Annotated in this window: 102 protein-coding genes, 1 tRNA gene and 1 pseudogene (2 of these 104 only partly in view); 63 read left to right on the top strand and 41 right to left on the bottom strand. The window is 68.9% G+C overall.

Going from position 1 to position 114,430, the window contains the following annotated elements; all coding sequences use genetic code 11:
- The 5 genes from A37E_RS0114335 to A37E_RS0114315 form a co-directional block, all read left to right on the top strand.
- Positions 1-455, top strand: the 3' portion of a protein-coding gene (locus A37E_RS0114335) for a phosphate acetyltransferase (RefSeq protein WP_197022978.1). Its footprint begins 538 nt before the window's first position; the window shows 455 of its 993 coding nt (coding positions 539-993); its start codon lies beyond the left edge, outside the window; its stop codon occupies positions 453-455.
- 2 nt (positions 456-457) lie between these two features.
- Entirely contained in the window at positions 458-1,663 is a 1,206-nt protein-coding gene (locus A37E_RS0114330; RefSeq protein WP_029557227.1) for an acetate/propionate family kinase, read from the top strand.
- A gap of 10 nt (positions 1,664-1,673) precedes the next feature.
- Complete coding sequence (locus A37E_RS0114325) at positions 1,674-3,977, top strand: DUF3141 domain-containing protein (protein WP_051679035.1); 2,304 nt, start codon at positions 1,674-1,676, stop codon at positions 3,975-3,977.
- A gap of 280 nt (positions 3,978-4,257) precedes the next feature.
- Entirely contained in the window at positions 4,258-5,361 is a 1,104-nt protein-coding gene (locus tag A37E_RS0114320) for an efflux RND transporter periplasmic adaptor subunit (protein ID WP_029557225.1), read from the top strand.
- Positions 5,362-5,364: 3 nt separating this feature from the next.
- Complete coding sequence (locus A37E_RS0114315; protein ID WP_029557224.1) at positions 5,365-8,544, top strand: multidrug efflux RND transporter permease subunit; 3,180 nt, start codon at positions 5,365-5,367, stop codon at positions 8,542-8,544.
- A 37-nt stretch (positions 8,545-8,581) separates the two neighbouring features.
- On the opposite strand, the gene A37E_RS0114310 is transcribed toward A37E_RS0114315, so the two are convergent.
- The 5 genes from A37E_RS0114310 to A37E_RS0114290 form a co-directional block, all read right to left on the bottom strand.
- Positions 8,582-9,283, bottom strand: a complete 702-nt coding sequence (locus tag A37E_RS0114310; protein WP_029557223.1) for an ABC transporter ATP-binding protein — start codon at positions 9,281-9,283, stop codon at positions 8,582-8,584.
- Positions 9,270-10,055 (bottom strand): ABC transporter ATP-binding protein, encoded by a 786-nt coding sequence (locus A37E_RS0114305; RefSeq protein WP_029557222.1) that lies wholly within the window; start codon positions 10,053-10,055, stop codon positions 9,270-9,272. The genes A37E_RS0114310 and A37E_RS0114305 overlap by 14 nt, the downstream gene beginning before the upstream one ends.
- A complete protein-coding gene (locus A37E_RS0114300) occupies positions 10,052-11,008 on the bottom strand; it encodes a branched-chain amino acid ABC transporter permease (protein WP_029557221.1) in 957 nt (318 codons plus the stop codon). The genes A37E_RS0114305 and A37E_RS0114300 overlap by 4 nt, the downstream gene beginning before the upstream one ends.
- A gap of 2 nt (positions 11,009-11,010) precedes the next feature.
- On the bottom strand, positions 11,011-11,883 hold the full coding sequence (locus A37E_RS0114295) for a branched-chain amino acid ABC transporter permease (protein ID WP_029557220.1): 873 nt from the start codon (positions 11,881-11,883) through the stop codon (positions 11,011-11,013).
- Positions 11,884-12,096: 213 nt separating this feature from the next.
- Positions 12,097-13,257, bottom strand: coding sequence for an ABC transporter substrate-binding protein (locus A37E_RS0114290; protein WP_038193145.1), 1,161 nt, complete (start codon positions 13,255-13,257; stop codon positions 12,097-12,099).
- 385 nt (positions 13,258-13,642) lie between these two features.
- Between A37E_RS0114290 and A37E_RS0114285 the strand changes: the two genes are divergently transcribed.
- From A37E_RS0114285 to A37E_RS0114260, 6 genes are all read left to right on the top strand, one after another.
- Positions 13,643-14,920, top strand: coding sequence for an aromatic ring-hydroxylating dioxygenase subunit alpha (locus tag A37E_RS0114285; protein ID WP_051679034.1), 1,278 nt, complete (start codon positions 13,643-13,645; stop codon positions 14,918-14,920).
- Positions 14,920-15,453, top strand: a complete 534-nt coding sequence (locus A37E_RS0114280) for an aromatic-ring-hydroxylating dioxygenase subunit beta (protein ID WP_029557217.1) — start codon at positions 14,920-14,922, stop codon at positions 15,451-15,453. Before A37E_RS0114285 ends, A37E_RS0114280 begins: the two co-directional genes overlap by 1 nt.
- A gap of 290 nt (positions 15,454-15,743) precedes the next feature.
- Positions 15,744-16,565, top strand: a complete 822-nt coding sequence (locus A37E_RS0114275) for an enoyl-CoA hydratase-related protein (protein ID WP_029557216.1) — start codon at positions 15,744-15,746, stop codon at positions 16,563-16,565.
- Positions 16,562-17,299, top strand: a complete 738-nt coding sequence (locus A37E_RS0114270; RefSeq protein WP_029557215.1) for an SDR family NAD(P)-dependent oxidoreductase — start codon at positions 16,562-16,564, stop codon at positions 17,297-17,299. The genes A37E_RS0114275 and A37E_RS0114270 overlap by 4 nt, the downstream gene beginning before the upstream one ends.
- Before the next feature lie 36 nt (positions 17,300-17,335).
- Positions 17,336-17,656: a 2Fe-2S iron-sulfur cluster-binding protein gene (locus tag A37E_RS0114265; RefSeq protein ID WP_029557214.1), complete on the top strand. Its 321-nt coding sequence runs from the start codon at positions 17,336-17,338 to the stop codon at positions 17,654-17,656.
- A gap of 5 nt (positions 17,657-17,661) precedes the next feature.
- Positions 17,662-18,780 (top strand): CaiB/BaiF CoA-transferase family protein, encoded by a 1,119-nt coding sequence (locus tag A37E_RS0114260; protein ID WP_029557213.1) that lies wholly within the window; start codon positions 17,662-17,664, stop codon positions 18,778-18,780.
- 290 nt (positions 18,781-19,070) lie between these two features.
- Here A37E_RS0114260 and A37E_RS0114255 read toward each other — a convergent pair whose 3' ends face one another.
- Together A37E_RS0114255 and A37E_RS0114250 are read right to left on the bottom strand one after the other, a co-directional pair.
- Positions 19,071-19,973, bottom strand: a complete 903-nt coding sequence (locus A37E_RS0114255; protein WP_197022977.1) for an alpha/beta hydrolase — start codon at positions 19,971-19,973, stop codon at positions 19,071-19,073.
- Between the two features lie 7 nt (positions 19,974-19,980).
- The gene (locus tag A37E_RS0114250) at positions 19,981-21,306 is read right to left on the bottom strand and encodes an AMP-binding protein (RefSeq protein WP_029557211.1); all 1,326 of its coding nucleotides are present in this window, start codon (positions 21,304-21,306) and stop codon (positions 19,981-19,983) included.
- 490 nt (positions 21,307-21,796) lie between these two features.
- On the opposite strand from A37E_RS0114250, the gene A37E_RS0114245 reads away from it, so the two are divergent.
- Positions 21,797-22,471, top strand: coding sequence for a TetR/AcrR family transcriptional regulator (locus A37E_RS0114245; RefSeq protein WP_081837830.1), 675 nt, complete (start codon positions 21,797-21,799; stop codon positions 22,469-22,471).
- A gap of 248 nt (positions 22,472-22,719) precedes the next feature.
- On the opposite strand, the gene A37E_RS0114240 is transcribed toward A37E_RS0114245, so the two are convergent.
- The gene (locus tag A37E_RS0114240; RefSeq protein ID WP_029557209.1) at positions 22,720-23,955 is read right to left on the bottom strand and encodes an FAD-dependent oxidoreductase; all 1,236 of its coding nucleotides are present in this window, start codon (positions 23,953-23,955) and stop codon (positions 22,720-22,722) included.
- Between the two features lie 160 nt (positions 23,956-24,115).
- On the opposite strand from A37E_RS0114240, the gene A37E_RS0114235 reads away from it, so the two are divergent.
- Positions 24,116-25,561, top strand: coding sequence for a 3-oxoacyl-[acyl-carrier-protein] synthase III C-terminal domain-containing protein (locus tag A37E_RS0114235; RefSeq protein WP_029557208.1), 1,446 nt, complete (start codon positions 24,116-24,118; stop codon positions 25,559-25,561).
- Positions 25,562-25,576: 15 nt separating this feature from the next.
- A complete protein-coding gene (locus A37E_RS0114230) occupies positions 25,577-26,770 on the top strand; it encodes an acetyl-CoA acetyltransferase (RefSeq protein WP_029557207.1) in 1,194 nt (397 codons plus the stop codon).
- A gap of 78 nt (positions 26,771-26,848) precedes the next feature.
- Here the strand turns inward: A37E_RS0114230 and A37E_RS0114225 are convergent, their stop codons facing one another.
- The 3 genes from A37E_RS0114225 to A37E_RS0114215 all read right to left on the bottom strand — a co-directional run bounded on the left by A37E_RS0114225 (position 26,849) and on the right by A37E_RS0114215 (position 32,735).
- Positions 26,849-28,969 (bottom strand): 3-hydroxyacyl-CoA dehydrogenase NAD-binding domain-containing protein, encoded by a 2,121-nt coding sequence (locus tag A37E_RS0114225; RefSeq protein ID WP_081837595.1) that lies wholly within the window; start codon positions 28,967-28,969, stop codon positions 26,849-26,851.
- 127 nt (positions 28,970-29,096) lie between these two features.
- The gene (locus tag A37E_RS27620) at positions 29,097-31,643 is read right to left on the bottom strand and encodes an AsmA-like C-terminal region-containing protein (protein ID WP_029557205.1); all 2,547 of its coding nucleotides are present in this window, start codon (positions 31,641-31,643) and stop codon (positions 29,097-29,099) included.
- Between the two features lie 144 nt (positions 31,644-31,787).
- Positions 31,788-32,735 (bottom strand): LysR family transcriptional regulator, encoded by a 948-nt coding sequence (locus tag A37E_RS0114215; protein WP_024277589.1) that lies wholly within the window; start codon positions 32,733-32,735, stop codon positions 31,788-31,790.
- A gap of 132 nt (positions 32,736-32,867) precedes the next feature.
- Here A37E_RS0114215 and A37E_RS0114210 point away from each other — a divergent pair, with 132 nt between their 5' ends.
- The 5 genes from A37E_RS0114210 to uraD are packed head-to-tail and all read left to right on the top strand — an operon-like array spanning position 32,868 to position 37,587.
- The gene (locus A37E_RS0114210) at positions 32,868-33,974 is read left to right on the top strand and encodes an ABC transporter ATP-binding protein (RefSeq protein WP_156026322.1); all 1,107 of its coding nucleotides are present in this window, start codon (positions 32,868-32,870) and stop codon (positions 33,972-33,974) included.
- 2 nt (positions 33,975-33,976) lie between these two features.
- Positions 33,977-35,020, top strand: coding sequence for an ABC transporter substrate-binding protein (locus tag A37E_RS0114205; protein ID WP_051679031.1), 1,044 nt, complete (start codon positions 33,977-33,979; stop codon positions 35,018-35,020).
- Between the two features lie 2 nt (positions 35,021-35,022).
- Positions 35,023-35,880 carry an ABC transporter permease gene (locus A37E_RS0114200; protein WP_051679030.1) on the top strand — a complete coding sequence of 286 codons (858 nt, stop codon included), beginning with the start codon at positions 35,023-35,025 and terminating at the stop codon, positions 35,878-35,880.
- Between the two features lie 10 nt (positions 35,881-35,890).
- Positions 35,891-36,694: an ABC transporter permease gene (locus tag A37E_RS0114195; protein ID WP_029557200.1), complete on the top strand. Its 804-nt coding sequence runs from the start codon at positions 35,891-35,893 to the stop codon at positions 36,692-36,694.
- A 14-nt stretch (positions 36,695-36,708) separates the two neighbouring features.
- A complete protein-coding gene (gene uraD, locus A37E_RS0114190; RefSeq protein WP_051679029.1) occupies positions 36,709-37,587 on the top strand; it encodes a 2-oxo-4-hydroxy-4-carboxy-5-ureidoimidazoline decarboxylase in 879 nt (292 codons plus the stop codon).
- Positions 37,588-37,644: 57 nt separating this feature from the next.
- On the opposite strand, the gene A37E_RS0114185 is transcribed toward uraD, so the two are convergent.
- The gene (locus A37E_RS0114185; protein WP_029557198.1) at positions 37,645-38,394 is read right to left on the bottom strand and encodes a haloacid dehalogenase type II; all 750 of its coding nucleotides are present in this window, start codon (positions 38,392-38,394) and stop codon (positions 37,645-37,647) included.
- Between the two features lie 140 nt (positions 38,395-38,534).
- Positions 38,535-39,080, bottom strand: a complete 546-nt coding sequence (locus A37E_RS0114180; protein WP_038193137.1) for a MarR family winged helix-turn-helix transcriptional regulator — start codon at positions 39,078-39,080, stop codon at positions 38,535-38,537.
- Between the two features lie 65 nt (positions 39,081-39,145).
- Here A37E_RS0114180 and A37E_RS0114175 point away from each other — a divergent pair, with 65 nt between their 5' ends.
- From A37E_RS0114175 to A37E_RS0114145, 7 genes are all read left to right on the top strand, one after another.
- A complete protein-coding gene (locus A37E_RS0114175; RefSeq protein ID WP_029557196.1) occupies positions 39,146-39,619 on the top strand; it encodes a carboxymuconolactone decarboxylase family protein in 474 nt (157 codons plus the stop codon).
- Positions 39,619-40,056, top strand: coding sequence for a GNAT family N-acetyltransferase (locus tag A37E_RS0114170; RefSeq protein ID WP_029557195.1), 438 nt, complete (start codon positions 39,619-39,621; stop codon positions 40,054-40,056). The genes A37E_RS0114175 and A37E_RS0114170 overlap by 1 nt, the downstream gene beginning before the upstream one ends.
- 1 nt (position 40,057) lies before the next feature.
- On the top strand, positions 40,058-40,693 hold the full coding sequence (locus tag A37E_RS0114165) for an NAD(P)H-dependent oxidoreductase (RefSeq protein WP_081837593.1): 636 nt from the start codon (positions 40,058-40,060) through the stop codon (positions 40,691-40,693).
- A 115-nt stretch (positions 40,694-40,808) separates the two neighbouring features.
- Positions 40,809-41,243: a hypothetical protein gene (locus tag A37E_RS0114160; protein WP_245279334.1), complete on the top strand. Its 435-nt coding sequence runs from the start codon at positions 40,809-40,811 to the stop codon at positions 41,241-41,243.
- A 17-nt stretch (positions 41,244-41,260) separates the two neighbouring features.
- Positions 41,261-41,611, top strand: a complete 351-nt coding sequence (locus tag A37E_RS0114155; protein WP_051679028.1) for a hypothetical protein — start codon at positions 41,261-41,263, stop codon at positions 41,609-41,611.
- 205 nt (positions 41,612-41,816) lie between these two features.
- Entirely contained in the window at positions 41,817-43,106 is a 1,290-nt protein-coding gene (locus A37E_RS0114150) for an SDR family oxidoreductase (protein ID WP_029557191.1), read from the top strand.
- Positions 43,106-43,591, top strand: coding sequence for a DUF2269 domain-containing protein (locus A37E_RS0114145; RefSeq protein ID WP_024277575.1), 486 nt, complete (start codon positions 43,106-43,108; stop codon positions 43,589-43,591). The genes A37E_RS0114150 and A37E_RS0114145 overlap by 1 nt, the downstream gene beginning before the upstream one ends.
- Before the next feature lie 66 nt (positions 43,592-43,657).
- Here A37E_RS0114145 and A37E_RS0114140 read toward each other — a convergent pair whose 3' ends face one another.
- The gene (locus tag A37E_RS0114140) at positions 43,658-43,987 is read right to left on the bottom strand and encodes a 2Fe-2S iron-sulfur cluster-binding protein (RefSeq protein WP_029557190.1); all 330 of its coding nucleotides are present in this window, start codon (positions 43,985-43,987) and stop codon (positions 43,658-43,660) included.
- A gap of 35 nt (positions 43,988-44,022) precedes the next feature.
- Positions 44,023-44,700: an acireductone synthase gene (gene mtnC / locus A37E_RS0114135; protein WP_029557189.1), complete on the bottom strand. Its 678-nt coding sequence runs from the start codon at positions 44,698-44,700 to the stop codon at positions 44,023-44,025.
- Between the two features lie 219 nt (positions 44,701-44,919).
- Here mtnC and A37E_RS0114130 point away from each other — a divergent pair, with 219 nt between their 5' ends.
- Positions 44,920-46,128, top strand: coding sequence for a lytic murein transglycosylase (locus A37E_RS0114130; protein ID WP_245279457.1), 1,209 nt, complete (start codon positions 44,920-44,922; stop codon positions 46,126-46,128).
- 3 nt (positions 46,129-46,131) lie between these two features.
- On the opposite strand, the gene A37E_RS0114125 is transcribed toward A37E_RS0114130, so the two are convergent.
- Together A37E_RS0114125 and A37E_RS0114120 are read right to left on the bottom strand one after the other, a co-directional pair.
- Entirely contained in the window at positions 46,132-47,403 is a 1,272-nt protein-coding gene (locus A37E_RS0114125) for an MFS transporter (protein ID WP_029557187.1), read from the bottom strand.
- A gap of 213 nt (positions 47,404-47,616) precedes the next feature.
- A complete protein-coding gene (locus tag A37E_RS0114120; protein WP_029557186.1) occupies positions 47,617-48,309 on the bottom strand; it encodes a helix-turn-helix domain-containing protein in 693 nt (230 codons plus the stop codon).
- A 247-nt stretch (positions 48,310-48,556) separates the two neighbouring features.
- On the opposite strand from A37E_RS0114120, the gene A37E_RS0114115 reads away from it, so the two are divergent.
- The 15 genes from A37E_RS0114115 to A37E_RS0114045 all read left to right on the top strand — a co-directional run bounded on the left by A37E_RS0114115 (position 48,557) and on the right by A37E_RS0114045 (position 67,567).
- On the top strand, positions 48,557-51,310 hold the full coding sequence (locus tag A37E_RS0114115; RefSeq protein WP_029557185.1) for an MFS transporter: 2,754 nt from the start codon (positions 48,557-48,559) through the stop codon (positions 51,308-51,310).
- Between the two features lie 84 nt (positions 51,311-51,394).
- Positions 51,395-55,138 (top strand): nitrate reductase subunit alpha, encoded by a 3,744-nt coding sequence (locus A37E_RS0114110; RefSeq protein WP_029557184.1) that lies wholly within the window; start codon positions 51,395-51,397, stop codon positions 55,136-55,138.
- A complete protein-coding gene (gene narH / locus A37E_RS0114105) occupies positions 55,135-56,670 on the top strand; it encodes a nitrate reductase subunit beta (protein WP_029557183.1) in 1,536 nt (511 codons plus the stop codon). The genes A37E_RS0114110 and narH overlap by 4 nt, the downstream gene beginning before the upstream one ends.
- Entirely contained in the window at positions 56,670-57,389 is a 720-nt protein-coding gene (gene narJ, locus A37E_RS0114100; RefSeq protein ID WP_029557182.1) for a nitrate reductase molybdenum cofactor assembly chaperone, read from the top strand. The genes narH and narJ overlap by 1 nt, the downstream gene beginning before the upstream one ends.
- Before the next feature lie 11 nt (positions 57,390-57,400).
- Positions 57,401-58,174: a respiratory nitrate reductase subunit gamma gene (narI, locus tag A37E_RS0114095; RefSeq protein ID WP_029557181.1), complete on the top strand. Its 774-nt coding sequence runs from the start codon at positions 57,401-57,403 to the stop codon at positions 58,172-58,174.
- Positions 58,175-58,179: 5 nt separating this feature from the next.
- Positions 58,180-59,022 carry a peptidylprolyl isomerase gene (locus A37E_RS0114090; protein WP_029557180.1) on the top strand — a complete coding sequence of 281 codons (843 nt, stop codon included), beginning with the start codon at positions 58,180-58,182 and terminating at the stop codon, positions 59,020-59,022.
- Positions 59,023-59,032: 10 nt separating this feature from the next.
- A complete protein-coding gene (locus A37E_RS27195) occupies positions 59,033-59,434 on the top strand; it encodes a hypothetical protein (protein ID WP_051679026.1) in 402 nt (133 codons plus the stop codon).
- Complete coding sequence (locus A37E_RS0114080) at positions 59,421-60,257, top strand: carbonic anhydrase (protein ID WP_197023063.1); 837 nt, start codon at positions 59,421-59,423, stop codon at positions 60,255-60,257. Before A37E_RS27195 ends, A37E_RS0114080 begins: the two co-directional genes overlap by 14 nt.
- Positions 60,258-60,260: 3 nt before the next feature.
- Entirely contained in the window at positions 60,261-61,292 is a 1,032-nt protein-coding gene (moaA, locus tag A37E_RS0114075; protein ID WP_051679025.1) for a GTP 3',8-cyclase MoaA, read from the top strand.
- A gap of 33 nt (positions 61,293-61,325) precedes the next feature.
- The gene (locus tag A37E_RS0114070; protein ID WP_029557176.1) at positions 61,326-62,504 is read left to right on the top strand and encodes an NnrS family protein; all 1,179 of its coding nucleotides are present in this window, start codon (positions 61,326-61,328) and stop codon (positions 62,502-62,504) included.
- 130 nt (positions 62,505-62,634) lie between these two features.
- Positions 62,635-63,612: a TAXI family TRAP transporter solute-binding subunit gene (locus A37E_RS0114065; RefSeq protein WP_024277558.1), complete on the top strand. Its 978-nt coding sequence runs from the start codon at positions 62,635-62,637 to the stop codon at positions 63,610-63,612.
- 100 nt (positions 63,613-63,712) lie between these two features.
- Entirely contained in the window at positions 63,713-65,842 is a 2,130-nt protein-coding gene (locus A37E_RS0114060) for a TRAP transporter permease (RefSeq protein ID WP_024277557.1), read from the top strand.
- A gap of 18 nt (positions 65,843-65,860) precedes the next feature.
- Positions 65,861-66,211 (top strand): DUF1850 domain-containing protein, encoded by a 351-nt coding sequence (locus A37E_RS0114055; protein ID WP_051679024.1) that lies wholly within the window; start codon positions 65,861-65,863, stop codon positions 66,209-66,211.
- Between the two features lie 77 nt (positions 66,212-66,288).
- Complete coding sequence (locus tag A37E_RS0114050) at positions 66,289-66,888, top strand: DUF2239 family protein (RefSeq protein WP_029557173.1); 600 nt, start codon at positions 66,289-66,291, stop codon at positions 66,886-66,888.
- A gap of 178 nt (positions 66,889-67,066) precedes the next feature.
- Positions 67,067-67,567: a GNAT family N-acetyltransferase gene (locus A37E_RS0114045; protein ID WP_081837592.1), complete on the top strand. Its 501-nt coding sequence runs from the start codon at positions 67,067-67,069 to the stop codon at positions 67,565-67,567.
- 3 nt (positions 67,568-67,570) lie between these two features.
- Here A37E_RS0114045 and A37E_RS0114040 read toward each other — a convergent pair whose 3' ends face one another.
- Positions 67,571-69,307, bottom strand: a complete 1,737-nt coding sequence (locus tag A37E_RS0114040; RefSeq protein WP_245279455.1) for an ABC transporter transmembrane domain-containing protein — start codon at positions 69,305-69,307, stop codon at positions 67,571-67,573.
- A 175-nt stretch (positions 69,308-69,482) separates the two neighbouring features.
- Between A37E_RS0114040 and rpmE the strand changes: the two genes are divergently transcribed.
- The gene (gene rpmE, locus A37E_RS0114035) at positions 69,483-69,707 is read left to right on the top strand and encodes a 50S ribosomal protein L31 (RefSeq protein ID WP_024277552.1); all 225 of its coding nucleotides are present in this window, start codon (positions 69,483-69,485) and stop codon (positions 69,705-69,707) included.
- 98 nt (positions 69,708-69,805) lie between these two features.
- Here the strand turns inward: rpmE and A37E_RS0114030 are convergent, their stop codons facing one another.
- Together A37E_RS0114030 and A37E_RS0114025 are read right to left on the bottom strand one after the other, a co-directional pair.
- The gene (locus A37E_RS0114030) at positions 69,806-70,207 is read right to left on the bottom strand and encodes a hypothetical protein (protein ID WP_156026321.1); all 402 of its coding nucleotides are present in this window, start codon (positions 70,205-70,207) and stop codon (positions 69,806-69,808) included.
- A 290-nt stretch (positions 70,208-70,497) separates the two neighbouring features.
- Positions 70,498-70,680 carry a DUF1192 domain-containing protein gene (locus A37E_RS0114025; protein ID WP_029557169.1) on the bottom strand — a complete coding sequence of 61 codons (183 nt, stop codon included), beginning with the start codon at positions 70,678-70,680 and terminating at the stop codon, positions 70,498-70,500.
- 142 nt (positions 70,681-70,822) lie between these two features.
- Between A37E_RS0114025 and A37E_RS0114020 the strand changes: the two genes are divergently transcribed.
- Positions 70,823-71,836 carry an NAD(P)H-quinone oxidoreductase gene (locus tag A37E_RS0114020; RefSeq protein WP_029557168.1) on the top strand — a complete coding sequence of 338 codons (1,014 nt, stop codon included), beginning with the start codon at positions 70,823-70,825 and terminating at the stop codon, positions 71,834-71,836.
- Positions 71,837-71,871: 35 nt separating this feature from the next.
- Here A37E_RS0114020 and A37E_RS0114015 read toward each other — a convergent pair whose 3' ends face one another.
- On the bottom strand, positions 71,872-72,126 hold the full coding sequence (locus tag A37E_RS0114015; protein ID WP_029557167.1) for a hypothetical protein: 255 nt from the start codon (positions 72,124-72,126) through the stop codon (positions 71,872-71,874).
- A 172-nt stretch (positions 72,127-72,298) separates the two neighbouring features.
- Here A37E_RS0114015 and A37E_RS0114010 point away from each other — a divergent pair, with 172 nt between their 5' ends.
- Positions 72,299-73,738 (top strand): MFS transporter, encoded by a 1,440-nt coding sequence (locus tag A37E_RS0114010; protein WP_029557166.1) that lies wholly within the window; start codon positions 72,299-72,301, stop codon positions 73,736-73,738.
- Here the strand turns inward: A37E_RS0114010 and A37E_RS0114005 are convergent.
- The 3 genes from A37E_RS0114005 to A37E_RS0113995 form a co-directional block, all read right to left on the bottom strand.
- Positions 73,735-74,463: an RlmE family RNA methyltransferase gene (locus A37E_RS0114005; RefSeq protein WP_029557165.1), complete on the bottom strand. Its 729-nt coding sequence runs from the start codon at positions 74,461-74,463 to the stop codon at positions 73,735-73,737. The two genes, A37E_RS0114010 and A37E_RS0114005, sit on opposite strands and share 4 nt — an antisense overlap.
- Positions 74,460-75,497, bottom strand: coding sequence for a Ppx/GppA phosphatase family protein (locus tag A37E_RS0114000; RefSeq protein ID WP_348550880.1), 1,038 nt, complete (start codon positions 75,495-75,497; stop codon positions 74,460-74,462). The genes A37E_RS0114005 and A37E_RS0114000 overlap by 4 nt, the downstream gene beginning before the upstream one ends.
- Before the next feature lie 330 nt (positions 75,498-75,827).
- Positions 75,828-76,577 (bottom strand): transaldolase family protein, encoded by a 750-nt coding sequence (locus tag A37E_RS0113995; RefSeq protein ID WP_038193115.1) that lies wholly within the window; start codon positions 76,575-76,577, stop codon positions 75,828-75,830.
- Between the two features lie 291 nt (positions 76,578-76,868).
- Between A37E_RS0113995 and A37E_RS0113990 the strand changes: the two genes are divergently transcribed.
- Positions 76,869-77,228, top strand: coding sequence for a hypothetical protein (locus tag A37E_RS0113990; RefSeq protein ID WP_024277543.1), 360 nt, complete (start codon positions 76,869-76,871; stop codon positions 77,226-77,228).
- Between the two features lie 165 nt (positions 77,229-77,393).
- Here the strand turns inward: A37E_RS0113990 and A37E_RS0113985 are convergent, their stop codons facing one another.
- The 5 genes from A37E_RS0113985 to A37E_RS0113965 form a co-directional block, all read right to left on the bottom strand.
- On the bottom strand, positions 77,394-77,852 hold the full coding sequence (locus A37E_RS0113985) for a DUF2023 family protein (protein WP_197022976.1): 459 nt from the start codon (positions 77,850-77,852) through the stop codon (positions 77,394-77,396).
- Complete coding sequence (gene fldA, locus A37E_RS0113980) at positions 77,831-78,313, bottom strand: flavodoxin FldA (RefSeq protein ID WP_029557161.1); 483 nt, start codon at positions 78,311-78,313, stop codon at positions 77,831-77,833. Before fldA ends, A37E_RS0113985 begins: the two co-directional genes overlap by 22 nt.
- Before the next feature lie 398 nt (positions 78,314-78,711).
- The gene (locus A37E_RS0113975; RefSeq protein ID WP_029557160.1) at positions 78,712-79,002 is read right to left on the bottom strand and encodes a GIY-YIG nuclease family protein; all 291 of its coding nucleotides are present in this window, start codon (positions 79,000-79,002) and stop codon (positions 78,712-78,714) included.
- Between the two features lie 107 nt (positions 79,003-79,109).
- Positions 79,110-80,318 carry a sodium/glutamate symporter gene (gltS, locus tag A37E_RS0113970; protein WP_029557159.1) on the bottom strand — a complete coding sequence of 403 codons (1,209 nt, stop codon included), beginning with the start codon at positions 80,316-80,318 and terminating at the stop codon, positions 79,110-79,112.
- Between the two features lie 65 nt (positions 80,319-80,383).
- Complete coding sequence (locus A37E_RS0113965) at positions 80,384-81,844, bottom strand: sugar porter family MFS transporter (protein ID WP_081837591.1); 1,461 nt, start codon at positions 81,842-81,844, stop codon at positions 80,384-80,386.
- A 32-nt stretch (positions 81,845-81,876) separates the two neighbouring features.
- Between A37E_RS0113965 and A37E_RS0113960 the strand changes: the two genes are divergently transcribed.
- The 4 genes from A37E_RS0113960 to A37E_RS0113945 are packed head-to-tail and all read left to right on the top strand — an operon-like array spanning position 81,877 to position 86,642.
- Positions 81,877-83,199 (top strand): aminotransferase class V-fold PLP-dependent enzyme, encoded by a 1,323-nt coding sequence (locus A37E_RS0113960; protein WP_029557157.1) that lies wholly within the window; start codon positions 81,877-81,879, stop codon positions 83,197-83,199.
- 7 nt (positions 83,200-83,206) lie between these two features.
- Positions 83,207-84,646 carry a sugar porter family MFS transporter gene (locus A37E_RS0113955; RefSeq protein ID WP_348550896.1) on the top strand — a complete coding sequence of 480 codons (1,440 nt, stop codon included), beginning with the start codon at positions 83,207-83,209 and terminating at the stop codon, positions 84,644-84,646.
- 9 nt (positions 84,647-84,655) lie between these two features.
- Entirely contained in the window at positions 84,656-85,003 is a 348-nt protein-coding gene (locus A37E_RS0113950) for a hypothetical protein (protein WP_029557155.1), read from the top strand.
- On the top strand, positions 84,996-86,642 hold the full coding sequence (locus A37E_RS0113945) for a GMC family oxidoreductase (protein WP_029557154.1): 1,647 nt from the start codon (positions 84,996-84,998) through the stop codon (positions 86,640-86,642). Before A37E_RS0113950 ends, A37E_RS0113945 begins: the two co-directional genes overlap by 8 nt.
- 49 nt (positions 86,643-86,691) lie before the next feature.
- Here A37E_RS0113945 and A37E_RS0113940 read toward each other — a convergent pair whose 3' ends face one another.
- The gene (locus A37E_RS0113940) at positions 86,692-86,997 is read right to left on the bottom strand and encodes a hypothetical protein (RefSeq protein ID WP_029557153.1); all 306 of its coding nucleotides are present in this window, start codon (positions 86,995-86,997) and stop codon (positions 86,692-86,694) included.
- 193 nt (positions 86,998-87,190) lie between these two features.
- Between A37E_RS0113940 and A37E_RS0113935 the strand changes: the two genes are divergently transcribed.
- A complete protein-coding gene (locus tag A37E_RS0113935; protein ID WP_038194397.1) occupies positions 87,191-88,306 on the top strand; it encodes an NAD(P)-dependent alcohol dehydrogenase in 1,116 nt (371 codons plus the stop codon).
- 172 nt (positions 88,307-88,478) lie between these two features.
- Positions 88,479-90,077, top strand: a complete 1,599-nt coding sequence (locus A37E_RS0113930) for an AAA family ATPase (protein WP_029557151.1) — start codon at positions 88,479-88,481, stop codon at positions 90,075-90,077.
- A 6-nt stretch (positions 90,078-90,083) separates the two neighbouring features.
- On the opposite strand, the gene A37E_RS26930 is transcribed toward A37E_RS0113930, so the two are convergent.
- From A37E_RS26930 to A37E_RS25995, 4 genes are all read right to left on the bottom strand, one after another.
- The gene (locus tag A37E_RS26930) at positions 90,084-90,491 is read right to left on the bottom strand and encodes a hypothetical protein (RefSeq protein ID WP_038193113.1); all 408 of its coding nucleotides are present in this window, start codon (positions 90,489-90,491) and stop codon (positions 90,084-90,086) included.
- Between the two features lie 93 nt (positions 90,492-90,584).
- Positions 90,585-91,643, bottom strand: a complete 1,059-nt coding sequence (gene selD / locus A37E_RS0113920; protein WP_029557149.1) for a selenide, water dikinase SelD — start codon at positions 91,641-91,643, stop codon at positions 90,585-90,587.
- Between the two features lie 131 nt (positions 91,644-91,774).
- Positions 91,775-92,914 (bottom strand): transglutaminase-like domain-containing protein, encoded by a 1,140-nt coding sequence (locus A37E_RS0113915; protein ID WP_029557148.1) that lies wholly within the window; start codon positions 92,912-92,914, stop codon positions 91,775-91,777.
- Positions 92,911-93,495, bottom strand: coding sequence for a TlpA disulfide reductase family protein (locus tag A37E_RS25995; protein WP_051679021.1), 585 nt, complete (start codon positions 93,493-93,495; stop codon positions 92,911-92,913). Before A37E_RS25995 ends, A37E_RS0113915 begins: the two co-directional genes overlap by 4 nt.
- Before the next feature lie 464 nt (positions 93,496-93,959).
- Between A37E_RS25995 and fdnG the strand changes: the two genes are divergently transcribed.
- The 10 genes and pseudogenes from fdnG (at position 93,960) to A37E_RS0113855 (ending at position 105,601) form a co-directional block, all read left to right on the top strand.
- Complete coding sequence (gene fdnG, locus A37E_RS0113900) at positions 93,960-97,046, top strand: formate dehydrogenase-N subunit alpha (RefSeq protein WP_081837588.1); 3,087 nt, start codon at positions 93,960-93,962, stop codon at positions 97,044-97,046.
- 17 nt (positions 97,047-97,063) lie between these two features.
- The gene (gene fdxH, locus A37E_RS0113895; RefSeq protein WP_029557144.1) at positions 97,064-98,020 is read left to right on the top strand and encodes a formate dehydrogenase subunit beta; all 957 of its coding nucleotides are present in this window, start codon (positions 97,064-97,066) and stop codon (positions 98,018-98,020) included.
- A complete protein-coding gene (locus A37E_RS0113890) occupies positions 98,017-98,715 on the top strand; it encodes a formate dehydrogenase subunit gamma (protein WP_029557143.1) in 699 nt (232 codons plus the stop codon). The genes fdxH and A37E_RS0113890 overlap by 4 nt, the downstream gene beginning before the upstream one ends.
- A 90-nt stretch (positions 98,716-98,805) precedes the next feature.
- Positions 98,806-99,735 carry a formate dehydrogenase accessory protein FdhE gene (fdhE, locus tag A37E_RS0113885; RefSeq protein ID WP_029557142.1) on the top strand — a complete coding sequence of 310 codons (930 nt, stop codon included), beginning with the start codon at positions 98,806-98,808 and terminating at the stop codon, positions 99,733-99,735.
- 10 nt (positions 99,736-99,745) lie between these two features.
- Positions 99,746-101,182: an L-seryl-tRNA(Sec) selenium transferase gene (selA, locus tag A37E_RS0113880; RefSeq protein WP_038193110.1), complete on the top strand. Its 1,437-nt coding sequence runs from the start codon at positions 99,746-99,748 to the stop codon at positions 101,180-101,182.
- 655 nt (positions 101,183-101,837) lie between these two features.
- Positions 101,838-102,566, top strand: a complete 729-nt coding sequence (locus tag A37E_RS0113875) for a tetratricopeptide repeat protein (RefSeq protein WP_038194391.1) — start codon at positions 101,838-101,840, stop codon at positions 102,564-102,566.
- Positions 102,567-104,447: pseudogene (selB, locus tag A37E_RS26455) on the top strand (selenocysteine-specific translation elongation factor); the annotation flags it as partial.
- Positions 104,448-104,537: 90 nt separating this feature from the next.
- Positions 104,538-104,633, top strand: a tRNA-Sec gene (locus tag A37E_RS0113865).
- Positions 104,634-104,716: 83 nt separating this feature from the next.
- Positions 104,717-105,223: a hypothetical protein gene (locus A37E_RS25990; protein ID WP_051679020.1), complete on the top strand. Its 507-nt coding sequence runs from the start codon at positions 104,717-104,719 to the stop codon at positions 105,221-105,223.
- Between the two features lie 6 nt (positions 105,224-105,229).
- Positions 105,230-105,601 carry a hypothetical protein gene (locus tag A37E_RS0113855; protein ID WP_029557137.1) on the top strand — a complete coding sequence of 124 codons (372 nt, stop codon included), beginning with the start codon at positions 105,230-105,232 and terminating at the stop codon, positions 105,599-105,601.
- Between the two features lie 210 nt (positions 105,602-105,811).
- On the opposite strand, the gene A37E_RS0113850 is transcribed toward A37E_RS0113855, so the two are convergent.
- The 5 genes from A37E_RS0113850 to trxB form a co-directional block, all read right to left on the bottom strand.
- A complete protein-coding gene (locus A37E_RS0113850) occupies positions 105,812-106,525 on the bottom strand; it encodes a M15 family metallopeptidase (protein WP_197022975.1) in 714 nt (237 codons plus the stop codon).
- Positions 106,526-106,592: 67 nt separating this feature from the next.
- Positions 106,593-106,916, bottom strand: a complete 324-nt coding sequence (locus tag A37E_RS0113845; RefSeq protein ID WP_156026320.1) for a hypothetical protein — start codon at positions 106,914-106,916, stop codon at positions 106,593-106,595.
- Between the two features lie 53 nt (positions 106,917-106,969).
- Positions 106,970-107,488: a peptidoglycan-binding protein gene (locus A37E_RS0113840; protein ID WP_024277514.1), complete on the bottom strand. Its 519-nt coding sequence runs from the start codon at positions 107,486-107,488 to the stop codon at positions 106,970-106,972.
- A gap of 317 nt (positions 107,489-107,805) precedes the next feature.
- The gene (locus A37E_RS0113835) at positions 107,806-108,696 is read right to left on the bottom strand and encodes a LysR family transcriptional regulator (RefSeq protein ID WP_024277513.1); all 891 of its coding nucleotides are present in this window, start codon (positions 108,694-108,696) and stop codon (positions 107,806-107,808) included.
- Positions 108,697-108,847: 151 nt separating this feature from the next.
- Positions 108,848-109,810 (bottom strand): thioredoxin-disulfide reductase, encoded by a 963-nt coding sequence (gene trxB / locus A37E_RS0113830; protein WP_029557134.1) that lies wholly within the window; start codon positions 109,808-109,810, stop codon positions 108,848-108,850.
- Positions 109,811-110,103: 293 nt separating this feature from the next.
- On the opposite strand from trxB, the gene A37E_RS0113825 reads away from it, so the two are divergent.
- Complete coding sequence (locus tag A37E_RS0113825; RefSeq protein ID WP_029557133.1) at positions 110,104-110,586, top strand: Lrp/AsnC family transcriptional regulator; 483 nt, start codon at positions 110,104-110,106, stop codon at positions 110,584-110,586.
- A 205-nt stretch (positions 110,587-110,791) separates the two neighbouring features.
- Here A37E_RS0113825 and greA read toward each other — a convergent pair whose 3' ends face one another.
- Entirely contained in the window at positions 110,792-111,265 is a 474-nt protein-coding gene (gene greA / locus A37E_RS0113820; protein WP_029557132.1) for a transcription elongation factor GreA, read from the bottom strand.
- Positions 111,266-111,507: 242 nt separating this feature from the next.
- On the bottom strand, positions 111,508-114,430 hold the 3' portion of the coding sequence (carB, locus tag A37E_RS0113815; protein ID WP_029557131.1) for a carbamoyl-phosphate synthase large subunit. Its footprint extends 452 nt past the window's final position; only the last 2,923 of its 3,375 coding nucleotides appear in the window; its start codon lies off the right edge, out of view — the gene reads right to left on this strand; its stop codon occupies positions 111,508-111,510.

The following is a 114,430-nucleotide window of genomic DNA, read 5'->3' as shown; positions in this document are numbered from 1 at the left end:
CGCAGGCGCTCTCCTTCCCCGAGGTGCGGGTGGCCATTCTCTCGGCCATGGAGACGGTGAACCCCGCCGTGCCCTCCACCATCGAGGCGGCGGCCCTGTGCAAGATGGCCGATCGCGGCCAGATCACCGGCGCCATCGTGGACGGGCCGCTGGCGCTGGACAATGCCATCGACCTCGGTTCGGCGGCCATCAAGCACATCTCCTCGCCCGTGGCGGGGCGGGCCAACGTGCTTGTCGTGCCGGACCTTGAAGCCGGCAACATGCTGGCCAAAAGCCTCTCCTTCCTCGCCGGGGCCGATGCGGCCGGCATCGTGGTGGGCGCCCGGGTGCCCATCATCCTCACCAGCCGGGCGGATTCCGCGCCGACGCGCCTCGCCTCCTGCGCGGTGGCGGCGCTGCTCGCCGCCGCCCAGCAGGCCACGGCCCGCGCGGCGGCCAAGGCGCTGGAGGTCTGACCATGGCGCGCGTGCATCTTGTCCTCAATGCCGGCTCCTCCAGCCTCAAGTTCCAGGTGTTCCTGGACGACGGGGCGGACGTGCCCAATCGCATCTATCGCGGCCTGTTCGAGGGGCTGGGCACCGATCCGCACTTCAAGGTGAAGGACCACGGCGGCGCCACCGTCGGCGACCAGCGCTGGGACGGCCACGCGGCCTTCGGTTTCGAGGAGGCGCTGGCCTATCTCTCCGACTGGCTCGGCGCCCACCGGGGCGGGCACCAACTGGCGGCCGTGGGCCACCGCGTGGTGCATGGCGGCCCGCACTACACCCATGCGGTGGAGCTGACGCCCGCCATCATCAACGAGCTGGACACCCTCTCCCCGCTCGCGCCTCTGCACCAGCCGAAGAGCCTTGAGCCCATCCGCATCATCGCCCGCCGCGTGCCGGGCCTGCCGCAGGTGGCGGCGTTCGACACCGCCTTCCACCGCACCCAGCCGGAACTGGCGCAGATGTTCGCCATTCCCCAGTCCATGACCGACGCGGGGGTGAAGCGCTACGGCTTCCATGGCCTCTCCTACGCCTATCTCGCCACCCAGTTCCCGAAGGTGGAGCCGCGCCTCGCCAAGGGGCGGGTGGTGGCGGCGCATCTCGGCAACGGGGCGAGCCTGTGCGCCTATGACGCCGCGCGCTCCATCGCCACCACCATGGGCTTCTCCGCCCTCGACGGGCTGGTGATGGGCACGCGCAGCGGCACCATCGATCCCGGCGTGGTCTTCTATCTCCAGCGCGAGATGGGCATGAGCGCGGAGGAGGCGGAGCTTTTCCTCTACACCAAGTGCGGCCTCGTCGGCGTCTCCGGCCTCTCCAACGACATGCGCGTGCTGCGCGAGCGCTGCGAGACGGATGCGGGGGCGCGGCGGGCCATCGATCTGTTTGTCTACCGCATCAACCGCGAGTTCGGTTCGCTGGTGGCGGCGCTGCGGGGCATCGACGCCCTCGTCTTCACCGCCGGCATCGGCGAGAACGATGCCGAGACCCGCGCCGAGGTGCTCCGCGCCGTGGCCTGGGCCGGCTTCGAGCTGGACCCGGAAGCCAACCGCGCCGGCGCCACCCGCATCACCAAGGGCACCGGCCCGCAGGCCTATGTGATCCCCACCGACGAGGAATGGACCATCGTCCGCGAGATGCGGCAGGTCCTCTCCCACACCCAGGTTCCTTCGGCCTGAGGAGGCCTCCATGCATCCGCTCGACATGATGAACGTCTACGGCCGGGTGGCGGAGATCTACCGCCTGCGCATCGGCGAGGCGGTCTCGGCCTATGGCGCGGCCATGCGTGAAGCCGCCTCCGCCTTCGCCGGGGCGGGCCGCCCCCAGACGCCGGCGCAGGCGTGGCGCGACAGCGTCTCCTACGCCTTCGACGCCGCCCAGCGCTCGCTGATTTTCTGGGACACCATGCGCCAGCGCGGCAACAACTGGATCGCGCATGAGAAGGCCGGCAAGCCGCCGCTGCTCGCCTTCGATTACGAGATGGTAGCCGACGCCCGCACCTTCGCGCGGCCCTGCAACTACGCCCTCGTGCGCATCCTGCCGCCGGACGGCGTGACGCTCGATCCCGAGCAGCGCGCCTTCCTCATCATCGATCCGCGCGCCGGGCACGGGCCGGGCATCGGCGGCTTCAAGAAGGATTCCGAGGTCGGCTTCGCCCTGAAGGCGGGACACGCCGTCTACATGGTCATCTTCTTCCCCGAGCCGGTGCCGGGGCAGACGCTGGCGGACGTGTCGCTGGCGGAATCCGAATTCGTGCGCATCGTGCGCGATCGCCACCCCACCCGCGAGCGGCCGGTGGTGATGGGCAATTGCCAGGGCGGCTGGGCCGCCATGCTGGTGGCGGCTCTGGACCCGGACAATGTGGGCCCCATCGTGGTGAACGGCGCGCCCATGTCCTACTGGGCCGGCAACGATGCCGAGAACCCCATGCGCTATGCCGGCGGCGTGCTCGGCGGGGCCTGGACCGCATCGCTCGCCTCGGACCTCGGCGGCGGCGTCTTCGACGGCGCCTATCTCGTGGACAATTTCGAGTATCTGAACCCGGCCAACACCTATTTCACCAAATACTATTCGCTCTATTCCAAGATCGACACCGAGCCCGCGCGCTTCCTGGAATTCGAGCGCTGGTGGGGCGGCTACTTCCTGATGAACCGGGAAGAGATCAAGTGGATCGTGGAAAACCTGTTCGTCGGCAACAGGCTGGCCGCCGGCAAGGCGGAATGGGCGCCGGGCAAGACCTTCGACCTCAAGGCCGTGCGCTCGCCCATCATCGTCTTCGCCTCGCTGGGCGACAACATCACCCCGCCCCAGCAGGCCATCAACTGGGTGGCGGACCTCTACCCCACCACCCAGGCGCTGAAGGATGCCGGGCAGGTCATCGTCGGCCTCATGCACGAGAGCGTGGGCCATCTCGGCATCTTCGTCTCCGGCGCCATCGCCCGGCGCGAGCATGCGCAGATCGTGGACCTGCTCGATTATGTGGAGGCGCTGCCCCCCGGCCTCTACGGCATGACCATCGAGGAGGACCGCTCCGGTCCCGAGGTGAAGTATGACGTGACCCTCACCGAGCGCCGGGTGGAGGATCTCGCGGTTCTTCAGAAGTACGACCGCAACGACGAGATCCCGTTCGAGGTGGTGGCCAACGTCTCCCAGACCAATTCGCGGCTGTACGAAACCTTCGTCCATCCCGCGCTCGCCGCCGTGGTGACGCCGGAGATGGGGCGCGTCACGCGGGCGGTGCATCCGCTGCGCGCGGTGCGCTGGGGCCTGTCCGATCTCAATCCGTGGCTCAAGGCCATGGCGCCGCTGGCCGATTTCGCCCGCAGCCAGCGCACGCCGCGCGACGAAAAGGGCGTGCATGTGGCCGGCGAGCATTTCGCCGCCACCGCCATCACCGCCGGTCTGGACCTCTACCGCCGCCTGCGCGACGCGACGGTGGAGACCGAATTCTTCCGCCTCTACGGCACCTTCGCCATGCTGGACCCGGACCTCACCGCGCCGGCCACCGCCGCCGCTCTGGTGGAGCAGCCGCCGGCGGAAGTGGCGGCCGCGCTCGCCGCCATCCGCGAGGGCGGCTTCACCGATGCCGGCGTGCGCGTGGCGCTCATCGGCTTCAAGCGGGGCGGCAACGAGCGCCGGCTGTCCACCCTGAAGCAGATCCGCGAACTGGTGGGCTACGAGCTGGGGCTCCTGGCCATGCCCTCCGATGTGGCCCAGGCCATCATCCGCCGCCAGTCCATCATCGTGGACCGCAATGAGGCGGAGGCCATCGCCACCCTGCCCGCGCTGCTGAAGACGCCGCAGGAGCGCTCGCGCCTGCTGGCCCTGCTCGACCGGCTTCTGTCCAACATGGACATCGCCCCCGAAGCCGCCTCGGTGGTCGAAGAGGTGCGCCGGGTACTGGCGGCGGCCGATGCCGCGCCGGGCGTGGCCCCGGCCTTGCCGCAGGGTGCGGGCGCACAGGTGGTGCCCTTCCCGCTCAGCGTGGCCTGAAGCTTCGGCACAGCCGGCGGCCGGCTGGCGCCAAAAGGCAATTGGCCCGCCGCGCCGCCTGTGCCAAGCGCTGGAGCGAGACGGGTACGTTGCCGGCCCCGACCGCGGTGCTAGTGTGCGTGCAAGCGTGGCGCTGCCGGGTCGCGGAACGGCGGTGCGAAACAAGTTGCGGAGGTCGGGGCGGCACCGCCATGCGGCATTGCCCGGCCGATCAGGGGGAAGAGCCATGGGCATCGTCGCTCGTCGGAAGCCGGCGCGTTGGGAAACCGTTCGTCCGACCGTGTGGGCTGCCGCCCCGCTGCTCGGCGCCCTGCTCCTCGGCGCCTTGCCGATCGGCGCGCGCCCCGCCCTCGCCCAGCAAGGCCCGATCCCCGTGGGTGTGGTGGCCGCCGAGCTGAAGCCCATCGCCGATGCCATGGAATTCGTCGGCCGCGTGGAGGCCCCCGAGCGGGTGGACATCCGCGCCCGCGTCAAGGCCATGCTGGAGGCCGTGCTCTTCAAGGACGGCGAGAGCGTGAAGGAGGGCCAGCCCCTCTACCGCATCGAGAAGGCGCCCTTCGAGGCCGACGTGCAGCAGGCGCAGGGTGACGTGGAACGGGCGAAGGCCGCCCTCGCCCTCGCCAAGATCCAGCGCGAGCGCGCCGAGGAACTGCTCGCCAAGAATGCCGGCACGGTGGTGGCCCGCGACCAGGCGATCGCCAACGAGGATTCGTCCAAGGGCGCGCTGCTCACCGCCGAGGCGGCGCTGAATACCGCCAAGATCAATCTCGGCTATACCGACATCGTCTCCCCCATCACCGGCCGCATCGGCCGCACCGCCTTCACCCGCGGCCACATCATCGGTCCGGACAGCGGCCCGCTCGCCACCGTGGTGAGCCAGAACCCCATGTACGTCACCTTCCCCGTCAGCCAGCGCGACTATCAGGAAGCGCAGAAGGAAGAGGGCAAGGCCGACCTCTCCAATGTGGAAGTCCGCATCAAGTTTCCCGATGGCAGCTTCTATGGCGAGGTGGGGCGCATCAACTTCATCGACGTGTCGGTGAGCCGCACCACCGACACCATCGTCATGCGCGCAGACGTGCCCAACCCCAAGGGCCAGCTGACGGACGGCCAATTGGTGCGGGTGGAGCTGAAGTCCGGCAAGCCGGAGGAACGCATCGTCATCCCGCAGGCGGCGCTCATCGCCGATCAGGCCGGCGTCTACGTCTTCGTGGTGGAGGACGGCAAGGCGGTGGTGCGGCGGGTGAAGCCGGGCGGCAACGTGGGCGCCGGCATCGTGGTGGAGGGGATCAAGGCCGGCGAGCCTGTGGTGGTCGAAGGCTTCGAGGCGCTCAGGCCCGGCGCCGCCGTGCGCGCCACCCCCGTCGTCGGCGTGAAGGGCTGAGCCATGCTCTCCTCCGTCTTCGTCGACCGCCCGCGGCTCGCCATCGTCATCGCCATCGTCACGGTGATCGCGGGCCTGCTCTCCCTCTTCGCGATCCCCGTATCGCAATATCCCGACATCATCCCGCCGCAGGTGTCGGTGACCACCTTCTATCCCGGCGCTTCCGCCGAGGTGGTGGATTCCACCGTCGCCCAGCCCATCGAGGCGCAGGTGGTGGGCGTGGACAAGCTCATCTACATGAAGAGCGTCTCCGGCGACGACGGGTCCTACACCCTCACCGGCTCGTTCGAGCTGGGCACCGACCCTGATATCAACACCGTCAACATGAACAACCGGGTGCAGGTCGCGCTCTCCAAGCTGCCGGAGGACGTGAAGCGCCAGGGCGTGACGGTGAAGAAGAAGTCGTCCGCGCTGCTCGGCGTGCTGGCGATCTATTCGCCCAAGAAGACCTGGGACCCGCTCTACATCTCCAACTACGTCACCATCAACATCCTCGACGAATTGAAGAGCATCCCCGGCGTCGGCGACGCGGGCCTGTGGGGGCCGCAGGACTATGCCATGCGCGCCTGGGTGAAGACCGACCGCCTCACCGGCCTCGGCCTCACCGCCGAGGACGTGGTGAACGCCATCCGCTCGCAGAACATCCAGGCGGCGGTGGGTCGCCTCGGCGCCCGGCCGGTGGCGGACGACCAGCAATTGCAGCTGAACCTGCGCACCAAGGGCCGCCTCTCCAGCGTCGCGGAGTTCGAGAACATCGTCCTGCGCACCAATGCGGACGGCTCGGTGCTGCGCCTCGGCGACGTGGCGCGCCTCGAGATGGGGGCCTCCAACCTCGACCGCGAGACCCTGTTCAACGGCGGCCCCTCGGCGGTGCTGGCGCTCTACCAGTCGCCCGGCGCCAACGCCATCACCACCATCAACGCCATCCGCGCCCGCATGGACGAGCTGGCGAAGGCCTTCCCCGAGGATCTCGCCTGGAAGGTCACATACGACCCCACCGTCTTCGTCACCGACACCATCCACGAGGTGCAGAAGACGCTCATCGAGGCGTTCATCCTCGTGGTGCTGGTGGTCTACCTCTTCCTCGGCTCGTTCCGCGCCACCCTCATCCCGACGCTCGCGGTGCCGGTGAGCCTCATCGGCACCTTCATCGTGCTGAACGCCATCGGCTATTCCGCCAACACCGTGTCGCTGCTCGCCATCGTGCTGGCCATCGGCATCGTGGTGGATGACGCCATCGTGGTGGTGGAGAATGTCGAGCGGGTGATGGAGGAGCATCCCGAGCTTTCCCCCGCCGACGCCACCAAGAGGGCCATGGCGGAAATCACCGCCCCCATCATCGCCATCACCCTCGTGCTGCTCTCCGTGTTCGTGCCGGTGGCCTTCATCCCCGGCATCTCCGGCGAACTGTTCCGCCAGTTCGCCATCACGGTGGCGGTGGCCATGTTCCTCTCGGCCATCAACGCGCTCACCCTCTCCCCCGCTTTGTGCGGCATCCTCTTGAAGCCCTCCCATGGGCCGAAGAAGGGGCCCATCGGCTACGTCATGCGCGGCATCGACAAGGTGCGCGACGCCTATGGAGCGGTGGTGGCGCGCCTCGTGCGCTTCTCGCTCATCGGCCTCGTCTGCGTGTTCGTCGCCTCGGGCGGCATCTTCGCCTTGTCGAAGCTCACCCCCACGGGCTTCCTGCCCGAGGACGACCAGGGCGCCTTCTTCGTGGTCGTGCAGCTTCCCGGCGGCGCCTCGGTGGGGCGCACCACGGAGGTGATCCGCAAGGCCGAGGCGATCCTGAAGGAAGAGCACACGGTGGAGGACTACACCTCCGTCATCGGCCTCAACTTCATCGACAATTACTCCCAGCCCAACGCCGCCTTCATCGTCGTCACCATGAAGCCGTTCGAGGAGCGCAAGGGCAAGGACGAGAGCGCCAACGCGGTGCTCGCGCGCCTTGGGGCGAAGATGCGGATGATCCCCGGCGGAACGGTGGTGCCGCTCGGCCCGCCGCCCATCGTCGGCCTCGGCACCGGCGGCGGCTTCTCCTTCGTGCTGCAGGACCTGCGCGCGGGCGATCCCAAGGTGCTGGCGCAGGTGCTGCGCGGGCTGCTCATCGCGGCCAACCAGGACCCGCAGCTCACCCGCGTGTTCTCAACCTATTCCGCCACCAACCCCTCGCTCCAGCTCGATATCGACCGCGACAAGGCGCAGGTGCTGGGCGTGCCGCTCGACAGCGTGTTCACCGCGCTCCAGACCTCGCTGGGCGGGCTCTATGTGAACGACATGAACCTCTACGGCCGCACCTGGCAGGTGCAGGTCCAGGCGGAAGGCGAGGACCGGAAGGATGTGGAGGACATCTACCGCATCCATGTCCGCAACAACAAAGGCGAGATGATCCCGCTCAGGTCCATCGTGGAGGTGCGGGTGGAGGTCGGCCCGCCGGCGCTCATCCGCTACAACAACAAGCGCGCGGTGACGGTGCAGGGCTCGCCGGCTCCCGGCGTCTCCTCCGGTCAGGCGCTGGCCGCCATGGACGCGGTGGCCGCCAAGACCCTGCCGCAGGGCTTCTCCGGCGCGTGGACCGACACCTCGTTCCAGGAAAAGCGGGCGGAGGGCAAGACGGGCATCATCCTCGCCTTCGCCGTGCTGTTCGCCTTCCTGTTCCTGGTGGCGCTCTATGAAAGCTGGTCCATCCCGGTGCCGGTGCTGCTCTCCGTCACGGTGGGCATGCTCGGAGCGTTCGCGGCCATCGTCATCGGCCAGCTCACGCTGGATCTCTACGGGCAGATCGGCATGATCGTGCTCATCGGCCTTGCGGCGAAGAACGGCATCCTCATCGTCGAGTTCGCCAAGGAGCGGCGCGAGCATGGGGAAGACCTGCTCCAGGCCGCCACCGAGGGCTCGCGGCTGCGGTTCCGTCCGGTGATGATGACGTCGCTGGCCTTTATCCTCGGCCTCTACCCGCTGGTGGTCGCCACCGGCGCGGCGCAGATGGCGCGGCAGAATGTGGGCACGCCGGTGTTCGGCGGCATGATCGCCGCCTCCTTCCTCGGCATCTTCGTCATCCCGCCGCTCTACGTGCTGTTCCAGGGCATCCGCGAGAAGCTGCGCCCCGGCGCGCGGCCGAAGGTGGCGGCGCCGCCCAAGGTAACGACGCCACCCGCGCCGGAGGCGGGCGGCGGACACTGAGAAAGTTGGGCGGCCGCCCCTTTCGCGGGGCGGCCGCTCAGATGCCGAGATACGCCTCGCGCACGCGCGGGTCGGCGATCAGCTCCGCCGCAGGTCCCACCATCGTGACGCGGCCGGTTTCCATCACATAGCCCCGATCCGCCACCGACAGCGCCCCGAAGGCGTTCTGCTCCACCAGCAGCACGGTCACATCCAGCGCCTTCAGCCCCTTCACCACCTCGAAGATCTGCGCCACGAGGATGGGTGCGAGGCCCATGGAGGGCTCGTCCAGCAGCAGGCAGGCGGGCCGGCCCATGAGGGCGCGGGCGATGGCCAGCATCTGCTGCTGCCCGCCGGAGAGGCCGCCGGCGAGCTGGTTGCGCTTCTCCTTCAGGATGGGGAACATGGCGAAGGCATCCGCCATGTCGCGCTCCACGCGGTCGTCGGCGAAGACGAAGGCGCCGAGGCGCAGATTTTCCTCCACGCTGAGGTTGGTGAAGATCTGCCGCCCCTCCGGCGATTGCGCCAGCCCCCGCGCGACCCGGCGATAGGCGGGAACAGCCGTCAAAGCCTCGCCGCGGAAGGTGATGGTGCCGCCCGACACCGGCTGCACGCCGGAGAGGCAGCGCAAAAGCGTCGTCTTGCCCGCCCCATTCGCCCCCACCACCGTGACGATCTCGCCGGAACCGACGAACAGATCCACCCCGTGCAGCACCTCGATGCGCCCGTAGCGCGAGCGCAGGCCCTCAACCGTGAGCATGGAGCGCCTCCGTCGTGCCGGCGCCGAGATAGGCCTCGATCACCCTGGGGTCGCGGCTGACCACGGCCGGATCGCCCTCGGCGATCTTCTCGCCATGGTCCAGCACCACGATGGTGTCGGAGAGGCGCATCACCAGCTTCATGTCGTGCTCCACCAGCAGGATGGCGACGCCGGTCTTCGCCACCTCGCAGATGAGGCGGTCGATCTCCTCCGTCTCCACCGCGTTGCAGCCCGCCGCCGGCTCGTCGAGCAGCAGCACGCGGGGCCGGGCGGCCAGCGCCCGGGCGATCTCGAGGCGCTTCAGCGCGCCGTAGGAGAGGGCGCCGGCCTCGCGCTCCGCCGCCCGCTCCAGCCCCACCCGCTCCAAGAGCACGCGCGCGCCCTCCGCCGCCGCCCGCGCCCGCTTGCGCGAGCCGGGAAGGGCGAACAGATCGGCCAGCACCGGCCCGCGCTCGTGCATGTGGAAGCCGACGATGACGTTCTCCAGAACGCTCATCTCCTGGAAGATCTGGAGGTTCTGGAAGGTGCGCGACATGCCGCGCACCGCCAGCAGGTCCGGCCGCAGGCCGGTCACGTCCTCGCCGTCGAGGCGCACCTTGCCGGATTTGGGCAGGTAGACGCCGGAGATCATGTTGAAGAGCGTGGTCTTGCCCGCCCCGTTGGGGCCGATGACCGAGACGATCTTGCCCTGATCCAGCGCGAAGGACACGTCGTTGACCGCCGTGACGCCGCCGAAGGAGATGCCGAGGCCTTCCACTTGCAAAAGGCTCATTCCCCCCTCCCCCGCAGCAGGCGCCGGGCGCTGGGGATGAGCCCCGCCGGCAGGAAGATCATCACCCCCATCATCACGAGGCCCAGCACCACGTGCTCGTAATCCTGCAGCACGGTGAGCACCTGCGGCAGCAGAGTGAGCAGCGCCGCGCCGAAGATGCCGCCCAGCACCGAGCCCGCCCCGCCCAGCACCGCCATGGTGACCAGCTCGATGGAGTGCATGAAGCCCGCCACATCGGGCGTGATGAGGCGGTTCTGCAACGCCAGCAGGGAGCCGGCGACGGAGGCGTAGACGGCGGAGATGACGAAGGCGTTCAGCTTCGCCTTCGCGATGTCGATGCCCGCCGTGCGCGCCGCCACCTCCGAGCCGTGCAGCGCCCGCAGCGCCCGGCCGGTGGGGCTTTCGCGCAGGTTCAGCGCGAGCCAGGCGCCGATGAACAGCACGAGGCCGCAGAAGGCGTACCAGAATTGCGGGTTGGTGAGTTCGATGCCGACCTGTTCCAGCAGCGCGCGGATGCCGGGATCGGGCACCTTGATGCCGTCCGGCCCGCCGGTGAGCCAGCCTTCATTAGCGAGCACCATGGAGACCAGCACGCCGAAGCCGAGCGTCGCCACCGCGAGGTAGTAGCCCTTCAATTTCAGGATGGGCCGGCCCACCACATAGGCGATGGCGCTGGAAATCGCCGCGCCGGCCACCACCGCCAGCGCCGGAGGCAGGCCGAAATGCGCCGGCAGCAGCGCACAGGCATAGCCGCCGATGCCGAGGAAGCCCGCATGGCCGAGGCTGATCTGGCCGGCATAGCCGGTGAGGATGACGATGCCCACCACCGCGATGGCATTGACGAAGACCAGCGATCCGACGCGGTAGTAATAGTTCGACGGGAAGAAAAAGGGACTGGCGATCATCAGCACCGCCAGCACCAGCAAAGTGGACTGCTTCGGAGAGAGCCGCATGGTCACACGCGCTCCACCGGATTGCTGCCGTAGAGGCCGCGCGGGAAGGCGAACAGCACGGCGAGGATGACGAAGAAGGCCACCGCATCCTTGTAGTGGGAGGAGATGTAGCCTGCCGTCAGCGCTTCCATGAGGCCGAGCAGCAGCCCGCCCGCCAGTGCCCCCTTGGGGTTGCCCATGCCGCCCAGCATGGCGGCGGCGAAGCCCTTCAGCGCCAGCGAGATGCCGATCTCGAAGCTGGTCGGCAGGATGGGGGTGATGAGCACGCCCGCCAGCGCGCCGATGGCGGCGGACAAGGCGAAGGAGAGCGTCATCACGAAGCGCGTGTTGATGCCCACGAGCTGCGCCGCGAGGCGATTGTTGGAGGTGGCGAGCACCGCGCGGCCGGTGAGCGTGCGGGTGAAGAACAGCCACAGCGCCACGAAGATGGCCACCGCCCCCGCCACCACCCACAGGCTCTGCGGCAGCACGGTGGCGCCCAGCACATGGATGGGATCATCGCCGGAGAAGGAGGGCAGCCGGTGGGTGCCCTTGTCGAGCACGATCTGGGTGACGCCCCGGATGAAGATGGAGGCGCCGATGGTGATGATGATGAGCGACACCACGGGCGCCCCGCGCGCCGGCTCGATGGCGAAGGTGTTCAGCGCCACGCCGATGGCCGCCGTGAGCGCGATGGCGATGAGCGCCGCGAGCGGCAAGGGCAGGCCGGCGGCGACGCCGGCCACGCTGATCATGCCGCCCAGCATCACGAACTCGCCCTGGGCGAAGTTCACCACGTCGGAGGCGTTGTAGATGATGGTGAAGCCGAGGGCGACGAGGGCATAGACCGCGCCCACCGTGACCCCGGACACCAGGAATTGCAGCAGATCGGACATGCGCTCGCTCCCCGCGGGCGGTTCGAGACGGCGCCGGGTGGATACCGGCAGGCCGCCTCACGCTGTGTGGAAGGGGTGCCGCGCCGTGCCGCCGGGTGCGGCGCATCCGGCAGGGGCGGCTTGTCTTAGGTCGGGGCGCCCACGGCCGCCCCTGACGGCGGCCGTGGGCCGATGGCGGAAGACCCGGCGGACAGACGGGCCGGTGGGGCCCCTCTACTTCACCAGCTTCCAGCCGCCGTTGCTGATTTCCAGCATGCGGAAGGCGGAGAGATCGAGGCCGAGATGGTCGGTCTTCGAATAATTGTAGGTGCCGGTGGTGCCGACGAGGCCCGTGGTGCCCTCAATGGCATCGCGGATGGCGGCAGGCTTGGCGGACGGCGCCTTGGCCAGCGCCTCGGTGAGGATGCGCATGGCGTCATGGGCATAGCCGCCGAAGGTGGAGACCGGCGCGCCGCCGGCCGCCTTCTCGAAGCTCGCCTTGTAGGCCAGCACCACGTTTTTCTGCGGGTCCTTCGGGTCGAGCAGCTCGCCCGCGAGGAGCGCGGTGCCGGGCAGGCGCACGCCCTCGGCATTCTTGGCGCCGGACAGCTCGATGAAGGCGTTGGAAGCGACACCGTGGGACTGGTAGAGCGGCAAAGTGATGCCCAGCTGCGCATAGTTCCGGGTGATGGTGGCCGGCCCCTGGCCGAAGCCGGTGTTGAGCACCGCCTGGATGCCCGGCTTGTTGCGGATGTTGGTGAGCTGCGGGGTCATGTCCGCATCCTTCGGCCCGTAGGTCTCGTCGGCGACGATCTCGATGCCGGAGGTCTTGGCCACCGCGATGCACTGGGTGCGCATGGAGGCGCCGAAGCCGTCGGTGCCGGAGATGAGGCCGATCTTCGTCAGGCCGCGCGACTTCATGTCGTCGAAGATCTTCTGGCACGCCATGCGGTCGGTGTGCGGGGTCTTGAAGGTGAAGGGCTTCACCGGATCGATGATCTCGATGGCGCCGGCCAGCGAGATGAAGGGCACCTTGCTCTCTTCCGCCACCGCGAGGATGGCGAGCGAGGTGCCGGTGGTGGTGCCGCCGACCATGGCGACCACGCCGTCGTCTTCCACCAGGCGGGTGGCGAAGGTCTTGGCCTTGGAGGGGTCGCCGCCGTCGTCATAGAGAACGAGCTTGGCCTTCTCGCCCTTGATGCCGCCCTTGGCGTTCAGCTCCTCCACCATCATGCGGATGGTCTTGGCCTCGGGATCGCCGAGGGAGGAGGCCGGTCCCGTCTCGGAGACCACGGCGCCGATCTTGATGTCGGCGAGGGCGGGGGTTGTGGCGGTGGTGGTGGCGGCGGTGGCCATGAGGGCCAGCGCAAGGGCGCCCGTGACAATGCTCTTCATGTGTCCTCCCCAGAATTGATGGGTGACGCCGCCGAGCCGTCGCCACCGCGGACAAGCCTGAGGAGACAAGCCTGCGGGAGAAAGCGAGGGGGCATCACGCTTCGATCTATTATCGTTAGATCGTTCGGTCTTTTTAATTCAGATCGGTTCGCATTTCCACCAGAATCTTGAGCGTTTCAACGCAACGTCAGCCGGGCGGAATTTTTTGGGTCTTTCAGGGCATTAAGCGCGCCGCTGGGCGGTCTCCCGGCGGCGGGCGCGGAAAGAATTTGCGTCGGCCGGTCGCAGGACGCCGCTTGACATGGCTCAAGGAACGCGAGAATACTTAGATCGATCGTTCGATGAATTATCCGACAATCCAACGTCGCATCAGGGGTGGACCGCCATGCCGCACGCCGCCGTGTCCGAGGCCGCACAGGCCCACGACTATCGCGCACTCATCGAGCCCGCGCGCATCAACAGCCGTCTTTATTATGATCCCGCCATCTTCCAGGAAGAGCTGGAGAAGATCTGGTACAAGACCTGGGTCTATGTGGGCCATACCAGCGAAATTCCCAACAAGAACGATTATGTCACCAAGTCCATCGGCCCCATGCCGGTGCTGATGGTGCGGGACCGGGAAGGCAAGGTCCGCCTCCTCCTCAATAAGTGCCCCCATCGCGGCAACCAGCTGTGCGCCTACCAGAAGGGCAACCGCACCAGCTTCACCTGCCCCTATCACTCCTGGACCTTCTCCAACACCGGCGACCTCATGGGCTATGCCCTGCCGGAGGGCTACGAGGGCCAGAGCAAGGCGGGGCTGAACCTCGGCAAGGTGCCGCGCATCGCCATCTATCGCGGCTTCGTCTTCGGCTCCATGGCGGCCGAGGGCATCTCGCTGGAGGAGCATCTCGGCGGCGCCAAGGCGGCCCTCGACCAGTTGCTCGACAACTCGCCCACCGGCGAACTGGAGCTGACGGCGGGCTTCCTCCAGCACCGCACCAAGGCCAACTGGAAGTTCATGCTCGAGAACGAGACGGACGGCTACCACCCCGGCTTCGTCCACGGCTCGGTGTTCCAGGTCACCTCCTCCGGCATCGGCAGCCTCTACGGCGCGGATTCCACGGCCCTCACCCGCGACTATGGCAACGGCCACACCGAGTTCGACCTGCGCCCCGAATGGCGCAAGCACGACAAGCCGCTCCAGTGGTTCGGCACCACGCCGGAGCGCCTGCCCGAATACGTGAAGAGCATGAACGCGGCCTATGGCGAGGAGCGGGCGCGCGAGATCATGATCGACGGCTCGCCCCACGTCATGATCTTCCCGAACCTCTTCATCGCCGAGATCCAGATCTTCGTGCTTCAGCCTGTCGCGGTGGACGAGACCATCCAGCATGTCACCGCCGTGCAGTTCAAGGGCGCGCCGGACATCAACCGCCGCCTGCGCCAGCAGACCATGGGCTCGGTGGGCCCCGCCGGCCTGCTGCTCGCCGACGATACCGAGATGTACGAGCGCAACCATCGCGGCGCGCAGATCCTCGATCCCGAATGGCTGGTGCTGTCCCGCGGCCTGCACCGCGAGCGCCTCGACGAGAACGGCTATCGCATCGCCCATTCCACCGACGAGACGCCGCAGCGCGGCATCTGGCGCCACTATCTGAACCTGATGACGGAGGCCCGCTGATGACCGCCCTCGCCCACTCCTTCGCGGACGCCTCCGCCCCCGACCTCGCCAAGCTGGAGCCGGCGACGCTGCACCATCAGGTGGCGCAGTTCCTCTATCTGGAGGCCCGCCTCGCCGACACCCACGATTACGACGGGTGGGAGGCGCTGTGGACCGACGACGCCATCTACTGGGTCCCGGCCAATGGCGACGACACCGACCCCGAGAAGGAAATGTCGGTGCTCTACGACAACCGCTCGCGCATCGGCGTGCGCATCCGCCAGCTCAAGACCGGCCGCCGCCACACCCAGACGCCGCGCTCGGAGCTGGCCCGCGTGATCTCCAACATCGAGATCGCCGAGGTGCGCGGCCCCGAGGTGGACGTGCGCGCCAACGTCCTCATCTACGAGGACAATCTGCGCGGCGACACCCTCTGGGCGGCGCGCAACACCTACCGCCTGCGCATGACGGACGACGGCTTCCGTCTGGTGCGCAAGAAGATCTGCCTCGTGAACAACAACAAGCCCATCTACACGCTGTCGTTCCTGGTGTGAGGACGGGTCCGGGCAAGTAATCGCGCCATTCGCCCGGCAGCTTCCCAGCCCTCTCCAGCCGTCATGCCCGGCCTTGTGCCGGAAGTCGGCTGTTGCCGACTTCCGCCCGTGAGACCGGAACCCGCAAACATGCGGGTTCCGGGCATCCACGTCGGGCCGCTGGCGCAGCGTTCGAAATGATGTTCCCGGCCGCACCACGTGGATGGCCGGGACAAGCCCGGCCATGACGACCGGATGGGGCGTCGAAAGCGCTCGCCCTTCCGCCCTCCCCTCCCGCCCCAGAGGCACCCATGACACACAGCACCCCCACTGCCCCCGAAAGCTGGATCGCCGAAGGCCCCGTCCTGCTCGATTATGCCGATGGCGTCGCCACCCTCACGCTCAACCGCCCCGGCTCGGCCAACGGCATGAACATCGAGCTGATGCAGGCGCTCTACAAGGCCATCATGGTGGTGCATCGCTCCGCCCATGTGCGGGTGGTGCATCTGCGCGGCGCGGGCGCCAATTTCTGCGCCGGCGGCGACGTGCGCGAGTTCGCCTCCAAGGGCGAGGCGCTGGGCGATTTCCTGCGCGAGGTGACGGCCTATCTCCAGGTCGCCATCGGCGCCCTCATCCGCCTGAAGGCCATCGTCGTCACCGAGGTGCACGGCTATGCGGCGGGCGGCGGCGGGCTCGGCCTCGTCTGCGCCTCCGACATCGTGATCGCCGGTGCGGGCGCCAAGTTCATGGCCGGCGCGACGCGGGTGGGCATGGCGCCGGATGCCGGTGCGTCCGTCATCCTGCCCCATCTCGTGGGCTTCCGCCGCGCGGCGGAAATCATGCTCTCCAACCGCGTGGTGAGCGCCGAGGAGGCGCAGTCCATCGGCCTCATCACCAAGTGCGTGCCGGACGACGCGCTCACCGAGGAAGCCGGCAAGGCCGCGCGCTTCTACGCCGCTGGCGCGCCCCTCGCCATGGCCGCCACCAAGCGCCTGTTGTGGAACGCGCTGGACGTGGAGCGCGCCTTGCCGGAGGAGGCGCGCACCGTCTCCGAACTCTCCTTCACCGCCGACAGCCGCGAGGGCCTCGCGGCGGTGATCGAGAAGCGCAAGCCCGTCTTCACCGGCCGATGACCGCGCCGACCACCCCGCGCCGGGCGCTCGTCACCGGAGGGGGCGCCGGCATCGGCGCCGCCATCGTCCGCCAGCTCGGCGCGGACGGCATGGCCGTGACCTTCTGCGATCGCGATGCCACCGCCGGCACCGCGCTCGCGGCGGAAACCGGCGCCACCTTCGTCCATATGGACGGGACGGACGCGGCGGCCGCGCAGGCGCTGTTCGCCGCCCACGGCCCGTTCGACGTGCTGGTGAACAATATCGGCGCCGACCAGCACGCCTTCTTCACCGACACCACCGTGGACGACTGGCGCTTCCTGCTCTCGGTGAATCTGGAAACCGCCTTTCTCTTCACCCGCCTCGCTTTGCCCGCCATGCAGGCGGCGCGCTACGGGCGGCTGGTGAACGTGGCCTCGGAAGCGGGGCGGCTGGGCTCCAAGGGCGGCGCGGTCTATGCCGCCGCCAAGGCCGGGCTCATCGGCTTCACCCGCTCCATCGCCCGCGAAAACGCCCGCTACGGCATCACCGCCAATGCGGTGGCGCCCGGCCCCATCCGCACCCCCATGGTGGAGCGGGCGGTGGCGGAGGTGGGCGAGAAGATCCTCGCCGACATGGCCGCCCTCACCCTCCTGCGCCGCATGGGCGAGCCGGAGGAAGTGGCGGCGGCGGTGGCCTTCCTCGCCTCGCCGGGCGCCTCCTTCGTCACCGGCGAAGTGCTGGGCGTCTCCGGCGGCATGGGCTGCGGCGCCTGACCTTTCAAGCAAGACCAATACACTGGAAGCCCCCCGATGACCCGCATCGTCTTCGTCACGCCCGCCGCTGAGCGCATCGAGATCGATGCGGATGACGGGCTCTCCGTCATGGAATGCGCCCGCCGCGCCAATGTGCCCGGCATCGTCGCCGAGTGCGGCGGCGCCTGCTCCTGCGCCACCTGCCACGTGCATGTGGACCCGGCTTGGTCCGCCCAGGTGGGCGAAGCGACGGGCATGGAGCGCGACATGCTCGAATTCGCCGAGGACGTGCGCGACTCCTCCCGCCTCTCCTGCCAGGTAAAGGTGGCGCCGGCGCTGGACGGCCTCGTCGTCCACCTGCCCGCCGGCCAGGGCTGAGGGCGATGCCTGGTCCGCTTGCGGGACTGCGCATCGTCGAGATGGTGGGCCTCGGCCCCGCGCCGTTTGCCGCCATGATGCTGGCGGATGCGGGGGCGGAGGTCATCCGCATCCACCAGAAGGGCGCGCGGGCGGACATCCCGCTCATGAACACGCGCTTCGATGTGCTGGCGCGGGGCCGCCGCTCCATCGCCCTCGACCTCAAGGCCGAGGCCGACCTCGGCGTGATGCGCGATCTCATCGCCCGCGCGGACGGCCTCATCGAGGGCTTCCGGCCCGGTGTCATGGAGCGCCTCGGCCTCGGGCCGGAGCCGTGCCTTGCCGCCCATCCGCGCCTCGTCTACGGCCGCATGACCGGCTGGGGGCAGGAAGGGCCCTTGAGGGACGCGGCCGGGCACGACCTCAATTATCTCGGCTTGACCGGGGCGCTGGCCGCCATGGGCCCGGCCGATGCGCCGCCGCCCGTGCCGCTCAACCTCGTGGCCGATTTCGGTGGCGGGGGCATGCTGATGGCGTTCGGCATGGTGGCCGCGCTGCTCGCCGCCAAGACCAGCGGGCAGGGCCAGGTGGTGGACGCGGCCATGACGGACGGCGCCTCCCTCCTCGCCGCGCTGTTCTGGGGCTTCCGCGCCGGCGGGATGTGGAGCAATGCGCGCGCGGCGAACCTGCTGGATGGCGGGGCCTATTTCTACGGCACCTATGCCTGCGCGGACGGGAAGTTCCTCGCCGTGGCGCCGGTGGAGGGCCGCTTCCACCGCATCCTCCTCGAGCGGCTGGGTCTGGACGCCGCCGACTTCACCCACGCCGCCGATCCCGCCCGCTGGGGGGCGCTGCGGGCGCGCCTCGCCGCGCTGTTCCTCAGTGAGCCGCGCGACCATTGGGCGGACCTGTTCGCCGGCACGGACGCCTGCGTCACCCCCATCCTCGACTGGGACGAGGCCGCGTCTCATCCCCATGCGCAGGCGCGCGGAGCGTTCGTTACCGTGGACGGCGTGACCCAGCCCGCCCCCGCCCCCCGCTTCTCCGCCACGCCCTCGGAGGTGGCTTACGGCCCTTCGGCGCCGGGCGCGGACGGGCGGGCCATCCTCGCCGACTGGGGGCTCGATCCGGCGCGGCTGGGGTGAGCTGAATGGGGTGAGGCAGAGAGCTGACGCGCCCCCCACGCACCAGCCGTCATGGCCGGGCTTGTCCCGGCCATCCACGTCGGGCCGATGGGACGATGCCCGGCAGCTATTCCCGGCCGAGCCACGTGGATGGCCGGGACAAGCCCGGCCATGACGGGCGGTGAGGAAAGCCCGCACAACGCGTCAAACCCACGAAAAAACCGGCCTCCCGGCGGTGGCGGGAGGCCGGCGAGTGGGCCCGGCTCTGGCGACGCGGACGAGGGTCCAGCCGTCGGGAGGAGGGCCGGGGGTCAGAGGCCGCGCAGGAAGGCGCCGATGCGCGCGAGGGATTGGGCCGCCTCGGGCAGCTCCTCGAACACCTGGAAGTGGTGGCACATGCCGGGGAACACCTCGACCGCCACCCGCCCACCCGTCTCAGCGGCGCGCTGCGCCAGAAGGTGGCTGTCGTCGAGCGTGATGTCGTGCCCGCCCGCATGCACCAGCATCGGCGGAAGACCGGCAAGATCGCCCTTGACCGGCGAGGCGGCGGGGTCGTCCGGCCGGTTGTCGCGGCCGAGATAGGTCCGCGCCATGGCCCTCAACTGCTCGGGGCGGGAGAAGATGTCCTTCTCCGCCAGCGCCGTGTAGCTCTCCCCGCTCATGGCGAGATCGAGCCAGGGCGAGAGCAGCACCAGCGCCTTGGGCAGCGCGAGACCCGCATCCCGCGCGCGCATGACGGTGCCCAGCGCCAGCGCCCCGCCGGCGGAATCCCCCACGAGTGCGAGCGGCGTTTCCCCCGCCTCCACCAGCGCGCCATAGACGGCGAAGGCGTCGTCGTGCGCCGCCGGAAAGCGGTGCTCGGGGGCGAGGCGATAGTCGAAGCCGATCACCCGCATTCCACTCGCCGCCGCGAGCCGCGCCATCAGCCCCGCATGGGAGCGGATGGAGCCGATCTGGAAGCCGCCGCCGTGGCAATAGAGCAGCGCGCGGGCGGCATCGCCCCCCGGCGCATCGAAGGAGCAGGCGGGCAGGCCGGCGAGGGGGAGCGGCGTGCGCACCACCTCCGGCGCACCCTCGCCCGCCCCGAGGAAGGCCTCGAAGCTGTCGCGGATCTCGGCCAGCGTCATCCCCGCCGCCCAGGCGGAGGTGGCGGCGGCGATGCGCGCACGCACCCGCGCGAAGGCGGGTGAGTCCATGGGAAGGGCCTCGGTCAAGGCGGCCTCAGTGGGTCGCTTCGGGCCGGTGCAGCACGCGCGTGGCCTTAGCCTCGTAGCGCGGCAGCTCGCCCTCGCGATGGCATTCCACGTTCACGTTGATGCCGAGGCGGGCCTTGATCTCGCGCCGCACGTCGGCCGCCGCATCCTCGCCGGGACGCTGCGAGGCGGCCACCGCCTCCACCGCCACGGTCATCTTGCCGATGGTGGTGGCTTCCTTGTCCACGTAGATCTGCCAGGCTTCCTTGGCGAGGCCGGGAATGCCGGCGATCACGTCCTCGATCTGGGACGGGAAGACGATGACGCCCTTGAACTTGATCATGTCGTCGGTGCGCCCGATGATCCGGCCGATCTTGCGCATGCCGCGCCGGCCCGAGGGGCAATCATAAGGGCGCGGGGAGAGCCGCACGAGGTCGCGGGTGCGCCAGCGCACCACCGGGGAGGCTTCCTTGCGCAGGGTGGTGATGACGATCTCGCCCACCTCGCCCTCGGACACCGGCTTCATGGTCTTGGGATCGAGGATCTCGACGATCACCGTATCCTCGTTGAGGAGCTGCAATTCGTCGTCGGCGTGGGTGAAGGGCGTGGAGATGGCGAGGATGGGCCCGCCGGCTTCCGTGGTGCCGTAGATGTTGTGGCTCATGAAGCCTTCCGGCATCTCGGCTTCCAGCTGCGCGCGGAACTCGGCCGAGACCGACTGGCCGCCGAGGATGGCGACCTTCAGCGTCCAGTCGGTGCGCGGGTTGATGCCCTGATGCTTGGCCGCCTGTACCAAAGTCATTAGCCACAAGGGCGACATGGAGGCGACGTCATAGGCGTGGTCGCGCAGCCAGCGGGCGGCCAGCTCGCCGCGGCCGGGGCCGATGGGGAAATTGGTGCAGCCCACGGCGGAGAAGCCGGCATCCAGCGCCGGGCCGCCGATCCACAGGCCGTAGCCATAGCCCTGATAGGCGCGGAAGCCCGGCTTCACGCCGGCGGCGGTGAGCAGGCGCGCCATCTGGGAGGGCAGCAGGCTGTGCAGGTCGTTCTTCGTCATGCCGAACGTCACCGGCAGGCCGGTGGTGCCTGAGGTGGCGACGAAGCGCTCCACCTTGTCCATGGGCACGGTGAGGAAGGGGAAGGGATAGAGGTCGCGCAGCAGCGACTTGTCCATGAAGGGCGCGTTGGCGAGGCCATCCTCGGAGGCGAGATCCTCCGGCGTCATGCCGGCCTGCGCGAAATGCGCCTTCCAGGTGTCGCACTGCGCCAGACGCGCGCCGAGGCCGGCAAGGCCCTCGCGCTGGAGCTTCAGAATACCGTCGCGATCGAGCGACTCCACCTCAGGATGCTGCATGTGGCTCCTCCCCCATCCGACCGTTGAAACACGCGGCTCTTGTGGCCGCTCTCGGTTGGCGAATTAATAGACCGAACGGATGGTCTATGTAAACGGCGATTTTGATCTGCATCAACCTCCATGCCCGGATGCCCGGCGAGGCTACCATGGGGAAGGCGGGGAAGGCACCTGCGGCAGCGGGGTGGGGAAAGGCCCGGAGATCCTGTGCAGCCGTCATGCCCGGGCTTGTCCCGGGCATCCACGTGGTCGGGCCGGAAACAGGTCTGAAACACCCGTGAAATCGGCTCGACGTGGATGGCCGGGACAAGCCCGGCCATGACGGCGGGAAGAGGCCGCACGCTTATTCTACCCGAAGGATAAGCCACGCCCTGCCCGTCGCGCGCTTTTGAACGGCTTCAGACAGACCCCTCCCGCGCCCGCCGCCCTTGGCACCGCCGCCCCATGCGCTTATAGACCGAATGATCGGAACATTCTTGCAGGTGTGGCCGCCGTGGCGAGAACGCGCTCAGCCGAATACGACAACATTCACGACACCATCCTCGAACGGGCGGCGTCCGTGTTCGCGCAGCGCGGCTATGCGGCCACCTCCATCGGCGACATCGCCGAGGCCTGCGAGTGCTCCAAGTCCCGGCTCTATCACTATTTCACCTCCAAGGAGGCGATCCTTTCCGACATGCTGACCTCGCATGTGGAAAGCCTCCTCATGAAGTGCCGGCAGACCCTCTACGGCTATCAGGATCCGGAGGAGCGCTTCCGCCAGCTCACCCGCCTGTTCCTCGATGTCTACTCGGTCTCGCGCGACCAGCATGTGGCCCTGCTCACCTGTGCCGAGTTCCTCGCCCCCGAGACGCGCAAGGTGCTGGTGGCCAAGCAGCGCGAGCTGATCGCCTATGTCCGGGACATCCTGTTGCAGTTGCGGCCGGACCTCGCCCATTCCAGCACGGCCCACGTGGACACCATGCTGTTCTTCGGCATGATCAACTGGACCTATACGTGGTACCACGCCGACGGCGCCGTGACGCCCAACGAGCTGGCCGACCGCACGGTGGACCTCTTCGTGAAGGGCTACGCCAACGCCCCCGCACCGGCGAACGGCGGCACGGCGCACGCCAAGCCGGAGGGCCGCCATGCGGCGCGGCACGAGGGGCGCGGCGCCAAGGAGTGAGGCTCGCCGAAGGGACCGAGGGATTCGCACGAGCCGTCATGCCCGGGCTTGTCCCGGGCATCCACGTCGGGCCGATGGAGCCACTTCCGCAAAGCGTTCCCAGCCGCTCCACGTGGATGGCCGGAACCCGCATGTTTGCGGGTTCCGCTCTCACAGGCGGAAGTCGGCAACAGCCGACTTCCGGGACAAGCCCGGCCATGACGAGGTGACGGCAACGCGCGCTGTTTTCCGTCCGGAGCGTCACCCCCTCATGCCGCCGGCCGCTTCATCCGCGCCACCGGATCGAACCCCTCCGCCGCCACCTCGTCGAGCGTGAGAACCGCCCCCGCCTCCAGCAGCTTCTTGGCCGCCATGTAGGTGCGCGCATCGTTGAGGGCGTCCACGGCGATCATCCGCCCGTCGCGGAAATACCAGAGCGATTCGCCCCGCTCCGAGCGGCGGCGCAGCACCGCATCGTAGCCGCGATTGAGACCGACGATCTGGAGCTTCATGTCGTACTGGTCGGACCAGAACCACGGCACCGGCGCATAGGCGCGGGTGTGGCCGAGCATGTCGTCGGCGGCGCATTCGGCCTGGTCCACCGCATTCTGCACGCTCTCCAGCCGCGTCGGCACGCCATGGAACGGGAAGGCCGCGCAATCGCCCGCCGCCCAGATGCCGGGGGCCGATGTACGCCCATGCACGTCCACCACGATGCCGTTCTCGCAGGTGAGGCCGGCCGCGCGGGCGAGCTCATCGCGCGGCAGGACGCCGATACCCACCAGCACCGCATCCACCTCCACGCGCGTCCCGTCGTCCAGCATCACCGCGGCGACGGCGCCCTCCCGCGCCTCCACCCCGGCCACGCTGCGGCCTTCGAGGATGCGCACGCCATGGCCCGCGTGGAGCGCGCGGATGGCGTCGGAGGTCTCGGCGCAGGCGACGCGCTCCAGAATGCGCGCGGCCCGCTCCACAACGGTCACGGTGAGCCCGGCCTTCGCCGCCACCGCCGCCGTCTCCAGCCCCACATAGCCGCCGCCGAGCACGAGCAGCCGCCGTCCGGGGCGGATCTCGCCTTCCAGCCGGTCCGCGTCGGCAAGGCTGCGCAGCTCGTAGATGCCTGTCAGGCCTGAGAATTCCGGCGGCAGCGGACGCGGGCGGGTGCCGGTGGCCAGCGCCAGCTTCGTCCACGCCACACTGCGCCCGCCCACCTCCAGCGTGCGGGCCACCGGATCGAGCGCGGTGACAGGCGCACCCGTCACCACATCGACGCCGATACCGCTCCAGAACTCGGCGGGACGCAGATAGAGACGGTCCACCGTCCACTCCCGCTTGAGATAGGCCTTGGAGAGCGGCGGGCGCTGATAGGGCGGGTGCGGCTCGTCGCCAAAGAGGGTCAGCGCACCGGAATAGCCGCCATGGCGCAGGCGCAGCGCGAGGGAGGCCGCGGCCTGCCCGGCCCCGACGATGCAGATGTGATCCTCACCGGCGCGTTCCTGGTCCATGGCGTCCCCCGTTTCTGGATATTGATTGACCGAACGTTCTGATTATTATACTGCCGAAATGCGGGCGGCAATCGGCTTTCCCGCGCGCCGTCGGCCCCGACGTTCGGCGCGTGGACGCCGGTGAAGCCCCCCCTCCCCCGGCCGCACAGACGGGCACCACATGACGGGCATCACAGCACTCGCAATCCATCTGCCGCGCCTGCGCCTCCAGCGCGCCGCCATGGCCGCCGCCATGGGATGGCTCTGCCCCCGTGGCGAGACCCGCGGCACCCGCACTTTGGCCTATTGGGACGAAGACCCCATCACCATGGCCGTCGCCGCCGCCCGCGCCTGCCTGGCGCAGGTTCCTGAGGCGCGAACGGCCGTCCGTGCCCTCACCTTCGCCACCACCACCCCTGTGTTTGCCGAGCCACAGCAGGCGTCCCTCGTCCATGCCGCCCTTCGCCTCCCCGAGGCGACCCGGGCGCAGGATGTCGGAGGTACCATGCGGTGCGGACTGCTCGCTTTGCACGCCGCTCTTGAATCCTCGGAACCGGCATTGCTGACAGCCGCCGACATGCCGCTGAATACCCCGGGTGGCACGGCCGAAATGCGCTATGCGGATGGGGGTGTCAGCGCCCTCGTCGGGTGCGGGCCGGACCTCCTCACCTATCGCGGCGGGGCCAGCCTCTCCGCCCCCTTCATCGAGCGCTACCGCGCCGCCGACCGACCGCTCGCCACCGATTGGGAGGAGCGCTGGGTGCGGGAAGAGGGCTTCCTCGACCTCGTGCCCCGCGCCATCGCGGAAGCGCTTGGAAAGGCGCAGCTTTCCGCCGCCGATATCGACCATTTCGTCTTGCCCTGCGTCATTCCCGGCGCAGCTAAGGCGGTGGCGCAGGCGGCCGGTCTCTCCCGCGCAAAACTCGCGCAACCCCTTGATCTGGAATGCGGAGACACCGGCGCCGCCCACGCCCTCGTCATGCTGGCGCGGGCGATGGAAGACATCCGCCCCGGCGAGCGGGTGCTGGTCGCCCAGTTCGGGCAGGGCGCGACCGCTTTGGTGCTGGAGGCGACCGAAGCCATCAGCGCCTTCCCGGCCGCCGCCTCGGCCGTTCTGGCGGATGGCATCGCCGAGCCCAACTATCTGAAACTCCCCATCTTTCGCGGCCTGATGCCGTGGGAGCGCGGCCTGCGCGGACGCTTCCCGGTCAATGAGGCGCTGACCACGGCCTATCGCAATGCCGAGGCCCTGCTGGGCTTCGTCGGCAGCCGCAGCCCCGAGACCGGGCAGGTGCAATTTCCCCCCTCCCGCCTCGCCGTCGCGGAGACGGGTCTGTTCGCGGAAACCCAGCAGCCATGGCCCCTTGCGGACCTCGGTGGCACGGTCGCCACCGCCACCGCCGACCGCCTCGCCTTCTCCCGCAGCCCGCCCAATTGCTACGGCCTCATCGACATCCCCGGCGGCGCCCGCCTGATGATGGACTTCACCGACCCCGACGCGGAGCGGCTCTCGCCCGGCGACGCGGTGCGTTTCGTCTTCCGCATCAAGGATCTGGACGAGCGCGCCGGCTTCCGCCGCTATTTCTGGAAGGCGGTCGCGGCCCCCGCGCCGTCCGCCGCAGCCTGACCGGAGGGCGACAAAATGGCCAACGGAATCAAGGACAAGGTCGCCATCCTCGGCATGGGCTGCTCGCGCTTCGGCGAGCGCTGGGACGTGGGACAGGAAGAGCTGATGGCGGAAGCCTATCTGGAGGCGCTCGGCCATGCCGGCATCGCCCCCGACCAGATCGGCGCGGCCTGGTATTCCTCTCATTATGACGACATCGGCGCCGGCAAGGCCGGCACCCCCATGGCCCAGGCCCTGCGCCTGCCGAACATCGGCGTCACCCGCGTGGAGAACTTCTGCGCCGGCGGCACGGAAGCCTTTCGCGGCGCCGTCTATGCGGTGGCGTCGGGGGCGGTGGATGTCGCGCTGGCGGTGGGCGTCGAGAAGCTGAAGGACACCGGCTTTGCCGGCCTGCCCCCGGCCTCGCGCGGCACCTTCGCGCCCATGTATCTGCCGACACACACGAATCCCGGCAACTTCGCCCAGCTGGCGCGGGCCTATGGCACCCGCCACAAAATCTCCGCCGGCGACCTCAAGCGGGCCATGGGGCACACCTCCATGAAGAGCCACGCCAATGCGGTGAAAAACAAGAACGCCCATCTGCGCAAGGCCATCACCGTCGAGCAGGCGGTGAATGCGCCGCTCGTCGCCGACCCGCTCGGCCTGTTCGACTGCTGCCCGGTGTCGGACGGCGCCGCCTGCGCCATCGTCACCACGCCGGAGATCGCGCGGAGCCTTGGAAAGGCGCCGGTGCTGGTGAAGGCCATCCAGCTCGTCGCCTCCAACGGCTGGGAGGTGCAGCAGAGCGGCTGGAACGGCTCTTATGTCCACACCGCCCGCATCGCCGCCCGCCGCGCTTATGCCGAGGCGGGCATCGCCGATCCGCGCGCGCAGCTGAGCTTCACCGAGCTGCACGACTGCTTCTCCATCACCGAGCTGGTGACGCTGGAAGACATCGGCCTCGCCGACGAAGGCACCGGCTGGAAGCGCATGCTGGACGGGGTTTTCGACGTGGACGGGGCCATGCCCAGCCAGGTGGATGGCGGGCTGAAATGCTTCGGCCATCCCGTGGGCGCGTCCGGCCTGCGCATGCTCTACGAATGCTGGCTCCAGCTGACCGGACAGGCCGGCGAACGCCAGCTCGCAAACCCGAGCCTCGCCCTCACCCACAATCTGGGCGGCGCGCCGGCGCAGAACGTGTGCTCCATCACCATTGTCGGTGCCGCCTGATCCGACCGTGGCGGCCCGCTGACTGCCCCGCCGCCCGGCTCGCGCCGGCGGCGGGGTTTTTTATTGGCAGCGAGTGGCTTAGGCCATCAGCCAGTCTGCGAAAGTCTTCCCCTCGGCCGCGAGCTGGGCGAGGAGTTCTGCGGGTTCGGAGCCGGCGCCGCCGGTGGTGTGGGCGGCTTTGATCTCGGCGAGGACGGTGGCAAGGCCGAGGGCCTCGGCGGCGTGCATGGGGCCGCCTTTGAGGCGCGGGAAGCCGTAGCCGTTGACGAAGGCGAGGTCGATGTCGGACGCCCGCAGCGCGATGCCCTCGGCGAGTTCCTTCGCGCCTTCGTTCGCCATCACCGCGAGCAGCCGAAGCTGGATCTCTTCCGGTGTGAAGGATCGCGGCTGAATGCCCTTGGCGGCGCGGGCCTCCGCGATGATCTGCGTGACAGCCGGATCGCTCGTGCGGGTGCCGTTTGCGTCGTAGGCGTACCAGCCGCCATTGGTCTTGCGGCCCAGCCGCCCCGCCTCCACCAGCGTATCGGCGATGGAAACGTAGCGCTCGTTGGGGTCGCGCGTCGCCGCCCGGCGCTTGCGCATGGCATAGGCGATGTCGAGGCCGGACATGTCCGACACCGCGAAGATGCCCATGGCGAAGCCGAACGCCTCCAGCGCCGCATCCACCTGTTCAGGCGCGGCACCGTCCTCCACCAGATATTCCGCATGGCGGCGGTAGACCGCATAGATGCGGTTGCCGATGAAGCCGTCGCAATTGCCCGCCACCACCGGCTGCTTGCCCATGCGCTTCGCCAAAGCGAGGGCGGTCGCCAGCACATCCGGCGCGGTGTGGGTGGCTTTGACCACCTCCAGCAGCTTCATGATGTTGGCCGGGGCGAAGAAGTGCAAGCCCACCACGTCCTCAGGTCGGGAGGTCGCGGCAGCGATGGCGTCGAGGTCGAGATAGGAGGTGTTGGTGGCCAGCACCGCGCCTTGCTTGGCCACCTTGTCGAGGCGGCGGAAGATGTCGATCTTCACGGCCATGTCCTCGAACGCAGCCTCGACGATGAGGTCGGCCTGCGCCAGCGCCGCATAGTCGGACGCCGGGAGGAGGCGGGCGAGGCGCTCGGCCTTGTGGGCCTCGTCGATACGGGCGCTCTTCACCTGCCTGCTGTAGAGGGCATCGATGCGCGCGACACCGGCCTGCGCGGCCTCCACATCGCGCTCCACGAGGATCACGGGATAGCCCGCGTCCAGCAGCGCCACGGCAATGCCCGCGCCCATGGTGCCGGCGCCGATGACGGCGGTGGACGAGATGGAGCGCGCCTTGGCGCCCTCCAGCCCCGGCACCTTCACCGCCTCGCGCTCGGCGAGGAAGAGGTGGCGCAGGGCTTTGGCTTCCGGGCTCTCGCGCAGGGCGAGAAAGGCGGCCCGCTCAAGGGCGAGGCCGGAGGCGAAGTCGGCGTCCTTCGAGGCCCGGATGACGCGGATGGCCTCGGCGATGGCGGGCACGCCCTTGGCGCCCTTGAGGGCCTTGGCCGCAGCCGTCGCCTCCCCGGCCGGATCGCCCACGGGCACCGGCAGGGCCGCAAGCCGGCGCTTGGCCACCGCCGGTGCGCGGGCGATGGCCTCAGTGAGGAGATCGCCCTCCACCACCGCATCCATGAGGCCCAGCGCCAGCGCCTCGCCGGCCTTCAGCACCCGGCCCTCGCAGACCAGGGCGATGGCCTGCGCCACGCCCACCAGTCGCACCAGCCGCTGGGTTCCCCCCGCGCCGGGGATGATGCCGAGCCGCGTCTCGGTCAGCCCCACCAGCGCCTTCGCTGACCCGAGCCTGAGATCGCACGCCAGCGCGATCTCGCAGCCACCGCCCAGCGCCGCGCCATCCAGCGCGGCGACCACGGGCTTGGAGCAGGCATCGATCGCCCCCACCACCTCGGGCAGGAAAGGCGCATCCGGCGGCAGCGCCATCTCCTTGAGGTCCGCCCCCGCGATGAACCGCCCCGGCCCACCGCTCAGCACCAGCGCCGAGACCGACGCATCCGCATCCAGCGCCCGCACCGCATCGACCAACCCCTGACGCACGCCACGCGACAGCGCGTTCACAGGCGCATGATCGATGTGAACAACCGCGACGGTGCCATGGCGCGTGATGCTCACGGGCGCGCTTTCGGCATGCGGGGGCGCGCCGCGCGGGGCCGCGGGCGGTTGGTCGGTCATGGGTCGCTCCTGAGGATGGCGTGCGGCGGCTGTGTCGCCGGGCCTTACCGGCGATTCAAAGATTAAACGATCGATTTATTATTTCCAAGACGACAAGCGGAAGGACCTCAGCCGAGAGCCCGCCGCCTCACTCGCAACTGTAGCGGCCGTGGGGCTCATTGCCGGCGGAGGCCATCGCGATGGCGGGGCTGCTGAGCGCGCCCTTCACGGTGAAGCTGTGCCCGGGCGGACCATCGGGCGCCGTGATCGGGCGCGGCGCCACGCGCAGATCGATGCGGTTGCGCACCAGGTCGACCGTGCCACGGGCGAGGGCCTGCACATGCTCGGTATTCACCACGATCACCGGATTGGTGCGGCCGACGCCCTTGTGGAACTGGAGCGGCACCTTGGCACAGCGCAGCACGCTTTCGCCCTTCTGCACGGAGGAGGTGAAGATGCCCGCGAGAATGCCCACGCCGGCGAGGTCCAGAAGCCCGGTGCCGATGCGGCCGCGGCCGACGCGCCCGGTGAGGGTGCCCCCGAGGGTGGCGAGCGGGTTGTCCGCATCCATCCTTGTGGTGAGATCGAAGACGACGCTCAGCGTGCCGGACACCGAGATGGGCGAGCCATGCCCGAACAGGGTCGCCAGCGGCCAGCCCGTCCCCGACCCCTTGGTGCGCAGCACGGAGCGCCCCTCGCTCGCCATGACGGCGGAGATGACGCCGCCACGATAGCCGATGCGCAGCGGGTCCACGCGCAGGGCGCCGTTGTTCACCACGAGACGGGCCTTGACGCCGGTGGCGCTGTCGCCGCCGCCCTGCAGGCGGGTGGCGGAGATGGCCACGTCCGCATCCGTCGTGCCGAGCAGGTCGATCTGGCTGCCGCCTTCCGGCTCCCGGCTGCCGATCAGCTTGACCGTCTTGCGCCGCCGCTGCCCTTCCGGACGCATGAAGGCGAGAAGCTCGTCGGCATAGACCAGCGGCGAGGTGATGCTGCCCTTCACCACCGACCGGCCCCCGGGCGCGGCGAGGCTGGAGAGGGTACCGTCGATGCGGGTGCGGCCGATGTCCGTGCGCCCCTCCATGGTCAGCGCATCGGTGTTGCCGCTCAGGCGCCCCTCGAACGTCACCTGCCCGCGGAAATCGGAGGTGTCGCCGAAGGCGGCGGTGAAGGCGGAATAGTTCGGCACCTTGAGCCGCGCATCCACCTGGGTGGTGGCCGCGACGCCGGGCTTGCCGAGATCGTCCAGCACGAGGGCAAGCGTCGCCGAGACCAGGGCGCTGCCCTCGATGCGGGCGGCAAAGGAATCCACCCCCAGCCCGCCCCCGGCGTCCGACATGGAGAGGCTGCCGACGATGCGTCCGAGCTTGTCCTGGGCCTCGGGCGGCAACGCGACGACGCTGGCGACCGGGATGTCGACACCGCCCGCCAGCTCGACGCCGGCAAACCCGAGGATATCGTCCACATTGCCCTCCAGCCGGGCGATGGGGCGGCTGGGCGGGCCGGCGATCACCGAGATGCCCCGGAAGGCCACATGCCCCTCCGCGTCGCGCGTGACCGAACGCACGTTGATGGGGCCGATCTCCCTCAGGCTCTGGTCGAACGCGTTGGTGGAGATGAGGATCTCCTCCAGCATCATGCCTTCGGCGCGGCTTCGGAAGTCCCCTGTCAGACGGGTGACGACGATCTCGCGCAGGGAGACGGCGGGGGGCGCGGCGGTCGCGAGATCGGCCACCACCTTGAGGTCGGCGCCGGCGAGGGTGGCGAGGTCGTCGGCCTGGCCCGTGACGGAGATGCGCTCGCCGTCCGCCAGGGTGAGGACGAGGTCGAGATCGTGGAAGCTGAAACGGTCCGGCTCGGCCTTGAAGCGGGCGCTGACTTTGCCGGTGCCGTCGATGGAGGGGGCGATGCCGGCGAGGGTGAGCCCCTTGGCGAGGCTCTTGGCGTCGGCATCGAACTTCATCACGAGGCCATGGTCGAACCTTTTCGTCGGCGCACGCACGTCGAAGCGCGCCGAAAGGCCGGGGGCGTCGGGTCCTTCGGCGGTGGCCAGGGTGATACGAGCGCCATAGGGGCGTTCCCGCTCCTCCTTCTCCACCTCGAGGTCGAAGGCGAAACCGAGGGTGAGGGGCTGGCCGTTCAGGGCCGCGTCGGCGACGAGCACGTTGCGCCCCGCCTCGGCCACGCTCCTGAGATCCTTCACCCTGAGATCGAACAGCCAGCCGTTCATGGTGTCCGTAAAGCGCACCACCGTGTCGCGGATGGTGAGGTGCGGCAGCAGGGACAGCACGTGGATGGGGGATTCGAGCAGCGATCCGGGGCGGGCCGCCTCGCCGCTGGCGAAAGGCACGTCGAAGTCGCCCCCCTCGACCGCGAGGCTGTAGCGCAGGCCGCCGCTGACCAGTTCGACATAAGGCGGGATGGCGACGGTCAGACGATCGGTCCGGGCGTTGGCGCCATCGGTGCCGTGCGCCTCCACGCCGTCCATATCGACCGCCGCATTGGGCCACAGGGAGACCGTCACCGCCCCGCGCACGCTCACGGGCTCGCCCCACAGATGGGTCAGCCCCTGTTCCGCCAGCGACCGGCGCAGTCCCTCCGCCTGTGGCAGGTTGGCCGCCAGCACCAGCGCGAGGAGTGCGGCGCACACCAGCACCAGCAGGACCGCAACGACCCGCCGCACGACGCGAAACATGACCCCTCCGCCTTGCCCGACGGCCGCAAAGCAACCGCCCCCTCTCAACATACCGATTGGAACCCCGTGCGACAGGCGATTTCTCGTGCGACCTTGGCCGCATGACGCGCCAGCGTGCGAGAGAGGCCGCATGCGCGGCCGGCATCAGTCCGGCGCGGATGCGGTGCCGGCGCGACGGACATCGTCGATCATCCGGCCGGTGAGGCGTTCCAGCGCCTCCGCCACGATGCGCCCCACCCGCGTCAGGGGCTTTCGCCCATCGATGGCGATGGAAACCATCTGCGGCTCGGCGCCCTTGTCGCGCACAGGGCGGAACACCAGCGTGCCGGCGATCAGCTCTGCCGCCGCATCGAGCTCGGAGGTGAAGGCCACATAGCCCTTCTCGCGGGCGAGGATCTTCACCAGCTGGAGCGAATTGGTCTCCACCGTCTTGCGCTCCTGCGTGAACAGCCAGCCATGCCGCGCCTCCAGATAGCGGCGGATCATCAGCGCCCGACTCTGCAGCACGATGGGATGGGCCACCACCTCCTGCAGACTGATGGAGCCGCGGCTCGCCAGGGGATGGTCCGGCGCGATGACGCATCCGAACGGCAGCTCCGCCGACCACAGCACATGGATGTCGCGCCGGGGCGACAGGTTGAAGATGGCGGCGATGTCGGCGTCTCCGGCCATGAGGGCGGCCACGGCGGCGTCCGTGCTCGCCACCTCCACGTCCAACGAGATGCGCGGGTGGCGGGCGTCGAGATCGGCGATGAGTGCGGGCAGGATGCCGTTGACGTGGCTGTCCATGGCCACCACCCGCACATGGCCCTGATCCACCCCCTGAAGCTGGCGCAGCTCGGCGGCGGTGCGGCGTTCGTCGGCCATCCAGCGCCGCGCGAGGGTGACGAGGGCGTCGCCGGCGGGGGTGAGGCGCATGCCCTTCGCCACCCGCTCGAACAGGGGCACGCCCAGCGTCTCCTCCAGCTGCAGCACCTGCCGGTTGATGGCCGAGGCGGCGACGTTGAGGTCCTTCGCGGCGCGCTGGATGGAGCCGGAGCGCGCCACCTGCTCGGCATAACGCAGGGCCGCGGGAACGAGGGATGCCGGCACCACTGCCTCCATACGCATTTTGCGTATGGAAAAGTATCAAATCTGCGATGGACGGCAATGGCCGCGAGGACGACTATCTTCCCCGTAGGGGCGATGGGGCGTCCCGATCAGATGCACCTTGAGGCTTCCACCATGAGCCAGTCCGCTGGGCACGCGCTGACGCTGAGGGGCATTTCCCATGCGTTCGGGCAGGTGGTGGCCGCCAATGCCATCGATCTCGACATCCGCCCCGGCGAACTCGTCTCGCTGCTCGGCCCTTCCGGCTGCGGCAAGACCACCCTGCTCAAGATCATCGCCGGCTTCCTGCGCCAGACCTCCGGCGACGTGCTGGTGGACGGCGCCTCCATCTCCCATCTGCCCACCAACCGGCGGCGCATCGGCATCGTGTTCCAGAACTATGCCCTGTTCCCGCACATGAGCGTGGCGCAGAACATCGCCTATGGTCCCATCGCCGCCGGCCGGCCGAAGGCGGAGACCGACGCGGTGGTCTCCGAGATGCTGGACGTGGTGCAGATGGCCGCCTTCCGCGACCGCCTCCCGCGCGAACTCTCCGGCGGCCAGCAGCAGCGCGTGGCGCTCGCCCGCTGCCTCGCCATCCGCCCGCGCATTCTCCTGCTGGACGAGCCGTTCAGCGCCCTCGACAAGAATCTGCGCCTCGACATGCAGATCGAGATCAAGCGGCTCCAGCGCCAGTCGGGCATCACCACGGTCATGGTGACCCACGACCAGGAGGAAGCGCTCGGCATGTCCGACCGCATCGCCGTGCTCTCGCGCGGCAACCTGGAGCAGTTCGCCCCGCCCTCGGACATCTACGACCGGCCGGCCTCCCTGTTCGTGAACACCTTCGTCGGCACCGCCAACCTGCTCAGGGCCACGGTGGCCGGCACCTCGGCCACGGGCGCGGCGGTGCGGCTCGCCGACGGCATGGTCATCGAGACCGGACGGGAGACAACCCTGCCCGTGGGCGCGGCGGTTCTCGTCGCGGTGCGCCCCGAGGGGATGCGCGTGAGCGCCACCGGCGGCGCGGGGGCCATCGGCGCGGAGATCACCGCCGTCATGCCCATCGGCCCCGCCCTCATCTACGAGGTGGCGCTCATCGACGGCTCGTCGGTGAAGGTGGTGCAGGAGCGCGAGGCGGATGCCCCGCTCGAAGGCTCCGTCTTCCTCCATTTCAAGCCCAACCGCATCACCGGCCTGTTCCCGGACCATTCGGGCGACACCCACAAGAAGGGGAATTGAGCATGACGTTCGAAATGTCCCGGCGAGGGTTCCTTGCCTCTGCGGCCGCTGCCGGCCTCGCCTTCGCCCCGCGCGGCGCCTTCGCCGCGGACGAGCTGGTGGCCGCCACCTTCGGCGGCACCTGGGCCAATGTGCAGAAGCAGATCCTCGCGCCCTATTTCGTCAAGCGCACCGGGGCGAGCGTGGTGCAGTCGCCCATGCTGGCCACCGAGCAGATCGCCAAGCTCACCGCCGCCAAGGGGAACCAGCCTCCCTTCGACGTGGCCATGCTGGACGAAGGCCCGGCGCTGGAGGCCATCGATGCCGGCCTGATCGCCAAGTACGACCCGGCCAAGTCGCCGAACTTCGCGGCGCTGAACCCCAAGTTCCAGGGCGCATACGGCCCGGCCATCACCATGCAGGCCATCGGCATCGCCTACAATCCGAAGACCGTGAAGACCCCGCCCACCTCGTGGGACGACCTCTGGAAGCCGGAATACAAGGGCCGCGTCGGCATCACCTCGCTCGCCTCCACCCTCGGCCTCGCCTTCCTGCTCGACATCAACCGGCTGGCCGGCGGCACCGAGGCGAACATGGAGCCGGGCTTCAAGAAGCTGAAGACGCTGCTGCCGAACCTTGCCGCCGTCTCCGCCAATTTCGGCGCCCACGGCGCGCTGTTCCAGCAGGGCGAGATCGACATCGGCGTGCAGAACTTCAATTTCGCCGAGGAGCTGAAGGCCAAGGGCGTGCCCATCGAGTTCGTCCGCGTCGATACCGGCACGCCGGCCTGGAAGACCACCATGCACATCGTCGCCGGCGCGCTGAAGCCGGAGCTGGCCTATGCCTATGTGGACAGCCAGATCTCGCCCGAAGTGCAGGGCGAGATGCAGAAGTCGCCGTGGAACGTGATCCCCACCTCCAGCAAGGTGCCCTATGCCGGGCTTGTCGCCCAGCAGATCGCCAAGACCCCCGCCGACCTCGACAAGATGGTGTTCTTCGACTGGGCCAAGGTGAACCAGAACCGCGCCGCCTGGACCCAGCAGTTCAACCGCGACATCCGGGTGTGACCATGGCGGGCGCCCTTAATCCCAAACCCAAGGACTGGGCGCTCGCGCTGCCGCTTGCGGCCTTCTTCACGCTGTTCTTCGTCGCGCCGCTCGGCCTGCTGGTCGCCATCAGCTTCGAGACCGAGCGGCAGATGACCGGCACGCTCGGCCTCGGCCAGTATGCCGCCTTCCTCACCGACGGCCTCAACCTCGCCGTGCTGCGCGACACGCTGCTCGTCGGGGCGAAGGCGACGCTCCTGTGCCTGCTGTTCGGCTATCCGCTGGCGTGGCTGTGCACACGGGTTTCGGCCCGCTGGCAGGCGGTGCTGATCTTCCTCGTGGTGCTGCCCATCGTCACCAGCGTGGTGGTGCGCACCTTCGCGTGGATCGTCATTCTCGGCCGCCACGGCATCGTCAACGAGGCGATCCTGGCGCTGGGCCTCTCGGCGCAGCCGCTCAAGCTATTGTTCAGCGAGACCGGCGTCGTCATCGTGCTGGCGCAGGTGCAGATGCCGCTCATGGTGCTGCCGCTCATCACCACGCTCCAGCGCATCGATCCCAATCTGGAGAGCGCCTCGCAGGCGCTGGGGGCGGGGGCGTGGCGGACCTTCTTCAAGGTCACGCTGCCCTTGTCGCTGCCCGGCATCATCGCCGGAACGATCCTCACCTACACGGCCTGCGTGACGGCCTTCGTCACCCAGTCGCTCATCGGCGGCTCGCGGCTGCTGTTCATGCCCATGATGATCTTCCAGCAGGCCATGGATTTGCAGAACTGGCCCTTCGCCGCCGCCGTGTCCGTCATCTTCATGGTCTCGGTGCTGCTCATCGTCGCCATGCTGGTGGCGCTCTCGCGCAGCCGCGCGGCCCGGCTCTACGGCTAGGAGAAACGCCATGCTGCGCGACTGGCAGACCCTCTCCTTCAACACCGTGTTCGGCCTCCTCTCCCTCATCTGCGTCATCGCGTTGGCGGGGCCGACGCTGGTCATCCTCATCCTCTCCTTCACCGGGGAGGAGGCGCTGCACTTCCCGCCCGCCAGCTATTCGCTGCGCTGGTACGCGGCGCTCATCGACGCCAACGAATTGCAGGCGGCCCTGTGGGTGAGCCTGAAGGTGGCGGTCATCAGCGTTTCCGCCTGCGTGGTGCTGGGGGTGGCCGCCGCGCTCGGCATCGCCCGCAGCGAGGGGCCGGTGGCACGGGGGCTGGAGACGCTGTTCATGTCGCCGCTCATCCTGCCGGCGCTGGCCTTCGGCTTCGCGGCGCTGATGCTGTTCTCCATGCTGGGGATGCGGCCCTCGACGCTCACGCTCGCCATCGGCCATATCGTGGTGTGCGTCCCCTTCGTGCTGCGCACCACTCTGGCCAGCCTCGCCCAGCTCGATCCGGCCCTGCTCGATGCCTCGCGCAGCCTTGGCGCATCGCGCCTGCACACCTTCCGGACGGTGACGCTGCCGCTCATCAGCCCGGGCGTCGCCTCCGGCGCCTTCATCGCCTTCATGGCCTCGTTCGACAACGTGCCGGTGTCGCTGTTCCTCCAGGACGCCCGCACGCAGGTGCTGCCCATCTATCTCTGGGACATCATCCAGAACCAGCTCGACAGCCGGGCCGCCTCCGCCTGCGGCGTCATCATCATCGCCACCGTGCTGATGATGGTGCTGATGGAGCGCGTCGCCGGCTTCTCACGCTTCATGAAATGACCGGGAGACGGGACGTGCCGAACGACCTCCTGCGCCTCGACGCGCTGAATGCCATGACCGCCGCCGATTTCGCGGCGGCCCTCGGCCCGGTGTTCGAGAATGCCCCGTGGGTGGCGCGGAATGCTGCCGCCGCGCGCCCCTTCGCCACCCTCACCGCCCTGCACAAGGCGATGCTGGCCGGCATCGAAGCGCTGCCCGCGCCGGCGCTGGCGGACTTCCTCAACGGCCATCCCCGCCTCTCCCCCGAAACCCTGAGGCGCGGCACCACGGCCGAATCCACCGCCGAGCAGACCGCCCTCGGCCTTGATGCCCTCGATGCCGAGATCAGCGCCCGGCTGGACCTCTTGAACGCCGCCTATGAGGCGCGCTTCGGCTATCCCTTCATCCTCGCCGTGCGCAAGGCCTCGCTGGAGACCCTGTTCGCCACCTTCGAGCGGCGCCTCGCGGCAAGTCCGGAGGCGGAGCGTTCCGAGGCGCTGGCGGAGGTCGCGGCCATCTCCTGGATGCGGCTGCTCGACCGCGTGCGCGCCGCACCCACGGGCAGCGTCTCCACCCATGTGCTCGACACAGTGCGCGCGGCGCCGGCCGGCGGGCTCGGCGTGGAGCTGTGGCGGCGGGAGAGCGATGGCGGCATGACGCGCCTCACCTCCTTCGTCACCAACGCGGATGGCGCCTGCGACCACCATCTCCTCGGCGGCGGCGACCTTGCCGCCGGCACCTATGAGTGGCGCTACGACACGCCCACCTATTTCGCCCGGCACGGTTATTCCACCACTGCCCGCGCCTATCTCGGCAAGGTGCGCGTGGCCTTCACCGTGTGGAATCCAGAGGAGCATTTCCACGTGCCGCTCCTCCTCTCGCCCGGCTCCTACACCACCTATCGCGGCAGCTGAGGGCAAAGGCGGCGCTGCGCTCTTCGGTCGGCCTGCGTCCGCCGTCCCGCCCGTCCATCACCGCATCCCGCCAGCCGTCTCTGCGATCAGCCGCGGCAGGTCGCCGAGGGCGGGCACCACGAAATCCGGCGCCTCCGCATAGGTCTCCTCCTGCATCCTGAGCGCCTTGAACACGGTCAGGGGCGCGATGGTGCCCGAGGCCAGTTCCCGCGCCAGCGCCTCCCGCGGCAGGCGGGCGACACGGGCGACGCGGAAGCCGAAAGCCTTCGCGCCCCCCACGTCGAAGCCGTTGGAGGACACGAACAGCACCTCCGCCGGCGTCACGCCCAGCACCTCCTCCACCAGCGCATAGGCCTCGGGATGGGGCTTGAACACGCGCTTGGCATCGACGCTGATCACGGCGTCGAAGCTGTCGGCGAGGCCCGCATTGGCCACCAGCGCCCGCAGCATGTCGGGCGCGCCGTTGGAGAGGATGGCGCGCTTGAGAGGCGCCAGCTCCGCGAGGCAGCGGGCCGCGTCGGGATAAGGCGTGAGCCGGTTGTAGGCCTGCGCCATGTCGGCGAGGAAGGCCTCGTCCGGCTCCAGTCCCAGCGTTCCGAGGGTGTAGGCCAGCGCCTCCCGCGTGACGCTCCAGAAGTCGGCATAGCGCCCCATCAGCGCCCGGAGCCAGCTGTATTCCAGCTGCTTCTGCCGCCAGACCTGCGTGATGTACGCGCCCCGGCCGGGATACGCCCGCTCGGTGGCGTCGGCCACCGACTGGACGTCGAAGAGCGTGCCGTAGGCGTCGAACACGACGGCCTTGATCATGTCGTTCCTCCCGCTGTGTGCGCGTGTCTGTCGGTGAAGGCTCTTGCCGGCCGGCGCATCATCGCCCAGTCCGGTCTCGGTGCGAAAGACCACCTCGTCGAACCGCGCCCCGGAAATCGCATCCCTCGGGGAGACCCAGTTCAGTCGTCGCCGGCTTCCGGCAGCCCATCGGCCCCGGTCGCGACCCTGACCAGCCAGCGGCGCACCACCGCCGCCTCCTCTGCCGACAGGGGCGCGGCGATCTCCGCCTCCAGCGCATTCGCGCTGTCCTTGCATCGGGCGAGCACATCGTTGCCGGGGACGGTCAGGCTCAGGCAGCGGATGCGCCCGTGCACCGGGTGCGGGCCGGACTGGAGCAGGCCGTCCCGCTTGAGATTGGAAACGATCACGGAAACGGTCTGCGGCGTCAGCAACGACAGCCGCGCGAGGTCGGCGCCCGAGCATCCGGGATAGGCGTCGATCATGGTCAGCACGACGAACTGCGGCTGGGTGACGCCGGTGTCGGCAAGCGCCCGCTCCAGACGGGTGCGGAAGGCCACATTGGCCTGGCGCAGCAGGTAGCCAAGGTGCCCGTCCTCCCCGCGCTTGCCATGCCCTGGAGCCGGGAGTTTGCGCGGAGCGGGACTTTCGGCCGCGACGGAATTCCGGGCCGACGCGGGAAGGGTCGGGGAGACGGGCTTGCGCATAATATCAGAACTCGAATATATTGTTCGAGCTTTGATATTATCACGTCGCCACTCCGGGAACCAGCATGAGCGCCCATACCCCCCACGAGCCCCGCCTGTCCTACGAAGCGTTTGCCAAGACCGCCGCCTATGCCGCGCTGCTGGCGCTGGGCAAGAGCGTCGACGAGTCCGGCCTCGAGAAGCCGCTGACCGAGATCGCCAAGGTGCGCGCCTCCCAGATCAACGGCTGCGCCTTCTGCATCCAGTATCACCTCACCGTGGCGCGCCGGCTCGCGGTTCCGGCGGAAAAGCTCGATCTCGTCGCCGCGTGGCGCGAGGCCGGCGTGTTCACCCCGCGCGAGCTCGCCGCCCTCGCCTGGACCGAGGCCCTGACGCTGACCGCCGGGGGACCGCCCTCGGATGCCGATTATGCGAACCTGCTGGAAGTGTTCAGCGCCGAGGAGGCGATGCACCTCACCGTCGCCATCGGCACCATCAACCAGTGGAACCGCATCGCCGTCGCCCTGCGCTTCGCCCCGCCGCTGGCGAGGGCCGCGTGATGCCCGCCGAACTCCGCGACGTCGGCGAGGCCGAGATCGCCTTGTGCTATCCGCTGATGCGCCAGCTGCGGCCGCATCTGGCCTCCGCCGAGGAACTGGCCCGGCGCTGGCGGCGGCAGTCGGCGGATGGCTACCGCATCCTCGCGCTGTGGGCGGGAAGCGCGCCCGTCGCGCTCGCCGGCTACCGCGTGACGGAGAGCCTGATCCACGGCCGCTTCCTCTATGTGGACGACCTCGTTGCCGAGGCGGCTGAACGCAGCCGGGGCCATGGGCCGCGGCTGATGGACGAGCTGAAGGCGCGGGGGGCGGCGCTGGGCTGCGCCAAGCTGGTGCTCGATACCGGCCTCGACAACGCGCTGGGCCACCGCTTCTATTATCGCCAGGGCCTGCTCGCCATGGCGCTGCGGTTCAACATCCCGCTTCCCGGGGCGGGATGACATGCGGCGCCTGCTCCACGTCTCCGCCAGTCCCCGCGGCGCGGCGTCGTTCAGCCGGACCGTGGGGGAAGAACTCGCGGGCGCAGTCACGGCCGCCACGCCCGGATGGACGGTGATCCGCCGCGACCTCTCCCACACGCCGCTCCCCCACCCCGGCCCCGACTTCGCCCGCGCCAACGCGCTGGCCCCGGACATGCGCGGACCGGCCGAGGAAGAGGCGCTGGCCCGGTCCGAGGCGCTCATCGCGGAAGTCGAGGCCGCCGATGTGCTGGTGATCTCGACGCCCATGCACAATTACACCGTGCCATCGGCGCTCAAGGCCTGGATCGACCATGTGGTCCGCCCCGGCCGCACCTTCCGCTCCACTCCAACCGGCAAGCAGGGCCTCCTTGCCGACCGGCCCGCCTTCGCCATCGTCTCCTGCGGCGGGCGACTGGGGGCCCCGCCGGCCGGGCAGGTGGACTTCCTCACGCCCTATCTGCGCTATGTCTTGGCGACCATCGGCCTGTCGAGCCTCGACATCCTGTGCTTGGAGGAGATGAACCGCGGCCCGGAGAAGGTGGCGGCCGCCCGCGCCGCGGCCCGGCTGTGGAGCACGGCCTGCGTCGCCCGCGCGGCCGCCCCTCCGGGCGGATGACGGCGATCTGGCGCGCAATGTGCTTCTGGGCCGGCAATGTCGATTTTTGTCGCATTTCCAACGACCCGCCCGACAGGAGCGTATTTTGCCGGCATTGCAGGAAACCCGCACCAGCGTGACACTGGCCCCCGCCAAGCCCACCGGGCTCGCCGACCTCGGCGCGCTGCCGGCCGAAGGCCTCGCGGTGAAGAAGGGGCGCGTGCACGAATTCCCGCAATTGCTGGCGGACGGCACCATCGGCCGGCGCTTCCAGGACCTGAAGGTCATCGCCATCAGGACGGAGGAGGCCGGCGTGCCGCTGGTGCGGCTTGTCGTGCAGTTCGAGGTGTTCGGCGACAACACCGCCGCAGCTGAAGCCGGCCCCGGCTTCGAGGCGGTGCTGAAGGCGGGCGACACGCCGCTCGCCACCTTCGCCTCCGGCAGCCTGTTCCTGCCCTTCGGCAATTTCTGGTACGCGAACCGCTTCGCCTTCGCGGTGCCCGTGGCGGACTTCGACGCGGCGGACAGGCTGGAGTTCGTCGCCAAGGCGGAAGAGGTCCGGTCGCTCTGAGCGGTGAGGATTTCGCCATGCCCGATCCCCTCGTTCCCGCCCCGCTCGTCCCCGATCCCGGCGTCCCCTATCCCTTCGTCCGGCGCGTGTCCCACCGCCTCCTCGGCGACATGCTGCGCATGACGCTGAGCGCGGCGCTGCATTACGACCTGACGCTGGAGGAGGGCCGCACCCTGTCGCGCGCCTTCACCGCCGTCGCGCACGACTGGCGGCGCACGGATTTCCTCTATCTCAGCCCCGTGGGCATGGACGGCGACTTCTCCGCCGCCGTCCATGCGGAAGGGGTGGACGTGGACACCGGCGCCGCCCCCCATCACCTGAGCTGGGACGACGTACGCGAACTCGCCGAACGCCTCGCGACGGAGTGAGGGCGCGCCACCGCGCTCCACCTCACCCTGGAAGCCGGCGATGAAGGCCGCCCGCGCCTTGCCGGTGATCACAGTGGCCGCCCGGCGCGCCCGTGGAACGGGTGCCGCCGCATGTCGCGGGGGGGCGGTCCGGGCCTTCGCCTTGCGGCGCGGGCGCGATTGGCCGAGAGAGGGAGTGTGTCGGATCGCGCCCGGGAGCAGCGCCATGCGGATCATCGTCCTCGGCGCCACCGGCCTCATCGGCTCCGCCGTGCTGGCGCGGCTGGCGTCTGCGGGGCATGAAGTGGTCGGCCTTGCGCGGAACATCGAGACGGCGGCCCGCACCCTGCCCAAGGGACGCTTCGTGGCGCTCGACCTCGGCACCGCGACGCCCGAACAACTGGCCCGTGAACTGGACGGCGCCGACGCTGTGGTGAACGCCGCCGGCCTGCTTCAGGACGGGCCGGGCGAGAGCGTCGCGCGTGTGCATGTCTCAGGGATGGCGACGCTGATCGCGGCCTGCCGCCTCACCGGCGTGCGGCGCGTGGTCCACATCTCCGCCATCGGCGTCGATACGGGCGCGTCCTCGGACTTCTCCCGCACCAAGCAGGAGGGCGATGCCCTGCTGGCCACGAGTGGGCTCGACCATGTCATCCTGCGCCCGTCCGTGGTGGTGGGGCGCCGGGCCTATGGCGGCAGCGCCATGTTCCGTGGGCTCGCCGCCCTGCCCGTGTTCCCGCTGTTCCCGGACACGGCCGATCTTCAGATCGTGCAGCTCGACGATGTGGCGGAGGCCGTCGCCGTCTTCGTCGCGCCCGAGGCTCCGGCCGGCGTGGAGATGGATCTTGCCGGGCCGGAACGGTTGTCCCTCGAAGAGGTGATCGCGACCTATCGCCGGTGGCTGGGCTTTGCTCCTGCGCGACGAATTCCGGTGCCCGGCTGGATCGCCCGCCTGATGTACCGGCTCGGCGACGGCATCGGCCGCCTCGGCTGGCGCCCGCCTCTGCGCAGTACGGTTGCGCGGGAGATCGCTCGCGGCGCCACGGGCGATCCCGGCCCGTGGATGCGGATGACCGGCATCCGGCCGCAATCCCTCTCCGACGCCCTCGCCGCCGAGCCTGCGGGCGTGCAGGAACGCTGGTTCGCTGCCCTCTACACGCTGAAGCCGGCAATCTTCGTCCTGTTCGCCATGTTCTGGATGGTGACCGGGCTCCTCTCCCTCGGCCCCGCCTATGATGCGGGCATCGCGCTCCTGAAGGAGGGCGGCGCCGGCGCCCTCGCTGCTCCGCTCGCGATCGGCGGCGCTTTGGCGGACCTCGCTATCGGCCTCGGCATCGCCGTCCGCCGCACCACGCGGGTGGCCCTGTGGGCGGCGCTCGCCGTCTCGCTGCTGTATGTGATCGCCGGCACGGCGCTCCTGCCGCGCCTGTGGCTCGATCCGCTCGGCCCGCTGGTGAAGATCGCACCCGTGGTGATGCTGAACCTCGTCGCCCTCGCCATCCTGAGGGACCGGTGATGGCCTATTTCGTCCTGAAATTCCTGCATGTCATCGGCGCGACGGTGCTGCTCGGCACCGGGGCGGGGATCGCCTTCTTCATGGTGATGGCCCATGTCACCGGCAGCGCCGTGAAGGTGGCGGCGGTGGCGCGCATCGTGGTCCTCGCGGATTTCCTCTTCACTGCCACCGCCGTGGTGCTGCAACCGGTCACGGGCGCGCTGCTGGCGCAGACGGCCGGCTATCCGCTCACCGAGGGGTGGATCGTGCTGTCCATCGCCCTCTATCTCCTCACCGGCGCGTTCTGGCTGCCGGTGGTGGGAATGCAGATGCGCATGCGGAAGCTCGCAGAGGCCGCCGCCACGGCGGGCACGGCACTGCCAGCCGCCTATCATCGCCTGTTCTGGACCTGGTTCGCCTTCGGCTTCCCCGCCTTCGCGGCCGTGCTGGGCATCTTCTGGCTGATGATCGTGCGGCCGGACCTTCCGGCCTTCACCCTCGGCTGACTCGCTAGTTGTTGAATTGACGCATTTTCTTCACGCGAACCGGTATCCACTTCGCTCGAAAATGCTTTAGAAATCCCCCGCCTCCTCCGGCGCGATCACCACCGCCATGCCGTCCAGCGCGGGCTCCAGCTTCAATTGGCAGGCGAGGCGGGAGGCGAGGGTGCGGTTCTGGCTGGTGGTGAGCATGCGGCTTTCGCCGGGGCTGATCGGGGGCGCCGTGACGCCCTCCGGCAGGGTGACGAAGACATGGCAGGTGGCGCAGGCGCAGCCGCCGCCGCACTGGGCGGCGAGTTCCTCGATGCCGGCCTTGCGGATGGCCTTCAGCAGCGTCGTGCCGTCGCGCCCCGTCACCTCATGACGGGCGCCGCTGCGGGTTTCCACGGTGAAGCGCGCCAAGAGTCAGCCCCCCGCCCAAACGTCCGAACGCCGGCTCACGGCAGGATGACGGACGCAAGGTCCGCCGCCGCCGGGTGCCTTCCGCTGTCGCCGCCATCGCGCGCGATCCGCACCGTGGCGAGGCCGGCGGACGCGGCGGCGTCCAGCTCGTCCACACTGCCGGAGAGCACGAGAATCTGCGACGGGGCGAGGCCGATCTCCTGGGCGATGGCCTTGTAGGCCTCCTCCTCCATTTTCTGGCCCATGCGGGTGTCGAAGAAGCCGTCCAGCAGGCGCTCCGCATCCGAGCCGGCGGAGGAGAGCCAGAGCTTCTGCGCCAGTTCCGACGAGGAGGAGAAGGTGAAGAGCTTCAGCCCCTGCCCCTTCCAGGCGGCAAGGCTCGGCCCGGCATCGCCATGGACCTCCGCGCTGAAGGCGCCGGCCGCATACCCCTCCTGCCAGATGCGGCCCTGGATGATCTTGAGCGGCGTCGGATTGCGGCCCTGCTTCATCCACCGCAGCAGCAGCGCCTCCGCCTCGCGGGGCTTGAGGGAGAAGCCGCCCATGAGGCGGCCGGCCTCGTCCAGCGCCTCCTCGATCTCCTCGTTCTCCTCGCCGTGCTCGGCGATGAAGGCGCCGAGGCGCTCGCGGGCATGGGGCACCAGCGTCTCATCGAGGAAGGACTGGGGGCCGAGAACGCCCTCGATGTCCATCAGCACCGCCTCTATGGCCATGACACCGCCTCTGCCTTACCCCCGGAATGCGCCCGTGTCGGGAACGCGCCAATGCGGCCCTTCCCCGGCACGCCGATCGGGTTTGAAGGGAAGGCAAGCACCCGCCGTGCCAGCCGCCGGCTTTGGCGGCGGCTGGGGGCCATGCTACCCTCCGGCGCTCCTTTCCCCTGATTGATGAGCGGTCCCTTGCCTGCCGGTTGCCGTTGCCTCCTTGCCGGGCTGATCGCCTGGACCCTGGCCCTTTCCATCGCCGCTGCCGCGCCGGCGCAGGCGGCGGATGCCGCCTTCACGCAATTCATCGCCTCCCTGTGGCCGGAGGCGCAGGCGGCGGGCGTGTCGCGCGCCACCTTCGAGCGGGAGACGGCCGGCCTCGAGCCCGACTACAAGCTGCCCGACCTCGCTTTGCCCGGCCGCCCCTCCACCGGTGCCGGCGGACAGGCCGAGTTCGTGCAGGTGCCGGCCGCCTATGTGAAGGAGGCCACCATCGCCCGCCTCGCCGCCGAGGGGCAGCGGCTGATGCAGAAATACAAGGCGCCCCTCGACCGCATCGAGGCCATGTTCGGCGTGCCCGCCCCCGTGGTGCTGGCCATCTGGGGCCGCGAGACCGATTTCGGCCGCTACACCTCGCCCCACGACGCGCTCAAGGTACTGGCGACGCAGGCCTATGCCGGCCGACGCAAGGACCAGTACCGCACCGAGTTCATCCTCGCCCTGAAGATGCTGAACGACGGCGACGTAACCCGGAAGGATTTCCGCGCCTCCTGGGCCGGGGCGACGGGCCTCACCCAGTTCCTGCCCTCGGACTATGTGAAGCACGGCGTCGATCTCGACGGCACCGGCCATGCCGACATCTGGCATTCGGTGCCGGACGCGCTCGCCTCCGCCGCCAAGCAGCTCGCCGACAAGGGATGGCAGCCGGGCGTGCGCTGGGCCTATGAGGTGCTGGCGCCGGTGAATGCCGACTGCACCATGGGCGTACCGGAGGTGAAGCAGCCCATCAGCGAATGGATCCGCGCCCGCTACGCCCCCGTCCGCCGCCTCTCCGCCACCGAGGTGGCGCAGCCCGCATCGCTGCTTCAGCCGGAGGGCACCTACGGCCCGTCCTTCCTCACCACGGCGAACTACTTCGTCATCAAGCAGTACAATTTCTCCGACCTCTACGTGCTGTTCGTCGGCCACCTCTCCGACCGCATGACCGACCCCTCGCCCTTCCGCACGCCATGGTCGGCCTCCTCCCAGCTCAAGACGAAATCGGTGGAGGCCATGCAGAAGCATCTGGCGCGGCTGGGGCTCTATTCCGACAAGATCGACGGCAAGGCCGGCATGCAGACGCGCGCGGCGCTCGGCGCCTACCAGAAGTCTGCCGGCCTCAAGGTGGACTGCTGGCCGAGCGAGGCGGTGCTGAACGCCATGAATGCCGGGCGCTGAGGCTCAGGGGATGGCGCGGTCCTCGTCCGGCCGGTGGAAGGCGAGGACGAGGACCACGGACGAGAGCGCCAGCACCGCCATCAGGCCGAAGCCGTCGGCGAACGAGCCGCGCAGCGACAGCACGAAGCCGGTGATGACAGGGGCGACGAAGCCGGCCAGCGCGAAGCAGAAATCCATGATGCCGAGCGCGGTCGCCGCCTTCTCCGGCACGATGTCCACGTTCACCGCGAAATAGGCCGCGTTCGCCCCCATGGAGGCGGCGACCGCCAGCGAGATGCAGGCGATGGCCACCGGCAGGCTGGCGCTGAACGCCACCGGCACCACCGCGAGCGCCGCCACCAGTTGCGTCCCGGCGATGAGGTAGGAGCGCGACACGCGCAACCGGCCGGTGGTCTTCAGGAGGTGATCCGACCAGCGCCCCAGCGCCCAGAGCGCCACGGCGGCACACAGCCACGGCAGCACGGTGAAGGCGCCCACGGCGGCAAGGTTCAGCCCGTAGGACTGCTGGAGATAGCTCGGCAGCCAGGCCATGAAGAAGAACAGGAAATAGCCGAAGACGAAGAAGGCCCAGTAGTTCACCAGCAGCGTGCGGTTGGTGAGCAGCACCCGCACCTCGCTCATGCGCGGCCAGCGGCGGAGCGGCGCGGCCTCCGCCGTCTGGCCTTCGCGGATGAAGGCGAGTTCCTGCGCATTCACATGGCGCGACTGGGCCGGGTCGTCGCGGAACAGGACGTACCAGAGCGGCACCCAGACCAGCGAGAGCGCGAACAGCACGGCGAATGTGCCGCGCCAGCCCAGCGCCGCCAGAAGCTGCGTCACGATCGGCCCGCCGCAGGCGAGGGCCACCGGCACTGCCACCAGCGCATAGGAGAGCGCGCTCGCCTGCCGGGCCGGCGGCAGCCAGCGCTCCACCGCGCCGGTGACGGCGGAGAAGTTCGGCCCCTCGGCCATGCCCAGCAGCGTGCGCGCGAGATAGAGGGTGAGGAAGCCGGAGGCGAGGCCGGTGAGGCCGATGGACAGGCTCCACAGCACCGCCGCGATGCTCAGCACGATGCGCGCGCCGTAGCGATCCACCGCGAAGCCGCCGATAAGCGTCGTCACCGCATAGCCCAGCCCGAACGCGCCGAGGATGGTGCCGGCGGCGGCCTTGGAGAGGCCGAGCTGCTGCTCGATGGCCGGGATGGCATAGGAGATGGCGGCGCGGTCGATGTAGTTCACCACCGTGATGGCGAACAGCAGGAAGATCACCACCCTGTGGAACCGCGTCGCCGCCATGGATCGCCCCCTGCCCGTGCGCGGTGAGTCACCGGCCGGGAGCACCATGGGCAAGACAGGCGGTCTTAATCAAGAGCGATCCGCCACAACCGTCATCCCCCGGTTCATCCGGGGGATCCACGCCTCCGCGGGAACGGTGCCCGGCCTCCTGCACCCCGCGCGCGGCACCGTGGACGCCCGGACAAGCCGGGGCATGCCGACAGTGAGTGCCCCTCACTCCGGCCCGTCGATGAGCGGATCGGGCCGCGCGAAGGCGGCGAGCGCCGCGCGGTCGGCGAGGGTGATGACGGCGCCCCGGCTCGTCACGCCGTGGGTCTTCAGCACGGCGAAGGCGCGGGAGAGATTTTCCGGCGTCATGCCCAGCAGCGAGGAGAGCACCCGTTTCTCGAACGGCAGAGTGATGCGCCCTGCCCCCTCCGCCTCGGCGCGCTGGAGCAGCCAGTTGGCGAGGCGCTCGGCCCCCGTGCGCAGCTTCTGCCCCTTCACCTCCTTCACCGCCCGGCGATAGCCGCGGGCCAGCTCGGTGACGACGGCACGGGTGAAGGCCGCGTCCGTGCCCATCGCATCGCGCACCTTCTCGGCCGGGATCATCAGCACCTGCGATTTCTGCAGGGTGCGGGCGGACTGGAGATAGATGCGCGCATTGAGCACCGCCGCGAGGATGAAGGTGCCCACCGGCTCCACGATGCTCATGGTGGTTTCACGCTCGCCGAAGGTGGCGAAAAGCTCCACCTGCCCCTCCACCACCACATGGAGGAAGTCCGCCTCGTCATTCTCGTTGATGAGCGTCACCCCCGGCGGGAATCGCTGGAGAAACGCCGTGCGCACCAGCTCCGCGAAGGTCTCCTCGCGGGCATCGGCGAACAGCGGCAGGCTTCGGATCACGGCGGCGTCGTCAGGCCTCATGCGCACCTCGTTTCGTCACCCCTACCATGCCATCGCCTCCGTCGCTTGACAAATGTCAATTGCCGCGTCAAAACTTGTAAAGTCTAGACAGTAATAAAGATATTTCGTTTCGGGTCATCCAATAAGTCTCCGCTGTTTTCTGATGACCGAAGTCTATTACTGATACAGATCAAAGAAGCCACGGCGCCCCCGCCGCAGGTTGCGACGCGCGGTCCAGCCGCGACTTTGCAACTGGCGGGTTGAAGCCATGCACACCCCTTTCGAGGCGAGCCAAAGCGACCAGCGGCGCGCCCTTTCCATGAGCACCCTCGCCTTCACCGTGTGTTTCGCGGTGTGGACGATCTTCTCCATCATCGGCATCCGCATCAGGCAGGATCTCGGCCTCTCGGACACCGAGTTCGGCCTCCTCATCGGCACGCCCATCCTCACCGGCTCGCTCATCCGCGTGGCGCTGGGCGTGTGGGCGGATGTGTATGGCGGGCGCGTCGTGTTCGCGCTGACCATGCTGGCGGCGGCAGTGGCCACCTTCCTCCTCACCTATGCCGCGACCTATCCGCAGTTCCTGCTGGCGGCGCTGGGCGTCGGCATCGCCGGCGGCTCCTTCTCCGTGGGCGTCGCCTATGTCTCGCGCTGGTATCCGGCAGGCAAGCAGGGCACCGCCCTCGGTATTTTCGGTGCCGGCAATGTGGGCGCGGCGGTGACGAAGTTCCTGGCCCCCTTCGTGCTGGTCGCCTTCGGCTGGCAGATGGTGGCGCAGGTGTGGGCCGCCGCCCTCGTGGTGATGGCGGTGCTTTTCTTCGTCACCACCAAGGATGATCCGGTGCTGGTGGAGCGCCGCCGCCTCGGCATCAAGCCGAAGAGCGCGTGGCTGGAGCTGGAGCCGCTGAAGAACGTCCAGGTGTGGCGCTTCTCTCTCTATTATTTCTTCGTCTTCGGCGCCTTCGTCGCGCTGGCGCTGTGGCTGCCCCAGTATCTGGTGAAGGTCTACGGCCTCGACATCAAGCAGGCGGGCATGATCGCCGCCGCCTTCTCCGTGCCGGCGAGCCTGTTCCGCGCCTATGGCGGGCATCTCTCCGACGTCTACGGCGCGCGGCGGGTGATGTACTGGACCTTCCTCGTCTCGGTGGCCGCCACCTTCGTGCTGTCCTATCCGCCCACGGACTATGTGGTGCGCGGCATCAACGGCCCCATCACCTTCCATATGGAAATGGGCGTCGCCGGCTTCACCGTCACGGTGTTCGTGCTCGGCTTCTTCATGGCCCTGGGCAAGGCGGCGGTCTACAAGCACATCCCGGTCTATTACCCCAACAATGTGGGCGCCGTGGGCGGCCTCGTGGGGATGATCGGCGGCCTCGGCGGCTTCGTGCTGCCCCTCGCCTTCGGCGTGCTCAACGACCTCACCGGCCTGTGGACCAGCTGCTTCATGCTGCTGTTCGTCATCGCGGTCGGGGCGCTGGCCTGGATGCACCTCGCCATCCGGCACATGGAAAAGGAAGCCTCTGCTCCGGCGCTGGCCACCCTGCCCGAGCTGCCGGAAATGCAGGGCATGCCCGCCTCCGCGCTGCCCGCCCGCAAGGCCGGCGCGGTGCTGACCGACTGGCGGCCCGAGGACAAGGCCTTCTGGGCCTCCACCGGCCGCGCCATCGCCCGGCGCAATTTGTGGCTCTCCATCCCGGCGCTGCTCCTGTCCTTCGCCATCTGGCAGGTGTGGTCGGTGGTGGTGGCGAAGCTGCCACTGGTGGGCTTCAAGTTCACCACCGACCAGCTGTTCTGGCTCGCCGCGCTCCCCGGCCTCACGGGCGCGACGCTGCGCATCTTCTATTCCTTCATGGTGCCGATCTTCGGCGGGCGGCTCTGGACGACGCTCACCACCTGGTCGCTCATCATCCCCGCGCTCGGCATCGGCTATGCGGTGCAGAACCCGGACACGCCCTATGTGGTGCTGCTCATCCTCGCGCTGCTGTGCGGCTTCGGCGGCGGCAACTTCGCCTCCTCCATGGCCAACATCTCCTTCTTCTTCCCCAAGGCGGAGAAGGGCAACGCGCTGGCGCTGAACGCCGGCCTCGGCAACCTCGGGGTCAGCGTGGTGCAGTTCGTGGTGCCGCTGGTCATCACCATGGGCCTGTTCGGCAAGTTCGGCGGCGATCCGGCCATGGTGAAGGCGGCGGCGGGGCCGGCGCCCATGTGGCTGCAGAATGCCGGCTTCATCTTCGTGCCCTTCATCGTCCTCTCGGCCTTCGGCGCGTGGTTCGGCATGAACGACATCGCCGACGCCCGCGCCTCGTTCCGCGAGCAGTCGGTGATCTTCCAGCGCAAGCACAACTGGATCATGTGCTGGCTCTATACGGGGACATTCGGCTCCTTCATCGGCTATTCGGCGGGCTTTCCGCTGCTCACCAACATCCTCTTCCCGGAGGTGAACGCGCTCTCCTACGCCTTCCTCGGCCCGCTGGTCGGCGCCCTCGCCCGCTCCGGCACGGGGTGGCTGGCGGACCGCTACGGCGGCGGACGGGTAACGCTCTTCGTCTTCGTGCTGATGATGGCGGGCGTGTCGGGCGTGCTGTGGGCCATCGGCATGCGCGCCGAGCCCTGGGCCTTCTCGGCCTTCTTCGCGGCCTTCCTGGTGCTGTTCTTCGCCACCGGCGTCGGCAACGCCTCCACCTTCCAGATGATCCCCGCGATCATGGCGAAGGAGATGGACCGCCTGATGCCCGCCGCCGATGCGGAGGCGCGCCGCAAGCAGGCGGAGAAGGAGGCGGCGGCCATCACCGGCTTCACCTCGGCGATTGCCGCCTTCGGGGCCTTCTTCATCCCCAAGGGCTACGGCACCTCCATCGCGCTGACGGGCGGGCCTGAGGCGGCGCTCTGGGCCTTCCTCGGCTTCTATGTGAGCTGCCTGGTCATCACCTGGGCCGTCTACACCCGCAAGGGCGGCCTCCTCCACGACATCGAGCGCGGGATCGCCCCGCGCGCCACCCACCGTCCGGCTGCGGCCGCGTAGCACCAGCGGTTCGCGAGCCCGGCTCGCGAACCGCTGGTCAAGCCCGCGCGGCGCTTGAGCGAAAACACACGGAAGGCTCTACCCATGTCCCATTTCCTCGACCGGCTCACCTTCTTCCGCCGCGAGACCGAGCCCTTCTCCAACGGCCACGGCATCGTCACCCACGAGGATCGCTCGTGGGAGGACGGCTACAGGAAGCGCTGGCAGCACGACAAGATCGTGCGCTCCACCCACGGCGTGAACTGCACCGGCTCCTGCTCGTGGAAGATCTACGTGAAGGGCGGCATCGTCACCTGGGAAACCCAGCAGACGGACTATCCCCGCACGCGGCCCGACCTGCCGAACCACGAGCCGCGCGGCTGCGCCCGTGGCGCCTCCTACAGCTGGTATCTCTATTCCGGCGCGCGGGTGAAGCACCCCATGGTGCGCGGGCGCCTCCTCAAGCTCTGGCGCGAGGCGCGGGCGAAGCTGCCGCCGGTCGCCGCCTGGGCCTCCATCGTCGGCGATGCGGAAAAGCGCGCCTCCTACACCTCCATCCGTGGCCATGGCGGGCTCGTGCGCGCCACCTGGGACGAGGTGAACGAGATCATCGCCGCCGCCAACGCCTACACCATCCGCACCCACGGCCCGGACCGGGTGGCGGGCTTCTCGCCCATCCCGGCCATGTCCATGGTGTCCTACGCGGCGGGCGCGCGCTATCTCTCGCTGCTCGGCGGCGTCTGCCTCTCCTTCTACGACTGGTATTGCGACCTGCCGCCGGCCTCTCCCCAGACCTGGGGCGAGCAGACCGACGTGCCGGAAAGCGCCGACTGGTACAATGCCGGCTTCATCATCGTCTGGGGCTCCAACGTGCCGCAGACGCGCACGCCGGACGCCCATTTCTACACCGAGGTGCGCTACAAGGGCACCAAGAGCGCGGTGGTGACGCCGGACTATGCCGAGGCCACCAAGTTCGCCGACATCTGGCTGAACCCGAAGCAGGGCACCGACGCCGCGCTGGCGCTCGCCATGGGCCATGTGATCCTGCGCGAATATCACCTTGACCGGCAGGTGCCCTACTTCGACGATTACCTGCGTCGTTACTCGGACATGCCCTTCCTCGTGCGGCTCGTGGAGCGCGACGGCCGCCTCGTGGCGGAGCGGATGCTGCGCGCGTCGGACCTCCCCGGCGGCCTCGGCGAGACCAACAATCCCGAGTGGAAGACCGTCGCCTTCGATGAGGCGAGCGGCGATCTCGTCGCCCCCGTGGGCTCCATCGGCCACCGCTGGGGCGAGCAGGCGAAATGGAATCTGGAGGAGAAGGACGGCACCGGCCGCGCCCTGCGCCTACGCCTCTCGCTGGAGGACCATGCGGATGAGATCGCGGCCGTGGACTTCCCCTATTTCGGCGGCCGCGCCACCGAGCATTTCGTGGCCACGAACCATGGCGAGGTGCTGACGCGCAACCTGCCCGTCCGCCTCATCCAGGGCGCGGACGGCAGCGTGATGAAGGTCGCCACCGTCTACGATCTCATGATGGCCAATTACGGCCTCGACCGGGGCTTCGGCGGCGGCAATGTCGCCGTCTCCTATGACGCGGACGTGCCCTTCACCCCCGCCTGGGCCGAGCGCATCACCGGCGTGAAGCGCGATGCCATCATCACCGTGGCGCGCGAGTTCGCCACCAATGCGGAGAAGACCAACGGGCGCTCGATGATCATCATCGGCGCGGCCATGAACCACTGGTATCACATGGACATGAACTACCGGGGGGTCATCAACCTCCTGGTGTTCTGCGGCGCCATCGGCCAGTCCGGCGGCGGCTGGTCGCATTATGTGGGGCAGGAGAAACTGCGGCCGCAGACCGGCTGGCAGCCGCTGGCCTTCGGCCTCGACTGGTCGCGCCCGCCCCGGCACCAGAACGCCACCTCCTTCTGGTATGCCCACACGGACCAGTGGCGCTACGAGACGCTGACCGCCGGCGAAATCCTCTCCCCCACCGCGCCCAAGGGCGAATGGGACAAGAGCTTCATCGACTACAACGTCCGCGCCGAGCGCATGGGCTGGCTGCCCTCCGCCCCGCAATTGAAGCAGAACCCCCTCGCCATCGCCGCCAAGGCCAAGGCCGCCGGCAAGGAGGTGAAGGACTACGTCGCCTCGGCGCTGAAGAGCGGCGAGCTGGAACTCTCCTGCCACGACCCGGACCACCCGGACAACTGGCCGCGCAACCTCTTCGTCTGGCGCTCCAACCTGCTGGGATCCTCGGGCAAGGGGCACGAATACTTCCTCAAGCACCTGCTCGGCACCCAGCACGGCGTGATGGGCAAGGACCTCGGCGCCGAGGGCGCGGTGCGCAACACGGAAGTCGCGTGGCACGAGGAGGCGCCCACCGGCAAGCTCGATCTTCTGGTGACGCTGGACTTCCGCATGTCCACCACCTGCGTCTACTCGGACATCGTGCTGCCCACCGCCACCTGGTACGAGAAGAATGACCTGAATACTTCGGACATGCACCCCTTCATCCATCCGCTCTCGGCGGCGGTGGACCCGGCGTGGGAAGCGCGCTCCGACTGGGACATCTACAAGGGCCTCGCCCGCACCTTCTCCGCCGTGGCACCCGAGGTGCTGGGGGTGGAGACCGACACGGTGCTCACCCCCATCCTCCACGACACCCCCGCCGAGATCGCGCAGGCGCTGGACGTGAAGGACTGGCGCAAGGGCGAGGTGGAGCCCATTCCCGGCAAGACCATGCCCAGCGTGACCGTGGTGGAGCGGGACTATCCCGCGACCTACGCCCGCTTCACCGCGCTCGGACCGCTGATGGAGAAAATCGGCAACGGCGGCAAGGGCATCAGCTGGAAGACCGGGCATGAGGTGGACGCCCTGCGCGCCCTCAACGGCACCCATCGCGACGGTCCGGCCAAGGGCCTTGCGAAGATCGAAACGGACATCGACGCCGCCGAGGTCATCCTCATGCTGGCGCCGGAGACCAATGGCGAGGTGGCGGTGAAGGCGTGGGAGGCGCTTTCCCAGAACACCGGCCGCGAGCACGCCCATCTCGCGCTGCCCAAGGAAGACGAGAAGATCCGCTTCCGCGACGTGCAGGCGCAGCCGCGCAAGATCATCTCCTCGCCCACCTGGTCGGGCATCGAGAGCGAGAAGGTCTGCTACAACGCCGGCTACACCAACGTCCACGAGCTGATCCCCTGGCGCACGCTCACCGGCCGCCAGCAGCTCTATCAGGACCATCTGTGGATGCGAGCCTTCGGCGAGGAGCTCGTCACCTGGAAGCCGCCGGTGGATCTGAAGACCATCACCGGCCATCGCAATGCCAAGCCCAACGGCAATACCGAGATCGTGCTCAACTTCCTCACGCCGCACCAAAAGTGGGGCATCCACTCAACTTATACTGACAATCTACTGATGCTCACCCTCAACCGGGGCGGGCCGGTGATCTGGATCAGCGAGGACGACGCCCGCGCGGCCGGCCTTGCCGACAATGACTGGGTGGAGGTGTTCAACGCCAATGGCGCATTGACCGCCCGCGCCGTGGTCTCCCAGCGTGTCATGCCGGGCATGGCCATGATGTATCACGCGCAGGAGAAGATCATTAACACCCCCGGCTCGGAAATGACCGGCAAGCGCGGCGGCATCCATAATTCCGTGACGCGCACGGTGCTGAAGCCGACCCACATGATCGGCGGCTACGCCCAGCAATCCTATGGCTTCAACTATTACGGCACGGTCGGCGCCAATCGCGACGAGTTCGTGGTGGTGCGCAAGATGAACAAGGTCGATTGGCTCGAGGACGAGCTGCCGGCCGCTTCCGAAAAGGAGATGGCCCAATGAAGATCCGCGCCCAGATCGCCATGGTGCTGAACCTCGACAAGTGCATCGGGTGTCACACCTGCTCCGTCACCTGCAAGAACGTGTGGACCAGCCGCCAGGGCGTGGAATACGCCTGGTTCAACAATGTGGAGACCAAGCCCGGCGTCGGCTATCCCCGCGAGTGGGAGAACCAGAAGAAGTGGAACGGCGGCTGGCGCCGCAAGCAGAACGGCAATATCGAGCCGCGCATCGGCGCGAAATGGCGGGTGCTCGCCAACATCTTCGCCAATCCGGACCTGCCGGAGATCGATGATTATTACGAGCCCTTCACCTTCGATTACGAGCACCTGCACACCGCGAAGGAATCGAAGGCCTTCCCCACCGCCCGCCCGCGCTCCCTCGTTTCCGGCGAGCGGATGGAGAAGATCGAGTGGGGGCCGAACTGGGAGGAAATCCTGGGCGGCGAGTTCGCCAAGCGGCGTAAGGACGTGAACTTCGAGGGTATGCAGGCCGAGATCTACGGCCAGTTTGAAAACACCTTCATGATGTACCTGCCGCGCCTGTGCGAGCACTGCCTGAATCCCACCTGCGCGGCCGCCTGCCCCTCCGGCGCCATCTACAAGCGGGAGGAGGACGGCATCGTCCTCATCGATCAGGACAAGTGCCGGGGCTGGCGCATGTGCGTCTCGGGCTGCCCCTACAAGAAGATCTATTACAACTGGTCTTCGGGAAAGTCGGAGAAATGCATCTTCTGCTATCCCCGCATCGAGGCGGGCCAGCCCACCGTGTGCTCGGAGACCTGCGTCGGGCGCATCCGCTATCTCGGCGTGCTGCTCTATGACGCCGACCGCATCGAGGAAGCGGCCAGCGTGAAGGACGAGAAGAAGCTCTACCAGGCCCAGCTCGACCTCTTCCTCGATCCGAAGGACCCCGCCGTCATCGCCCAGGCCCGCGCCGATGGCGTGCCGGATGCCTGGATCGAGGCGGCGAAGGTCTCGCCGATCTGGAAGATGGCCATGGAGTGGAAGGTCGCCTTCCCGCTCCATCCCGAATACCGCACCCTGCCCATGGTCTGGTACGTGCCGCCGCTCTCGCCCATCCAGTCCGCCGCCACCGCCGGCAAGATGGGCATGGATGGCGAGATGCCGGATGTGCGCTCCCTGCGCATCCCGCTGCGCTACCTCGCCAATCTGCTCACCGCCGGCAACGAGGAGCCGGTCGCCCTGGCGCTGGAACGCATGCTCGCCATGCGCGCCTACATGCGGGCGAAGACGGTGGACGGCCGCCTCGAAGGGGGCATCGCCACCAGGGTCGGCCTCACCGGCGCGGACATCGAGGACATGTACCAGACCATGGCCATCGCCAATTACGAGGACCGCTTCGTCATCCCCACCGCCCATCGCGAGGCGGGGGAAGACCCGTTCGATCTGCGCGGCTCGTGCGGCTTCTCCTTCGGCAATGGCTGCTCGGGCGGGGACAGCGATGTGAACCTGTTCGGCAGCCCCACCCACACGCCCGGCCGGCGCACCAAGACACCGATGGAGGTGGAGTGATGGACGACAACCTCACCCTCAAGGCCCTCTCCCGCCTCCTCCTCTATCCCGAGGCGGCGTTGCAGGATGCGGCGCCCCACCTCGCCGAGGCGCTCACCGAAGACGGCCGGCTGGATGCCCCCACCCGCCTCGGCCTCATGCCGCTGCTGCGCTCGCTGGCGGGCGAAGACCTCTATGATCTGCAGGAGGCCTATGTGAGCCTCTTCGACCGCACGCGGCGCCTGTCCCTGCATCTGTTCGAGCATGTGCATGGGGAAAGCCGCGACCGCGGGCAGGCCATGGTGGACCTCGCGGCGCTCTACGCGCAGGGCGGCCTCGCCATCGACGCCAACGAGCTGCCGGATTTTCTGCCCCTGTTCCTGGAGTTCCTCGCCACCCGTCCGGAGGCGGAGGCGCAGGGGCTGCTCGCCGACGTGGACCACATCCTCGCCACGCTGGAAGAGCGCCTGAACGAGCGCGGCTCGCTCTATGCCGCCGTGCTCACCGCCGTGCGCCACCTTGCCGGCCCCGAAGCGGTGTTGGCGCCCACTCAGGAGCCCGCGCCCCACACCGAAGACCTCGCTGCCCTCGACCTCAATGCGCTGGACAAGGAGTGGGAGGAGACCGCGGTCACCTTCGGCCCCGGCGATGCCGCCTCCTGCGGCGTCGATCGCTTCCGCACCCAGCTCCGCGCCGCCCAGCGCGATGTGCGCCACCCGGCGCCTCAACCTGCCGCCTGAAGGAGACGACCATGTCGCAGGCCATCAATTCAGCCCTGTTCGGCTGGTATCCCTACCTCTGCCTCACGGTGTTTCTCGTCGCCAGCCTCATCCGGTTCGACCGCGAGCAATACACCTGGAAGACCGGCTCCTCGCAGCTGCTGCGCAAGCGGCAATTGCGCTGGGGATCGAACCTCTTCCATGTGGGCATCCTCGTCATTTTCATCGGCCATGCCGGCGGCCTGCTCACCCCCATCTGGGTGTTCGATGCGCTGGGCATCTCGCACAGCTTCAAGCAGGGTCTCGCCATCACCGTGGGCGGCATCGCCGGGGTCATGTGCTTCATCGGCATCGCGCTTTTGGCCCACCGCCGGCTGTTCGATCCGCGCATCCGGGCGAACTCCAGCTTCGGCGACACCGCCATCCTGCTTCTCCTGTGGGCGCAGCTCACGCTCGGCCTCTCCACCATCTTCGTCTCGCTCCACCACATGGACGGGCACGAGATGGTGAAGTTCATGAACTGGGCGCAGGGCATCCTCACCCTCCAGCCGGCGGCGGCCGCCTATGTGGCGGACGTGAGCCCCATCTTCAAGGCGCACCTCGTGCTGGGCATGACGATCTTCCTCGTCTTCCCCTTCACCCGCCTCGTGCATGTGTGGAGCGCGCCGGTCTGGTACCTCGGCCGGCCCGGCTATCAGGTGGTGCGCTCGCGCCGGCCTGCCCGCAAGCCCGTCGCCATGCGCCCGCAGCCGGCGACGGCGGCCGTGCGCCCCGCCGCCCGTCCTCTCAGCAATCCGGCGGAGTGAGAGCCATGGTCGAGATCGTCAGCCGCACCGCACCCCGCCCCGCCGGGCGCCGGCCGCAGGAACTCTCCGTGGACGGCGTCACCATCGCCCGCGCCGACATCGCCCGCGAGGCGCAGAACCATGCGGCGTCGGACCCCGCCGCCGCATGGCAGGCCGCATCCCATGCCCTCGTGGTGCGGCAGCTGCTCCTCGCCGAGGCCGACCGCCTCGGCACCGCCGCCACGCCGGAGGAGGACGACGAGGACCGCCGCGAGACCGAGGAAGAGGCGGTCATCCGCGCCCTGCTCGAGGAAGAGGTGAAGGTGCCCACGGCGGACGAGGCCACCTGCCGGCGCTACTTCGCGCGCAACCCCGCCCTCTTCCGCACCGGCGACCTCTATGAGGTGGCGCACATCCTCATCGCCGCCGACCCGACCGACGCGGACGCCCGGCAAGTGGCGCGGGAGCAGGCCGACGCCTTGCTCACAGCCCTTCTCTCCGGCGCCGTGGCGTTCGAGACCGCGGCGCGCGAAACGTCCGCCTGCCCCTCCCGCGAGGTCGGCGGCAGCCTCGGCCAGATCGGCAAGGGCCAGACCGTGCCGGAGTTCGAGGCGGCGCTGGCGGCCATGGCGCCGGGCGCCATCCACCCCGTGCCGGTGGAGACGCGCTACGGCTTCCACATCGTGCGTCTTGCTCATCGGGTTGAGGGGCGAGACCTGCCGTTCGAGATGGTGCGGGAGGCCATTGCCGGCCATCTGGAGCTGTCCTCCTGGCACGCCGCCATGCGCCAGTATGTGAGCCTGCTCATCGGCCGCGCCGACATTCGCGGCATCTCCATGGAAGGGGCGCAATCGCCCCTCGTGCAATAGGGGGGCCGCCATGCTGCTCGGAAGCCTGCTGCGGCGCCTGCGCGATGAACGCTTTGCGCAGGAAACCCTCCTCGGCCTTGGCGATCTCTCCCTCGTCGCCCGCGCCGATGCGGCCGGGGCGCCTTATGGGGAGAGCGCGGCGGACTATGCCGCCTCCGCCTGCGCCCGCTTCGGCGATCAGGCGGGCGACGAGGACTGGCTGGCGCTGATGACCGCGCTGGAGCGCAGCACCGACCCGGCTGCCACCTGCCTCAGGACCATGACCGAATGGGCCCTGAAGGACGATGCGGCCTCTGCCGCCCGCGAAGCCGAAGGCGCAGGCCATGACGGCTGTGGCTGCGGCGGCGGGGGCGGGTGTGGGGGTGGAGGGCACGGTGGGGGTCACGGTGGGGGCCACCATGGGCACGGCTGAGCGCCCCCGCCCGGACGGCATCCTCGACGAATTGTTCGACAACAATCTCGCCTGGGCGCGCGCCAAGACGGAAGCGGACCCCACCTTCTTCCGCCGCCTCGCCGAGCAGCAGGCGCCGCGCTTCCTGTGGGTCGGCTGCTCCGACAGCCGGGTGCCGGCCAACGATGTGGTGGGGCTCGACCCCGGCGAGCTGTTCGTCCACCGCAACATCGCCAACGTCATCCATTCCAGCGACATGAACATGCTGGCGGTGCTGGAATTCGCCGTGGAAGTGCTGGGCGTGCGCCATGTCATCGTCTGCGGCCACTATGGCTGCGGCGGCGTGCGGCGCGCGCTGGAGAATGCCGCCGGCACCGGCGGCAGCGCGCTGGTGGACCACTGGCTCGCCCCCATCGTCGATCTCTATTGCCGCCACCGCCGGGACATCGCGGCGGCCGGCGATGCTGCCCGGCAGATCGACCGCATGTGCGAGCTGAACGTCGCCCTGCAGATGCGCCGCCTCGCCGCCACACCGGTCATGAAATCCGCCTGGGCGCGCGACCATCAGGTGACGGTGCACGGCTGGATCTACGGCATCGGCGACGGCCTCCTGCGCGACCTCGGCACCACCATTTCCTCGCCCGAAGACTTCGCCGCTTTGCCGCCCCTCGACGATCTCATCGCCGCCCCCCTGGAGCCCATGACCGCCGCCCGGCGGCACGCCATCGCCGCCTTCCTGGAGATGGACGCGGAGGTGTTTCCCGCCCTCGGCGCCTGTGGCGTCGGTGCCTGTACCTGCGGCGCCTTTCCCTCGCCATCCGCCCGCGGGGCGGAGGAGGCCTGACCCATGCCCACCCAGATCGCCCCCTGCCCCGTACCGGCGTCGCCCTGCTCGCTCATCGACCTGTTCGGCCGCCGCATCACCTATCTGCGCCTCTCCGTGACCGACCGCTGCGACCTGCGCTGCGTCTATTGCATGGCGGAGGACATGACCTTCCTGCCGCGCAACGAGGTGCTCTCCATCGAGGAGCTGGACCGCCTCGCCACCGCCTTCATCCGCCAGGGCGTCACCAAGCTGCGCCTCACCGGCGGCGAGCCGCTGGTGCGCCGAGGCATCATGGACCTCGTCGCCTCCCTCTCCCGCCACCTCGCCTCCGGCGCGCTGAAGGAGCTGACGCTGACCACCAACGGCACCCAGCTCGCCCGCCACGCGGACGACCTCGCGCGGCTCGGGGTGCGGCGGGTGAATGTGTCCCTCGACACGCTGGACCCTGATACCTTTAAGCGAGTCACCCGGCGCGGATCGCTGGCCGTCGTGATGGACGGAATCCGTGCGGCGCTGAATGCCGGACTGACTGTGAAACTGAACGTGGTGGCACTCGCCGATTCCACACCCGGCAACGTGGTGAAACTCATCGAATTCGCCCACCGGCACGGCATGGACATCACCTTCATCGAGACCATGCCATTGGGCGACGTGGGGGTGGACCGGGTCGATCAATACCTGCCGCTCGACAAGCTCAGGACCTTGATCGAGCAGCACTTTTCCCTGATCGACACGCCGGAACGCACCGGCGGCCCCGCCCGCTACGCCCGCGTCGCGGAGACCGGAGGCCGCATCGGCTTCATCACCCCCATGAGCCACTCCTTTTGCGAGAGCTGTAACCGTATCCGGGTAAGCGCGACGGGTGTTCTCTACACCTGCCTCGGCCAGGAAAATGCAGTGGATCTAAAGACTTGCCTGCGCACTGGCGGCGAGGCAGCGATGGCGGAGGCCATCGCCGATGCCATCCGCGCGAAGCCCCGCGGGCACGATTTCGTCATCACCCGCGGCGGCGCCCCGGCCCTGGCACGGCATATGTCGGCGCTGGGTGGCTGAGAAAAATTCTTTCTATATTTCAGGACTATAGCCATGCGCACCGCCGCCACTCTCCGCGCCTTCACCGGCCTCGCCCTGCTGAGCCGGGGCTTCCGCCCCTTCTTCCTCGGCGCCGGCCTGTTCGCCCTTGTCGCCATCGCTGTCTGGCCGGCGGTATTCCTCGGCGAAGTCATTCTTCCGACTGCATTTTCCGCCGTGGAATGGCACGCCCACGAGATGCTGTTCGGCTACGGCGCCGCCGTCATCGCCGGCTTCCTTCTCACCGCCATCCCCAACTGGACCGGCCGCCTGCCGGTGGCGGGAAATGCTCTCGGAAGCCTTGTCCTGCTTTGGTTTGCGGGCCGCGCCGCCGTGCTCGTCTCCGCCAAGATTGGCTGGGCCACGGCAGCGGTGATCGACGTGGCCTTCCTCGCCGTGTTCGCGCTGGTGGTGGCGCGGGAGGTCACGGCGGGTAAAAACTGGCGAAATCTCAAGGTTATAGCTGTGGTGGGCTTGCTCGCCGGCGCCAATCTCGCCTTCCATCTGGAAGCCCATTTCACCGGCGATGCCGACCATGCGGGGCGGGCGGCTTTGGCCCTGATCCTCTTTCTCATCCTTCTGTTCGGCGGCCGGGTGGTGCCGAGCTTCACCGGCAACTGGCTGGCCCGGCGGCCGAATGAACAACGGCCCGCGCCGTTCGACCCCTGGGATGCCTATGCCCTCGGCATTTCCGCGCTGGCGCTCATTGGCTGGATCGCCTTTCCCGACAAGGGTTTGACGGGCATCGCGCTGATCGCGGCCGGGCTTGCATCCCTGGCCCGGCTTGCCCGCTGGCGCGGCTGGCGGACCTTCGCCGACCCGCTGGTTCTGGTGCTGCACGGCGCCTTCCTGCTGGTGGCGCTGGGCTTCCTCGCGGCCGGAGCGACGGCGCTGGCGCCGGATCATGTGCCACCCGCCGTCGGGCTCCACGTGTGGGCCATCGGTGGCATCGGCGGCATGACTTTGGCCATGATGACACGGGCGACCCTCGGCCATTCCGGCCAGGCGCTTGCCGCAACGCCCGGCACCGTCGCGGTCTATCTCCTTGTCGTTGCAGCACTTGTGGCGCGCGTCGCCATGGCTTGCCTCCCTCAATGGATGGCGCCGCTCATGCTGGCCGCGGCCGGCTTCTGGTGCGCCGCGTTCGCCGGCTTCGTCATCATCTACGGGCCGATGCTGGTACGACGGAGCTGAGGTCGGATGAAGCTTGGCCATACCCTGCAACCGCGCATACGACTTTAGTCGTAAGAGTCAGAAAGTCGCTGGCCTTTACGGTGCGAGACGGTAGCCTCCCTGCAACGATCGATAACAAGGGAGCACGCCAATGCAGCGCCTGTCCGCCGCAGCCAAAGCCTTTCGACCCGCCCATCTCGCCGCAGCCGCCCTCTCCTGCGCGCTCGCCCTCGCCCCGGCGGCCGCACGGGCCGAGTTCGTCAACGTCCTCACCGGCGGGACGTCCGGTGTCTATTATCCGCTTGGCGTCGCGATCTCGAAGGTCATCGGCGAGAAGGTGCCGGGCACCCGCCCCTCGGTGCAGGCGACCAAGGCGTCGGTGGAGAATCTGAACCTCATCCAGCAGGGCAAGGGCGAGGTCGCCTTCACCCTCGCCGACAGCCTCGCCGACGGCGCGGCCGGCAAGGAAGAGGCCGGCTTCAAGACCCCGCTCACCAAGGTGCGGGCGCTGGGCGGCATCTATCCCAACTACATCCAGATCGTGGCCTCCAAGGATTCCGGCATCAAGACCATCGCCGATCTCAAGGGCAAGCGCCTCTCCGTGGGCGCGCCCAAATCCGGCACGGAACTCAATGCCCGCGCCATTCTCAATGCGGCTGGCCTCAAGTATGAGGACCTCGGAAAGATCGAATACCTGCCCTTCGCCGAATCCGTGGAGCTGATGAAGAACCGCCAGCTCGACGCCACCCTGCAGTCCGCCGGCCTCGGCGTTGCCTCCATCAAGGATCTCGCGAACTCGGTGCCGATCGTGGTGGTGGAGGTGCCCGGCGCGGTGATCGACAAGATCGGCGCACCCTATCTCAAGACCACCATCCCAGCGGGTACGTATGAGGGCCAGAGCGCGGACGTGGCGACGGCCGCCGTGCCGAATTTCCTCGTCACCCGGTCCGATCTGAAGGACGATGAGGTCTACGCCATCACCAAGGCCATCTACGAGAACCTGCCGGAACTGGCCGCCGCCCATTCCGCGGCGAAGTCCATCACCCTCGCGAATGCCATGAAGGGTTCGCCGGTGGCGTTCCATCCCGGGGCGGAAAAGTTCTTCAAGGAAAAGGGCGTCACGCCCTGATCCGAGGGGCCAGACGCCCGCTCGATTGCCTTGCCGGCGGCGCGCTCCAGCGCCGCCGTTTCCCGTTCCAGACCGTGCCAGCCGCCGCGAGCCCTGATCCATGACCTCCTCGCTCCACACCCCGCAGACCGCCCCGCCGGTGAGCCACGACGTGAATAATCCCGACCACGGCGCGCCCGTGGTGGTGGACGACGCGCTGCTCGACCTCACCTGGGGGCCGGGGACGTGGGGCCGCACGGTGTTCTGGATCGCGGTGGCCTTCTCCACCTTCCAGGTCATTACGGCGGCCTGGAGCCCGCTCGCCAGCCAGGTGGTGCGCTCGATCCACGTGGGCTTCCTGCTTCTGGTGGTTTTCGCCATCGCCGCCAACCACAAGACCGGCACCGAGCGCCTCGTGCTGTGGGGCCTCGGCATCTTCTCCTTCATCGTCGGGCTTTATCACTGGGTGTTCTACGCCGCGCTGATCCAGCGGGCGGGCGATCCCTCCACCCTGGACATCGTGGTCGGCACAATTGCCGTGGCGCTGGTGTTCGAGGGTTCGCGCCGGCTCATGGGCGCCTCGCTGCCCATCATGTGCGGTGGCTTCATTCTCTACGGCCTGTTCGGCGAATACCTGCCCGCGCCCCTCGACCACCGCCCGTTCGACTATGTGCAGGTGGTGGACCAGATGTTTCTCGGCACCGAGGGCATCTACGGCACGCCCACCTACGTCTCCTCCTCCTTCATCTTCCTGTTCATCCTGTTCGGCGCCTTTCTCGAGCGCGCCGGGATGATCCAGCTGTTCAACGACCTCGCCATGGGCACGGTGGGCCACGCCAAGGGTGGCCCGGCCAAGGTGGCGGTGATCTCCTCGGCACTGATGGGCACCATCAACGGCTCGGGCGTGGCCAACGTGGTCACCACGGGACAGTTCACCATCCCGCTGATGAAGCGCTTCGGTTACAAGCCGGCCTTCGCCGGCGCGGTGGAGGCCACCGCCTCCATGGGCGGGCAGATCATGCCGCCGGTGATGGGGGCCGTCGCCTTCATCATGGCCGAGACCATCGATGTCCCCTATGCCACCATCGCCACGGCGGCGGTGATCCCGGCCTTCCTCTATTTCTTCACCGTCTTCGCCATGGTGCATCTGGAGGCCGGCAAGGACGGTCTCTCCGGCCTGCCCAAGGACAAGTGCCCCAATGCCTGGCTGGCGCTCAAGAACAACTGGTACCTCATCCTGCCGCTGGCAGCGCTGGTATGGCTGCTGTTCTCCGGCTACACGCCGCTGTTCGCTGGCACGGTGGGTCTCGCGCTGACCGCCCTCATCGTGCTGGGCGCGCCGGTAGCGCGGCTCATCGGCCCCTACGGGCTGCGGGTGGTGTTCTGGATCGTGCTCGGCCTGTCGGCGGCGAGCTTCGTCGAATACGGCATCAACGGCGTCGCCACGGTCATCGCGGTGCTGGTGGCGATCCTGTTCTTCGTGAAGGGCGGGCGCGAGACGCTGCGCATCAGCATCGAGAGCATGGCGGACGGCGCCCGCAACGCGCTGCCCGTGGGCATCGCCTGCGCGCTGGTGGGCACCATGATCGGCGTCTTCACCCTGACCGGCGTCGCCACCACCTTCGCCACCTTCGTGGTGGAGGTGGGCAAGAACTCGCTGTTCCTGTCGCTGGTGCTGACCATGATCGCCTGCCTCATCCTCGGCATGGGGCTGCCCACCATCCCGAACTACATCATCACCGCATCCATCGCCGGCCCGGCGCTGCTGGCGCTCGGGGTGCCGCTCATCGTCTCTCACATGTTCGTCTTCTATTTCGGCATCATGGCCGACCTCACGCCGCCGGTGGCGCTGGCCGCCTTCGCGGCGGCGCCCATCGCGGGGGCGTCGGGGCAAACCATCGGCTGGATCGCGACGCGCATCGCGGTGGCCGGCTATGTGGTGCCGTTCATGGCCGTCTATGCCCCCGCGCTGATGCTGCAGAACGGAGACCCCATGGCCGATCTCATCGGCTTCTGGCCGGCGGTCGCCTATGTGTTCGTGAAGGCGATCGTCGCGATCATCCTGTGGGCCGCAACCGCCACCGGCTATCTGCTGGCGCCGCTCAACGTCATCGAGCGCATCATCGCCTTCGCCGCTGCGGCGCTGCTCATCCTCGCCCTGCCCATGACCGACGAGATCGGCTTTGCCGCCTCCGCCGCCTTCATTGGCTGGCACTACTGGAAGAACCGGTCGCGTCCGGCCGTGGCCTGAGGGGTGGCCCTTGTCTGTTTGGCGACGGGCGCGACGGTGGTGCGGCTCGCCGCCGCCATCACCCTCGCCTGGGCCCATTCGGTGCAGAAGAGCGCGTGGCAGGAGGACTGGCGCGCCACCTCCGACGGCCTCGTGCTCGCCGAGGTGCGTGTCCAAGGCTCGGGCGCCGGCATGGAACCGCCGGAGGACGCCGTGCTGAAGGACGGCTTCTACGTCGCCCATCCCACACTGGCGCCGCAGCGGGAGGTGATCCTGCGCCGCTCCGGCGCCACGGCGGACTGGCAGGTCTGCATTGCCGGCACCTGCCACTCCATGGCCGAACTGGTGCCGCCCGATGCTGATCCAGTGACTCTGACCATCTGCGAATAAGCGGCTGGCCGCCGGACGATCGGGCTGGACAGATATTTTTATCCGGGTATTTTCCTGCCCAAAGCAGGAGCCCTCCCGTGTCCCCCTCCCCCGCCAAACCATGCACCGCCTTTGCCGGAACGCGCCTCCTCCGGCGTGGTCCCCTCGCCGACGTGGCGCTGGCGGCGAAGGCGGCAACCGAGGCCGGAGAGAGCGTGCTCGTCTTCGACGATGCCACCGGGCGGCTCATTGATCTCGACCTGCGCGGCAGCGATCCCGAAATCCTCGCCCGCCTCGATCCCCCCTCCACACCGGATGCCACCGAGCCCAAGGCCCCCGGCAAGGGCCGCGGCCGCCCGAAGCTGGGTGTTGTCGCACGCGAGGTGACGCTGCTGCCCCGGCACTGGGACTGGCTCGCCGCCCAGCCGAGCGGCGCCTCAGCGACCCTGCGCCGCCTGGTGGATGAGGCCCGGCGGCGGGGCGCACCGCAGCAGCAGCGGCGCTCCGCTCAGACCGCAGCCTATCATTTCATGCAGGCACTGGCCGGCGACCTGCCCGGCTACGAAGAGGCCACTCGCGCCCTGTTTGCCGATGACCGGGCGGGGCTGGAGCAGACGACAGCCGGCTGGCCGCCCGACGTGCGCGACCACGCCATCCACCTCGCCTTCGACGCGGTCAACGAGCCGGAGGCGGACTGACCCCCGCGCCAGTCACCACCCATCTGCGGCCCACACAGGAGGCTGACCGCCGAACGGCGACGCTGGGCGATTCGCGCCTGCTTTCCTTGATCGAGAAACTGCTGCCGGCCTGAACCGCGGAGGCATTAAAGCGACGGCAACCGGACAGGCGCAGTGTGGGGCAACCGCCGGAGCCGCCATGTCCGACCAGACCGCCCAAGAACCGCCCCAAGAGCCCCTTCCCGCCTACGCTCTCGCTGCGGCGACGCCTCAGGACCGGCCAGCCATGGCGCAATTGTGGGTGGAGACCTGGGCGAAGACGATGCCCGATATCGATTTTCCCGCACGCCTGCCTTGGCTGGAAAGCCATCTGGATAGCCTAGCCGCCGGCGGCGCGCTGATCCGCGTGGCACGGGAGGGGCACAAGGACGGCCCCGTCGCCGGCTTCGTCGTCATCCATCCCGGCACGGGCTATCTCGACCAGCTCGCAGTGGCGCCGCGCGCCTGGGGCAAGGGCGCGGCCGAGGCGCTCATGGCGGAGGCGCGCCGGCTCTCCCCTGCCCTCGTCGCCCTCGACGTAAATCAGGACAACCCACGCGCCGTGCGCTTCTACGAGAAGATGGGGCTCGCCATCGTCTCCGAAGGCGCCAACCCCATGTCCGGCCGCCTGACGTACCGGATGGAGTGGCGTGGCGCCTGAGGCCTACGCCGCCGCATGGAACTGAAGCTGGGCGAGGCGCGCGTAGAGGCCGCCCTTGGCGACCAGTTCCGCATGGGTGCCCTCGTCCACGATGCGACCGGCTTCCATCACCAGGATGCGGTCGGCCGACAGAACCGTGGAAAGGCGATGGGCGATGACCAAGGTGGTCCGCCCCTCCATCGACCGCTCCAGCGCCGTCTGCACCAGTGTCTCGCTTTCCGCATCGAGGGCGCTCGTCGCTTCGTCGAGCAGCAGGATGGGCGCGCCGCGCAGGATGGCGCGGGCGATGACGATGCGTTGCCGCTGGCCACCGGAAAGCATCACGCCGCGCTCGCCCACCATGGTGTCCCAGCCCTGCGGCAGCCGGGCGACGAATTCGTCCACCAGCGCTGCTCGGCCGGCCTCCTCAACCTCGGCGTCGGTGGCCTCGGGGCGGCCGAGGCGGATGTTAGCCCGCACGCTGTCGGCGAAGATGGCCACCTCTTGCGGCACCAGCGCCATCTGCCGCCGCACGGCGACGGGATCCGCCTCGCGGATATCGATGTCGTCGAGGAGGATGCGCCCGGCCTGCGGGTCGTAGAAGCGCTCCAGCAGCTGGAACACGGTGCTCTTGCCAGCCCCGGACGGGCCGACGAGGGCGACGCGCTCCCCGGGCCTGATGGAGAATGCAATGGCTGCGAGCGCCGATTGACCGGGCCGCGTGGGATAGGAGAAGGACACCTCGTCGAATCGGATGGCGCCGCTGACCCGCCCCGGCAGCGGCACCGGCCGGACCGGCGGGCGCACCTGAGGCTCGACCTTGAGCAGTTCGCCGATGCGCTCGGCAGCGCCGGCGGCGGCCGACATCTCGCCCCAGGTCTCGGAAAGGTTGCCAAGGGAGGCAGCAGCGAGCACCGCATAGAGCACGAACTGGCCCAGAGCGCCCGACGTCATGGTGCCGGCCAGCACCGACTGGGCACCCGCCCACAGCACCGCCACCACCGAGCCGAACACCAGAAAGATGGCGATGCCGGTGAGCCAGCCGCGCGCCTGGGTCGCCTGCCGGGCGGCACCGAAGGCCTCTTCCACAGCGCCGTCGAAACGCTGCCGCGCCACACCCTCGGCACTCGCCGCCTGCAGCGCGCGCATGCTGTTCAGCGCCTCGGCGGCATAGGCGGACGCATCGGCGAGGGTGTCCTGCGCCTGCCGGGTCAGACGGCGCACCTTGCGGCCTGAAGCCATCAACGGCAGCACGATGATGGGAATGGCCACCAGCACGAGGCCGGACAGGCGGGGGCTCGTCACAACCATCATCGCCACCGAGCCGATGCACATCATGAGATTGCGCAGGGCCGTAGAGGCGGAGGCGCCGACCGCGGACTTCAATTGCGTGGTGTCGGCGGTGAGGCGGGAGGTAAGCTCGCCCGAGCGGGCCGAATCGTAGAAGGCGCCATCCAGCGTCACGAGGCGGGCGAACACCGCCGTGCGCAGGTCCGAAACGATCCGCTCGCCGAGGGTGGTGACGAGGTAGTATCGGCAAGCGGACGCGAGCGCGAGCACTGCGGCCACCGCCACCAGCACGCCGAAATACTGGTCCACGAGCCCCGCATGGTCCTCGGCGAAGCCGAAATCGATCATGCGCCGCACGGCGATGGGCAGCGCGAGCGTGGCGAGCGCGGCGGCCAGCAGCGCACAGAGCGCCCCCGCCACCCGGCCGCGATACCGCTTCAGATAGGGTGCAAGGCCCGCCAGCGGCTTCAGGTCGCGTCTGCGCTTCTCAGCGGCGGCGCGGGTTTCGGGGCTGTCGACAGGGGCAGATGAGGTGTCGGCTTGTGTCAAGGCATCCACTCGGCTATAGACCCGCCACTTCCGTCAGGAACCGAAATTGACGCTGCCTCCCCCGGCGGGGCGGGCGTGGCGATAAAGGATTGAACCAATGAAGAGCGACATCCACCCCGATTACCACTTCATCAAGGTGGTGATGACGGACGGTTCCGAGTACACGACCCGGTCGACCTACGGCAAGGAGGGGGACACCCTCCAGCTCGACATCGATCCGCGCACCCATCCCGCGTGGACCGGCGGCAGCCAGCAGCTGATGGACCGCGGCGGCCGCGTGTCCCGCTTCAAGAACAAGTTCGGCGCGCTCCTCAAGGGCTGAGGCCGGAGGGGCCTTCAGGCCCCTCGTTGCCGCTGCGAAGCTGCGCGCCTCCGCCGCAGCGACGCAAGCGCACAACCGGTTCGCGCAAGGGGACCGGCTCAGGGAATGACGAGTTCAAGCCGCGGGCGGCCCTGCCGCCGTCGCGGCTTTTCGTTTTGGGGCGCGGCCGCCTGTGCCACCACGAGTCCGGCGCTGACCGCCTCGGCGAGGGCGACAAGTTCCAGCGCAGCGAGACGCGCGGCGGCCGGCAGGCGCCCGATCACGTTTGCGGGAAGGACCAGTTTCAGCGGCGCTGCCGCGGCCGCCATCTCGGCCCGGGAGATGCATCCATCTGCCCGGCTGAGCAGCAGCACAAGACCTGCCGCGATATCCGAGCGCAGGCGTGCGAGGGTTTCGCGGTCGGCTGCGGAGAGAGCAGACCCGGCGAGGCGTGTCTCAGCCGCGGCGAGGCGTTCGAAGCCTCGCGCGATCCCGTCTCTCTTGTCCCGCGCCTCGTCCACCGGCCGCTCCTGTGACTGGACCGGCATGAAGCGCAGCGCGGGCATCCCCGTAAAGGGGAACTGCATTGATCAGACTGGGGATATCGGGGGCTGGCCAAAGAAGAGCCGCCTTGCGGCGGCTCGCAGTCCGACAGGGAGAGTTGCCAGAAGTCCGGGGAGGATTTTTTCCGACGGACAACATCAGAATGCGCGCCGGATATTAACGCCGCGTTAATGCGAACCGGCTAGCCGCGCCCATTCCGCACTAAACGACCCGGCGCAAGCCCAAGGTCCAACTGCCTTTTCCGTCCCTACAGCTTGAACGCCGCATCCGCCGCCGCGCGGGAGGCGTGCTTTGAGGCGAGCGCCGCCTCCAGCCGCGCGATCTCCGCCTTCAGCGTGACAATGCGCGCCTCGATCTCGTCTACCGACAGACGCGACACGTCGGCGACCGCCAAGGGATCGACGGGCTTCGGCTTGATCTCCTCATCCATTGGCTTTGCTCCTCCCCTTCCCTATTCTCCGCGGCGACCGCCGCTGCCTCAGGCGCGGGTGCCTCCTGTATGATCGCCCTATTTTGCGCGCCGTGGCCGGGCTGGGAAGAGCTTCGTGCCGGGTGCCCCACCGGAGCTTTCCATGTCCAGCGCCGCTGTCCCCCTGCCCGAGACCATGACCGCCATCACCGTCAGCGCCCCCGGCGGCCCCGAGGTGCTGGTGCCCGGCCCCAGGCCGGTGCCGAAGCCCGCGCCGGGCGAGGTGCTGGTGAAGGTTGCGGCTGCAGGCATCAATCGGCCGGACGTGATGCAGCGCAAGGGTCTCTACCCGCCGCCGCCCGGCGCCTCCGACATTCCGGGACTGGAGATCGCAGGCACCGTGGTGGCGCTGGGCGAGGGTGCGAGCACCTACAAGATCGGCGACAAGGTGTGCGCCCTCGTCACCGGCGGCGGCTATGCGGAATATTGCCCCGCCCATGAGGCCACCACCCTGCCGGTTCCCGAAGGCCTCTCCATGGCCGAGGCAGCGGCCATGCCTGAGACTGTCTTCACCGTCTGGAGCAACGTGTTCGACCGTGGTGGGCTGAAAGCCGGAGAGACGCTGCTGGTGCACGGCGGAGCGAGCGGCATTGGCACCACAGCGATCCAGCTGGCCAAGGCGCTCGGCGCCCGCGTGGTCGTCACCGCCGGATCGAACGAAAAGTGCGCCGCCTGCGTGAAGCTTGGCGCGGACCTCGCGGTGAACTACCGGACGCAGGATTTCGTCGCCGAGGTGAAAAGCTTCACCGCCGGCAAGGGCGCGAACGTCATCCTCGACATGATCGGCGGTCCCTACATCCAGAAGAATTACGAAGCAGCAGCGCAGGACGGCCGCATCGTGCAGATCGCCTTCCAGCAGGGTGCGAAGGCCGAGGTGGACTTCATGCGCCTCATGCTGAAGCGCCTCACCCACACCGGCTCCACCCTGCGCTCGCGCCCGGTCGCCGAGAAAGCGGCCATCGCCGCAGCCATCGTCGAGCATGTGCTGCCCTTGATCGCCGCCGGAAAATACCGTCCGGTGATGGACGAGACATTCCCCCTCACGGACGCTGCCGGAGCGCACGCCCGCATGGATGCGAGCGCGCACGTGGGCAAGATCGTTCTGGTGGTGGAATAGTCCCAGAGGAGGCGGGGGCGTCCCCGCCTCTGCCTTCAGGGGCGCCAGGCGCGCGGCGGTACGCCGCCCGAGCGCTGGATGGCCTCCAGAACCTCCCGCTGGCGGCGATCGGTGCGCTTCATGTGCACCGCAATCACCGCATGGGCCGAGGGGACGAGGAACATCAACGGGAAAATCAGCCCGAGCAGGATGCAGGGCACGATCATCACCAGATTGATGATGGCCGAGATGGGCTGCCCGTTCACCAGCAAACCGACGGGCGGCAGCAGAGCGGCGAGAATGTAGATCATGGCCTTCCCGGGCCCTCCTTGAGGCCCGATGTCCATATGGTGTGCCCTGCCCGTGCTGCAAGGATCGGGGCGAGACCATGCGCCGAACGCTGGTTGATCCGGGCGTCTCCTCCGCCTATTGCGGGGAAGGGGAAACGCCGCAGCCCGAACGGGCCGGCCCAAGGGTAAGCCGATGCAGCTCAAGGCGCTCCCGCCTCAGATCCTGATCCCGCTCATCGTCGCCTGCGCGCTCTTCATGGAGCAGGTGGACTCGACCGTCATCGCCACCTCCCTGCCCGCCATCGCCGCCGACCTCGGCGAGGACCCGGTGGCGCTGAAGCTGGCGCTGACCTCATACCTGCTCTCACTGGCCGTCTTCATCCCGGCCAGCGGCTGGGCCGCCGACCGCTACGGCGCGCGCACGGTCTTCCGCTCCGCGATCGTCATCTTCACCATCGGCTCGATCCTGTGCGGGCTCTCGTCGTCGCTGGCGGACTTCGTGCTCTACCGGATCATCCAGGGCATGGGCGGAGCTATGATGGTGCCGGTGGGGCGGCTCGTCATCCTGCGCTCGGTGCCCAAGTCCGAACTGGTCTCCTCGCTGGCCTGGCTCACCATTCCGGCCCTGCTGGGCCCGGTGTTCGGCCCACCGCTGGGCGGCTTCATCACCACCTATTTCGACTGGCGCCTCATCTTCTTCATCAATGTGCCGATCGGCGTGCTGGGCGTGTTCCTCGCCACCCGCTTCATCGAGAACGTGCGCGAGGAGGACGTACCGCCGCTCGACCTCAAGGGCCTGATCCTGTCGGGCGTCGGTCTCGCCGGCCTCGTCTTCGGCTTCGCCGTGCTGGGGCAGGAGGTGCTGGTGCCGCAGTGGGCGGCGCTCACCATCGGCACCACGGGGGCGTTCTTCCTGTTTCTCTATGTCCGCCATGCGCGGGTCACACCACACGCCGTGCTGGATTTGAAGCTGCTGCGCCACGGCACCTTCCGCGCCGGCGTGGTGGGCGGCTCCCTGTTCCGCGTGGGCATCGGTGCCATGCCCTTCCTGCTGCCGCTAATGCTGCAGCTCTCATTCGGCCTTTCGCCCTTTGCCTCGGGCCTGCTCACCTTCACCGCCTCGGCCGGGGCGATGGCCATGAAGTTCACCGCCGCCAAACTGCTGCGGCGGATCGGCTACAAGCGGGTTCTCCTCGCCAACGTGTTCCTGTGCAGCGGCTTCATCGCGATCAATGCCGCCTTCACGCCGCTGACGCCGCACTGGCTCATCGCGTCGCTCCTGCTGGTGGGAGGCTTCCTGCGCTCGCTGCAGTTCACCGCGCTGAACGCGCTGAGCTATGCCGATGTCGAGCCGGATGAGATGAGCCGGGCCACCTCGTTCGCCAGCGTGGCGCAGCAGGTGTCGCTCTCCTTCGGCGTCGCCGTAGCGGGCCTTGTGCTGGAAACCATGCGGGCGTCCCGTGGCGAGGTGGCGGTGACGCAGGGCGACTTCTCCGCCGCCTTCCTCGTGGTGGCGGCGGTAAGCGCGCTCAGCATCTTCTACTTCATCCCCCTGCCGAAGGATGCGGGCGCCTCACTCACCGCTCGCAAGCCGGACCTGGACGACCCGCGCAGCGAAGTGCCGCCAGACTAACCCTCCGCCTCGTCGCATTCTTCCGCCCCGGCATCGGCTTTTCCCCGGAAGCCGGTGGCGAGGACATACAGTTCTGCCGAATCGGCGCGGCTGGCAGCGGGCTTGATGTGGCGCACCAGCGCGAAATCCCGCTTGAGGTTGGCGAGCAGCGTGCCCTCGGTTCCGCCCTGGATCACCTTGGCGAGGAAGCCACCGCCGGGCGCGAGCACCTGACGGGCGAAGTCCGCCGCCAGTTCCACGAGTCCGACGATCCGCAAATGGTCGGTTTTCTTGTGGCCCGTGGCGTTGGCCGCCATGTCGGACATCACGAAGTCCGCCTGCCCGCCGAGCATCTCCATCAGCCGCTGCGGGGCGTCGGGGGCGAGGAAGTCCATCTGGGCGAAGGCGACGCCGGGAATGGCGTCCATTTCCAGCAAGTCTATGGCGACGATCTTGCCCTGCCCCTGCTCCAGGCCGATCTTCTGCGCCGCCACCTGGCTCCAGCCGCCGGGCGCCGCGCCGAGATCGACAATCCGCATGCCCCGCTTCAGAAGCTTCACCTTCTCGTCTATCTCGATCAGCTTGAACGCGGCGCGCGAACGCCAGCCCTCGCGCTTGGCGCGGGCCACATAAGGGTCGTTCAGCTGGCGCTGAAGCCATTTCTGCTGGGACGTGGTGCGGCCGCGCGAGGTCTTGACGCGCACCTTCAACGGCCGGCCGTCCGGCCCGCGGGGTGGGGTGGTCACGCTGGGCGGCTTCCGTTCGGCGCGTTCGCGTGGAATCCGTCAGCCGAGCGGCCATTCCGCCACACGCCGTCCGCCCGCATCATCTGCACCAGCATCCCCTCCCTCAGCCCGCGATCGGCCACCCGGAGCCGGTCGGCGGGAAAAATACGGCGCACCGCCTCCATGATGGCGCAGCCGGCGAGCACGAGATCCGCGCGCTGGGCGCCGATGCAGGGATTGGCGACCCGCTCCTCGAAGCTCATGGTCATCAGCCGCTCCACCACCTGCTCGATGTGGCTGGCGCCGAGCCAAGCCCCGTCCACACGCGCCCGATCATAGCGATCGAGGCCGAGATGGATGCCGGCGACCGTCGTCACCGTGCCCGAGGTGCCGAGAAGATGCAGCCGGGCGGGAGCGCGCACGCCCCAGCTCTGTCGCACGCCATCGAGCATGGCGCACACCTCGTCCACCATGGTGTGGAATACGTCCGGCGACACTTTCACGCCGCCATGGCGCTCCGACAGGGAGACGACGCCCACCGGCAGCGACACCCAGGAGCGAATGCGCGCGCGGGGCGGCCCGTCATCGCCGGCCGAGCGGCGGCCGAGCCAGACCACTTCCGTGGACCCGCCGCCGATGTCGAACAGCACAGCCCCCTCGCAGGAGGGGTCCACCAGCGGCGCACAGCCGGTGGCAGCGAGCCCCGCCTCGGTGCGGCGGTCCACCACCTCCAGCGTCAGCCCGGTGCGCGCTTCCACCTGGGAGCAGAAATCTTCGCCGTTGACGGCGGACCGGCAGGCTTCGGTCGCGACCATTCGGGCACGGGTAACGCCGCGCAGATCCATCTTGGTGGCGCAGATTTCAAGCGCGCCCAGCGCCCGCTCCATGGCGCCGTCGCACAGCCGGCCGGAGGCGCCAAGCCCTTCACCGAGGCGGACGATGCGCGAAAAGGCATCCACCACGCGGAAGCTGCGGGCCGTCGGGCGGGCGATCAGGAGGCGGCAATTGTTCGTGCCGAGGTCTATGGCGGCATAAATGCCGTGCGGGCTCGGCACCCGCGATTCGGTCCGCCGATCCTGAGACGGAACGGAAGTGGCGCAAGGGCGGGCGGCAGGAGGATGGTCCTTGGGACCATCACCCGTCCCCGCACGCAACGGAGAATCCGTTGCCTCGGCAACGTTTCCGCTACGGCAAGACTGCTCCGGACCCCCGGCGGGCCCGTGCGTCTCGTCCCTCATGTCCTGTCCCTCGCCGCAAGGCGGTCCCGTGCGCTCAGGCCAGCCGCGAAGGTCCGCGGCCGGCTGCGCCTTGCGGCCAGTGTAACAGCGCGACGCTGCTGCGCAATGCCGCGGCGTGCCCTGTTCGTAATCAGGCGGGGGTGAAACTCACTCGGCGGCGGCGCGGCCCTTGAGATCGAGGGTCAGGCCGGCGGCGAGGGCGTCGGCGCGGAAGGCCTTCACGGCGTCCAGGGACAGCTCGGCAGCGGTGCGCGATCCCAGCGCCGGCAGCTTCTTCAGCACGTCGGCGGGGGCGGTGATGATGTGGCAGCCCATCTCGTCCGCCTCGATCACGTTCCACACCTCGCGGGTGGAGGCCCAGATGACCTCGACGTTCGGGGTGGCCCGGGACAGCTCGACGGCGCGGGAAATCGCCGGCTTGTAGTCGATGCCGAGGTCGGCCAGCCGGCCGGCGAAAACCGAGATGATGGAAGGGGCGCCGCCGGCCAGGGCCTTCACGCCCTCGTCCACCTGGGGCACGTCGAAGATGGCGGTGAGGTTCACCTTCACGCCGTCCTGAACGAGGTCCCGCACCAGCTCGTACAAGGTTTCGCCGCGGGTCGTGGAGACCGGGAGCTTCACATGCACATGCTCGCCCCAGGTAGCGATGACGCGGGCCTGGGCGCGGATTTCGGGGATGTCGTCGGAGAAGACCTCGAACGAGATATGCCGGTCCGGCACCGCCGCCACGAGGTCACGGGCGTAGGATTCATAATCGGTTACGCCGGCCTTGCGGAGCAGAGAGGGGTTGGTGGTGAAGCCGGCGATGTGGGGCTGCTTCGCCATTTCCACGATCTGCGCCTTGTCGGCGCCGTCGGTGAACAGCTTCACCTTCAGGTCGCTCAGCTTCACGGACATCTCTTCGGCTCCCTTGACGATTTCGGCCATCCTATAGGCCGTTTGCGGCGAATTGGACACCGCCCGGAATCACAATTCGAACCGGGTGTCACCCGAGGTTGCCGGGAGGGGTATCGGTGACGTTAAGGGGGTGTTCACCATGAGTCGAATGCGCGGTGTCAGCCAGACCGGCGGCAACCTCCGTGAAAGAACCGCCGGGTCATCCTCGCGGTGACGGAAGGACGGGGACGCGCCCGGGTTGCGCACCTTGATACCGTCACACACAAAGGGTCAGGGCATCGAGGGGCGGGCATGGTCTCGACGGACATGGTGGAGCGGATGGCGCGGGCGATGCACGCCTATTCGCAGCAGCGTTATCCGCTGCTGGAGCCGTGGGAAGAGCTGTCGCCCGAGCGGCGGGCCTACCAGCGCCAGCTTGCCGCCCATGCCCTCCAGGCCCTCACCCCCCACGACGTGATCGAGATCACCACCCGCGCCGCGCCGGCCATCGTCGCCGTGCCTGTGGAGCCGACCCCCTGGGCGCTGGCGGAGTTGCAGGAAGCGGCCATCTCCGACAACGGCACCGCCATGGATGCCCGGCGGCGCTACCGCTCCTTCCTCGCCACCGCGTCCCTGCCGCTCGCGACCCGCCATGCCGAGGGCGCGGTCTGAGGGGAGCGCGCGGCCTTCGCCGGCCGGAACGCGATCGCCTTTAGCCGTCATGTCCCGTGGCTTGTCCGGGCGATCCATCGCTCCGCTTGTGCGATGGCCGAAGACGGGAACCAGCCATACCGTGGATCGCCCGGACCAGCCGGGCGATGACACAGGAAGAGAGACTTATTCCGCCGCCAGCGCCGGCCGGTCCATCCCGCGACCGGAGCGGGTGAGGTAGCGGCGGCATTGCTGCTCGCGGTCGTAGCCGAGCAGGGTCCCCAGCATGAAGTCCTCTTCCGCCGTCAGGGCGTTGAGCGGCCGGGTGACGAACGCCCGCGCCACCGCCACGAAGGCGTCGCGGCCGAAGAAGAGATTGGCCTTGGCCGGGCTCACCTGCTGCACGAAATGGTCGATGCCCGCCCGCTCCAGCCGCGCCAGAAGCGGCGGCAGCTCTCGTGTCGCCAGCGTCATCAGGAACAGCGGCCGCACGCCCCGCCCCAGCTCGTAGAGATGATGGTGAAACAGGCGCTGCATGGCGCCTGCCTCCTCCGGCACCGCAAGGCGCACCGGCGCGGGCGGCCAGCCGGCCTCCGCCTCGTGCGGCGGATCGCAGGCGGCCTCTAAAGAATGGTGCTGAGCCATGCGGTCACTCGCTTGTCGGTGAGACCGGACTGGGTGTCCTGGTCGAGGGCGAGGCCGACGAACCTGCCGTCGCGCTCGGCGGTGGAATTGAGATAGTCGTAGCCCTTGGTGTCGGTGAAGCCGACCACCACCGCCTCCAGCGCCGTCACCTCGTCATAGAGGATGCCCATGGCGTCCACGAAGGAGCCGGGATAGCTCTCCTGATCGCCGGTGCCGAACAGGGCCACCTTCTTTCCCTTCAGCCGGGCGCCGCGGAGCTTGTCGATATGCTCCTCCCAGTCGGTCTGGAGCGTGCCGTCGCCATAGGTGGGCGAGCCGAGGATGAGCAGTTCGCAATTCTCGAAATCGGCCGGGCTCGCCGTCTTGATGTCCACCGCACGGCCCTGGCACTTCTTGGAAATCCGGGACGCAACGCCCTTGGTGGCTCCGCCGTCGGAGCCGAAGATCACGTTAACGATCATGTCCTCGTCTCTTTATGGAATGATTCAAAATAACGCGCCGCAGACTTCGCGAATGATGCGAGGCTCCGGCCACCTCTAAAACAGTCATCGACGATGCAAATGCATCGCATGAACATCATGGCATCAAGATTTTGATGAAGACAATGGGGGCCGGAGACATTGGAATGTCTCGATGGTGGACTTTGACTATCGTCGTCCCAGGCCGACCGGGCATGACGAGCGGGGCGACGACGTCGAAGAGTGACGCCCCCCCCTCCGGCCCCACACCGCCGTCATGGCCGGGCTTGTCCCGGCCATCCACGTGGTGTGGCTGGGAACAGCTCGGGGACACCGTCCCGGCGGCCCGACGTGGATGCCCGGGACAAGCCCGGGCATGACGCGGCAGGAGTCGCAGCAGATCAGGTCGCGATCTCGTCGTAGAGATCGCGCCATTCCGGGTTCGTCTCAAGAATGAGGCCAACTTTCCAGGCCCGTGACCAGTGCTTCATCGTCTTCTCGCGCTGGATCGCGAGCGCGATGTCGTCGTATCGCTCAAAGTAGACGAGGCGCGTGAGGCCGTGACGCTTTGTGAAGCCCTCGCCGTCACCCTCACGATGCTCGAAGGTCCGTCGCACCAGATCGTTTGTCACGCCGACATACAGCGTGCCATTCGGCCTGTTCGTGAGGATGTAGACCCAGCCGCCGCTCATGCGCGAATAGTCGAACGAACACTTGCCGCTCGCAACGGTAGGTCCTGTCCCCCTTTTGGCCGGGGGCACCTGCGGCGCACCGTCCCGTCGGCGATGGGGCCGCCCCCTCACCTCAGCATGAAGCCGATCGCCAGCGCATTGGCGATGTCGATGAAGAAGGCCGAGACCAGCGGCAGGATGATGAAGGCGATGGGCGCCGGGCCGTGGGTGCGGGTCACGGCGGTCATGTTGGCGATGGCGGTGGGGGTGGCGCCGAGGCTGATGCCGGTGAAGCCCGCCGCCAGCACCGCCGCCTGATAGTCCCGGCCCATGGCTGGAAACACCACGAACAGGATGTAGGCCACCGCCACCAGCGTCTGCAATCCGAGCACGGTCGCCAGCGCCGGGCCGAGGCCGCCCAGCGTCCACAGCTGCATGCTCATCAGCGACATGGCGAGGAAGATCTTCAGCGACAGGTCGGAGACCAGCGCCAGCGCCGGGGTGCGGGCCGGCCACGGCAGGCGGGGCGCGAGCTTGGGCAGGATGTTGGTGATGACGATGGCCACCAGCATGCACACCACGAACATGGGCAGCTTGAGGCCGGTCTTCTCCACCACGCCTTCCAGCGCATAGCCGATGATGATGACGAGGTTGAGCGCGAGGATGGTGACGAGGATGTTCTTGTAGTTCACCGAACCGCCCTCGGGCTCGGCCGGGGTATCAGGCAGGCCCACCATGGGGGCGTCGTCGCCGGTGCCGCGCAGGTTGAAGCGGGCGATGAGCAGGCCCGCCACCGGGCCACCCACGAGGCTGGCGATGACGAGGCCGAGGGTGGCGCTGGCGATGCCGATTTCCAGCGCGTTGGGCAGGTCGAACCTTTGCGAGATCAGCGGCGCCCAGGCGATGGTGGTGCCATGGCCGCCCACCAGCGACACCGAACCCAGAAGCGGCCCCACACCATAAGGCAGGCCGAGCACCGCCGCCCCGCCGACGGCGACCACGTTCTGGAGCACCAGATAGGTGACCGTCAGCAGCAGCAGGATCACCAGCGGCTTGCCGCCGGTGGAAAGGTCGGAGACGCGGGCATTGAGGCCGATGCCGGTGAAGAAATACAGCAGCAGCAGGTCGCGGGCGTCGAGGTCGAAGCTCACCGCGAGGCCCACCACCTTGTAGGCGAAAAGCGTGGCGAGCGCCGCGAGGATGCCGCCGGTGACGGCCTCCGGGATGTTCCAGCGCTTGAGCGGGGCGATGATCTCGTTGAGGCCGGCGCCGAGGAAATAGACGAGGATGGCGATGGTGAAGCTCAGCAGCCCCGAAACCTCGTACGTCGCTGGCATCTGGCTCCCCCTGCGCGGCCTTGCTCCGCCCCTCCTCTAGCCCATTCCGGGCGAGGCTCAAACGGTCAGGCGCCGAGCCGGCGCAGGGCCTTGCCGGCGAGCACGTCGGTCTCGATGTCCTCCAGTTCCTTCTGTCGGGTTTCCGGCACATAGGCGAGGGAGATGAAGAGCGAGGCGACGCACACCACGAGGAAGATGCCGATGGTGGCGGCAAGGCCGATACCCTCCACCACCGAGAGGAAGCTCGCCGCCACGATGGCGTTGAACAGCCAGCTCGTCGCCGAGGCGGCGGCGATGCCCCGCTCGCGGATGGCCGAGGGGAACAGCTCGGACATGAGCACATAGGGCAGCGGCCCGAGGCTCAGGGCGAAGGCGACGATGTAGGCGCAGAGACCCGCGAGTGCCACATAGGGCCAGTCCGCCAGAGCGGCGCCGATCACCACGGCGAGGCTCACCGCCATGGCCGCCGAGCCGGCGATCAGCAGCGGGCGGCGGCCGAGACGATCCACCAGCATCATGGCCCCCATGGTCGCCAACACGTTGACGAGGCCGAGGCCAAAGGTGGCGGCGAGCGCGGCGACGCCGGCCGGGAAGCCGAGCTCGGTGAAGATGTGCGGGGCGTAATAGAGGATGCCGTCGATGCCGGAGAAGTTCTGCAGCACGAACAGCACGCTGCACAGGATGAGCACCGCTCTGGTGCTGCCCCGGCCCAGCACGGCGCGCCAGTTGCCGGCCGGCGCGCTCTCGCCCTCGCCCATGGATATCTCGCCGGCAAGGCCCAGCCGCCGCGCGGCCGCCTCGCCCTCCGCCATCCGCCCGCGGGAGAGGAGCCAGCGCGGGCTTTCCGGCAGCAGCAGCACGGCGCCCGCGCAGGCCGCCGCGATGAGCACGCCGCCGCCCAGCATCTGATCCCACGAGGCGCGGCCGGTGAGCGCGAGGGGCACTGCATAGCCGAGCAGGATGCCGATGGTGACGGCCAGCTGGAACAGGGACACCACCGCGCCGCGATGGCGCGCCGGCGTCACCTCCGCCGCATACATGGGGACCACCATGGAGGAGAGGCCGACGCCGAGGCCGATGAGGACGCGCGCCGCCACCAGCATCCCCACCCCCGGCGCCATCGCCTGTCCCAGCGGCACCAGCGCGTAGCCGGCGAAGGCCAGGGTCGCGGCGAGCAGGCAGGAGGGGCGCCGGCCGATGCGCTGGGAGATGGGGGCGGCGAGCACCGCGCCGACGAAGCAGCCCGCCAGCAGCGACGTCACCATCATCTCGGTGGCGCGGGTGGAAAGGGCGAACGCCTCGGAAATGGTCCCGACCACGCCGGCGATGGAGGCCGTGCTGAAGCCGAACAGCATGCCGTTGAGGAGCACGAGGCCCGCCGTGAGGAACAAGGTTGCCATGTGATCCGACGGGTATGGGGGTAGCGCACTGATAACGTGCGCGAGATGGAGAGGCCTGCGGGACTTGTAAGCGCGACCTACAGTAGAGCATAAGTACAAAAAATCGAGCGGCGATAGGCCCGGCATCTCGCCGGAGCTGCCGTCAGGGAGGGTACCCCGTGACCGTTTCCGCGGCGACACACGAACACGCCAACCGCTTGGCCATCGAGGGCGGCGAACCGGTCCGCACCGCGCCCCTGCCGTGGGAGCTGCCCGGCGCCCACTGGATCGGCGAGGAAGAGCTGGAGCTGGTCTCGCGCGTGGTGCGTGCCCGCAGCCCCTTCCGCTTCTACGGCCCCGACCTCCAGCACATGGTGGACACGCTGGAGAAGGAATGGTGCGCCGCCTTCGGCCACAAGCACGCGCTGGGCGTCTCCTCCGGCACCGCCGCGCTGACCATCGCCATGTCGGCCCTCGACATCGGCCCCGGCGACGAGGTGCTGGTGCCCGGCTATCTCTGGGTGAGCTGCGTGGCCGCCGTGGTGCGCGCCGGCGCCATCCCGAAGCTCGTGGACGTGGACGACTGCTTCACCCTCGATCCGGCGGACGTGGCGCGCAAGATCGGCCCCAACACCCGCGCCGCGCTGATGGTGCACATGAGCGGCGCGCCCGGCCGCGTCGCCGACGTCGCCCGCATCTGCCGCGAGCGGGGCATCGCTTTGATCGAGGACTGCGCCCAGACCGCCGGCTCCAGCCAGAACGGCAAGGCCGTGGGCACCTTCGGCGATATCGGCATCTTCTCATTCCAGCTCAACAAGAACATGACCTCCGGCGACGGCGGCATGGTGGTGACGGAGCGGGACGACCTGTTCCGCCGCATCGTCGCGCTGCACGATCTCGGCTATCCCCGCAACGAGAAGGGCCGGCTCGACACCTCGGACGAGAGCTGCCAGCTCTGGGGCGTCGGCGCCCGCATGTCCGAGCTGACAGGCGCCATGTGCCTCGCCCAGATGCGCAAGCTGCCGCAGATCACCGGGGCCATGCGCGCGTCCAAGTGGCGTATCCGCAATGCGATCTCCGACATCCCCGGCCTCGGCTTCCGCACCGTGCCCGATCCCTCCGGCGACACCGGCCCGTTCCTGCTGATGACGCTGAAGGACGAGGCCACCGCCCGCCGCTTCGTCGACGCCCTGCGCGCGGAAGGCATCGCCGGTCCGGCCGGCTCGCTCGCCTGCCTCGCCATGCGCGAGTGGGGGATGCACTGGTATTCCAACATCCCGAGCCTCGTGCACAAGCGCTCGGACAGCCGCGACGGCTTCCCCTGGACCCATCCGTCCAACGCCTTCGGCGAGAGCTACAGCTACGCCGCTGGCGCCCTGCCCCATTGCGACAACCTGCACGCCCGCGGCGCGCTGCTCACCATCGCTTCGACCCTGACCACCAAGGACGAGGACGACATCATCGCCGCCGTCCGCAAGGTGGCGCGGGTGGTGCTGGCCTGACGCCCGGATATCGGGCCTTCACGACACAGGGGGCCGCGCCGCCGGGCTGTCCGGCGGGCGGACAAGCGCGAAGGGAAGCGCCATGATCTATTTGATCGCCGCCATCGCCGGCCTCGCCGGGGCGCTGTTCGGCTTCGACGAGGGCGTCATCGCCGGGGCGCTGGCACCGCTGCGCAGGGATCTCGGCATCGATCCCGTTGCGGAAGGCATGATGACGGCGGCGGTGCCCTTCGGCGCCTTCATCGGCGCCATCGTGGGCGGCCGGCTCGCCGCCGCCGCGGGGCGCCGCAAGCTGCTGTTGTGGTCCGCCATCCTGTTCATCGGCGGCGCGCTCTTGAGCGCGCTGGCCGGCGGGCTCATCACCCTCACCCTCGCGCGCCTCGTCATCGGCCTCGCGGTGGGCGTCGCCGCCATGATGGCCCCGCTCTACATCTCCGAGAGCGCGCCGGCCAAGGAGCGCGGCATGCTGGTCTCCATCTACCAGCTCGCCATCACCCTCGGCATCCTCGGCGCCTATGTGGTGGGCTACGCCTTCGACGAGAACTGGCGCTGGATGTTCGCCATGGGCGCGGTGCCGGCGGTGCTGCTGTTCGGCGGCATCTTCGCTCTGTCCGACACGCCCCGCTGGCTCGCCATGCGCGGCCGCAGCGCCGAGGCGAAGGCGGCGCTTGCCCGCATGCGCGAGCGGCCGGAGAATGACCCCGCGGTCGCCGCCGAATATGAGGAGATTCGCGCCGCCGCGGCCGCCGACGAGGGCCGCAAGGCCACCTTCGCGGACCTGCTCTCGCCCCGCGTGCGCCCCGCGCTCATCGTCGCCATGGGCCTGTTCCTCTTGCAGCAGCTCTCCGGCATCAACGCGGTGATCTATTACGCGCCCACCGTGTTCGAGCTGTCGGGCTTCAGCTCCACCACCACCCAGATCCTCGCCACCGCCGGCATCGGCGTGGTGAACGTGCTGATGACGGTGGTGGGCATGATGCTCATCGACCGGCTCGGCCGGCGCCTGCTGCTGCTCATCGGCTTCGCCGGCACCGCGGTGTCGCTGGGCGCCATCGCCATCGCCGCCGCCACGGGCAGCCCCTCGCTGGGCGTGCTCGCCCTCGCCGGCCTCGTGCTCTACATCGCCTCCTTCGCCATCGCCATCGGCCCGCTGCCGTGGGTGATGATGTCCGAGGTGTTCCCGCTGGATTGCCGGGCGCTGGGCATGAGCATCGCCTCGCTGGTGAACTGGGGCTTCAACTTCATCGTGGTGTTCAGCTTCCCCGTGCTGGTGGCCGAGTTCGGCCTTGCCGGCGTGTTCGGCCTCTATGCCGTGGTGTGCGTCGCCGGCCTCGCCTTCACCCAGTGGCTGGTGCCGGAAACCAACGGCGTGAGCCTGGAAGAGATCGAGCGCCACCTCAGAAGCGGCCGTCCGCTGCGCGAGCTCGGCCGCCTGCACGCGGCCTGAGGAGACCCCATGAGCGAGACCTCTCCCGACGCCCCCCTCGATTTCGAGGCGCTGGTCGTCGCCCTCCTGCCGCTCGGCCCCTACCACGCGGCGCTGGAGCCGATGGTGGCGGACCTTGCCCGCATCGCGGCGCTGAACACCCAGCTCAACGCCGCCTTCCGGCGCATCGCCGAACGCTCCGGCTTCCCCGAAGGCGCGGTGCATCGCGAGCACCTCGCCGAGGATGCGGAGGCGGTGGGCACCTTCTTCGAATACGTGCATTTCGCCTCGCCCAGCTTCCTGGGCTCGGTGGGAGAATGGCCGCTGGTCGGCGAGCGACCGCTGGCCGGGACGGCTTCGGGAGGCGCGCGTGACTGAGGCAACCCATTGCGACGTGATCGTCGTCGGCACCGGGGCCGGCGGCGGCATGCTGGCCTACGAGCTGGCGAAGGCCGGGCTCAACGTGGTCTCGCTGGAGCAGGGCGGACGCCTCGCCGACGACCATTTCAAGCGCGTGGACCCGCCGGGCACCCAGCTCGATTTCGGCATCCGCGCCAACACGGTGTGGCCGGCCGAGCCGCACGACAGCCTGTTCGTCCATCCCCTGTTCGAGAAGGGCGCGGACGGCTCCACGGGCTGGCCCGACAATAACTTCCACCACTACCAGATCCTCGCCGTCAACGGCCTCCAGAACCTCTGGAACGGCGTGAGCGTGCGCTTCTCCGCGCGCGATTTCCGGGACTGGCCGATTTCCTATTCCGACCTCGCCCCCCATTACGAGGCGGTGGAGCGGCGCATCATCGTCTGCGGCACCGAGGAGCATCTGGAGGAGTTGCCGGACGGCATCTATGTGCCGCCCAAGCCCCTGCGCCCCGCCGACATGATGATCGTCGATGCGGTCAACGCGATGGACGAGCCCTATTCGCACGCCATCCCCAACCGCAAGGCCATCGACACCCGGCCCGACAGCCCCAACGCCTGCGTCTCCACCGGCATCTGCACCTCCGGCTGCCCCACCGGCGCGGTCTACAAATTCACCGCCCGGCTGCTGCCCGAGATCGAGAACCTGCCCAATTACGAGCTGCGCCAGGGCGCCAAGGTGGTGCGGCTGCTGCGCGAGCCGGGCACGACGCGGGTGATGGGCGTCGAATATCGCGACATGGCCACCGGCGAGGCCCGCGTGCTCACCGCCGATGCTGTGGTGCTCGCGGCGGGCGCCCTCGAGAGCCCGCGCATCCTGTTCAATTCCGCCGACGAGGCCGCGCCCGAGGGCATGGGCAACGCCGCCGGCCAGCTCGGCCTGCGCCTGCAGGACAATCCCAAGGCCGTGCTGTCCACCTCGCTGTGGAAGCTGTGGGGCAAGGGCCGCGACTTCGACATCGGCTACGGCGACCTGCTCATCCTCATGTCGCGCGGCTGGCTGCCGGACGGGGAGGAATTCCCCTTCATCGGCCACGCCATCCACGGCGTGCCGGACATTCCGCACTATCTCGCCGGCATGAAGCGCTTCCCGCCCTTCATGAAGGAGCGGCTCGCCCGCTTCATGTTCCATTCCTACGTGACGCTCGGCCTGTTCTGCGCCGGCGAGCCCACCCCCGCCAACCGGGTGCGGCCGGGCACGACCCGCGACCGCTTCGGCGTGCGCCACGTGGCCGTGGACTTCTCCGCCACCCCGCGCGCGGAAGCCATGATGGAGGCCATGAACGGCTGGGGCCGCCAGGTGCTGCGCCATGCCGGGGCGACCTCCATCTATCCCTCGCGCGACAATACCGGCACCGGCATCCACTATGCCGGCACCACCGCCACCACCGCCGATCCGGACAAGGGCGTGGTGGATGCGGACCTGAAGCTGCACGACCTGGACAACGTCTATGTCTGCGACGGCGGCGTCATTCCCGTGCTCCCGGACAAGCACTTGACTCTGACCATCATGGCGCTGGCCCACCGCCTCGCCGGCCATCTGGTGGAGAAGGTGCGCACCGGCGCGACGGTTCAGGGCGAGCGCGCTCTGGCCTGAAGTTTAAGCTGGCACGCTCATACGCCGCGCGGGCTTGGGCCGCGCGGGCTCATCCCTCCGGCACGGCGCCGGCCATGATGGCGCCGGCGAAGCCGTTGATGCGGCCGAAGGCGGCGCGGGAGAGGTCTCCCGCCCGCAGCACCGCCTCGTGGCATTCGCCGGGGTCCTGGTTGATATGCGCCACCAGCGCCGCCGCCAGCTCGCTCTGGCCGATGGCGAGCGTGCGCAGGCCGAGCAGCAGATTGTCGAGATCGGCCCGCGTGAGGGAGATGCGCAGCGGCGCGTCCTCCGGCAGCCCTGTCCAGCGCGCAATGGCCTGAGGCGCGATCTGCGCCGCCTCGCTGACTTCGGTCATGAAAATCCCCGGCTGAAATGATCGGCCGGCCCGAAAAGGGCCGCTTCTTCCAGTCTACACTGCGCGGCTCCGGTCCCGAAGCCGCGCCCGCGTTGACGGGCATCAATGCCCCGCCGCCACCGGACCAATATCAACGTACCGCAAGGCAGCCGTGCACGCGGCCCGACGGAAAGGCAGGAACGCCATGACGGATATGCTCTCCCCCGCCGCCTATGTGGAACGCCAGCGCCCCGGCCGCTCGAAGATGAAGGCGGCCATCTTCGTCGAGAAGAACCGCATCGTGCTGGATGAAAAGCCCATCCCCGATGTCGGCCCGCTCGACGCGCTCATCCGCATCACCACCACCACCATCTGCGGCACCGACGTGCACATCCTGAAGGGTGAGTATCCGGTGCAGAAGGGCCTCACCATCGGCCACGAGCCGGTGGGCATCATCGAGAAGCTCGGTTCGGCGGTGGAGGGCTTCGAGGAAGGCCAGCGCGTCATCGCCGGGGCCATCACCCCCTCGGGCTATTCCAACGCCTGCCTGTGCGGCCAGTGCTCGCAGGACGGCCCGCGCACGAAGCACGGCTTCAAGGCCATGGGCGGCTGGCGCTTCGGCAACACCATCGACGGCGCGCAGGCGGAATATCTCGTCGTGCCCGACGCCATGACCAATTTGTCCCCGGTGCCGGAGGCGCTCTCCGACGAACAGGTCCTCATGTGCCCGGACATCATGTCCACGGGTTTTGCCGGCGCCGAGAGCGGCAAGGTGAAGATCGGCGACACGGTGGCCGTGTTCGCGCAAGGCCCCATCGGCCTGTGCGCCACGGCCGGCGCCAAGCTCATGGGCGCGACGCGCATCATCGCCGTGGATCGCGTCGCCGCGCGGCTGGAGATGTCCCGCGCCATGGGCGCCGACCTCGTGGTGGACTTCTCCAAGGTCGATCCGGTGGAGGAAATCCTGCGCCTCACCGACGGGCGCGGCGTGGATGTCGCCATCGAGGCGCTCGGCCGGCAGGAGACGTTCGAGGCGGCACTCCGGGTGCTTCGCCCCGGCGGCACGCTTTCCTCCCTCGGCGTCTATTCGGGCGACCTGAAGATCCCGCTCGACGCCTTCGCGGCGGGCCTCGGCGACAATGCCATCATCACCTCGCTCTGCCCGGGCGGGAAGGAGCGCATGCGCCGGCTGATGGACGTGGTCGCCTCCGGCCGCGTGGACGCCCGGGCCCTCGTCACCCACCGCTTCAAGCTGGACGAGATCGAGGCCGCCTACGACCTCTTCGCCAACCAGCGCGACGGCGTCCTCAAGGTGGCCATCACGCCGTAGGGGTGTCTTCTCCTCTCGTGGGAGAAACACCAAACCGTCGTCATCGCCCGGCTCGTCCGGGCGATCCACGGATGGGCCGGGGGATGACAGCCCGAGGGCATGAGCAATTGCCGGCCGGGGTGTATAAGGACCGACCCCTCCGGTTCGGGACTGCGCGCGTGGCGAGGCCCCCATGACAGCACCTGCGCAACCGCCCCAAAAGACCGCCGGCGACCATGTGGTCGCCGATCAGGGCGCCGTTTTCGCCCTCCTCGCCGATCCCGCGACCCATGGGCTTGCGGAGAAAGTCATCCGCATCGACACCCACGGCGCCGCCGTCTTCCTCGCCGGGCCGTTCGCCTACAAGGTGAAGCGCGCGGTCTATTTCCCCTTCATGGATTTCTCCACGCTGGAGAAGCGCCGCGCCGCCTGCGCCGCCGAGGTGGAGATATCGGGCGCGGGGGCCCCCGGACTCTATCTCGGCGTGGTGCCCATCGTGCGCACGCCCCATGGCCTCGCGCTGGGCGGGGACGGTGAGGCAGTGGAGTATGCGGTGAAGATGCGCCGCTTCGACACCGATCTCACCCTCGATCGCATCGCCGAACGCGGCGACCTCACGCCTGATCTCGTGAAAGCCGTCGCGGCCATGGTGGTGAACGCCCACGCCGCCGCGCCCGAGCGCCGGGGCTTCGACAGCGCCGGCGCGCTCTCCACCTATCTGGAAGACACCATCGCCGAATTTGCCGCCCGCCCGGACCTGTTCCCGGCGGAAGACGTGGCGCGGCTCGCCGAAGTCTCACGCGCGGCGCTGGCGCGCGTGCGTCCGCTGCTGGCGGCGCGTTCGGAAGCCGGCTTCGTGCGCCGCTGCCATGGCGACATGCACCTGCGCAACATCGTGCTCCTCGATGGAAGGCCGGTGCTGTTCGATGCCATCGAGTTCAACGACGAGATCGCCACCTGCGATGTCCTCTACGACCTCGCCTTCCTGCTCATGGACCTGTGGCAGAGGGGCCTGCGCGACGCCGCCAACGCGATCTTCAACCGCTATCTCTGGGCCAGCAACGACGCGCAGCTCGATGGGCTCGCGGCGCTGCCGCTCTTCCTCAGCCTGCGCGCCGGAATCCGGGCGAAGGTGGAGGCGGCGGGGCTGGCGCATCTGGAGGGGGAACAGCGGGCGGAGGCGGAGGCGCGGGTCGCCCATTTCTTCCGGCAGACCATCGCCCTCCTCGGCACCACGCAGCCGGGACCGGTCCGGTTCGGCGATGGGACAGTGGAGACGGCCGCCCCCTCCGGACCCACCCTCTGGGCGGTCGGCGGGCTGTCCGGCAGCGGCAAGAGCACATGGGCGGCCAAGATGGCCCCCGCCCTCGGCACGCGGGCGCCCGGCGCGGTGATCCTGCGCTCGGATATCGAGCGCAAGCGCCTCTTCCACGTGGCGGAAACGGAAAAGCTGCCCCCGGAAGCCTATGCGGCCGAGGTGAGCCCGCGCGTCTATGAGCGGCTGCGGAGACTGGCGCGCCGCGTTCTCGCCAGCGACTACACGGTGATCGTGGATGCCGTGCATGCCCGCCCCGAGGAGCGCGACGCCATCGAGAGCGTCGCTCGGGAGGCCGGCGTGCCGTTCGCCGGCCTCTGGCTGGACGTTCCAGCGGAGGAACTCGTCCGGCGGGTGGAGGCACGCAGGGGCGATGCGTCAGACGCGGACGCGGCCGTGGTGCGCCACCAGCTCGGCTACGACCTTGGCGTCATCCGCTGGACGCGCAGCACGCGCCCCCTCAGCACTTCCCCCTAGCCCCCCTTAGCACTTGCCCTGCGTCTCCGGCTTGGGATTGACGCCCGAGACCGTATCCGGCTGGCGGGTGGGCGAGGCCGGCGTACCCGCTTGGGGCGTGAGGCCGGTGTGGGAGCCGCCGGTGCCGCCAGTCCAGCCAGTGGACCCCTCGCTGCCCGGCTTGGTGCCGGAATCGGCACCGCGCGCGGGGGGCGTCGCGGCGGCGTGGGGCGGCTCCTCGCAGGCGCCGGTCTTCGCCGCAGGCGCGGCTGTCTGGGCGGAGGCCGGCGCAGGCACGCCGGACGCGAGAAGAAACATGATGCCGCCGACGATGGCGGTTGCGCAGATACGCGCCGCGTTGGGCGAAGGCAGCACCACGGGAGACGGGCGCCGGGGCGCCGTCGAATAGATGTTCAAGGCGTCGGTGAAGGGCATGTCCGTTCTCCTTTCGTCGGGAGAACGACTTGCCACGCCGCATGGTTCCTTGATTCCTGCGCCGGCGTCCCGCCAGAGCCCCCGCTTGTCGCCTCAGCCGGCGATGCGCACCCGCCCCGGCCCGGCCTCCACGCGGCCGATGCGTACCGCCGCCGGATAGCCCGCCGCGCGGATTTCAGCCAGCAGACGGTCGGCCTCCTCGGGCGCACAGGCGACGAGCAGTCCGCCGGAGGTCTGGGGGTCGGTGAAGAGGTGGCGCTGCCAGTCGGGCGTGCCTTCGGGCAGATCCACCTCGGCGCCGTAGCTCGCCCAGTTGCGGTGCGAGGCGCCGGTGACGAAGCCCTGCTGCACCAGCGTTTCCGCGTCCGAAAGCCAGGGCAGCGCGGCGCGCTCGATGACCAGCGTCGCGCCCGAGCCGCGCGCCATCTCCAGCCCGTGGCCGAGGATGCCGAAGCCAGTCACGTCGGTGATGGCGCTCACCGCCGCCTCCTTGCCGAGCGCCGCGCCCACGCGGTTCAGCTTGGTCACGGAGGCGATCATCTCGTCATAGGCGGCGGGGGAGAGCGCATCCTTCTTGAAGGCGGCGGAATAGACGCCGACGCCCAGCGCCTTGGTGAGGATCAGCGCATCCCCCGCCCGCGCCGTGGAATTGCGGCGCAGCCGCGCCTTGGGCGCCCGGCCGATGACGGCGAGGCCATAGACCGGCTCCGGGCAATCGATGGAATGGCCGCCCGCCACCGGAATGCCCGCCTCGGCGCAGATGGCCTGCCCACCGGCGAGGATGGCGCGCACGGTCGCGGTGTCGATCTTGCCCAAAGGCATGCCGAGGATGGCGAGGGCCATCAGCGGCTCGCCGCCCATGGCGTAGACATCCGAAATGGCGTTGGTCGCGGCGATGCGGCCGAAATGGTCGGGGTCGTCCACCATGGGCATAAAGAAGTCCGTGGTGGCGATGATGGCGGTCTCGCCGTCGAGATCGTAGGCGGCCGCGTCGTCCCCCGTCTCGGTGCCCACCAGCAGCCGCTCGAACGGCCCGCCGCTCGCCTGCCCCGCCAGCAGCTCCTGCAGCACCGAGGGCGCGAGCTTGCAACCGCAGCCGCCGCCATGGGCGAGGCTGGTGAGGCGGACGGGCGGGTTGGGCACATCGAGCATGGCGCGGGTTCCATGAAGGGAGCAGCCGCGCGGCCGATCACGCCGCGCAGGGACATGTTTGGAAAGAATGTCCTCGCCGGGCGACGCTGAGCGCCACCACGGCGAGGATCACGCCCTGACCGGCGTCTGGATCACACCGCGATTTCAGCGGCGCGAATGGTATATTTGAAATTGTCCGGATCGAGGCAGTCGAGCAGGCTGCCGGCGCTGACCGCCTGCGGATACATCAGGAAGCCGAGGTGCGGCCCGTCGAAGCCGGGCAGCGCCACGTCGTGCGCCGTGTTGTAGGCGAACCAGTTGCCCTCCCACGCGCCGAACAGCGCCTTGCGCGCGGCGACCACCTTGGGGTCGTCGAGCGCGAGCTTGCCCGGGGGCTCCTCCAGCACCACCTTGCGCACGTCGGCGGGGTCCATGGGGGTCCAGCCGAATTCGGAGAGGAACACCTCGGCCCGGCAGTGCTGCGCCTTGGTGACGATCTCGGAATTGGCGCCGAGGCTCTTGTAGCCGAAGCGCGAGGGTACCACGCGCAGGCCGTAGACATCGCGCGCCGCAATGCCCTGCGCCCGCACGAGGCCGACGAACAAGGCGTTGAGGTCGGCGCACTTGCCGCCGAGATCGCCGCTCTTCAGCAGCGCCGCGATATCGCCGATGCCGCAGCCACGGGTGGCGGCGTTGCGATAGGTGTTCTCGACGATCCACTCGAAGATGGCGTGGACCTTCTCCAGCTCGGACGCCTTGCCGGCGACGATCTTGTCGGAGGTCGCCTTCACGATGCCGTCGGTGGGGATGAGGTCGGTGGCGGCAGTGTTGCGGCGGCGCTCCTCGGCGGTGAGCGGGGCGGGCTTGCCGGGCTTGGTCAGGTCCACGGCGAAATCGCGGCTGGTGGCGCGGCTGACGAGCTCCACCTTCGGCGCCGGCTCGCCCTCGGCCCAGGCGAGGTGCAGCATGTCGGCGCCGGAGCGGGCGTCGCGCACCATCTTCGCGGTCTTCGCGTTGGTGGTCCAGGTGTTCTCGCCGGGCTTGAACCAGTCCGGATTGCTGAAGGAGGCCACCGGCAGCCAGGCCTGCACCTTGCCGGCCGGCTTCAGGATCTCGACCGTGGTGGTGATCTGGAAGCTGCGCCAGTTGCCCACGGTGGGCGCGAACACGCGCGCCGCGGGGGCCGTCTGCGCGGCGGCCTGCGCGAAGGCGGCGCGGGGCAGCAACGCGGCGGCACCGGCGGAGGCGCCTGCGAGGGCGCCGGCTTTCAGAAAGTCGCGACGGGTGGTCATCGGGTCTGTTCTCCCTGGGCTTCTTTTGGTTGGTTTTTTTGCGGGGGCGCCGCCGCGACGCGGATCGCGGCGCGGGTTTCAGGATCGGCCCAGTCCACCTCACCCTCGCGGGCGAGAACGAGACGGCCCGAGATCACCACGAAGCTCGCCGGCAGCAGGCTTACGCCCCACCCCCGCGCCGCCGCGCGGTTCTGGTCGAGGAGAACCGGTCCGGGCGCGGCGCCCGCCGTCCCCTCGGCGAAGAAGCGACGGATGCGGTCGGCGGGCTCGGCCACATCCACCAGCAGCACCCGGACGCCGCTCAAGCGGGCGAAATCGGTGAGGGCCGGAAGCTCGGTGCGGCAGGGCGCGCACCAGGTGGCGAAGAAATGGACGATGGTCGGAGGATCGCCCGCGGCGAGAGTCACCGGCGCGCCGTCGAGGGCGCCGAGCGAGAGCGCGGGGGCAGGCGGGTGGCCTTCGACAGCCGCGAGGAGGCCCGGCGCAGCGCGCTCCGCCTCCGCCGTGGCGGCTGGCGCGGCGAAGACGGGTCCAGCCGCGAGCAGGAGGGCGAACGCGAGCGCGCCCGGCACGTCGCGCACAGGCAGAGACCCGACCGTCCCTAGACGCGCGGATATGCTCCCGCGGCCCCGCCAGCGACGCTGCGGTCCGGGATATGTTGTATCCGGTTGGATGGAGTGTGCGCCCCGACCCGCGGGAGCCAAACCGACCTTCACGCGGGCACTCTGCGTCAGGGTTGCAAGCGCGGTCAACGCTCCTTTCCGTGATGTCGGCCATGCTTCGGCAGCGCACAATCAGGCCGCGCCGCAAAACCGCCTTCCGCTGCGTCACTAGAGGCAGCCGGCAACCGCCGGCGTGCCGCATCGCAACATGCGACAAGAAGGCGATTTTCGTTCAAACACGCGGAGTTGCGCCGACCCAAATTGACATCATTCCAGTTCCAAAATACCGTCCGCTCACGCTGGGTGATCCAGCTCCCGGAGCGGCCCCAAGGCCGTCCGAAACCGTCCCCGGTCGGGGCACGCAAGGTCGGAGGCTTCCTTCGATGAACATGGAGCTCTCGCGGCGCCAGTTTTTGAAAACGGCGGGCGCGGGCGTGGCGGGAACGACGTTGGGCGCGTTGGGATTCGGTCCCATCGAGGAGGCCCTGGCCTCCACCATCAAGCCGTTCCGCCTCGTCAACACCACCGAGGTGCGCAACACCTGCACCTACTGCTCGGTGGCCTGCGGCATCCTCATCTTCTCCAAGGGCAATCTTGCCAAGGGCGAGAAGGCGGACATCACCCATATCGAGGGTGACACCGACCACCCCACCAATCGCGGCACGCTCTGCCCGAAGGGCGCGGCCCTGCTCGACATCGTGAAGTCCGAGCAGCGCCTCAAGCAGCCCATGATCCGGCGCGCGGGCTCCGACAAGTTCGAGAAGATTTCCTGGGACGAGGCGCTCGACAAGATCGCCAAGGCCATGAAGGCGGACCGCGACGCCAACTTCATCGCCAAGAACCAGGACGGCGTGACGGTGAACCGCTGGCTCACCACCGGCTTCCTCGCCGCCTCCGCCACCACCAACGAAACCGCGTTCGCCACCTACAAGGTGGTGCGCTCAACCGGAATTCTGACTTTCGACAATCAGGCGCGCGTCTGACACGGCCCCACGGTGTCCAGTTTGGGCCCAACTTTTGGCCGTGGCGCGATGACCAATTCGTGGACCGATATCAAGAACACGGATCTGGTCGTCATCATGGGCGGCAATGCCGCTGAAGCACACCCGTGTGGATTCAAGTGGGTCACGGAGGCGAAGGCCACCCGTGGCGCCAAGCTCGTTGTCGTGGACCCGCGCTTCACGCGCTCGGCCGCGGTGGCGGACTATTACGCCCCGATCCGGCAAGGCACCGACATCGCCTTCCTGCTGGGCGTCATCAACTACCTGATCCAGAACGACAAGATTCAGTGGGACTATGTGAAGGCGTTCACCAACGTCGGCTACATCGTCAAGGAAGGCTTCGGGTACCAGGACGGCCTGTTCACGGGCTATGACGAGATGAAGCGGGACTACAACCGCTCCTCCTGGGATTACGAGATCGGCCCCGACGGCTATGCGGTCGTGGACGCGACCCTCCAGCATCCCCGCTGCGTCTTCAATCTTCTGAAGCAGCACGTCTCCGTCTACACGCCGGAGATGGTCGAGCGCATCACGGGCACGCCCAAGGACAAGTTCCTGAAGGTGGCGTCCATGATGGCGGAGTGTTCGTCGCCCACCAAGACGATGACCTCCATGTACGCGCTCGGCTGGACCCAGCATTCCAAGGGCTCGCAGAACATCCGCTGCATGGCGATGGTTCAGCTGCTCCTGGGCAATATCGGCGTGCGCGGCGGCGGCATGAACGCCCTGCGCGGGCATTCCAACATCCAGGGCCTCACCGACATCGGCCTGATGTCCAACCTGATCCCGGGCTATCTCACGATCCCGACGGAGAAGGAGCCGGACTTCAACGCCTACATGTCGACGCGCGGTTTCAAGCCGTTGCGTCCCAATCAGATGAGCTACTGGCAGAACTACAAGAAGTTCTTCGTGTCGTTCCAGAAGGCCATGTGGGGTGCGTCGGCGACGGCGGACAACAACTGGGCCTACGACTACCTGCCGAAGCTCGACGTGCCGTCTTACGACATCCTGCGCGCGTTCGAGCTGATGAAGCAGGGGAAGATGAACATCTACTTCTGCCAGGGCTTCAACCCGCTGCAGGCCTTCCCCAACAAGGCCAAGCTCGCGGAGGCGCTCGGCAAGCTCAAGCTCCTCGTGATCATGGATCCGCTGGAGACCGAGACCGCGCGCTTCTGGGAGAACCACGGCGTCTACAACCAGGCCGATCCGTCGAAGATCCAGACGGAAGTCATCCAGCTGCCCACCACCTGCTTCGCCGAGGACAACGGCTCGCTGGTGAATTCGGGCCGCTGGCTGCAATGGCACTGGGCCGCCGGCACCCCTCCGGGCGAGGCGAAGACGGACATCTACATCATGGCGCAGCTCCATCTGCGCCTGAAGGAGATGTACAAGAAGGACGGCGGCGCCTTCCCCGATCCCATCGTCAACCTGACGTGGAACTACAAGGACCCGCACGAGCCCTCGCCCGAAGAGCTTGCAAAAGAGCTGAACGGCTACGTGGTCTCGGACGTGCTCGACCCCAACGACCCCACCAAGAAGGTCCTGGAGGCGGGCAAGCAGGTGCCGACATTCGGCGTGCTGCGCGACGACGGCTCCACCGCGGCGGGCTGCTGGATCTATTCCGGCTGCTACACCGAGGCGGGCAACATGATGGCGCGGCGGGACAATTCCGATCCCGACGACACCGGCTCGTATCTGAAGTGGTCGTTCGCCTGGCCGGCGAACCGGCGCATCATCTACAACCGCGCGTCGTGCAACATCGACGGCAAGCCGTGGGACGACACCCGCAAGCTGATCTGGTGGGACGGGGCCAAGTGGACGGGCTACGACGTGCCCGACATCGCCCCCACCGCCAAGCCGCAGGATGTCGGCCCCTTCATCATGAACCCGGAAGGCGTCTCCCGCCTGTTCACACGGGGCATGATGCGGGACGGACCGTTCCCGGTGCATTACGAGCCGTTCGAGAGCCCGGTCGCCAACCTGATCGCCCCCAAGGTGCGGGGCAACCCGGTGGCGCGCGTGTTCAAGGACGACTTCGCCCAGTTCGCGGACGTGGCGTCGAAGGAGTTCCCCTATGCGGCGACCTCCTACCGGCTCACCGAGCACTTCCATTACTGGACGAAGAACAACCACGTGAATTCGGTGCTCCAGCCCGAGTTCTTCGTGGAAATCTCCGAGCAACTGGCGAAGGAGAAGTCCATCCAGAACGCCGGCTGGGTCCGCGTGTGGTCGAAGCGGGGCTCGGTCTTCGCCAAGGCCTACGTGACCAAGCGCATCCGTCCGCTGATGGTGGACGGAAAGCCCGTGCACATCGTCGGCATCCCCATCCACTGGGGCTTCGTCGGTGCCGCCAAGAAGGGCTTCCCGGCCAACGTGCTGACCCCCTTCGTGGGTGACGCGAACATCGAGACGCCGGAGTTCAAGGCGTTCCTGGTCAACATCGAGCCCTCCACCGGGCCGGTGGCGTAAGGAAAAGGAGAACCAGCATGTTTCCTCCGATTCCGAACCCCACCACCGCCCCCGTGGCGCCCAAGCTGAGCGATGCGGACCTCGTCCGCCGCTCGGCCTCCGGTTCCCCCTCGCAGGTCGAGTTCAAGGAGCCGGTGGCCAAGCTCATCGACGTGTCGAAGTGCATCGGCTGCAAGGCCTGCCAAGCGGCGTGCCTCGAATGGAACGAGCTCCATGAGGAGATCGGCACCTTCAACGGCACCTACACCAACCCGCCGGACCTGACGCCCGCCTCGCTCACGCTCATGCGCTTCACCGAATGGGTGAACCCCGAGACGGACAATCTCGAATGGCTCATCCGCAAGGACGGCTGCATGCATTGCGCCGATCCGGGCTGCCTGAAGGCCTGCCCGGCGCCCGGCGCCATCGTGCAGTATTCCAACGGCATCGTGGACTTCGACCACGCCAAGTGCATCGGCTGCGGCTATTGCGTGAAGGGCTGCCCCTTCAACATCCCGCGCATCTCGCAGGTCGATCACAAGGCCTACAAGTGCACTTTGTGCTCGGACCGCGTGGCGGTCGGCCAGGGTCCCGCCTGCCAGAAGGCATGCCCCACCCAGGCCATCGTCTTCGGCACCAAGACGCAGATGAAGCAGTGGGCCGAGGGCCGCATCAAGGATCTGAAGTCCCGCGGCTACAAGAATGCGGGCCTGTATGATCCGCCCGGCGTGGGCGGCACGCACGTCATGTACGTGCTGCAGCACGCCGACAAGCCTTCGATCTATGCGGGCCTGCCGGACAATCCGCGCATCAGCCCCATCGTCGAGGCGTGGAAGGGCGTGACCAAATATGTGGGCCTCGGCGTCATGGGCTTCGCCGCCCTCGCCGGCGCGCTGCACTACCTCGTCAACGGCGCCAACAAGGTGTCGCCGGAAGACGAGGCGAACGCCGAGAAGCTGGCGGCTGAGAAGCTGTCGTCCGGAGGCCGCTCATGAGCGCACCCTACGATCTGGAGACAGGCGACGCGGTTCATCCGGGTCGCCCCGTGCAGGTGGACCGCTACACGGTGGGCGCCCGCATCAACCACTGGGTGACAGCCATCAGCCTGATCCTGCTGGCGATTTCGGGCCTCGCCTTGTTCCACCCCAGCCTCTATTTCCTCACCGGCCTGTTCGGCGGCGGGCAGCTGACGCGCACCATCCATCCCTGGATCGGCGTGGTGCTCTTCTTCTCCTTCGCCGGCATGTTCCTGCGCTTCTGGAAAGCCAATCTCTGGAAGAGCGAGGACGGCACCTGGATGCGCCGCCTGCGCGACGTCATCGCCGGCCATGAGGAGAAGCTGCCCGAACTCGGCAAGTACAATGCCGGGCAGAAGCTGGTGTTCTGGGGCATGAGCCTGCTCATCATGGTGCTCATCACCTCGGGCGTGGTGATCTGGCAGGCCTATTTCGCCACCTACACCACCATCGAGCAGCAGCGCATCGCGCTTCTGGTCCATTCGGTGGCGGCGGTGGCGATCATCTGCGTGTGGATCGTGCACGTCTACGCTGCCATCTGGGTCAAGGGCACCATCAGCGCCATGACCAAGGGGCAGGTGACGGGCGGCTGGGCATGGCGGCACCACCGGAAGTGGTTCCGCGAGCTGGTCAGCTCCCGCAAGTCGGGCACCCGCGGGACTCCCGCGGAATAGCGCTTACCCCTATAATGGCCTCCCGGCCGCCGCGAGCGACCGGGGGGTTCTTGTCCGGTGCACGTGACCCGTGAGGTTCGTGAGGTCATCATGTCGCGTACCTTCGGCCCCGCGTCGGCGCCCATTCCCGATCCCTCCGTGCTGGAGGGCGTGACGGCCCCGACCTTCGCGTATCTGCCGGACCCCTCGACCCTGTTCGCGCGCCGCGCGGCCCGGTTCCGGCATCTGGCGCACAGCCATCCCCTTGCGCCCTACCTCACCTTCCTCGCCGGGCTCTGCGAGGCGCAGCACGCCGCCATCGCCGCGACGCCCGCGCCCGAGCCGGTGGACGCCGCCCAGGTCGAGCGCGCCCGCGCCAACGAGATGCCGCCCCTCGACCGCAGCCATTTCACCAGCGATGCCGCCTTCGACACCCTGTTCGAGCGGGCGCTGGCGGAAGCGACCAAGATCGAGCAGCCCGAAGCCGCCCGCACCGCGCTGGAGCGGGTGCGCATGGCCTCCGACGTGGCGCGCGGCGAGATGATCCGCAACGTGCTCGCCTCCTCCCTCCCCGAGGAAGCTTTGGCCGAGCACCTCTATGTGGCGGCGGCGCTGGAAGCCCATTTCGCCCGCCTCGCGTCCCAGCTCGACGCCTCCCGCCTCGTGCCGGTGGGCGACGGCGTGTGCCCCACCTGCGGCGGGCCGCCGGTGGGCAGCCTCATCGTCAACTGGCCCACCTCCCACGGCGCCCGCTATTGCGCCTGCGCTTTGTGCGGCACGCTCTGGAACTTCGTGCGGGTGCGCTGCACCGCCTGCGGCTCCACCGCCGGCATCGGCTATCAGGAGGTGGAGGGCGGCAATGGCGCGGTGAAGGCCGAGACCTGCGACACCTGCCACGCTTATTCCAAGGTGTTCTACCTCGCCCAGGACGACGGGCTCGATCCGGTCGCCGACGACGTGGCGAGCCTTGGCCTCGACATCAAGCAGAAGGAAGGCCCCTACCGGCGCGCCGCCTTCAACCCCTTCCTCCTCGGCTATTGAGGGCGGCACGATGGCGAACGCACCAGCCGCCTTGGCCCTCTCCCCCGCTCCGCCCTTGCGCCTGCTCCCCTCGGTGGATCAGGTGCTGAAGGCCGAGGCCGCCCGCGCCGCCGTGGAGCGCCATGGCCGGCAGGCGGCGACGCAGGCGGTGCGCGACGCCCTCGACGAGCGCCGCGCCGCGCTCAAGGCCGGTGCCGGCGCCCCCGCGACGCCCGAGGAGATCGCCGCCGCCGCCCTCGCCCGCCTCGATGCCGCCGCCGCACCCAGCCTGAAGCCCGTGTTCAACCTCACCGGCACGGTGCTGCACACCAATCTCGGCCGCGCCATCTTCGCCGAGGAGGCCATCGAGGCCGCCACAAGCGCCATGCGCAACGCCGTGTCGCTGGAATACGACCTCGACGGCGGCCGCCGCGGCGAGCGCGACGACCATGTGCGCGGCCTCATCTGCGAACTGACCGGAGCCGAGGACGCGACGCTGGTCAACAACAACGCCGCCGCCGTCCTCATCGTGCTGAACACCCTGTCGCCGGGAAAGCCGGCGCTGGTTTCGCGCGGCGAGCTGATCGAGATCGGCGGCGCCTTCCGCATGCCGGAGATCATGCGCCGCGCCGGCGCGGAACTGGCGGAGGTGGGCACCACCAATCGCACCCATCCGCGCGACTATCGCGACGCCATCGCCCCCGAGACCGGGGTGATCCTCAAGGTCCACACCTCCAATTACCGCATCGAGGGCTTCACCGCCGAGGTGCCGCCCCGCGACCTCGCCGAAATCGCCCGCGCCGGCGGTGTGCCTTTGGTCAACGACCTCGGTTCGGGCACGCTGGCCGACCTCTCCCGCTACGGCCTCGTGCATGAGCCGACCGTGCGGGAGGCGCTGGCGGAAGGGGCGGATATCGTGACCTTCTCCGGCGACAAGCTGCTCGGCGGCCCGCAGGCCGGCTTCATCGTCGGGCGGCGCGATCTCATCGCCCGCATCAACAAGAACCCCATGAAAAGGGCGCTGCGCGTGGACAAGGTGCGCCTCGCCGCCATCGAGGCGACGCTGCGGCTCTACCGCGACCCGGACCGCCTCGCGTCCCGCCTTCCCACACTTCGTTACCTCACTCGCACGCGCGAGGATCTGGCCGCCCAGGCGGCCCGACTGGCGCCGCATCTTCAGCGCATCCTCGGCGAACGCTTCACCGTGGAGGCCGCGCCGTGCCGCAGCCAGATCGGCTCCGGCGCGCTGCCGCTGGAGACGCTGGAGGGCGTCGGCCTCGCCATCCGCGCCCGCGACGGCAGTGGCGGCGCCATCGGCCGGCTGGCCGACGCCATGCGACGGTTGCCGGTTCCGGTCATCGGACGGATTGACGATCAGGCGCTGGTGCTGGATGTGAGATGCCTTGAGGACGAAGCGGCGCTTGTCGCGTCCGTGACCGCTTTGGAGGGGGCACATGAGCTGGCTTGACCGACTGAAGGGCAAGGGTGGGGGACCGGACGACCCGGATACGCCGACCGATGCGCCCCAGGATCGTTCTGTTCAGGATCGCGCACAGCCCCGGCCCCCGCACGTCCATCCGCCCATGCCCCGCCTGCAGCGCGCCACCGAGCGCCGCCCGGTGAGCGAGGCCGAGGTGGATCTCGACGCGCTGCTCGGCGACATTGCCAGCGGCCTTGCCCCCACGCGCCCCGCCGCGCCCGAGGATCGTCCCGTCGCCCCCGCGCCGCGCCGGCCCCGCCTTGAAGATCGGATGCGGGGGGACAACCCCTTCGCCCCCGTCTCCGAGCCGGAGCCGGTCGCTCACGAGCCGCACGCGCACGAGACGCACCCCCATGAGCCGCACCCGCGCGAGCCGGAAGCCCCCGCGATCGAGCTGAATTTCGAGGAGATCGTGTTCGCGCGCGCGCCCAGCGCGTCGGACGCGCCGGCGGCGCCCCCCGTCGAGGCCCCCGCGCCCGAACCTGAGCCGCATGTCGCGGCGCCCGAGGTCGCGGTGCCCGATTTCGTCGAGACCTACTCCGCCGAGGCGAGCTATGCCGAGGTTTCCTACACCGAGCCCGCCTTCACGGAAGAGGCTGCGCCGGAAGAGCCGGTCGCCGACCCCCGCTCCCCCGAGGAACTGATGGCCGAGGCGCTGGCGGCGGCCACCGCCGGCCAGTACGAGGCCGCGCTCAACATCTGGGAGCCGCTGGCCCGCGCCGGCAATGCCCGCGCCCAGAACAATATCGGCGCCTGCTTCGTGGACGGCCTCGGCGTCGACCAGGACCTCGACCTCGCCCGCCGCTGGCTGGAACTGGCCGCCGAGGGTGGCGATCCGGTGGGCCGGCGCAACCTCGCGACCCTCTATTTCAAGGGCCAGGGCGTGGCGCAGGACTATGCCCGCGCCGCCGAGCTGTACCGCGCGGCGGCCGAGGATGGCGACGCCCCCGCGCAGGACATGCTGAGCTGGATGCTGCTGGAGGGCGAGGTGATGCCCGCCGACGCCACCGAGGCCCGCCGCTGGGCGCTGGCCGCAGCCGAGCAGGGCGTCGCCTCCTCCATGACGCGCCTCGGCATGATCGCCCACAACGCGCTGGACACGGATCGCGACCCGGTGGAAGCCGCCCGCTGGTGGCGCAAGGGGGCCGAGGCGGGCGACGCGGACGGGCAGGCCATGCTCGGCGCCGCCTACCATCTCGGCGCCGGCGTGCCCCACGACAAGATCGCCGCCTTCGCCTGGCTGCTGCGCGCCCGCGCAGGCCACAGCGCCCTCGCCGACCGCTTTTTCGACGCGGTCAGCGCCACGCTGAGCCCGGAAGAAACCGCCGCCGCCCAACGCCGCGCCGCCATTCCGCTGGGGGAGCTGCCCTAGGTGATCATCGGCACGGCCGGACATATCGACCATGGCAAGACCACGCTGGTGCGTGCGCTCACCGGTGTCGACACCGACCGTCTGAAGGAAGAGAAGGCCCGCGGCATCTCCATCGACCTCGGCTTCGCCTATCTCCCGGTGGGAGACGAGGCGAACCCCGAGGTCCTTGGGTTCGTGGATGTGCCCGGGCACGAGAAGTTCGTGCACACCATGCTCTCCGGCGCGGGGGGCATCGATTTCGCGCTGCTGGTGGTGGCCGCCGACGATGGCGTGATGCCGCAGACCCGCGAGCATCTCGCCATCCTGGACCTGCTGGGCATCGACAAGGGCGTGGTCGCCCTCACCAAGGCCGACCTTGCCGACGCCGACCGCCTCGCCGCGGTGGAAGCCGAGATCACTGCCCTCCTCGCCCCCACCGGCTTGGCCGGCGCGCCCGTCCTGCCCGTGGCGGCGGCGCGGGGCGACGGGGTGGATGCGCTGCGCGAGATGCTGGTGGACGCCGCGCGGACCCTGGGCCGGCGGGCGGGCGGCGGGCGCTTCCGCCTCGCCGTGGACCGCAGCTTCACCCTGTCCGGCGCCGGAACGGTGGTGACGGGCACGGTGCTGTCCGGCGCGGTGAAGGTGGGCGACCGGGTGACGGTGAGCCCCTCCGGCCTTTCCGCCCGCGTGCGCTCCATCCGCGCGCAGGATCGCGTCTCCGAGACCGGCGTCGCCGGCGACCGCTGCGGCATCAACCTCGCCGGCGAGGCCATCTCCAAGGACGCCATTTCCCGCGGCGACGTGGTGCTGGACCCCGCCCTGCACGCCCCCGCCGACCATATCGACGCCGAGCTGAAGGTACTCGCCAGCGAGCCCCGCCCCATCGCCCAGTGGCTGCCGGTGCGCCTGCACCATGCCGCGCGCGAGGTGGGGGCGCGCCTCGTGCTGCTCGGCGATGCCATCCCCCCCGGCGGCACCGGCAAGGTGCAACTGGTGCTGGAGGCCCCCATCGCGGCGGCGGCGGGCGACCGCTTCGTCATCCGCGACACCTCCGCCCAGCGCACCATCGGCGGCGGCCGCTTCCTTGATCTGCGCGGGCCGCGCCGCAAGCGCCGCACGCCCGAGCGCATCGCCCAGCTTGATGCGCTGGCGCACCGCGACCCGGCCGAGGCTTTGGCCGGGCTTCTGGCCGTGCCGCCGCATTTCGTGGACCTCGACGCTTTCGGCCGCGACCGGGCGCTTTCCACCGAGGAGACCGAGGCGCTGGCGGCGCGGCTGGATCTGGCCCTGCTGTCCGCCGGCAACACCACGCTGGCGCTGACGCAGGCAACGCTGTCCACCTTCTCCACCAGCGTGATGGCCGCGCTCGACGCTTTCCATGCGGACAACCCGGACCTGCCGGGCCTCGGCCGCGAGCGGCTGCGCATGATGCTGGAGCCGCGCCTGCCGGCAGCCGCCTTCCTCGCCGCGCTCGCCGCCTTGCCCGCCGGCACCATCCGGCAGGAGGGCGCCTGGGTGCGCCGGGCGGATTTCTCGGTGAAGCTCGCCGCCGCCGACGAGGCGCTGTGGGCGCGCATCAGGCCGCTGCTCAGCGGCGAGGAGCGCTTCCGCCCGCCCCGCGTGCGCGACATGGCCGGCCTCCTCGCCGTGCCCGAGCCGGAGGTGCGCCGCCTGATGAAGCTGCTCGGCCGCATGGGCCGGGTGGACGAGGTGGCCCACGACCACTTCTTCCTGCGCCCGGTGGTGTCGGAGATGGTGGAGATCATCACCCGCCTCTCCGGCGAACGCATGAAGGACGAGTTCACCGCCGCCGCCTTCCGCGACGAGGTCGCCAACGGGCGCAAGGTGGCGATCCAGATCCTCGAATTCTTCGACCGCCACGGCCTCACCTTGCGTCGCGGCGATCTGAGGCGCATCAATCCGTTCCGGCTGGACCTGTTCGCCGGAGCGGCGGACGATGCGCCGGAGACGACCGCGGCGGCGCCGTCGCGGGGAAGAGAAGCGTCCCTGGTGGGGCGTCCGGACTTCAAATCCGGGAGGGGCCGCGAGCCGGTCCTTGGTGGGTTCGACTCCCACTCTCTTCCGCCAAATCCTCTTGCGCCAAATTCCACTGCGCCAAATCCGAAGCCCCCCGCGCCCGAGGCGCGCCCCCGCAGCTACGGGAAGGGACGATGAGCCCCGAGACCGACCTCCCCGCCCCGGCGCCCGAAGCCGCGCCCGATCCCGCCGCCGTGGCCCGCATCGAAGCCCGCGCCGTCGTGCTGGCGCGCCTCGACGCCGCGAAGGTCGCGGCCGATGTGGCCGAGACCGCCTATCGCGCCGAGGCCGCCCGCCGCACCGAGGAACTGGCGCGGGAGCGCGCCCATGCCTGGCGCCGGGCCGATCTGATGCGGTCGCTGGCCGCCGCCCTCGATGGCATCGGTGACGCCGAGATGGCGGTTGCCGCCGGACAGGCGCTGCTGCGCGCGCGGCTCGGCTGGTCCGACGACAGCGAGGCCCGCGCCGAGGTGCTCGCGCGCTTTGCCCCGGTCGCCGTGGCGCTGTTCGAGATGGAGAGCGAGGCGGCGCCCGAGGCCGCCCTCGCAGCGTTCGAGGACTGGTACGCCACGACCCGGCAGAGCGCCTTCTGGTACCTGTTCGAGCATTATCTTCCCGACACGCCCCTCGTGGATTTCTGAACGCCGATGGCCACCGATTTCGACGACTGGCTCGCCGCCACCTTCGCCGACCATGGCGGCTTCACCGCGCTAGTGGTGCTGGTGCGCATCGCCGAGCCGGAGGTGAAGCCCCTCGCCTCCACCTTCCTCAACATCATCGGCGACGAGGTGGACTGGGCCGGCATGATCGCCCTGTTCGCCGGCTCCCGGCAGGCCTGGGACGGCGCCGCCTTCTTCGCGCAGGTGGAGGACACTGGTCCCCTGGAAAACGCCGAGGCGCGCGGCCGCCTGCGCGCGCTGGAACAGCGCATCCGCGAGAACCGGCTGGTGCTGAACGAAGGCGATTTCTTCGACACCCTCGGCCGCCGGCTGAAGGTGGAGGAGATCGCGTCGCACTGAGGGGGGTGGACGCGGCGGCGGTCATGGCCCGCCCTTTGGCGCTCGCCCTGCCGGCCCTCGACGGGTCACGAACCGCCGTCATGGCCGGGCCTGTCCCGGCCATCCACGTGGACCGGCCGGGTATCCGTCGTCGGCCATCGTCCCGTCGGCCTGACGTGGATGCCCGGCACAAGGCCGGGCATGACGACCGCTTGGCTCGCTCCCCCGCCCCTACTCGATGGGGAAATCGAAATAGGTGTCCGGGAAGGGCTCGTCCTTCAGGGTGAAGTGCCACCATTCCTTGTCGAACGGCTTGAAGCCGTTCTGCGCCATGAGGCCCGCGAGCAGCCGGCGGTTGGCGCGCTGGGTGGCGGAGGCGGTGGGGGAATCGGGCCAGGAGCGCGGGCTGAACAGGTCGAAGGGCGTACCCATGTCGAGGTCGCGCCGGGTTGCGAGATCGAACAGCGTCAGGTCCAGCGTCGAGCCGCGCGAGTGGCCGGAGCGGGCGGCGATATAGCCCTCCGCGAACAGGTCCTTCTTGACGACATCGGGATAATAGGTGGGCTTGGTCTTCTCGTCCGCGAGGTCGCTGGCCCAGCGGGCGAAATGGGCGACGGCGCGGGCCGGACGGTAGCAATCGAAGATACGCAGGCCGAGGCCCTTCTTCTTCGCCTCCGCCGCCACCCTCGCCAGCGCCTCGGCGGCCGGGCGGGTGAGGAAGCAGCGGGCGGCGCCATAGCCGTCCACCCGCGTGCCGACGAAATTGTCGGTGGAGAAATAGCGCACGTCGAACACCGCGTCCGGCACCACGCCCGACACGTCCACGAACAGGTCCGGCCGATCGGTCCGCGCATCCGCGGCGAGCGGCAGGCCGGCAATGGTGAGGGTGAGTGTGAGGGCTTGGGCGGCGGGCTTCACCAGTCGATCCATCAGGGCTCTGAGCATGTCGCGTTCGCGTCGGGTGGTGAGGCCCAAGCATAGGCCCCGCCGCGGACGCCCGCCAGAGCGGGCCTCACGCCATGCGCGCGGGCGGCTCCGGCAGATCGACGGGATCGCGCAGCGGCGGCGGCTCCGGGTCGGGATCGCGGCGCGGCTCGCGGGAGGGATCGCCCTCGGGAAGCGGGGGCAGGTCCGGGCCGGGCTCGGGAAAATCCGGCGGGTCCTCCACCGGGTCCGGCGGCAGGATGGGCGGCTCCGGCGGACGGCCGGGCTCGGTCGGGGGGAACGGGCCGCCCGCGAGGGCGGCCAAGCCTGAAGAGGAGGACCGGCCGCCCGTAGGGGCGGCCGTATCGGGTTCAACGCCGGAGCGCATGGGGTGGAGAGGGGCAAGGTTCATCCCGGGCCAACGCCCGGGACTTGCCCCTGTTCCCCGCGCGTCTTCTCCGCAGATCAGGAGAAGAAGGAGGTGATGGTCTGCCAGATGCTCTTCTTCGGCGCGGCGGTGGCGCCGGCCTCGGCGGGCTTGGCATCGATGGAAATGGTGCCCGGCGCGGTCTGGGACTTGGCCACCGCCTCCGGCGAGAACACGCCGGCGAAGGCCGGGAGCTTGGCGAGGGTGTCGGGGCCGGCCATGCCGTCCGCGTCCAGCCCGTTCTTTTCCTGGAACTCCTTCACCGCCTTGGCGGTGGCGGGGCCGAAGGCGCCGTCGGCGGGAATGCCGAGCGCCGTCTGCAGCTTCTTCACCGCCTCGCCCTTGGTGCCCACCGTGAGCAGCACCAGCTCCGGCAGGCCGAGCGCCGTGAAGGTGTCCGGGCCGGCGATGCCGTCCGCCGAAAGGCCGTGCTGGGTCTGGTAGGCCTTGAGGGCCGCCTCGGTGCCCGGGCCGAACTGACCGTCCGCAGTCACCCCGAGCTTGGCCTGAAGGATCTTCACCGGCTCGCCCGCGAGCCCACGCTTGAGAAGTGCCATGACACACCCCGGTCCAGTTGCCCCGGCCTTGAGGCCGGCAACCGACATTGGGGGAAAAGAGCCGCTGCGGCACCCTCAAAAATGAACCGCCCAAAAGAAAAATGCCGGGTCCTGGAGGGGACCCGGCAAGTATCGCTGCAGAGCAGCGAACCTTCCAGAGGGGAACAGCTGATGCACCGCACAAGGTGCAATCAGCGCAAGGGAAAGATGCTCCCTGAATAGGCAGAATGCAATGTATACTGACCGCATATCAGGCATGTGCCCAGCGCTTGGCTAGGCAACGTTCGCCCTACCATGGCACCAGTGAACGTCATAAATCAGTAATTCCAGCGCTGCGCCTTGGAAATCAGGAAGTCGCGGAAGACCTGAATCCGGGCCACCGAGCGCATTTCCTGAGCATATGTGAAGTATGCCTCCAGCTTGGGCGTTTCGCGATCGGTGAAGAGCTGCACCAGCGAGGTCGAATCGTCCGAGAGATAATCCGGCAGGGTGCCGATGCCCACGCCCCGCTCCACCGCCCGCTTGAGGCCGAGCACGTTGTTGACCTCGAAAGCGGGAATGCGCGGGGTGGAGCCGTCGCGGCCGGCATGCTCCAGCCAGTTCAGCCCCTGGAAATAGGAAGGGATCGGCCCGCCGAGCAGCAGGATGCGGTGCTTGTCCAGCTCGTCCAGCGTGCGCGGATGGCCGTGGCGCTTGAGATAGTCGGCCGAGGCATAGGCGTGGAAATGCACGGTGAAGAGCTTGCGCTGCACCAGGTCCGGCTGCACCGGCTGGCGCATGCGGATGGCGACATCCGCCTCGCGCATGGCAAGGTCCAGCTCCTCGTCTGTGAGGATGAGCTGGATGCGGATGTCCGGGAACAGCTCCACGAACTCGCCCACCCGCGCAGTGAGCCAGTGGGTGCCGAGGCCCATGGTGGTGGTGACGCGCAGGTCGCCGTTGGGCTTCTCACGGCTGTCGGTGAGCTGGGCGCGCGCCGATTCCAGCTTGAGGAACACCTCATGGGCGGTGCGGTAGAGCAGTTCGCCCTGCTCGGTGAGGATGAGGCCGCGGGCGTGGCGGTGGAACAGCGGAACCTTCAGTTCCGCCTCCAGCGCCGAGACCTGCCGGCTCACCGCCGACTGGGAGAGCCCCAGCGTCTCGCCGGCGTGGGTAAAGGAGCCCGCCTCCGCGGCGACGTGGAAGACCTTCAGCTTGTCCCAATCCATCCGGCCCGAGCCCCTTGAGCATCACCGGCGTCCGGCCGGCGAGGTGGTGCTGTTTTTCGCTTGTCTCGGGAGAAGCCGCGGGCTCCCCAGCCCCGCGGCCTTCCTTGAACCCATTTAGATCCGTTCCGGGCGGCTGCCGCGCCCGGGTGATCTACTCCGCCGCCTGCGCCACGCTGTGGTGGGCGAGGAACCGCTCCGCCTCCAGCGCCGCCATGCAGCCCCGCCCGGCGGCCGTGACCGCCTGGCGATAGACATCATCGGCCACATCGCCGGCCGCGAACACGCCCGGCACCGACGTTGCCGTCGAATCCGGCGCAGTCCACACGTATCCGCTCTCTTTGAGCTTCAACTGGTCTTTGACCAGCTCTGTGGCAGGCGCATGACCGATGGCGATGAATATGCCGTCAGCGGGCAGCTCGGTGAGGGCTCCAGTCCGAACGTCGCGCAGGCGCGCGCCGGTGACCTTGGAGATGTCGCCGCTCTGGCCCACCACGTCGGCGACCTCGGAATGCCACACCACGCTCACCTTGGGATTGGCGAACAGGCGATCCTGCAGGATGCGCTCGGCGCGGAAGGCGTCGCGGCGGTGCACCAGCGTGACCTTGGAGGCGAAATTGGTGAGGAACAGCGCCTCTTCCACCGCCGTGTTGCCGCCGCCCACCACCACGACTTCCTTGCCGCGATAGAAGAAGCCGTCGCAGGTGGCGCAGGCCGAGACGCCGAAGCCGCGGAACGCCGCCTCCGATTCGAGGCCGAGCCAGCGCGCCTGGGCGCCGGTGGCGAGGATCACCACGTCGGCGAGCCACGTGTCGCCCGATTCGGTCTCCAGGCGGAACGGCCGCTTGGACAGATCGAGCGTGTTCACATGGTCGGCGATGATCTTCGTGCCCACGTGCTCGGCCTGGGCGCGCATCTGCTCCATCAGCCATGGGCCCTGGATGGGATCGGCGAAGCCGGGATAATTCTCCACATCCGTGGTGATGGTGAGCTGGCCGCCGGGCTGGATGCCCTCGAACAGGACCGGCTCCAGCATTGCGCGGGCCGCATAGATGGCCGCGGTATAGCCGGCCGGACCCGACCCGATGATGACGACCTTGGCGCTGTGGGTGGTCATGACGTCCTCGAAAACCAGAAGCTCGAAAGGCTGGAAACCGCGACAAGAGAAGGAACGGGCCGTGTGGCAGGCCGCCCGATGGCCGCAGCGTGAGCTATGCCCGAATGTAGGGGCTCCCTCCCCCGCCCACAAGGCGGCAGCTTCTGTCCCTTCGCAGCGCAACCGACGCAATATTATTTCGTTGCGTTGCCGCATACGGAGACTAAGGTGCGCGGACGTAATGCCCCTGTTCGCCGCGCGGGCGGCGGCACCCTCGACCCTGCCCCCAAGCCTTGCCCCCAAGGAGCCGTGCCTTGACCGTTCGCCTCGATGCTGTCGACTGGAAAATCCTCGACGAGCTGCAGCGGGACGGTCGCATGACCAATGTGGAATTATCCCGGCGCGTCGGCATCTCCGCCCCGCCCTGCCTCAGGCGCGTGCGCGCGCTGGAGGAGGAAGGCATCATCGAGGGCTATCGCGCGCTGCTGGACGAGAAGCGGCTCGGCTACGACCTCATGGCCTTCGCCATGGTGCATCTCATCAGCCAGGCGGAGGTCGACCTTGATGCCTTCCAGGAGCGCATCGCCGGCTGGCCGCTGGTGCGCAGCGCCTGGATGCTCTCGGGCGACGTGGATTTCCTGATGCTGTGCGTGGCGCCGGACCTGCGCACCTTCCAGACCTTCGTGCTGGATATCACCGCCGCGCCCAACGTGCGCAACGTGAAGACGGCCCTCACCCTCAAGCAGTCCAAGGACGCGCCGATCGTGCCGCTGGAAGCCGGATTGCCGAAGGCGTGAGGAATCTCCGCCGCTCCCCGGACAAGCTCCACCACAGGTGGAGCGCCGATCCGGGGCCCAGGGGAAAGGTCGGCGAAGCCGGCAATTGCCCCCAGGCCGCGGAATAAAGCCGCCTTCGGCGACATGTTGCGCTGGGCCACGGCTCTCCTTCCGCTCCGCTCCAGTCGGCCGAGGCACGAGGGCGGCGCGAAACTCCCAACCCCGCTCAGGCCCAGCGCACGTCCGCGATCTCGAACGAGCGGGCGCCCTTGGGGGTGACGACCTCCACGGAGGCGCCCTTCTTCTTGCCGATGAGCGCGCGGGCCACCGGCGAGGAGATGGAGATGCGGCCGGCCTTGGCGTCGGCTTCGCTGTCGCCGACGATCTGCCAGACCTTCTCTTCCTCGGTGTCCTCGTCCACCAGCGTCACCGTGGCGCCGAACTTGACGATGTCGCCGGAGAGTTTCGAGACGTCGATCACCTCGGCGCGGGAGATCTTGTCCTCCAGCTCGGCGATGCGGCCCTCGTTCAGCGACTGCTGCTCCTTGGCGGCGTGATATTCCGCGTTCTCGGACAGGTCGCCATGGGCGCGCGCCTCCGAGATGGCATTGATGATGCGCGGACGCTCCACCTGCTGACGCTGCTTCAACTCTTGCTCGAGGGCGACAAAGCCGCCCGCCGTCATCGGAATCTTCTCCATGGGTCCTTGTCAGACCTCCTGAAACGGTTCGGTGCGCCGGAGCCCCACCTCAGGTGGTGCCGGCGCCGAAAAGAAAGCCGCCCCGCGGTGCCTTTCGGCGCCCCGGCTGCGGCGACTGTCCCGGTTCGGGCGCTCTGCGGCCCCCGGGCAATGCACCCGCCCCGCGCCTTGAGACGCCGGACGGCCGCGACGACTGCGCGCAGGCTCCCGCAGCCTGCGCGTTCTGGTGTTCCCTTGCGGGATCAGGCGACGGAGGCTTCGCCCCGCGGGCTGACGGGAGCGCTGTCGCCCCCGGCACCGAAATAGCCCTGCAGCGGACGCACCGTCAGGTCGCCGCCCACATAGGCCTTGATCCCCTGCGCCGCAGCGATGGCTCCGGACAGCGTGGTGTAATACGGCACTTTCTGCAAGAGGGCGGCGCGGCGCAGCGAACGGCTGTCCGCAAGGGCCTGCGCGCCCTCGGTGGTGTTGAACACCAGCTGGACCCCGCCGTTCTTGATGGCATCCACGATGTGGGGGCGGCCCTCCAGCACCTTGTTGATCTTCGCCGCCGACACGCCGTGCTCCTCCAGGAAGCGCTGGGTGCCTGACGTGGCGATGATCTTGAAGCCGAGGTCCACCAGCATCTTCATGGTGGGCAGGATGCGGATCTTGTCCCCATCCTTCAGCGAGACGAACACCGTGCCGGACTGCGGCACCTTGGTGCCGCCGCCGAGCTGGCTCTTGGCGAAGGCGACGCCGAAATCGGTGTCGAGGCCCATCACCTCGCCGGTGGAGCGCATCTCCGGGCCGAGCACCGTGTCGACGCCCGGGAAGCGGGCGAAGGGGAACACCGCCTCCTTCACCGCGATGTGGCCGAGCTTGGGCTGCACGAGGTTGAAGCTCGCCAGCTTCTCGCCGGCCATCACCCGCGCCGCGATCTTGGCGATGGGCAGGCCGATGACCTTGGCGACGAAGGGCACCGTGCGCGAGGCACGCGGGTTCACTTCGAGCACGTAGATCTCGTCGCCCTTGATGGCGTACTGCACGTTCATCAGGCCGCCGACGCCGAGCGCCAGCGCCATGGCCGCGGTCTGCTTCTCCAGCGCCGCGAGGGTATCGGGCGAGAGCGAATAGGGCGGCAGGGTGCAGGCGCTGTCACCCGAATGGATGCCCGCCTCCTCGATGTGCTCCATGATGCCGGCGATGAACACGTCCTTGCCGTCGCACAGCGCGTCCACGTCCACCTCGATGGCGTCGGAGAGGTAGCGGTCGAACAGCAGCGGGTTCTTGCCGAGGACGGTGTTGATCTGGCCCGTCTTGTCGTTGGGATAGCGCGCCTTGATCTCCTGCGGCACGAGGCCCGGCAGGGTCTCCAGCAGGTAGTCGCCCAGCTCGCGCTCCTCGCGGATGATCTGCATGGCCCGGCCGCCCAGCACGTAGGAGGGGCGCACCACCATGGGATAGCCCAGCTCCGCCGCGACGAGGCGGGCCTGCTCCACGCTGTAGGAGATGCCGTTGGCCGGCTGGCGGATCTTGAGCCGGTCGAGCAGCGTCTTGAACCGGTCGCGGTCCTCGGCGAGGTCGATGGCGTCGGGCGAGGTGCCAAGGATCGGCACGTCCGCATCCTCCAGCGCCTTGGCGAGCTTGAGCGGCGTCTGGCCGCCGAACTGCACGATGACGCCCTTCAGCGTGCCCCGGGTCTTCTCGCGGGCGATCAGCTCCAGCACGTCCTCGGCGGTCAGCGGCTCGAAATAGAGCCGGTCCGAGGTGTCGTAGTCGGTGGAGACCGTCTCCGGGTTGCAGTTGACCATGATGGCTTCATAGCCGGCGTCCTTCAGGGCGAAGGCGGCATGGCAGCAGCAATAGTCGAACTCGATGCCCTGGCCGATGCGGTTGGGACCGCCGCCGAGGATGATGACCTTCTCGCGCTCCGAGGGCTGTGCCTCGTCGGCGAGTTTGCCGGCGAAGGGCGTCTCGTAGGTCGAGTACATGTAGGCGGTGGGCGAGGCGAACTCGGCCGCGCAGGTGTCGATGCGCTTGTAGGCGGGGCGCACGTCCAGCGCGTGGCGCCGCGCGCGCACCTCGCCCTCGTGGAGGCCGGCAAGGGCGGCGAGGCGGGCGTCGGAGAAGCCCATGGCCTTGAGGCGGCGGAACTGGCCGGCCGTCTCCGGCAGGCCGAGCCGGCGCACCTTCTGCTCCATCTCCACGATGCCGCGGATCTCCGCGAGGAACCACGGATCGATCTTGCAGGCGGCGTGGATCTGCTCGTCGGAGAGGCCGAGGCGCATGGCCTGGGCCACGTAGAGCAGGCGGTCGGGCGTGGGGGTGCCGAGCGCCGCGCGCACGGCGTTCTTGTCGTCGCCCTGGCCGAGGCCCTCGATCTCGATGTCGTCGAGGCCGGACAGGCCGGTTTCCAGCGAGCGCAGCGCCTTCTGCAGGGATTCCTGGAACGTGCGGCCGATGGCCATAGCCTCGCCCACCGACTTCATGGCGGTGGTCAGCGTCGGCTCGGCACCGGGGAACTTCTCGAAGGCGAAGCGCGGGATCTTCGTGACCACGTAGTCAATGGTGGGCTCGAAGGAGGCCGGGGTGGCGCCGCCGGTGATGTCGTTCTCGATCTCGTCGAGCGTGTAGCCCACCGCGAGGCGCGCGGCGACCTTGGCGATGGGGAAGCCCGTGGCCTTCGACGCCAGCGCCGAGGAGCGCGACACGCGCGGGTTCATCTCGATGACGATGAGGCGGCCGTCCTCGGGGTTCACCGCGAACTGCACGTTGGAGCCGCCGGTCTCCACGCCGATCTCGCGCAGCACCGCAAGCGATGCGTCGCGCATGATCTGGTATTCCTTGTCGGTGAGCGTCAGCGCCGGCGCCACCGTGATGGAATCGCCGGTGTGGACGCCCATCGGGTCGATGTTCTCGATGGAGCAGATGATGATGCAGTTGTCCGCCTTGTCGCGGACGACCTCCATCTCATACTCCTTCCAGCCCAGCACGCTCTCCTCCACCAGCACCTCGTTGGTGGGGGAGGCATCGATGCCGCGCTCGATGATCTCGATGAACTCGGCCTTGTTGTAGGCGATGCCGCCGCCGGTGCCGCCCATGGTGAAGGACGGGCGGATGATGGCGGGCAGGCCCACCTCGTCCAGCGCCTCGAGCGCCTGGGGCAGGGTCTTGATCTGGCGG

It is taken from the genome of Xanthobacter sp. 91, assembly GCF_000702385.1.
GTDB lineage: Bacteria > Pseudomonadota > Alphaproteobacteria > Rhizobiales > Xanthobacteraceae > Xanthobacter > Xanthobacter aminoxidans.
This window is presented reverse-complemented; position numbering and strand designations above follow the sequence as displayed.

Bases quoted from the DNA above. Each gene is read 5' to 3' on its own strand.
- A37E_RS0114330 (WP_029557227.1), top strand. From the start codon at position 458: ATGGCGCGCGTGCATCTTGTCCTCAATGCCGGCTCCTCCAGCCTCAAG.
- A37E_RS0114325 (WP_051679035.1), top strand. From the start codon at position 1,674: ATGCATCCGCTCGACATGATGAACGTCTACGGCCGGGTGGCGGAGATC.
- A37E_RS0114315 (WP_029557224.1), top strand. From the start codon at position 5,365: ATGCTCTCCTCCGTCTTCGTCGACCGCCCGCGGCTCGCCATCGTCATC.
- A37E_RS0114310 (WP_029557223.1), bottom strand. From the start codon at position 9,283: ATGCTCACGGTTGAGGGCCTGCGCTCGCGCTACGGGCGCATCGAGGTG.
- A37E_RS0114305 (WP_029557222.1), bottom strand. From the start codon at position 10,055: ATGAGCCTTTTGCAAGTGGAAGGCCTCGGCATCTCCTTCGGCGGCGTC.
- A37E_RS0114300 (WP_029557221.1), bottom strand. From the start codon at position 11,008: ATGCGGCTCTCTCCGAAGCAGTCCACTTTGCTGGTGCTGGCGGTGCTG.
- A37E_RS0114295 (WP_029557220.1), bottom strand. From the start codon at position 11,883: ATGTCCGATCTGCTGCAATTCCTGGTGTCCGGGGTCACGGTGGGCGCG.
- A37E_RS0114290 (WP_038193145.1), bottom strand. From the start codon at position 13,257: ATGAAGAGCATTGTCACGGGCGCCCTTGCGCTGGCCCTCATGGCCACC.
- A37E_RS0114285 (WP_051679034.1), top strand. From the start codon at position 13,643: ATGCCGCACGCCGCCGTGTCCGAGGCCGCACAGGCCCACGACTATCGC.
- A37E_RS0114280 (WP_029557217.1), top strand. From the start codon at position 14,920: ATGACCGCCCTCGCCCACTCCTTCGCGGACGCCTCCGCCCCCGACCTC.
- A37E_RS0114275 (WP_029557216.1), top strand. From the start codon at position 15,744: ATGACACACAGCACCCCCACTGCCCCCGAAAGCTGGATCGCCGAAGGC.
- A37E_RS0114270 (WP_029557215.1), top strand. From the start codon at position 16,562: ATGACCGCGCCGACCACCCCGCGCCGGGCGCTCGTCACCGGAGGGGGC.
- A37E_RS0114265 (WP_029557214.1), top strand. From the start codon at position 17,336: ATGACCCGCATCGTCTTCGTCACGCCCGCCGCTGAGCGCATCGAGATC.
- A37E_RS0114260 (WP_029557213.1), top strand. From the start codon at position 17,662: ATGCCTGGTCCGCTTGCGGGACTGCGCATCGTCGAGATGGTGGGCCTC.
- A37E_RS0114250 (WP_029557211.1), bottom strand. From the start codon at position 21,306: ATGCAGCATCCTGAGGTGGAGTCGCTCGATCGCGACGGTATTCTGAAG.
- A37E_RS0114240 (WP_029557209.1), bottom strand. From the start codon at position 23,955: ATGGACCAGGAACGCGCCGGTGAGGATCACATCTGCATCGTCGGGGCC.
- A37E_RS0114235 (WP_029557208.1), top strand. From the start codon at position 24,116: ATGACGGGCATCACAGCACTCGCAATCCATCTGCCGCGCCTGCGCCTC.
- A37E_RS0114230 (WP_029557207.1), top strand. From the start codon at position 25,577: ATGGCCAACGGAATCAAGGACAAGGTCGCCATCCTCGGCATGGGCTGC.
- A37E_RS0114225 (WP_081837595.1), bottom strand. From the start codon at position 28,969: ATGACCGACCAACCGCCCGCGGCCCCGCGCGGCGCGCCCCCGCATGCC.
- A37E_RS27620 (WP_029557205.1), bottom strand. From the start codon at position 31,643: ATGTTTCGCGTCGTGCGGCGGGTCGTTGCGGTCCTGCTGGTGCTGGTG.
- A37E_RS0114210 (WP_156026322.1), top strand. From the start codon at position 32,868: ATGAGCCAGTCCGCTGGGCACGCGCTGACGCTGAGGGGCATTTCCCAT.
- A37E_RS0114205 (WP_051679031.1), top strand. From the start codon at position 33,977: ATGACGTTCGAAATGTCCCGGCGAGGGTTCCTTGCCTCTGCGGCCGCT.
- A37E_RS0114200 (WP_051679030.1), top strand. From the start codon at position 35,023: ATGGCGGGCGCCCTTAATCCCAAACCCAAGGACTGGGCGCTCGCGCTG.
- A37E_RS0114195 (WP_029557200.1), top strand. From the start codon at position 35,891: ATGCTGCGCGACTGGCAGACCCTCTCCTTCAACACCGTGTTCGGCCTC.
- A37E_RS0114185 (WP_029557198.1), bottom strand. From the start codon at position 38,394: ATGATCAAGGCCGTCGTGTTCGACGCCTACGGCACGCTCTTCGACGTC.
- A37E_RS0114180 (WP_038193137.1), bottom strand. From the start codon at position 39,080: ATGCGCAAGCCCGTCTCCCCGACCCTTCCCGCGTCGGCCCGGAATTCC.
- A37E_RS0114175 (WP_029557196.1), top strand. From the start codon at position 39,146: ATGAGCGCCCATACCCCCCACGAGCCCCGCCTGTCCTACGAAGCGTTT.
- A37E_RS0114170 (WP_029557195.1), top strand. From the start codon at position 39,619: ATGCCCGCCGAACTCCGCGACGTCGGCGAGGCCGAGATCGCCTTGTGC.
- A37E_RS0114165 (WP_081837593.1), top strand. From the start codon at position 40,058: ATGCGGCGCCTGCTCCACGTCTCCGCCAGTCCCCGCGGCGCGGCGTCG.
- A37E_RS0114155 (WP_051679028.1), top strand. From the start codon at position 41,261: ATGCCCGATCCCCTCGTTCCCGCCCCGCTCGTCCCCGATCCCGGCGTC.
- A37E_RS0114150 (WP_029557191.1), top strand. From the start codon at position 41,817: ATGCGGATCATCGTCCTCGGCGCCACCGGCCTCATCGGCTCCGCCGTG.
- A37E_RS0114145 (WP_024277575.1), top strand. From the start codon at position 43,106: ATGGCCTATTTCGTCCTGAAATTCCTGCATGTCATCGGCGCGACGGTG.
- mtnC (WP_029557189.1), bottom strand. From the start codon at position 44,700: ATGGCCATAGAGGCGGTGCTGATGGACATCGAGGGCGTTCTCGGCCCC.
- A37E_RS0114125 (WP_029557187.1), bottom strand. From the start codon at position 47,403: ATGGCGGCGACGCGGTTCCACAGGGTGGTGATCTTCCTGCTGTTCGCC.
- A37E_RS0114120 (WP_029557186.1), bottom strand. From the start codon at position 48,309: ATGAGGCCTGACGACGCCGCCGTGATCCGAAGCCTGCCGCTGTTCGCC.
- A37E_RS0114115 (WP_029557185.1), top strand. From the start codon at position 48,557: ATGCACACCCCTTTCGAGGCGAGCCAAAGCGACCAGCGGCGCGCCCTT.
- A37E_RS0114110 (WP_029557184.1), top strand. From the start codon at position 51,395: ATGTCCCATTTCCTCGACCGGCTCACCTTCTTCCGCCGCGAGACCGAG.
- narH (WP_029557183.1), top strand. From the start codon at position 55,135: ATGAAGATCCGCGCCCAGATCGCCATGGTGCTGAACCTCGACAAGTGC.
- narJ (WP_029557182.1), top strand. From the start codon at position 56,670: ATGGACGACAACCTCACCCTCAAGGCCCTCTCCCGCCTCCTCCTCTAT.
- narI (WP_029557181.1), top strand. From the start codon at position 57,401: ATGTCGCAGGCCATCAATTCAGCCCTGTTCGGCTGGTATCCCTACCTC.
- A37E_RS0114090 (WP_029557180.1), top strand. From the start codon at position 58,180: ATGGTCGAGATCGTCAGCCGCACCGCACCCCGCCCCGCCGGGCGCCGG.
- A37E_RS27195 (WP_051679026.1), top strand. From the start codon at position 59,033: ATGCTGCTCGGAAGCCTGCTGCGGCGCCTGCGCGATGAACGCTTTGCG.
- A37E_RS0114080 (WP_197023063.1), top strand. From the start codon at position 59,421: ATGGGCACGGCTGAGCGCCCCCGCCCGGACGGCATCCTCGACGAATTG.
- moaA (WP_051679025.1), top strand. From the start codon at position 60,261: ATGCCCACCCAGATCGCCCCCTGCCCCGTACCGGCGTCGCCCTGCTCG.
- A37E_RS0114070 (WP_029557176.1), top strand. From the start codon at position 61,326: ATGCGCACCGCCGCCACTCTCCGCGCCTTCACCGGCCTCGCCCTGCTG.
- A37E_RS0114065 (WP_024277558.1), top strand. From the start codon at position 62,635: ATGCAGCGCCTGTCCGCCGCAGCCAAAGCCTTTCGACCCGCCCATCTC.
- A37E_RS0114060 (WP_024277557.1), top strand. From the start codon at position 63,713: ATGACCTCCTCGCTCCACACCCCGCAGACCGCCCCGCCGGTGAGCCAC.
- A37E_RS0114045 (WP_081837592.1), top strand. From the start codon at position 67,067: ATGTCCGACCAGACCGCCCAAGAACCGCCCCAAGAGCCCCTTCCCGCC.
- rpmE (WP_024277552.1), top strand. From the start codon at position 69,483: ATGAAGAGCGACATCCACCCCGATTACCACTTCATCAAGGTGGTGATG.
- A37E_RS0114025 (WP_029557169.1), bottom strand. From the start codon at position 70,680: ATGGATGAGGAGATCAAGCCGAAGCCCGTCGATCCCTTGGCGGTCGCC.
- A37E_RS0114020 (WP_029557168.1), top strand. From the start codon at position 70,823: ATGTCCAGCGCCGCTGTCCCCCTGCCCGAGACCATGACCGCCATCACC.
- A37E_RS0114015 (WP_029557167.1), bottom strand. From the start codon at position 72,126: ATGATCTACATTCTCGCCGCTCTGCTGCCGCCCGTCGGTTTGCTGGTG.
- A37E_RS0114010 (WP_029557166.1), top strand. From the start codon at position 72,299: ATGCAGCTCAAGGCGCTCCCGCCTCAGATCCTGATCCCGCTCATCGTC.
- A37E_RS0113995 (WP_038193115.1), bottom strand. From the start codon at position 76,577: ATGTCCGTGAAGCTGAGCGACCTGAAGGTGAAGCTGTTCACCGACGGC.
- A37E_RS0113990 (WP_024277543.1), top strand. From the start codon at position 76,869: ATGGTCTCGACGGACATGGTGGAGCGGATGGCGCGGGCGATGCACGCC.
- A37E_RS0113985 (WP_197022976.1), bottom strand. From the start codon at position 77,852: ATGGCTCAGCACCATTCTTTAGAGGCCGCCTGCGATCCGCCGCACGAG.
- fldA (WP_029557161.1), bottom strand. From the start codon at position 78,313: ATGATCGTTAACGTGATCTTCGGCTCCGACGGCGGAGCCACCAAGGGC.
- A37E_RS0113975 (WP_029557160.1), bottom strand. From the start codon at position 79,002: ATGAGCGGCGGCTGGGTCTACATCCTCACGAACAGGCCGAATGGCACG.
- gltS (WP_029557159.1), bottom strand. From the start codon at position 80,318: ATGCCAGCGACGTACGAGGTTTCGGGGCTGCTGAGCTTCACCATCGCC.
- A37E_RS0113965 (WP_081837591.1), bottom strand. From the start codon at position 81,844: ATGCCGGGCCTATCGCCGCTCGATTTTTTGTACTTATGCTCTACTGTA.
- A37E_RS0113950 (WP_029557155.1), top strand. From the start codon at position 84,656: ATGAGCGAGACCTCTCCCGACGCCCCCCTCGATTTCGAGGCGCTGGTC.
- A37E_RS0113940 (WP_029557153.1), bottom strand. From the start codon at position 86,997: ATGACCGAAGTCAGCGAGGCGGCGCAGATCGCGCCTCAGGCCATTGCG.
- A37E_RS0113935 (WP_038194397.1), top strand. From the start codon at position 87,191: ATGCTCTCCCCCGCCGCCTATGTGGAACGCCAGCGCCCCGGCCGCTCG.
- A37E_RS0113930 (WP_029557151.1), top strand. From the start codon at position 88,479: ATGACAGCACCTGCGCAACCGCCCCAAAAGACCGCCGGCGACCATGTG.
- A37E_RS26930 (WP_038193113.1), bottom strand. From the start codon at position 90,491: ATGCCCTTCACCGACGCCTTGAACATCTATTCGACGGCGCCCCGGCGC.
- selD (WP_029557149.1), bottom strand. From the start codon at position 91,643: ATGCTCGATGTGCCCAACCCGCCCGTCCGCCTCACCAGCCTCGCCCAT.
- A37E_RS0113915 (WP_029557148.1), bottom strand. From the start codon at position 92,914: ATGACCACCCGTCGCGACTTTCTGAAAGCCGGCGCCCTCGCAGGCGCC.
- fdxH (WP_029557144.1), top strand. From the start codon at position 97,064: ATGTTTCCTCCGATTCCGAACCCCACCACCGCCCCCGTGGCGCCCAAG.
- A37E_RS0113890 (WP_029557143.1), top strand. From the start codon at position 98,017: ATGAGCGCACCCTACGATCTGGAGACAGGCGACGCGGTTCATCCGGGT.
- fdhE (WP_029557142.1), top strand. From the start codon at position 98,806: ATGTCGCGTACCTTCGGCCCCGCGTCGGCGCCCATTCCCGATCCCTCC.
- selA (WP_038193110.1), top strand. From the start codon at position 99,746: ATGGCGAACGCACCAGCCGCCTTGGCCCTCTCCCCCGCTCCGCCCTTG.
- A37E_RS0113875 (WP_038194391.1), top strand. From the start codon at position 101,838: ATGGCCGAGGCGCTGGCGGCGGCCACCGCCGGCCAGTACGAGGCCGCG.
- A37E_RS25990 (WP_051679020.1), top strand. From the start codon at position 104,717: ATGAGCCCCGAGACCGACCTCCCCGCCCCGGCGCCCGAAGCCGCGCCC.
- A37E_RS0113855 (WP_029557137.1), top strand. From the start codon at position 105,230: ATGGCCACCGATTTCGACGACTGGCTCGCCGCCACCTTCGCCGACCAT.
- A37E_RS0113850 (WP_197022975.1), bottom strand. From the start codon at position 106,525: ATGCTCAGAGCCCTGATGGATCGACTGGTGAAGCCCGCCGCCCAAGCC.
- A37E_RS0113845 (WP_156026320.1), bottom strand. From the start codon at position 106,916: ATGAACCTTGCCCCTCTCCACCCCATGCGCTCCGGCGTTGAACCCGAT.
- A37E_RS0113840 (WP_024277514.1), bottom strand. From the start codon at position 107,488: ATGGCACTTCTCAAGCGTGGGCTCGCGGGCGAGCCGGTGAAGATCCTT.
- A37E_RS0113835 (WP_024277513.1), bottom strand. From the start codon at position 108,696: ATGGATTGGGACAAGCTGAAGGTCTTCCACGTCGCCGCGGAGGCGGGC.
- trxB (WP_029557134.1), bottom strand. From the start codon at position 109,810: ATGACCACCCACAGCGCCAAGGTCGTCATCATCGGGTCGGGTCCGGCC.
- greA (WP_029557132.1), bottom strand. From the start codon at position 111,265: ATGGAGAAGATTCCGATGACGGCGGGCGGCTTTGTCGCCCTCGAGCAA.